Source organism: Rhodanobacter ginsenosidimutans (assembly GCF_042655685.1).
In the GTDB taxonomy this organism is placed as follows: Bacteria; Pseudomonadota; Gammaproteobacteria; order Xanthomonadales; family Rhodanobacteraceae; genus Rhodanobacter; species Rhodanobacter ginsenosidimutans.
The window spans coordinates 1-114,125 of record NZ_JBHSMM010000002.1 but is presented as its reverse complement, the minus strand read 5'-3'; the positions used below and the strand labels follow the sequence as shown (position 1 = coordinate 114,125).

103 protein-coding genes and 2 tRNA genes (1 of these 105 running past the window's edge) are annotated in these 114,125 nt (G+C 64.9%); 40 read left to right on the top strand and 65 right to left on the bottom strand.

Annotated elements, in window-relative coordinates; all coding sequences use genetic code 11:
- The 13 genes from ACFPK0_RS10275 to ACFPK0_RS10215 form a co-directional block, all read right to left on the bottom strand.
- Nucleotides 1-330, bottom strand: the 5' portion of a protein-coding gene (locus ACFPK0_RS10275; protein ID WP_377340538.1) for an efflux RND transporter periplasmic adaptor subunit. The gene continues 960 nt to the left of window position 1, outside the view; 330 of the gene's 1,290 nt are visible here — the first part of the coding sequence; the start codon lies at nt 328-330; its stop codon lies beyond the left edge, outside the window.
- Complete coding sequence (locus ACFPK0_RS10270) at nt 327-1,598, bottom strand: TolC family protein (protein WP_377340536.1); 1,272 nt, start codon at nt 1,596-1,598, stop codon at nt 327-329. Before ACFPK0_RS10270 ends, ACFPK0_RS10275 begins: the two co-directional genes overlap by 4 nt.
- An 82-nt stretch (nt 1,599-1,680) precedes the next feature.
- A complete protein-coding gene (locus ACFPK0_RS10265) occupies nt 1,681-2,094 on the bottom strand; it encodes a hypothetical protein (RefSeq protein WP_377340533.1) in 414 nt (137 codons plus the stop codon).
- A gap of 118 nt (nt 2,095-2,212) precedes the next feature.
- Complete coding sequence (locus tag ACFPK0_RS10260; protein ID WP_377341198.1) at nt 2,213-4,561, bottom strand: heavy metal translocating P-type ATPase; 2,349 nt, start codon at nt 4,559-4,561, stop codon at nt 2,213-2,215.
- Between the two features lie 169 nt (nt 4,562-4,730).
- The gene (locus ACFPK0_RS16900; protein WP_007080842.1) at nt 4,731-5,060 is read right to left on the bottom strand and encodes a four-helix bundle copper-binding protein; all 330 of its coding nucleotides are present in this window, start codon (nt 5,058-5,060) and stop codon (nt 4,731-4,733) included.
- A 108-nt stretch (nt 5,061-5,168) separates the two neighbouring features.
- Nucleotides 5,169-5,621: a DUF411 domain-containing protein gene (locus ACFPK0_RS10250; RefSeq protein ID WP_007080841.1), complete on the bottom strand. Its 453-nt coding sequence runs from the start codon at nt 5,619-5,621 to the stop codon at nt 5,169-5,171.
- Between the two features lie 14 nt (nt 5,622-5,635).
- On the bottom strand, nt 5,636-6,760 hold the full coding sequence (locus ACFPK0_RS10245; protein ID WP_007080840.1) for a c-type cytochrome: 1,125 nt from the start codon (nt 6,758-6,760) through the stop codon (nt 5,636-5,638).
- Nucleotides 6,761-6,773: 13 nt separating this feature from the next.
- A complete protein-coding gene (locus tag ACFPK0_RS10240) occupies nt 6,774-8,045 on the bottom strand; it encodes a copper resistance protein B (protein WP_007080839.1) in 1,272 nt (423 codons plus the stop codon).
- Nucleotides 8,042-9,823: a copper resistance system multicopper oxidase gene (locus ACFPK0_RS10235; protein WP_377340529.1), complete on the bottom strand. Its 1,782-nt coding sequence runs from the start codon at nt 9,821-9,823 to the stop codon at nt 8,042-8,044. The genes ACFPK0_RS10240 and ACFPK0_RS10235 overlap by 4 nt, the downstream gene beginning before the upstream one ends.
- A 1,241-nt stretch (nt 9,824-11,064) precedes the next feature.
- A complete protein-coding gene (locus ACFPK0_RS10230; RefSeq protein ID WP_056602741.1) occupies nt 11,065-11,958 on the bottom strand; it encodes a recombination directionality factor in 894 nt (297 codons plus the stop codon).
- A 14-nt stretch (nt 11,959-11,972) separates the two neighbouring features.
- Nucleotides 11,973-12,950 (bottom strand): YqaJ viral recombinase family nuclease, encoded by a 978-nt coding sequence (locus ACFPK0_RS10225; RefSeq protein WP_056602744.1) that lies wholly within the window; start codon nt 12,948-12,950, stop codon nt 11,973-11,975.
- An 83-nt stretch (nt 12,951-13,033) separates the two neighbouring features.
- On the bottom strand, nt 13,034-13,474 hold the full coding sequence (locus ACFPK0_RS10220) for a hypothetical protein (RefSeq protein ID WP_056605009.1): 441 nt from the start codon (nt 13,472-13,474) through the stop codon (nt 13,034-13,036).
- 24 nt (nt 13,475-13,498) lie between these two features.
- The gene (locus tag ACFPK0_RS10215; RefSeq protein WP_056602746.1) at nt 13,499-14,455 is read right to left on the bottom strand and encodes a DUF932 domain-containing protein; all 957 of its coding nucleotides are present in this window, start codon (nt 14,453-14,455) and stop codon (nt 13,499-13,501) included.
- A 652-nt stretch (nt 14,456-15,107) separates the two neighbouring features.
- On the opposite strand from ACFPK0_RS10215, the gene ACFPK0_RS10210 reads away from it, so the two are divergent.
- Nucleotides 15,108-15,500: a helix-turn-helix transcriptional regulator gene (locus tag ACFPK0_RS10210; RefSeq protein WP_377340525.1), complete on the top strand. Its 393-nt coding sequence runs from the start codon at nt 15,108-15,110 to the stop codon at nt 15,498-15,500.
- 178 nt (nt 15,501-15,678) lie between these two features.
- The gene (locus ACFPK0_RS10205; protein ID WP_056602749.1) at nt 15,679-16,920 is read left to right on the top strand and encodes a YagK/YfjJ domain-containing protein; all 1,242 of its coding nucleotides are present in this window, start codon (nt 15,679-15,681) and stop codon (nt 16,918-16,920) included.
- Here ACFPK0_RS10205 and ACFPK0_RS10200 read toward each other — a convergent pair.
- Together ACFPK0_RS10200 and ACFPK0_RS10195 are read right to left on the bottom strand one after the other, a co-directional pair.
- Nucleotides 16,886-18,028 (bottom strand): hypothetical protein, encoded by a 1,143-nt coding sequence (locus tag ACFPK0_RS10200; RefSeq protein ID WP_056602750.1) that lies wholly within the window; start codon nt 18,026-18,028, stop codon nt 16,886-16,888. The genes ACFPK0_RS10205 and ACFPK0_RS10200 overlap by 35 nt on opposite strands.
- Nucleotides 18,021-19,235: a tyrosine-type recombinase/integrase gene (locus ACFPK0_RS10195; RefSeq protein WP_056602752.1), complete on the bottom strand. Its 1,215-nt coding sequence runs from the start codon at nt 19,233-19,235 to the stop codon at nt 18,021-18,023. The genes ACFPK0_RS10200 and ACFPK0_RS10195 overlap by 8 nt, the downstream gene beginning before the upstream one ends.
- Before the next feature lie 1,042 nt (nt 19,236-20,277).
- Here ACFPK0_RS10195 and ACFPK0_RS10190 point away from each other — a divergent pair.
- Nucleotides 20,278-21,258 carry a polysaccharide deacetylase family protein gene (locus ACFPK0_RS10190; RefSeq protein WP_377340519.1) on the top strand — a complete coding sequence of 327 codons (981 nt, stop codon included), beginning with the start codon at nt 20,278-20,280 and terminating at the stop codon, nt 21,256-21,258.
- On the top strand, nt 21,248-22,018 hold the full coding sequence (locus tag ACFPK0_RS10185) for a formyl transferase (RefSeq protein ID WP_377340517.1): 771 nt from the start codon (nt 21,248-21,250) through the stop codon (nt 22,016-22,018). The genes ACFPK0_RS10190 and ACFPK0_RS10185 overlap by 11 nt, the downstream gene beginning before the upstream one ends.
- Nucleotides 22,019-22,079: 61 nt before the next feature.
- On the opposite strand, the gene ACFPK0_RS10180 is transcribed toward ACFPK0_RS10185, so the two are convergent.
- Nucleotides 22,080-22,451, bottom strand: a complete 372-nt coding sequence (locus tag ACFPK0_RS10180; RefSeq protein WP_377340514.1) for a hypothetical protein — start codon at nt 22,449-22,451, stop codon at nt 22,080-22,082.
- A 529-nt stretch (nt 22,452-22,980) separates the two neighbouring features.
- Between ACFPK0_RS10180 and ACFPK0_RS10175 the strand changes: the two genes are divergently transcribed.
- Together ACFPK0_RS10175 and ACFPK0_RS10170 are read left to right on the top strand one after the other, a co-directional pair.
- Nucleotides 22,981-24,009, top strand: coding sequence for a polysaccharide biosynthesis/export family protein (locus ACFPK0_RS10175; RefSeq protein ID WP_377340512.1), 1,029 nt, complete (start codon nt 22,981-22,983; stop codon nt 24,007-24,009).
- A gap of 531 nt (nt 24,010-24,540) precedes the next feature.
- Nucleotides 24,541-25,683 (top strand): undecaprenyl/decaprenyl-phosphate alpha-N-acetylglucosaminyl 1-phosphate transferase, encoded by a 1,143-nt coding sequence (locus ACFPK0_RS10170; RefSeq protein ID WP_377340510.1) that lies wholly within the window; start codon nt 24,541-24,543, stop codon nt 25,681-25,683.
- A 44-nt stretch (nt 25,684-25,727) separates the two neighbouring features.
- Here the strand turns inward: ACFPK0_RS10170 and ACFPK0_RS10165 are convergent, their stop codons facing one another.
- The 16 genes from ACFPK0_RS10165 to ACFPK0_RS10090 all read right to left on the bottom strand — a co-directional run bounded on the left by ACFPK0_RS10165 (nt 25,728) and on the right by ACFPK0_RS10090 (nt 45,392).
- Entirely contained in the window at nt 25,728-27,161 is a 1,434-nt protein-coding gene (locus ACFPK0_RS10165) for a glycosyl hydrolase family 28-related protein (protein ID WP_377340507.1), read from the bottom strand.
- Between the two features lie 136 nt (nt 27,162-27,297).
- The gene (locus tag ACFPK0_RS10160; protein ID WP_377340505.1) at nt 27,298-28,455 is read right to left on the bottom strand and encodes a glycosyltransferase family 4 protein; all 1,158 of its coding nucleotides are present in this window, start codon (nt 28,453-28,455) and stop codon (nt 27,298-27,300) included.
- A gap of 43 nt (nt 28,456-28,498) precedes the next feature.
- Nucleotides 28,499-30,457, bottom strand: a complete 1,959-nt coding sequence (gene asnB / locus ACFPK0_RS10155; RefSeq protein WP_417715061.1) for an asparagine synthase (glutamine-hydrolyzing) — start codon at nt 30,455-30,457, stop codon at nt 28,499-28,501.
- A gap of 8 nt (nt 30,458-30,465) precedes the next feature.
- Nucleotides 30,466-31,551 carry a glycosyltransferase family 4 protein gene (locus ACFPK0_RS10150; RefSeq protein WP_377340500.1) on the bottom strand — a complete coding sequence of 362 codons (1,086 nt, stop codon included), beginning with the start codon at nt 31,549-31,551 and terminating at the stop codon, nt 30,466-30,468.
- Nucleotides 31,548-32,867 (bottom strand): hypothetical protein, encoded by a 1,320-nt coding sequence (locus tag ACFPK0_RS10145; RefSeq protein ID WP_377340498.1) that lies wholly within the window; start codon nt 32,865-32,867, stop codon nt 31,548-31,550. The genes ACFPK0_RS10150 and ACFPK0_RS10145 overlap by 4 nt, the downstream gene beginning before the upstream one ends.
- Nucleotides 32,864-34,141, bottom strand: a complete 1,278-nt coding sequence (locus tag ACFPK0_RS10140; protein WP_377340496.1) for a glycosyltransferase family protein — start codon at nt 34,139-34,141, stop codon at nt 32,864-32,866. Before ACFPK0_RS10140 ends, ACFPK0_RS10145 begins: the two co-directional genes overlap by 4 nt.
- 106 nt (nt 34,142-34,247) lie before the next feature.
- Nucleotides 34,248-35,705: a lipopolysaccharide biosynthesis protein gene (locus ACFPK0_RS10135; RefSeq protein ID WP_377340494.1), complete on the bottom strand. Its 1,458-nt coding sequence runs from the start codon at nt 35,703-35,705 to the stop codon at nt 34,248-34,250.
- A gap of 31 nt (nt 35,706-35,736) precedes the next feature.
- A complete protein-coding gene (locus ACFPK0_RS10130; protein WP_377340492.1) occupies nt 35,737-37,038 on the bottom strand; it encodes a glycosyltransferase in 1,302 nt (433 codons plus the stop codon).
- On the bottom strand, nt 37,035-38,138 hold the full coding sequence (locus ACFPK0_RS10125) for a phosphoenolpyruvate carboxykinase (ATP) (RefSeq protein WP_377340489.1): 1,104 nt from the start codon (nt 38,136-38,138) through the stop codon (nt 37,035-37,037). The genes ACFPK0_RS10130 and ACFPK0_RS10125 overlap by 4 nt, the downstream gene beginning before the upstream one ends.
- Nucleotides 38,135-39,256 (bottom strand): DegT/DnrJ/EryC1/StrS family aminotransferase, encoded by a 1,122-nt coding sequence (locus tag ACFPK0_RS10120; protein WP_377340487.1) that lies wholly within the window; start codon nt 39,254-39,256, stop codon nt 38,135-38,137. Before ACFPK0_RS10120 ends, ACFPK0_RS10125 begins: the two co-directional genes overlap by 4 nt.
- Entirely contained in the window at nt 39,253-39,840 is a 588-nt protein-coding gene (wbpD, locus tag ACFPK0_RS10115) for a UDP-2-acetamido-3-amino-2,3-dideoxy-D-glucuronate N-acetyltransferase (protein ID WP_056078004.1), read from the bottom strand. The genes ACFPK0_RS10120 and wbpD overlap by 4 nt, the downstream gene beginning before the upstream one ends.
- 12 nt (nt 39,841-39,852) lie before the next feature.
- Entirely contained in the window at nt 39,853-40,812 is a 960-nt protein-coding gene (locus tag ACFPK0_RS10110) for a Gfo/Idh/MocA family oxidoreductase (protein ID WP_056078006.1), read from the bottom strand.
- 62 nt (nt 40,813-40,874) lie between these two features.
- Nucleotides 40,875-43,076, bottom strand: a complete 2,202-nt coding sequence (locus ACFPK0_RS10105; protein ID WP_377340484.1) for a polysaccharide biosynthesis tyrosine autokinase — start codon at nt 43,074-43,076, stop codon at nt 40,875-40,877.
- 31 nt (nt 43,077-43,107) lie between these two features.
- The gene (locus ACFPK0_RS10100) at nt 43,108-43,542 is read right to left on the bottom strand and encodes a low molecular weight protein-tyrosine-phosphatase (protein WP_056602791.1); all 435 of its coding nucleotides are present in this window, start codon (nt 43,540-43,542) and stop codon (nt 43,108-43,110) included.
- A 607-nt stretch (nt 43,543-44,149) separates the two neighbouring features.
- Nucleotides 44,150-44,225 (bottom strand) — tRNA-Ala (locus ACFPK0_RS10095).
- A gap of 51 nt (nt 44,226-44,276) precedes the next feature.
- Complete coding sequence (locus ACFPK0_RS10090; RefSeq protein ID WP_377340480.1) at nt 44,277-45,392, bottom strand: ribonuclease D; 1,116 nt, start codon at nt 45,390-45,392, stop codon at nt 44,277-44,279.
- Between the two features lie 115 nt (nt 45,393-45,507).
- Between ACFPK0_RS10090 and ACFPK0_RS10085 the strand changes: the two genes are divergently transcribed.
- Nucleotides 45,508-47,445 carry an SUMF1/EgtB/PvdO family nonheme iron enzyme gene (locus ACFPK0_RS10085; RefSeq protein ID WP_377340478.1) on the top strand — a complete coding sequence of 646 codons (1,938 nt, stop codon included), beginning with the start codon at nt 45,508-45,510 and terminating at the stop codon, nt 47,443-47,445.
- Between the two features lie 213 nt (nt 47,446-47,658).
- Nucleotides 47,659-48,087, top strand: coding sequence for a response regulator (locus ACFPK0_RS10080; protein ID WP_056602799.1), 429 nt, complete (start codon nt 47,659-47,661; stop codon nt 48,085-48,087).
- Nucleotides 48,088-48,179: 92 nt separating this feature from the next.
- On the opposite strand, the gene ACFPK0_RS10075 is transcribed toward ACFPK0_RS10080, so the two are convergent.
- The 11 genes from ACFPK0_RS10075 to ccmA all read right to left on the bottom strand — a co-directional run bounded on the left by ACFPK0_RS10075 (nt 48,180) and on the right by ccmA (nt 56,665).
- Nucleotides 48,180-48,265: transfer RNA gene (locus ACFPK0_RS10075), tRNA-Leu, on the bottom strand.
- A 56-nt stretch (nt 48,266-48,321) separates the two neighbouring features.
- Nucleotides 48,322-49,464 (bottom strand): homoserine O-acetyltransferase MetX, encoded by a 1,143-nt coding sequence (metX, locus tag ACFPK0_RS10070; RefSeq protein WP_377340475.1) that lies wholly within the window; start codon nt 49,462-49,464, stop codon nt 48,322-48,324.
- A complete protein-coding gene (locus ACFPK0_RS10065; RefSeq protein WP_377340473.1) occupies nt 49,461-50,510 on the bottom strand; it encodes a tetratricopeptide repeat protein in 1,050 nt (349 codons plus the stop codon). The genes metX and ACFPK0_RS10065 overlap by 4 nt, the downstream gene beginning before the upstream one ends.
- Nucleotides 50,507-51,001 carry a cytochrome c-type biogenesis protein gene (locus ACFPK0_RS10060; protein ID WP_200946305.1) on the bottom strand — a complete coding sequence of 165 codons (495 nt, stop codon included), beginning with the start codon at nt 50,999-51,001 and terminating at the stop codon, nt 50,507-50,509. Before ACFPK0_RS10060 ends, ACFPK0_RS10065 begins: the two co-directional genes overlap by 4 nt.
- Before the next feature lie 47 nt (nt 51,002-51,048).
- A complete protein-coding gene (locus ACFPK0_RS10055) occupies nt 51,049-51,591 on the bottom strand; it encodes a DsbE family thiol:disulfide interchange protein (RefSeq protein WP_056078032.1) in 543 nt (180 codons plus the stop codon).
- Nucleotides 51,588-53,564, bottom strand: a complete 1,977-nt coding sequence (locus tag ACFPK0_RS10050) for a heme lyase CcmF/NrfE family subunit (RefSeq protein ID WP_377340470.1) — start codon at nt 53,562-53,564, stop codon at nt 51,588-51,590. The genes ACFPK0_RS10055 and ACFPK0_RS10050 overlap by 4 nt, the downstream gene beginning before the upstream one ends.
- A gap of 125 nt (nt 53,565-53,689) precedes the next feature.
- A complete protein-coding gene (gene ccmE, locus ACFPK0_RS10045; RefSeq protein ID WP_056078037.1) occupies nt 53,690-54,151 on the bottom strand; it encodes a cytochrome c maturation protein CcmE in 462 nt (153 codons plus the stop codon).
- A 5-nt stretch (nt 54,152-54,156) separates the two neighbouring features.
- Nucleotides 54,157-54,384 (bottom strand): heme exporter protein CcmD, encoded by a 228-nt coding sequence (ccmD, locus tag ACFPK0_RS10040; protein ID WP_056602803.1) that lies wholly within the window; start codon nt 54,382-54,384, stop codon nt 54,157-54,159.
- A complete protein-coding gene (locus tag ACFPK0_RS10035) occupies nt 54,381-55,139 on the bottom strand; it encodes a heme ABC transporter permease (RefSeq protein WP_056602805.1) in 759 nt (252 codons plus the stop codon). Before ACFPK0_RS10035 ends, ccmD begins: the two co-directional genes overlap by 4 nt.
- A 5-nt stretch (nt 55,140-55,144) precedes the next feature.
- Nucleotides 55,145-55,831, bottom strand: coding sequence for a heme exporter protein CcmB (gene ccmB / locus ACFPK0_RS10030; protein ID WP_056602807.1), 687 nt, complete (start codon nt 55,829-55,831; stop codon nt 55,145-55,147).
- 198 nt (nt 55,832-56,029) lie between these two features.
- The gene (gene ccmA, locus ACFPK0_RS10025) at nt 56,030-56,665 is read right to left on the bottom strand and encodes a cytochrome c biogenesis heme-transporting ATPase CcmA (RefSeq protein WP_056078048.1); all 636 of its coding nucleotides are present in this window, start codon (nt 56,663-56,665) and stop codon (nt 56,030-56,032) included.
- A 167-nt stretch (nt 56,666-56,832) separates the two neighbouring features.
- On the opposite strand from ccmA, the gene ACFPK0_RS10020 reads away from it, so the two are divergent.
- Nucleotides 56,833-57,705, top strand: coding sequence for an RNA polymerase sigma factor (locus ACFPK0_RS10020; protein ID WP_377340465.1), 873 nt, complete (start codon nt 56,833-56,835; stop codon nt 57,703-57,705).
- 139 nt (nt 57,706-57,844) lie between these two features.
- Here ACFPK0_RS10020 and ACFPK0_RS10015 read toward each other — a convergent pair whose 3' ends face one another.
- Entirely contained in the window at nt 57,845-59,440 is a 1,596-nt protein-coding gene (locus ACFPK0_RS10015; protein WP_377340463.1) for an Ig-like domain-containing protein, read from the bottom strand.
- Nucleotides 59,441-60,012: 572 nt separating this feature from the next.
- Here ACFPK0_RS10015 and gspG point away from each other — a divergent pair.
- From gspG to gspF, 12 genes are read left to right on the top strand one after another with little or no spacing between them, the layout of a single operon-like run.
- Nucleotides 60,013-60,447: a type II secretion system major pseudopilin GspG gene (gene gspG, locus ACFPK0_RS10010; RefSeq protein WP_082520088.1), complete on the top strand. Its 435-nt coding sequence runs from the start codon at nt 60,013-60,015 to the stop codon at nt 60,445-60,447.
- Nucleotides 60,448-60,460: 13 nt separating this feature from the next.
- Nucleotides 60,461-60,982, top strand: a complete 522-nt coding sequence (locus ACFPK0_RS10005; RefSeq protein ID WP_377340461.1) for a GspH/FimT family pseudopilin — start codon at nt 60,461-60,463, stop codon at nt 60,980-60,982.
- Nucleotides 60,960-61,355, top strand: coding sequence for a type II secretion system minor pseudopilin GspI (gspI, locus tag ACFPK0_RS10000; RefSeq protein ID WP_056078057.1), 396 nt, complete (start codon nt 60,960-60,962; stop codon nt 61,353-61,355). Before ACFPK0_RS10005 ends, gspI begins: the two co-directional genes overlap by 23 nt.
- A complete protein-coding gene (locus ACFPK0_RS09995) occupies nt 61,352-61,942 on the top strand; it encodes a type II secretion system protein GspJ (protein ID WP_056078059.1) in 591 nt (196 codons plus the stop codon). Before gspI ends, ACFPK0_RS09995 begins: the two co-directional genes overlap by 4 nt.
- Entirely contained in the window at nt 61,939-62,859 is a 921-nt protein-coding gene (gene gspK, locus ACFPK0_RS09990) for a type II secretion system minor pseudopilin GspK (RefSeq protein WP_056078061.1), read from the top strand. Before ACFPK0_RS09995 ends, gspK begins: the two co-directional genes overlap by 4 nt.
- Before the next feature lie 2 nt (nt 62,860-62,861).
- Nucleotides 62,862-64,064 (top strand): type II secretion system protein GspL, encoded by a 1,203-nt coding sequence (gene gspL, locus ACFPK0_RS09985; RefSeq protein ID WP_377341193.1) that lies wholly within the window; start codon nt 62,862-62,864, stop codon nt 64,062-64,064.
- Nucleotides 64,061-64,564 (top strand): type II secretion system protein GspM, encoded by a 504-nt coding sequence (gspM, locus tag ACFPK0_RS09980; protein ID WP_056078066.1) that lies wholly within the window; start codon nt 64,061-64,063, stop codon nt 64,562-64,564. Before gspL ends, gspM begins: the two co-directional genes overlap by 4 nt.
- On the top strand, nt 64,561-65,367 hold the full coding sequence (gene gspN, locus ACFPK0_RS09975) for a type II secretion system protein N (protein WP_377340457.1): 807 nt from the start codon (nt 64,561-64,563) through the stop codon (nt 65,365-65,367). The genes gspM and gspN overlap by 4 nt, the downstream gene beginning before the upstream one ends.
- The gene (locus tag ACFPK0_RS09970; protein ID WP_377340455.1) at nt 65,364-65,900 is read left to right on the top strand and encodes a type II secretion system protein N; all 537 of its coding nucleotides are present in this window, start codon (nt 65,364-65,366) and stop codon (nt 65,898-65,900) included. The genes gspN and ACFPK0_RS09970 overlap by 4 nt, the downstream gene beginning before the upstream one ends.
- A gap of 34 nt (nt 65,901-65,934) precedes the next feature.
- A complete protein-coding gene (gspD, locus tag ACFPK0_RS09965) occupies nt 65,935-68,028 on the top strand; it encodes a type II secretion system secretin GspD (protein ID WP_377340453.1) in 2,094 nt (697 codons plus the stop codon).
- Nucleotides 68,025-69,497 carry a type II secretion system ATPase GspE gene (gspE, locus tag ACFPK0_RS09960; RefSeq protein WP_377340451.1) on the top strand — a complete coding sequence of 491 codons (1,473 nt, stop codon included), beginning with the start codon at nt 68,025-68,027 and terminating at the stop codon, nt 69,495-69,497. Before gspD ends, gspE begins: the two co-directional genes overlap by 4 nt.
- 4 nt (nt 69,498-69,501) lie before the next feature.
- Nucleotides 69,502-70,707 (top strand): type II secretion system inner membrane protein GspF, encoded by a 1,206-nt coding sequence (gene gspF / locus ACFPK0_RS09955; RefSeq protein ID WP_056078080.1) that lies wholly within the window; start codon nt 69,502-69,504, stop codon nt 70,705-70,707.
- 24 nt (nt 70,708-70,731) lie between these two features.
- On the opposite strand, the gene ACFPK0_RS09950 is transcribed toward gspF, so the two are convergent.
- From ACFPK0_RS09950 to ACFPK0_RS09910, 9 genes are all read right to left on the bottom strand, one after another.
- The gene (locus tag ACFPK0_RS09950; RefSeq protein WP_377340448.1) at nt 70,732-71,139 is read right to left on the bottom strand and encodes a DUF3293 domain-containing protein; all 408 of its coding nucleotides are present in this window, start codon (nt 71,137-71,139) and stop codon (nt 70,732-70,734) included.
- The gene (locus tag ACFPK0_RS09945) at nt 71,132-72,535 is read right to left on the bottom strand and encodes an FAD-dependent oxidoreductase (protein ID WP_377340446.1); all 1,404 of its coding nucleotides are present in this window, start codon (nt 72,533-72,535) and stop codon (nt 71,132-71,134) included. The genes ACFPK0_RS09950 and ACFPK0_RS09945 overlap by 8 nt, the downstream gene beginning before the upstream one ends.
- Nucleotides 72,536-72,645: 110 nt before the next feature.
- Nucleotides 72,646-73,407 carry an acetoacetyl-CoA reductase gene (phbB, locus tag ACFPK0_RS09940; protein ID WP_056078089.1) on the bottom strand — a complete coding sequence of 254 codons (762 nt, stop codon included), beginning with the start codon at nt 73,405-73,407 and terminating at the stop codon, nt 72,646-72,648.
- A 111-nt stretch (nt 73,408-73,518) separates the two neighbouring features.
- Nucleotides 73,519-74,019, bottom strand: a complete 501-nt coding sequence (gene phaR / locus ACFPK0_RS09935) for a polyhydroxyalkanoate synthesis repressor PhaR (RefSeq protein WP_056078092.1) — start codon at nt 74,017-74,019, stop codon at nt 73,519-73,521.
- A 90-nt stretch (nt 74,020-74,109) separates the two neighbouring features.
- On the bottom strand, nt 74,110-75,666 hold the full coding sequence (locus ACFPK0_RS09930; RefSeq protein ID WP_377340443.1) for a DHA2 family efflux MFS transporter permease subunit: 1,557 nt from the start codon (nt 75,664-75,666) through the stop codon (nt 74,110-74,112).
- Between the two features lie 14 nt (nt 75,667-75,680).
- Nucleotides 75,681-76,880, bottom strand: coding sequence for an HlyD/EmrA/EmrK family protein (locus tag ACFPK0_RS09925; protein ID WP_056078098.1), 1,200 nt, complete (start codon nt 76,878-76,880; stop codon nt 75,681-75,683).
- The gene (locus ACFPK0_RS09920; protein ID WP_377340441.1) at nt 76,867-78,357 is read right to left on the bottom strand and encodes an efflux transporter outer membrane subunit; all 1,491 of its coding nucleotides are present in this window, start codon (nt 78,355-78,357) and stop codon (nt 76,867-76,869) included. The genes ACFPK0_RS09925 and ACFPK0_RS09920 overlap by 14 nt, the downstream gene beginning before the upstream one ends.
- 10 nt (nt 78,358-78,367) lie before the next feature.
- Nucleotides 78,368-78,892, bottom strand: a complete 525-nt coding sequence (locus tag ACFPK0_RS09915; RefSeq protein WP_377340439.1) for a MarR family winged helix-turn-helix transcriptional regulator — start codon at nt 78,890-78,892, stop codon at nt 78,368-78,370.
- A 69-nt stretch (nt 78,893-78,961) separates the two neighbouring features.
- Nucleotides 78,962-79,741 (bottom strand): TatD family hydrolase, encoded by a 780-nt coding sequence (locus ACFPK0_RS09910; RefSeq protein WP_377340436.1) that lies wholly within the window; start codon nt 79,739-79,741, stop codon nt 78,962-78,964.
- Nucleotides 79,742-79,927: 186 nt separating this feature from the next.
- On the opposite strand from ACFPK0_RS09910, the gene ACFPK0_RS09905 reads away from it, so the two are divergent.
- Both ACFPK0_RS09905 and ACFPK0_RS09900 read left to right on the top strand, forming a co-directional pair.
- Nucleotides 79,928-80,515, top strand: coding sequence for a glycine zipper 2TM domain-containing protein (locus ACFPK0_RS09905; protein ID WP_377340434.1), 588 nt, complete (start codon nt 79,928-79,930; stop codon nt 80,513-80,515).
- Between the two features lie 50 nt (nt 80,516-80,565).
- The gene (locus ACFPK0_RS09900; RefSeq protein ID WP_056080771.1) at nt 80,566-81,048 is read left to right on the top strand and encodes an outer membrane lipoprotein; all 483 of its coding nucleotides are present in this window, start codon (nt 80,566-80,568) and stop codon (nt 81,046-81,048) included.
- Between the two features lie 93 nt (nt 81,049-81,141).
- On the opposite strand, the gene ACFPK0_RS09895 is transcribed toward ACFPK0_RS09900, so the two are convergent.
- Entirely contained in the window at nt 81,142-81,576 is a 435-nt protein-coding gene (locus tag ACFPK0_RS09895) for a cell wall hydrolase (protein WP_377340431.1), read from the bottom strand.
- 456 nt (nt 81,577-82,032) lie between these two features.
- On the bottom strand, nt 82,033-82,845 hold the full coding sequence (gene ygfZ, locus ACFPK0_RS09890) for a CAF17-like 4Fe-4S cluster assembly/insertion protein YgfZ (RefSeq protein WP_377340429.1): 813 nt from the start codon (nt 82,843-82,845) through the stop codon (nt 82,033-82,035).
- Nucleotides 82,846-82,965: 120 nt separating this feature from the next.
- On the opposite strand from ygfZ, the gene ACFPK0_RS09885 reads away from it, so the two are divergent.
- From ACFPK0_RS09885 to lpxK, 14 genes are all read left to right on the top strand, one after another.
- Nucleotides 82,966-83,130: a DUF1674 domain-containing protein gene (locus ACFPK0_RS09885; protein ID WP_082520090.1), complete on the top strand. Its 165-nt coding sequence runs from the start codon at nt 82,966-82,968 to the stop codon at nt 83,128-83,130.
- Between the two features lie 76 nt (nt 83,131-83,206).
- A complete protein-coding gene (gene sdhC / locus ACFPK0_RS09880; protein WP_377340427.1) occupies nt 83,207-83,602 on the top strand; it encodes a succinate dehydrogenase, cytochrome b556 subunit in 396 nt (131 codons plus the stop codon).
- Entirely contained in the window at nt 83,599-84,003 is a 405-nt protein-coding gene (gene sdhD, locus ACFPK0_RS09875) for a succinate dehydrogenase, hydrophobic membrane anchor protein (protein WP_056602831.1), read from the top strand. Before sdhC ends, sdhD begins: the two co-directional genes overlap by 4 nt.
- Before the next feature lie 24 nt (nt 84,004-84,027).
- Nucleotides 84,028-85,815 carry a succinate dehydrogenase flavoprotein subunit gene (gene sdhA / locus ACFPK0_RS09870; protein WP_056078123.1) on the top strand — a complete coding sequence of 596 codons (1,788 nt, stop codon included), beginning with the start codon at nt 84,028-84,030 and terminating at the stop codon, nt 85,813-85,815.
- Between the two features lie 81 nt (nt 85,816-85,896).
- Nucleotides 85,897-86,685: a succinate dehydrogenase iron-sulfur subunit gene (locus ACFPK0_RS09865; protein ID WP_377340423.1), complete on the top strand. Its 789-nt coding sequence runs from the start codon at nt 85,897-85,899 to the stop codon at nt 86,683-86,685.
- Between the two features lie 241 nt (nt 86,686-86,926).
- Nucleotides 86,927-87,166, top strand: coding sequence for an FAD assembly factor SdhE (locus ACFPK0_RS09860; RefSeq protein WP_056602837.1), 240 nt, complete (start codon nt 86,927-86,929; stop codon nt 87,164-87,166).
- Nucleotides 87,138-87,575, top strand: a complete 438-nt coding sequence (locus ACFPK0_RS09855) for a protein YgfX (RefSeq protein ID WP_377340420.1) — start codon at nt 87,138-87,140, stop codon at nt 87,573-87,575. The genes ACFPK0_RS09860 and ACFPK0_RS09855 overlap by 29 nt, the downstream gene beginning before the upstream one ends.
- 129 nt (nt 87,576-87,704) lie before the next feature.
- Entirely contained in the window at nt 87,705-88,946 is a 1,242-nt protein-coding gene (locus tag ACFPK0_RS09850) for a lipoprotein-releasing ABC transporter permease subunit (RefSeq protein ID WP_377340417.1), read from the top strand.
- Nucleotides 88,947-88,953: 7 nt separating this feature from the next.
- A complete protein-coding gene (lolD, locus tag ACFPK0_RS09845; protein WP_377340415.1) occupies nt 88,954-89,649 on the top strand; it encodes a lipoprotein-releasing ABC transporter ATP-binding protein LolD in 696 nt (231 codons plus the stop codon).
- A gap of 203 nt (nt 89,650-89,852) precedes the next feature.
- Nucleotides 89,853-92,144, top strand: coding sequence for a DNA internalization-related competence protein ComEC/Rec2 (locus ACFPK0_RS09840; protein ID WP_377340413.1), 2,292 nt, complete (start codon nt 89,853-89,855; stop codon nt 92,142-92,144).
- 102 nt (nt 92,145-92,246) lie between these two features.
- The gene (locus tag ACFPK0_RS09835) at nt 92,247-92,894 is read left to right on the top strand and encodes a MotA/TolQ/ExbB proton channel family protein (RefSeq protein ID WP_056080776.1); all 648 of its coding nucleotides are present in this window, start codon (nt 92,247-92,249) and stop codon (nt 92,892-92,894) included.
- 10 nt (nt 92,895-92,904) lie between these two features.
- A complete protein-coding gene (locus ACFPK0_RS09830) occupies nt 92,905-93,336 on the top strand; it encodes an ExbD/TolR family protein (protein WP_056078140.1) in 432 nt (143 codons plus the stop codon).
- Nucleotides 93,337-93,350: 14 nt separating this feature from the next.
- Nucleotides 93,351-95,117, top strand: coding sequence for a lipid A export permease/ATP-binding protein MsbA (msbA, locus tag ACFPK0_RS09825; protein WP_056605021.1), 1,767 nt, complete (start codon nt 93,351-93,353; stop codon nt 95,115-95,117).
- 9 nt (nt 95,118-95,126) lie between these two features.
- Complete coding sequence (gene lpxK, locus ACFPK0_RS09820) at nt 95,127-96,110, top strand: tetraacyldisaccharide 4'-kinase (protein WP_377340411.1); 984 nt, start codon at nt 95,127-95,129, stop codon at nt 96,108-96,110.
- On the opposite strand, the gene hutI is transcribed toward lpxK, so the two are convergent.
- From hutI to ACFPK0_RS09805, 3 genes are all read right to left on the bottom strand, one after another.
- Complete coding sequence (gene hutI / locus ACFPK0_RS09815; protein WP_377340409.1) at nt 96,099-97,325, bottom strand: imidazolonepropionase; 1,227 nt, start codon at nt 97,323-97,325, stop codon at nt 96,099-96,101. The two genes, lpxK and hutI, sit on opposite strands and share 12 nt — an antisense overlap.
- A gap of 63 nt (nt 97,326-97,388) precedes the next feature.
- Nucleotides 97,389-98,879, bottom strand: a complete 1,491-nt coding sequence (locus ACFPK0_RS09810; protein WP_377340407.1) for a chloride channel protein — start codon at nt 98,877-98,879, stop codon at nt 97,389-97,391.
- Nucleotides 98,880-98,933: 54 nt separating this feature from the next.
- Nucleotides 98,934-100,505, bottom strand: coding sequence for a bifunctional GNAT family N-acetyltransferase/carbon-nitrogen hydrolase family protein (locus tag ACFPK0_RS09805; RefSeq protein WP_056078150.1), 1,572 nt, complete (start codon nt 100,503-100,505; stop codon nt 98,934-98,936).
- Between the two features lie 86 nt (nt 100,506-100,591).
- Between ACFPK0_RS09805 and ACFPK0_RS09800 the strand changes: the two genes are divergently transcribed.
- Both ACFPK0_RS09800 and ACFPK0_RS09795 read left to right on the top strand, forming a co-directional pair.
- A complete protein-coding gene (locus tag ACFPK0_RS09800; RefSeq protein ID WP_377340399.1) occupies nt 100,592-101,947 on the top strand; it encodes a formimidoylglutamate deiminase in 1,356 nt (451 codons plus the stop codon).
- Nucleotides 101,948-102,075: 128 nt separating this feature from the next.
- Nucleotides 102,076-103,368: an MFS transporter gene (locus tag ACFPK0_RS09795; RefSeq protein ID WP_377340395.1), complete on the top strand. Its 1,293-nt coding sequence runs from the start codon at nt 102,076-102,078 to the stop codon at nt 103,366-103,368.
- 39 nt (nt 103,369-103,407) lie between these two features.
- Here ACFPK0_RS09795 and ACFPK0_RS09790 read toward each other — a convergent pair whose 3' ends face one another.
- The 5 genes from ACFPK0_RS09790 to ACFPK0_RS09770 all read right to left on the bottom strand — a co-directional run bounded on the left by ACFPK0_RS09790 (nt 103,408) and on the right by ACFPK0_RS09770 (nt 107,320).
- Nucleotides 103,408-104,034, bottom strand: coding sequence for a GNAT family N-acetyltransferase (locus tag ACFPK0_RS09790; RefSeq protein WP_377340392.1), 627 nt, complete (start codon nt 104,032-104,034; stop codon nt 103,408-103,410).
- A 129-nt stretch (nt 104,035-104,163) separates the two neighbouring features.
- Nucleotides 104,164-104,703, bottom strand: a complete 540-nt coding sequence (locus ACFPK0_RS09785) for a DUF2058 domain-containing protein (RefSeq protein ID WP_377340390.1) — start codon at nt 104,701-104,703, stop codon at nt 104,164-104,166.
- A gap of 77 nt (nt 104,704-104,780) precedes the next feature.
- On the bottom strand, nt 104,781-105,689 hold the full coding sequence (locus tag ACFPK0_RS09780) for a cation diffusion facilitator family transporter (protein ID WP_377340387.1): 909 nt from the start codon (nt 105,687-105,689) through the stop codon (nt 104,781-104,783).
- A gap of 118 nt (nt 105,690-105,807) precedes the next feature.
- Nucleotides 105,808-106,317, bottom strand: coding sequence for a Slp family lipoprotein (locus ACFPK0_RS09775; protein ID WP_377340385.1), 510 nt, complete (start codon nt 106,315-106,317; stop codon nt 105,808-105,810).
- An 82-nt stretch (nt 106,318-106,399) separates the two neighbouring features.
- Nucleotides 106,400-107,320: a 23S rRNA (adenine(2030)-N(6))-methyltransferase RlmJ gene (locus ACFPK0_RS09770; RefSeq protein ID WP_377340383.1), complete on the bottom strand. Its 921-nt coding sequence runs from the start codon at nt 107,318-107,320 to the stop codon at nt 106,400-106,402.
- A gap of 153 nt (nt 107,321-107,473) precedes the next feature.
- Between ACFPK0_RS09770 and ACFPK0_RS09765 the strand changes: the two genes are divergently transcribed.
- On the top strand, nt 107,474-110,401 hold the full coding sequence (locus ACFPK0_RS09765) for a ligand-binding sensor domain-containing diguanylate cyclase (RefSeq protein ID WP_377340381.1): 2,928 nt from the start codon (nt 107,474-107,476) through the stop codon (nt 110,399-110,401).
- A 22-nt stretch (nt 110,402-110,423) separates the two neighbouring features.
- Here the strand turns inward: ACFPK0_RS09765 and ACFPK0_RS09760 are convergent, their stop codons facing one another.
- Both ACFPK0_RS09760 and ACFPK0_RS09755 read right to left on the bottom strand, forming a co-directional pair.
- The gene (locus tag ACFPK0_RS09760; protein ID WP_377340379.1) at nt 110,424-111,353 is read right to left on the bottom strand and encodes a DMT family transporter; all 930 of its coding nucleotides are present in this window, start codon (nt 111,351-111,353) and stop codon (nt 110,424-110,426) included.
- A gap of 150 nt (nt 111,354-111,503) precedes the next feature.
- Entirely contained in the window at nt 111,504-113,654 is a 2,151-nt protein-coding gene (locus ACFPK0_RS09755) for an AsmA family protein (protein ID WP_377340376.1), read from the bottom strand.
- Between the last annotated feature and the right edge of the window lie 471 nt (nt 113,655-114,125).

The window sequence follows — 114,125 nt, the reverse complement described above, 5'->3', positions numbered from 1 at the left end:
CAGCACGCGGCGCTCGACCGGGGCCGTGCGCACACCCAGATTCTGCACCGTCGCGGGGTCGATCCTGACGACATCCTTGGCCGCGCCTTCGTCGGCATACTTGGGCACCATCTGCATGCCCATCGGCGACAGGCCCGGCTTGTCGAAGTGTTGCTGCGGCACCATCGGGTCGTACCAGTACAGCACCTTGCCGGCCGTGCCCGGCGCAGTCACCGACGAATGCGCCGGCGCCGGCGCCGTGGTGGCTTGGTGACGGCCACCGAGATAGCCTGCGACGAGCAGTGCAACCGCCGCGACGACGGCAGCAAAGATCACCAAAGGACGCTTCATGGCGTCACCTCCGAAGGCAGCAGATAGGCAAGCGAAGCCCACAACCGTGCGCGTGCGGCCAACGCATCGGCATAGCTCAGGCGCAATTCAATCTCGTCGCGCCGGGCATCCAGCCATGGCTGCAATGTGCCGCCTCCGCGATAGCTGGCCAGCGCCGTGGTGGCGCGATCCCGATCCAGCGGCAGCAAGGTGTCCTGGTAGCGCTGGATTTGCTGATTCCATCCCTGCCACGTCGCTACGGCGCGTGTGACTGCCTCGCGCTGGGCGCGCCGCGCGTCCTCGTGGTCGGCCTGCACCGCGTCCCACTGTGCCTGCCGGGCGCTGATGCCACGATCCTGCCGATTGCGCGTGAACAGCGGCAGGCTGACGCCCACCTCCAGCATCACCATGTCCGACAGGCCCGGCGCGCGCCGACCATAGCTGGCAGTCACGCTCCAGTCCGGGTGCTTGGCCGCACGCGCCCGCTCGAGCGCCGCCTGCGCAACCTGCTCGCGTGCCTGCCACGCCTGCATCGGCGCCTGTTGGTCGATGCGCTCCTCCAGGTGATCTGCCGCGACCGGCAGTTGACCAAAATCCGGCGCTTCGGCGAGGTCGAAAGCGCTCGGACCAAGCCAGCGCTGCAGGCCGGCTTGGGCAGCGACAAGATCCGCGTCAATCGCTTCCAGACGGTTATCGAGTGAGGCGGCTTCGGCACGGGCGGCCAGCGCGTCGGTCGCGTTGCCTTCGCCGCCCCGCAATCGCGCCTGCGTGACCTGGACAGCCAGCACGCTTTCGCTGCGCAACGTGGCCAACACTGTACGTTTCTGCTGAGTCGCCCACACGTCGATCCACGCATCGGCGATGCGTTCTTGCGCGGTCTGCATCGTGGCCGTGCGGTCGGCTTCCGCCGCATCGATCTGCGCAGCGGCCAGCCCGCGCTCGGCGTCGCGCGCCGCTCGCGATGGAATCGTCTGCATCACACCGACGGTACGCGTCGTCATCCCGTCCGAACGCAGGCTGAAAGCGCCCGGATTGGTGACGGGGAAATTGGAAAGCCCGAACGTCAGGACGGGATCCGGCAACTGCCCGGCACGCGCGGATTCCTCGCGGGCTGCCGCCGTATCGGCGGCACGCGCATCGAGTTGCGGTGCCCGTGCCACGCCTTGATGGACAGCCGCTTTCAGCGTCAGCGGCGGTTCGGCGGCATGCGCCGTCGCAGCCACGGCTCCCCACAGGAGCGCGGCCAGGCCCGCCACCATCAGGTGCCGGGCGAAATGAATGGACAACATGGATGAACACTCCGTCGATCTGCGGTTTGCGGCGCGCCACGCAGGCGCGACGCCACGTACGTCGATGCCTCGACGTGTCAGATCAGATCAGGAGTGAGCAGAACAACAAGATGGGCGGAGGTGGTGACGCGCGCAAATGCCCGGCCCGTTGGAGCGCGCGATTCGATGATAATGTGGCGGCCGCGGCCGATATCAGCATCGGCGACATGGCCGGCAATGGGCTCAGTGGCACCGACGCGGTGTGCGCTTCAACCTGCGTGGTGCGCTCGGGCGCGCAATGCTTCTGGCACAGCGGGCTGGCTGGGGACTCTTGATGCTGCGCACAGCCGTCGTCCATGCCCGGCATCGAGTTCAACAACGCGGTCGCCGTCGCCGCTTCGGGCAAAGTCGGGCAAACATAAGCGGCCAGTGCCGTCTGCTGCCAAAGCATCAGCAGCGTCACCAGCCAGAACAGGCGGCGACGTGTGGTGCGATGCATGCGGAAAGGACGAGCCATGGACACCACTTTATCTCGAAAATATCAAGGTTTGCGTTGACTTGAATCAACTACGGATTGTCCGTCGGCCGGCGAAGGCGTTGCGCCGCGTCCGCTCCGCTCGCCGGCGTTGGTCATTTCAGCCATGCCGCTTTCGGCCCAGCCGCAATGCGTTGGCAACCACCGATACGGAGCTCAAACTCATCGCCAAAGCGGCGATCATGGGGCTGAGCAGCAGGCCAGTCAGGGGGTAGAGCACGCCGGCCGCGACCGGCACACCCAATGCGTTGTAGAGAAATGCGAAGCCCAGGTTCTGCTTCATGTTGGCGACGGTGTCGTTGGAAATCGACCGTGCCCGCACGATGCCACGCAAATCGCCTTTCACCAGCGTCACCTGCGCGCTCGACATCGCCACATCGGTACCGGTGCCCATCGCGATGCCGACATCGGCGCCGGCAAGCGCGGGTGCGTCGTTGATCCCGTCGCCCGCCATCGCGACCCGATGCCCCTTGGCTTGCAGCTGCTGCACGAGGTCGATCTTGTCCTTTGGGCGAACCTCGCCATGGACTTCGTCGATGCCCAAGGTGCGTGCAACCGCATTGGCCGTGGTGGCACCGTCGCCGGTGGCCATCACGATTTTCAGGCCTGCATCGTGCAGCGATGCAATGGCATCAGCGGTGGTCGCCTTGATCGGGTCGGCGACCGCGAGCAGGCCAGCCAGGACACCATCGACCGCCAAATACATCACGCTGGCACCGGCTCGGCGCAGCTCCTCGGCCGGAACGGAAAGAACGGTGGCATCGACTCCGACCTCGTGCATCAGCGCGGTGTTGCCGATCGCCAGCGTGGCGCCTCCCACCTTGCCGCGCACCCCGATGCCGGTGGACGACTCGAAGCTCTCCGGCGTCTCCAGTGCCAGGCCACGATGGCGGGCTTCCGCGACGATCGCGTCGGCCAGCGGGTGCTCGCTGCCCTGGTCGAGGCTGGCCGCCAGGTGCAGCACCTCCTGCTCAGTGAAACCTTTGGCCGCGAGTGCTGTATGGAATGCCGGACGTCCCTCGGTCAGGGTTCCGGTCTTGTCCACGATCAGGGTGTCGATCTTGCGCAGGTTCTCGATCGCTTCGGCATCGCGGAACAACACGCCTTCCCCGGCGGCACGGCCGGTCGCCACCATGATCGACATCGGCGTGGCCAGCCCCAGCGCGCAGGGGCAGGCGATGATCAAGACCGAGATCGCGTTGAGCACCGCGAACGTCCACGACGGTTGCGGTCCAAACAGCCCCCACACGACAAAGGTGGCAACGGCAATCGCCAGGACCGCCAGCACGAACCAGAAAGCCGCCTTGTCAGCCATGCGCTGCATCGGTGCGCGTGAGCGTTGCGCCTGGGCGACCAGTTGCACGATTTGCGACAGCACCGTCGCCGAACCGACTTTCTCCGCCCGGATCACCAGGCTGCCAGTGCCGTTGAGGGTCGCGCCGATTACGCTGGAGCCGAGGGACTTCTCGACCGGGACGGGTTCCCCGGTCAGCATCGACTCGTCGACATGGGAGCGTCCCTCGATCACTTCGCCGTCCACCGGCACCTTTTCGCCGGGGCGTACCCGCAGGCGATCGCCGACGTGAACGTGGCCCAGTTCGACATCCTCCTCGCCGCCATCGTCGCGCAGGCGGCGCGCAGTCTTTGGCGCCAGCCCCAGCAAGGCTTTCAGGGCAGTCGAGGTCTTGGAGCGGGCACGCAGTTCGAGCAACTGGCCCAGCAGGGTCAGCGAGACGATTACTGCGGCGGCTTCGAAATAGACACCCACGCGGCCATGTTCGTGAAACGACTCCGGGAACACGTCCGGTGCGAGGGTGGCAACGATGCTGTAGCCGAATGCCGCGCCAACGCCGATGCCGATCAGGGTCCACATGTTGGGGCTGAGGTTGCGGACCGACTGCACGCAGCGAACGAAGAACGGCCAGCCTGCCCACAACACGACCGGGATGGTCAGTACCAGCTCGATCCAGGTCCGGGTGTCTACCGGCAACCGGGGAAAGTAGTGGCCAAACATCGCCAGTACAAGCACCACCACCGTCGCCGGCAAGGTCCACCAGAAGCGGCGGCTGAAATCACGCAGTTCGGGATTGTCCTCGTCGTCCAGCCCCGGCATTTCCGGCTCCAGTGCCATGCCGCAGATGGGGCAAATGCCGGGACCTTCCTGGCGTACCTGCGGATGCATGGGGCAGATGTACATCGTTCCCGCCGGTGCCTGCGCGGAGGCGCCATCGGGCTGCCCGGACAGATATTTGGCCGGATCAGCCACGAAGCGCTCCCGGCAGCGCGCCGAACAAAAGTGGCGTCTCACTCCTTGATGCTCGGCGTGGTAAGCCGTTTGATCGGGGTCGACTGGCATGCCGCAGACCGGATCAAGCACGGTTGTCGCCGAGCCGGGATGGGCGCCGTGTCCGTGTTTGTTGGCGCCCGTGTGGTGATGGCGAGTGTTCATGTAGCCTCCCATGACTGGCAATGGATTGACTTCGTTCGATGTGCAATCACGTGCACGCGGCGAGGTGGCACGTATGCTGCCTAGTGCGGCGCTGGCACTCCAGCCATCACACGACCATGGCAAAGGACGGGGTGGCCCGCCTGCCTGCGAGCAGACGGGCCACGGTCGATCAACCGCCCATGGAGCGGCATGCCTCGGCACATCGACGACACGCCTCAGCGCACCGCTTGCAATGGTCCATGTCGTGCGCGTCGCACTGCTCGGCACACCAGTCGCAAATCTTCGCGCACAGTGCACAGATTTCCTTCTGGAACGGGCTATTGCGCGCCATGGCATCCGCGCACATCCGACACATGGCCGCGCACTCGATGCAACAGGCCGGACAATCGTTCGAGCTTTCCTTGCCGACCATGTGCGTAAAACAGTTGCCGCATTCGGTGGCGCATTCGTCGCACGCGGTGATGCAGGCTTTGACAGCTTCAGTCAGGTGATGGCTCATGATGAAACTCCTCAGAGGTATCGCATGAACGGATATTTCCCCCAGGCGCTTCCGTGAGCGCGCCTATTCGGTCCCGCTACCTGGCTAACCGATGGATGGCGTCACCGATCACGCCCCGGGTCCATGAGGGGTGAATACCCGCGACGCTCCGTCTTGGTTGATCAGCACCACGTCATAACGCTCGGGCGCGCCGAATTCCATGCCGGGAGAACCTATCGGCATGCCGGGCGCGGCCAAGCCGCGCGCGTTTGGGCGCTCGGCGAGCAGGCGGCGGATGTCCTCTACCGGCACATGCCCCTCGATCACGTAGCCTTCAATCACCGCGGTGTGGCACGACATGGCGTCAGGCGGCACGCCGAGGCGCGCCTTTACCGTCGCCATCGGCTGATCCTGGTGAACGGTGACCGTGTAGCCTTGTGCGCGCATGTAGTTGACCCACGCGCCACAACAGCCGCAGGACGGATCGCTGTGGACGTCTAACGCGTTCGCCGCTATCGCCACCGGTGCAAACAGTGCGGCAAACAGCAGGCTGATGCCCACGCGGGAAAGCCATCGTTTCATCATCATTCTCCCGATCATCGTTCTGGCATGGGCAGGGTTTGCCACTGGACGGATACGATCTTCCAGGTGCCGCCGTCTTTTTTGAGGTTGAGCAACTCGCGACTGCGCAGCGTGGCCGGCTTGCCCTTGCTCGTGGCTTGCAGGGTGCTTTCGCTGCCGACCATCGCGGTATCGCCCATCGGCATCGAGCCCAGTGAGACGGGTGTCATCCGCGCGGCCTTCAGGAAGGCAATGTCTTCATCCAGGTGTTCGCTCGCGTATTCATCACGCGACTGCGTATGGCCGCCTTCGCTGATGCGGGCGTCTGGTGCCAGCAGGGCGAGCACCGCCGCGCGGTCACCACGCTGCAGGGCCGCGTGAAAGGCCTGAGCCACGGCCTCAGCGGCAGGTACTGCCCTGACTTTCATGCCTTCCATCGACAATGGCGCTTCAGGCGCGGGCGCCGCCTTGACGTGTTCATGGTCGTGGCCGTCCGTAGCGGCCGCATCGTGACTGTGCCCGGTTTCCGGCTGGTCAGGCATCTGCATGCCCTGCATGTCGACAGCACCGTGAGCGTCTTTGTCACTGGATCCGCCGTGGCTGTGACTGTGACCACCCTCGTCGCCCATATCCATGTCCTCGTCCGGCGGAGCCTTGGCCACCATGTCCTTGTATTGCGCCGGCGTCATGCTCGGAAGCTTCTGAAGGAAAGCGACCATGCTCCAGATCGTGGCGTCGTCGTGGCTGGCCCCCCACGCCGGCATTGCGCTCATTTTGATGCCGTGTTTGATGACCCAGAACGCGTCCTTGGGATCGACCTTTACCTGAGACAGGTTCGGCGGCTGCGGGTATAACCCGGGACGAAGTTCCGAGTCCTTCATGCCGGGCTTGAGATGGCACTGGGTGCACATGGCCGCGTACTGGCCGGCACCCTTCAGGATGAGCTGCGGGTCTTCCAGGTTTGGTACGTTGATGTGTTCCGACCGCGCATGAATCGAACGCTCACGCAGCGTCTGCATGACCGAGAAGACCGGCTTGGTGTGGTGATCATCCGCACCGATGTTGTAGATGCCCGAGTAGACGAAGACCGCGCCGCCGGCGATGACGATGGCGAGTAGCGCGACGACGGCGATGCCGTAATGCTTGACGTGCTGTTTCATGGTTTTCCCCTCGTCAGAACCAGATGCGGATGCCGGCAACCCACTGCCGGTCAAACAGGCCTTGCCCATCCTGGCGGGCGAAGTCGGCCGTGCCGCCGAAACGACGCGACCAGACCACGCCGAGATAGGGCGCGAACTGCCGATGGAACTCGTAGCGAAGCCGCAGACCGAGCGAGGCGTCGGACAGCCCGCTGCCCATGCGGCGAGCAGGGTCGTCCTTGCCATAGGCGTTGGCTTCGAATTCCGGTTGCAGGATCAGCCGCTGCGTGAGGAACAGCTCGTACTCGGCACGGAAGCGGGCGGCGGTGCGGCCGGCGGGGCCGACGTAGCCGGTGGCCTCCAGCTCAAACCAGTACGGGGCCAACCCCTGGATGCCGAAGGCCGCCCATTGCCGGTTGGGGCCTTCGCCGGCATCGGTCCGCACGCCGAGCTGAGTGTTCCAGAACGTGGCGATGGTATGACTCCAGAATGCCTCGATAGCGCCGTCTTCCAGCTTGCCCCCGCTGCGTTCGCCTTCAGTGCGCAACCACAACTTGTTGTAGTCGTTGCCGTACCAGCCCTCGATGTCCCACTGCTGGCCGTTGCCGTCCTTGCCGTGGAAGGCTTCAAGTTGATCAATCAGCAGCATGGTGTGGGGGGCGTTGTCGTCCATCGCCTCGTGGATACCTCCTGCCGGGCCATAGCCGACGCCTGCGGAGTAATCCGGATCGCGGGCGTCGGGCGGCGGGCTGCCGCCTTGCATGGGACCCATCGTCATGCCCGACATTGAGCCATCATCCATACCTTGTGCGGAGCCGTGATCCATACCCTGCATCGAGCCATGATCCATGCCGGACATGCCTGGGTGCTCCGTCTCTTTCATCGGCTGCGGACTCATGCTGGGCATCGACGAATGATCCATTCCTGACATGTCGCCGGCGGGCGCTGCCGATGCGGCTGGCTTGGCGGGCATCGGCATGCCAGACATCGCGTCGTGATCCATGCCGGGCATGCTGCTGTGGTCCATCCCTTTTATGCTGTGCATGTCGTGGATTGCGGGCGCCATCGGGACTGGAACGGGTTTCGTCCTGGCCTTTTTGGCGGGCGTTTTCGTCGCCGGCTTCGACGCGCTGTGCGCAGAAGCCGGCATGACCATGCCGGGCATGGAGCGCATATCCATCGACGATGTGCTGCTGGAAGCCGGCGCGCTCTGCGCGGCGACCGCCAGTGGCAGCGCCAGCAAGAGTGCGGCCAGCAACACCGACCGATGTGTACGGCGGAGCGTGATGCAATGGTTCATCGTCATGACACCACCACCTCGCGGAACATGCCCGCCTCCATGTGGTACAGCAGATGGCAGTGGTAGGCCCACCGCCCCGGGGCGTCCGCGTTGACGCGATAGGTGACCCGCTGCGCCGGCTGCACGTTGATGGTGTGTTTGCGTGCAATGAACTGCCCGCTGGGATCCTCCAGCTCGCTGAACATGCCGTGCAGGTGGATCGGGTGGTTCATCATCGTGTCGTTGACCAGCACGATGCGCAGGCGCTCGCCGAAATTGAAATGCACCGGCTTGGCCTCGGAGAATTTCTGTCCGTCGAACGACCACATGAAGCGCTCCATGTTGCCGGTCAGGTGCAGCTCGATTTCGCGCTCGGGCTCGCGCGGGTCGATCGGGCCGTCGAGCGAACGCAGGTCGGCATAGGTCAACACGCGTCGACCGTTGTCGCGCAGGCCGATACCCGGATCGTCGAGATTGGTGCGCGGCATATCGACGTGCATGTCCACGCCGGGGCCGTACTCGGTGCGCGCATGGCGAACCTTCGGCATGCCGGCGGGCGTGAGGTTGCTCATCGCGCGCATGTGCATGCCGTGCTTGTCGTCCATGCCCGGCATGTCCATGCCGCCGGGTTTGCCGCCGTGCCCCATGTCACCCATCGGCATCGCGCCCATCATGTCCTGCATGCTCAGCCACACGCGCGGGTCCATCGCCGGCACCTGCGCCTCCATGCCCGGACGCGGTGCCAGGGTGCCGCGGGCGTAGCCGGTGCGATCGATCGACTGGGCGAACACGGTGTAGGCGCGATCGTCCTGCGGTTCCACGATCACGTCGTAGGTCTCGGCTACCGAGATGCGGAACTCGTCCACCGGCACCGGCGCAATGTCCTGGCCATCGGCGGAGATCACCGTCATCTTCAGGCCCGGGATGCGCACATCGAACAGGGTTGACGCCGAACCGTTGATGAAACGCAGGCGGATCTTTTCGCCGGGCTTGAAAATTCCGGTCCAGTTGCCGGCGGGCGCCGCGCCATTCATCAGGTAGGTGTAGGTATAGCCTGAGACGTCGCCGAGGTCAGTCGGGTTCATGCGCATCTCGTTCCACATCTTGCGCATGGCAAGTGCTTGGCTGAGACCCTTCTCGCGCACGTCACGGAAAAAGTCCGGCACGGTGGGTTGGGCGAAGTTGAAGTAGTCGCTCATCTTCTTGAGCTTGGCGAAGATGTGCTCGGGGTCCTCGTCGGTCCAGTCGTTAAGCATGATCACGTAGTCGCGGTCGCTGGGATAGCGTTCGGGGCCGGCCGGCTCGATCACCAGCGGACCGAACACGCCGGTCTGCTCCTGGAATCGCGAGTGGGAGTGATACCAGTAGGTGCCCGACTGGCGGACCTCGAAACGGTAGACGAAGGTCTCGCCCGGCGCGATGCCGTCGAAGCTGATGCCCGGCACGCCATCCATCTGAAACGGCAGCAGGATGCCGTGCCAATGGATTGAAGTCGGCACGCGCAGGTGATTGCTCACCCGCAGATTCACGGTGGTGCCCTCTTTCCAGCGCAGGACCGGGCCGGGCAAGCTGTTGTTGATCGTCGTGGCCATGCGCGGCGCCCCGGTGTAGTTGACCGGGGTTTCGGCGATATCCAAGGCAAATTCGGTACCGCGGAGCACGGTCGGCTGCCCTGTAGAAGCTGGTTGCGCCCAGACCTTGCCGGGGCGCAACAGCCCGAGGCCGGTCACGGCACCGCCAAGGGCAACACCTTGCACAAAACGACGCCGCGTCAAATCGATCGGGGGCGGGGGGAACAAGTTCATGGAAACTCTCCAGGTGGCGATATCGCGCGTGCCGATACCGATCACTGCCAATTGCCGGATGGTCGACGCGCGACCATCGCGAGCAAAGCTCATGGAAAACGAGGGAGAGTCAGACCGCCGGTGGTCGCAACGGAGGGGCGGTATTCACCGAAGGCGCATTGCCGGGCAGCGGCGTGGCATAGCTGGCAATCATCGCGGCCGGGGCCGGGACGACAGCCGTTGAGGGCGGGATCGTCGTACTGCACATCGCCGCACAAGTACACGCGTGACCTGCCATGCCACCGCAGCAACCGGGCTGATCGTCGCAACAGGAGCGGGATCCCTGGTCAGCGAGTTGGTGATGACAGTGTTCACTGACCGCCGCAACCGTTGTTTGCATGGGATGGGAATGAGGAGCTCCCGTCATGCCCATCGGTGCAGCGGCCAATGAGTTGATGACCAACATCAACCACGCCAGCACGCCCATCGCCCGAAGGCGACGTGAGCGAGCGAGCGGACGTAACGAGAAGGTCATGGAGCGAGCTTACCCGTGTGACTTGACGTCCTCAACTCAGGAGGTGGGTTCAGATGACTCACGGTTTGCTGAAGTCCATATGCAAGGTGATCTCTGAGCTTGCCCGGCTTCCGCAGACACCTAAGAGAGCGCTTCAGCTTCGGTCTGCACGGGCGTTCGATAGCCGTTGAACGAGTGCAGACGTTGGCGATTGTAAAAGACCTCGATATGGTCAAAGACCTTGTCCATGACTTGCACATGCGTTTGGTGGCGGCGCACCGCCTGCAGTTTCCGCCGGCCAACGCCAATTCAGTGGCTAATTGCCGGGCGTAGGGTCGAGCTCAATCCTGCAGGAGAAGGCACGTGGTCAACACGAAGTTGTTGCAGTCCATGCTCGAATTCGCCCTCGATTTGAGGCGTATGCACAGCTGTGCACCGGACGCACGTATCGGGAAGCATTCCAGGCACTTGCTTCCAGAATTGGACGTCGACGCCTGCTCGCGCAGCAAGTGAGCGAAGCATTCGAAAAGGTGTCATCGCAAGATGAGGCGTTTTTATTCGCTTCATCGAGGATGTCCTGGACTTTGCACGGACCTTCGTCGTCATGCAGGCTGCGATGGAACGAGTCCAGCAAGCCGCATCGGAAAAGGCAGGGGTCCCACCTTGACGACACACCCTTTTGGGAATCAAAAAAAAAGACTAGGTGCGGAGGTGAGCGTCACCCACCTCCGCGTACCAGTTCGTTGCCTCAAACAGAATTCAGCCGCGCAACTCTGTCCTCCAAGTGACCCTGGAGGCTGGAGTCCGCTTTGGTAGTTCCCTCAGTCTTCCCACCGTGGGCGTTGCCCGGGAAGAACTCCTCGACCACGGCCGGCACGTCCTCTGCCAGATCTTCGAATGCACCGTTGGCGAAGCCCTTGCGCGCGGCTTCGTCCAGCGCACCCTGGTCAAAGCCGCAGACTCGCCGCTGTTCGTCCAACTCCCGTGCCTGTGCGATGGCTTGCTCCAACGTGAGCCCAGAGCGCACCACTAGATCGACGTAGTAGATCGGCGTCCCGTAGCTCATCGTGGTGGATTTGCCACGCAGCTTCAGTTCCAATGGCAGGCAGGCCAACAAGCCGCCCGACACGGCGCTGAAATACTCGAGCCGCGCCGCCAGCGTGCGGATGGTGTTGAAGGACGTGGTGCGCAGCACGAAGCTACCCAGCGCATCGTCATCGCCGACGACCACGTTTAGCCTTGCGTACGCCTTGCATGCCCCTTGCGAGAACGCACAGGCATCTGGCCCCGGGCAGGGCAACGTAGCTACACCTTCCTTGCCCGCGCGCCGGCAGGTCTCACCGTTGCCCACGCAGACCGGCCGGCCCGTGGTGCGGTCAAACAGTGAATAGTCCGCCCGCAGGTTGAGGCCCGGGTCGTTGAACAGCAACCGCATCGAGATTGCGCGCAACTTCTGACCCTCGGCTTCCTTGCGCAGCTTCTCGTCCAATGGGTGCAATATCCAACCGTCGCGCCCTTGCACCTGGCTGGTCAGGGTGAACTGATCGTCCTTCTCCGGCAGGCGCTTGCCGTTGCGCTCCATTACCCGGCCAATGGATATCCGCCCGATCACCGGCGGGGTAATTGCCAAACCTTTCAACATGTCGTTGACCTCTGTCAGTTGTTGGAAGACCGCGACAACACAAACCGGCGAGAGCCGGGGCGAGTCACGGAGTACATGGCGGCAACATCCGGGCACTCGGCCACCAGTCGCTTCGTATCCAGCGCGGCGCTGTCCTTGGCTCGCTTGAATGTCACCTCGCCGTGAGCGAAGACCGCCTTACTGGCGTCGCCCATCGCTTGCTGGATCACCTGCTTGAACGATTCGGCTTCATGCTCCATCGCTTCCAGCTCACCCTTGAGCGTTGTCAGTGCATCGAAGGCACGACTAAGGTCTTCGTCGCCGGAGAAGTCCAGGCTGGTGTCGTTGCCTCGATACAGTTTCCGCAAGGCCTTCGCCGCCGATTCACTGCCATCGGCCGGCGGCTCGATGTCCTTCTCCACGTACCCCCAGAACCGGGTTTCCAGCACGACCAGACGGGCGATCACTTCGTCGTCTCGTTCGATGCGGTGGATTTCCAGTTGCTGACCGCACAGCAGCACTGCCACGTCGGCAGCGACTTTGCCGGTGACGGCCAGTTGGTGCTGCACCTGCAGTTGGACGTATTCAGGCACACCGTCCTTCCAAAGTCGCGAACCGAACTCGCCGGCGGTCTTGCACTCCAACACTTGCACGCCGGGCACGCCGACGATTTCCCTGTCGATGTTCGCCAGCATGAAGGGGAACGTCGGATGCTGGAGCACGGCATTGAGCTTGCGCACCTTGTGACCGGTGCAATCCTGGTAGGCGGTCGCCACCATCGGTTCCAGAAGGGTGCCCCAATAGCGTGGATCGTCCTGACCGGGGCGAACTTCTTCCGGCGGCGTGCGGCCGGTCTTTTCCATCCACAGTTCGAGCTGGCTCTTGTACGGGCACAGGCCCACGGCGGCAGCGGCATCCGAGCTGCCGATGCCATTACGACGCACATCGAGCCACTGCCCATAGGGCAGCTTCTTGGTATCGACCAGCCTCACGGCGGCGTTTTGTTTGTTCATCGGTTTCCTCCAGGCATAAAAAATCCCGACCGATGCATGGGCATCAGCCGAGCGGCAGGTAGTTCGTTTTTTTCGAGGTGTCGTTACCAACTGGCGCGGTAGTAAATGTCCCAGCCTTGCTCCTGCAATTGCTTGGCGTGATGCAGGACTTTCAACGTGTAATCCACTTCGCCGTCCTCCAGCGTTTCATCGACGTCGGCGGTGAAATGATCGCTGGCACTGACCGAGGCGTCGCTTGCCTGTTCGAGCTTTCCTTCCAGCTCGATCAAGGTGTCTACCGAAACGAAAGCCGGACGGCAGTCGTCGACGCCCTCCTGCACGTTGCTCACAAACCACCGGTGCAAGGCATCGAACTTGCGCCAGTAGCCCACCCGCACCGTCACCCCGCTGACTTCCAGCAGGGAGGCATCCTGGCCCGGCTTCTCCTTTGGCGGCATATAGCCGATGGCCGTACCAATGGCGCGGCGCGTCGGTTCCGTCCGTGGATCGCAGGGGGCAACGTGCCGCTTGGCTTCCAGATACATATCCAGTCCCATCGTCGATCTCCGTCAGGCCAGCAGTTTCATCGCTTCGTCCCAGGCACGCTGCTTGATCTGCGCCCCTTGGCCGAACCACGCTGCATCACGGCGGTGATCGTCACTGCGCGCCCGACGGTGGTGATCGACGAACTCGGTCACGCTGTTGACCACACCCCATGCCGTCCCTCGACTGGACGCCATCAACGCACCGCGGCCTCCGCCTTCGTACAGTGAACGGACGGTGGCAAGCGCTTGCTCGTTGACCACCACGGCCTTGCCGTCCGGCGCGGCGTAGGTGAGTACCCGACGCAACAGCCCTTCGACCGTATCGGGGTCGACGGGCCGCTCCACCAACGCCTTCATGCGGGCAACGAAGCCATCCCACGACGAAACGGTGATGCCCAACTGGCGCTTGACCACATCGGGATCGAACTGGCTTCGATGCGGCACTTTGATGGCGCCGTTGGCGTTCCCCAGCGCAATGGACAAGGTGTTGTTGCAAACCACCCGCACCGACGTGAACTGTGCCGTAGTTGCCAACGTGCCGTCGCAAGCGGTGGCCAGCAGCAAGTAGCCATCGACGCGGTCACGGCCCTTGAGCGTGGTGCTCTGACCGGTCTTCGCCAACGCCCAGAACTTGCGGCCCTCGCGCAACACGCCGGCCGTCTCCAGCTCAAAGCCATTGCAGGCCGTCAGGTCGCGATAGAACTCCAGAATCTCGCCTGGCTGCACCACATGAAAACGCTTGGAGACCACGGCCAGCGGCGCCTTGGTGTCCGAGCGGTACAGCACCTTCTGCTCCGGAAAGGCGTTGATAACGCCCATGTGGTTGTTGCCGGAGATGTAACGGACTTCGGAGGCTTCGATCTGCCAGTCCATGCCCGCCTGCTGCTTCCATGTGTCGATGGATTGCTGCGGGGCCAATCTGTTGCCAAGACCGTGCCACGGCTTTTCGCCGGCGTAGGCCATCGTTTCAACCAGATGCATTGTCGTTTCCTCGTAAGTTGGCGGCATAAACGCACAAGGCCCGGACATGCCGGGCCTTGTGCGATGTGCGTGTGTTGGGTCGGATCAAGGAGCTTTGAGGCCACCGCAGTTGGTGCATTTGATGATGCCAACCAGAACTGCCGTGGCAACGACCAGAATGCAATAGACCGTGTCAATTTTGCCGCTCATGTCGTCGGATACCCTTTGCGAACGCTGCGATGCGGAGCGTCCAGACGCGAAGCCGGAGAACATAGACTTCACATGGGTAATATGGATGTGAAATTCCGTCGAATCGGTGGCATTCAGTTTGCTGATTGTCGCGGTTCCGGACTATGGAAGCCGTTGAAATACATTGAAAGTCGTTGAAACGAAAGTGGGGTGTTCTTTGAGTGCCCCGCTTTCGTTTTGTGCCTGATTCGGGGTCGGCGGTTGTCGGAAAACTAACTCGACGTCTAGAAACTAACTCAACGGAGGGGGTCCGGAGGGGCGAGGGTGCGGAGCCCTTCCGCACTTCTTCAATCGTGGAAAGCTAGTCGTGGCGCGGCCTAACGGGTCGTCAGACTTTGGCTGCCCATGGAAGTGCGGATTTCGTACATCGTCAAACCACAAATTCGGCCTCAGTATCGCTGCGTCACCACCGCAGAGCCGCGATATGTACGATGTAAGTGATCCTTGTTCCACGCAGGTACTGTCGGGAGTCATTGCCCAAGCTGTCCGAGAAGCGATTGGCGATTCCCTCAAGAAATGGGATGTACAGCCCAGGCTGGTGTTGCGCATCGACGAAGTCGCCGCCCAGATCGGCTTGAGTCCGTCCACCATTCGGAATCTCTTGGACTCGGAGGGGCAGTGGTTCGACCCGGAGTTCCCCAAGCCTATCCGTCTCGGAAATGGAGCTGGAGTGCGATCCGCGATCGGCTGGCGGCGTGCCGACATCCTTGGGTGGGTTGACTCGCGCCCCACCCATGAAATATCGCACCAAGTCAGCAAGAAGATCTCGGAACCTAATATCCCGTCGATCCGGAGGAAGTCCATATCGAATAACTAACCTTGGGGCAAATAACGTATTGCGAATTCAGGAACTATATCTAATAGCCATATATCACCGTTGTTAGTTTAAGACAATAACTCCATCAAGCAAGTCCATTGATTTGTGATGGAAGTAGCTGTGGGTCTACTGTCTACATTACACCAGTGATTGGACTTTAAATCAGGTCAATGCACAAATGGACAAACATATGGGGAAAAACATCGTGAACTGTGACACCGTTAGTGACGAGCATATTGAGCGCGCCATTGAAAAAGGGGAGAGGCAGCACGCGCATATCGCCAAAGGCATGTGGCACACGACAGATGGAAAAGCTGTCGTCACGGAAGACCTCGATTGGCAGATGTATCTGAGGGTTTTTGAGCGAGCGGCTAAACGATTGACCACCGGAGGCGGCGCTATGGTCGTGCCTTTCAAATCCGTACGCGGTATGGCGCATAAACTGTCAGCCCTGGGAAATGACGTGCGCTTACTGTGTGTAAACGCATTGCCATTGGTCGAGCGTGCCGAACAGGGCTTCCATATGAAGGGTCACTCCTTCCGCAAAGCAGATGGAACGATAGCCGGTCTGGCTGAAGGTGAGCCCTACACATTCATCCACGCCATACCCAACCCCCACATCACGGTGATGATCCGTGCCTGCATGCAGATCGCCGAGAAGCTGAGCGACTTCCATCCCGGCGAATGGGCAGACGTCAACGAGCCGAAGATTCGAAATGCGTTTGTCCAGGCGGCTAGGTTTGTAAAGCGCGTCTGCAATTCCAGGCGGTTCAGGACTGTGGTTCTCAATCACGAGAGGAGCGAGCGTAAGAACTTGAAGTCCTGCTGGGCTTATGCCGGCAGTCTGTTCGAGAAGTACTCAAAGCTCCTGGTACTCAGGATTGACCTTTACATCCATCCCGACAGTCACGCTTGGTCAGAGTCAGATCGTGCAGAGTGGTGCGTCAGCCAGTATCTACGTGCCTTACGGGAGAATCGCCTCATTGAACCTGACGTCAAGGGGTGGATCGTGAAGCGCGAAGGCGGTTTCCGCCGCGGCATTCATTTCCATCTCATGGTTTTCCTCGACGGCCACAAGCACCAGGAGGGCCACGTTTACAGCCAGCAGCTTGGCGAAGCCTGGACGAGCCGCTTCAGTGAAGGGAAGGGTACGTTCTTCAACTGCTGGGTACTGCGCAAGAAATACGAACACAACGCACTCGGCGTGGTGCGCATCAGTGATCGGGTCATGCTGACCGGCCTCCTGATCGCGCTGGCTTATATGACGAAGGAGGACTGCGCCCTGGAAACCGGGCGCTCGCGTAACCTCCGGCGTGGCATCATTGAGTCCAGCGATGGCCCGAAGCCGGGTGCCCCGCGAAAGACCGAGAATGATCTTTCGGTGCTCAAGAGCGTATTTTCTGATTCGCCTTTTGCTTGAGGCGAATGTCGCGAATGTCGATCGGGTAGATCGCTATAGACCAGACGGCCTTGTGTTCACCCTCGCCAGTAAACCCCCAGTCGTCTAGCCATTTACCTAAGTTGCGGGTCATCCGCATCTGGTCGTCTGGACTAACGTCCTCCCAGGGTCTCTCCTGACCGCTGACAATCTGTTGCCAGCATCGTGCTGCGTGGACAGTCAACATCAATCGTTTGCTCATCCAGTGAAGCTGGCCGAAAGCGCGAGCTTCGTTATCACTCAATACGCTGAGATCGAACTCAGCAGGAGACGGCACTCCCTGACGCTCGTTATGCTTCGTGTTGATGAGTTTCCTGACCAACTTCAGCACCCCATTGTTAAACAACCAGTCATTAACGCCGCAGGCCCTAGCTTCGTTCCGCACCCATTCTTGGACAGCAGGCTGCTGCTCCTGTACGCCTTTTTCCGGATCGTTGAAACGCGCAGCTGCGCGGCACAAGACGTACACCCCAGGCGAGGTCCCCCTTAGCCCCATTGGGTCTTCCTTCGCCCGCAATACGGTGTCCAAGGCATTCTGTTCAACGAAAACATCACGCAGCTCGATGGCTAGCGCATGCCCTGGGTCATGACCTATCCATGGCCCCCGCTTTGGCTGCCCGTCATTGGGCCGAAGGCAACATAGAGACTGCCATGGAATCAGTCGTGTGAGATGTTTCGAACCCGTCCCTGAGTCCGGCGAAAACTGGACGGCGAAAGGAAACCAGCAGACTTCCCTCCGCTCCATCTCTAGCAGCAAGCGGGCGTCCTTCGGCGCCATTGCTAGATAGATCGCATCTGGCACTATCATCGGATTCTGGATGGCTGGGATACCGGACTTCCTAGCCTTCCGCACCTGGCTAAGGTCGTAGGGCGACAGGGATCGGCTCCAGGAATTAGCGGCATCACTAAACGTTGCCGGCAGCAGCCGGATGCCATCCATGTACACCACCTTGCCCGCGGGTACACGGACGTAGAGTACAACCTCGCCATCGTGCACTAACGCAGGCAAGGTGCCGCGCATCTCGGCAGGAGATACTTCGTCTAACAGCGGCACCAGCTTCGACAGCCGCCTCGCATCGATCTCAGTCATGCGCCTCTGGCTTCCCGTTAGGCATTACGAAATCGGCCCATGCTTGCATGAGTGGTCGGCGTTGCTCCAGCAGATCCGTCCGGTGGTAGGCTGCCTCCACTTTGTTCTGCACGGTGTGGGCCAGTGCCCGTTCAGCCAAATCGCGCGCATACCCCTTCTCGCTGCACCAGTCGCGAAAGCTGGATCGGAAGCCGTGGGCGGTAGCCACACGTCCCGGTACGTCGCTAACGGCCTTCATGCGTCGCAGAAAGGCTGTCAGAACCATGTCCGACAACGGGACGCCTTTGCGTACGGACGGGAACACAAACGTGTGGTGCAGCCCCTGTTGGTGCTTGAGGAGCGCTATGGCTTGCTGAGAAAGCGGCACGCGGTGGCTTAGCTTGGCCTTCATTCGCTCCGCAGGCACCGTCCAGAGCTTGTTCTTCAAATCCACCTCATCCCACGTCATGTAGCGTACCTCGCCCGAACGGGCTGCCGTCAGGATCACAAACCCTAAGAGCTGGCGCGTGACTTCAACGCTTGGCGGCAGGTGGTCGGTCACGAACGCGGGCATCAACGCCCAGGGCATCGCAGGCTGGTGCTGTGTGCGAACCGTCTTGCCCGGTTGGAGTGGCAAGAGGTGATTCACTACGTCGACCGGGTTGGACTGACAGAAGCCGTGTGCCCACCCCCATGCCATGACCGCGTGTAGCCGTTGCTTGACCCTCCCAGCCGTCTCGGCTTTTTCCAGCCAGATGGGCCGCAGCACATCCGCGATGTGACGCGGCTGGATTTGATCAAGCGGCATAGCCCCGATCAACGGAAAGGCGTACTCGGTAAGGGTGTTGATCCATTGCTGAGCGTGCTTGGCGTTCTTCCAACCCGGTGTCAGCTCTTTGTGAAGGATTTTCGCCGCCTCGCGCAAAATGGGCATGTGTGGCTTGACTGCCTCGTTGGCTTTGGCCTCCAGTGGGTCTTGTCCGTTGGCAAGCTTTTCACGCATGAAGCGCCCCTGCTTGGCGGCTTCGGCAATGCCGATGTCTGGGTAACTGCCCAGTCCTGCGTTGCGGCGCTTACCGGTGACGGGACTGACGTAGCGGAGAACCCACTTGCCTTGCCCCTTGTGGCTGGGGGAAGGGTGAAGTGCCAGACCAGTGACTCCGCCATGGGCGAGGGGCGTGCTTCCAGCTTTGACGTTGCGAGCCTTGGTGTCCGTAAGGAGTGTCATAGACGGAGGTTCCGGGTTGGTAGCTGGTATGCCAAGCAGTATGCCATCCTGAATTGGTTGTGGCTGAGTTTGGTTGTGGCTTGTTGGGCTATGACTCGACAATAATGGCTTTACTTGGCCATTTATCTTGTATTCTGTTGGTATCCCTTGATCCTTGTTGCGTACTTTGCAGGCGGTCTCTCTCTCCGCCAGATACGCAAAGCGCCCCGAAAGGGGCGTTTTGCGTATCTGGCGGAGAGAGAGGTGTGGACGAACCCTCTTGGTTCGACAATTTTGTCCGGAACAAAATTGGACAGCCGAACGGCTGGCCCTGGAGCGCGCAGCGCGGAAGGGTTGGGCCCATGGATGGGCCCAACAATCCCCGCGGACCTCACGCCTCAGGGCAGCGCACCGAAGCGACGCTTTGCGTATCTGGCGGAGAGAGAGATATGGACGAACCCTCTCGGGTTACTCGGCGCATCCTGCACCTCGCCCTTCGGGCCAGCGGCTTCGCCACTGTTCGCTACGGCATCCTGCCTTCGCGAGCGACAAATTCGCCCGGAGCGTCAAGGACAGCCGAAGGCTGGCCCCGCAGCGCGCAGCGCGCAGCGCGGAAGGGTTGGGCCCATGGATGCGCCCAACAATCCCCGTGGACCTCACGCCTCAGTGCAGCGCACCGAAAAGCGCGTGTTTTGCTGGTCGTGAAGGGGTGCGGACGGATTCTTCCACCTAACTCGACGCATCCCGCGCGCGCCTCGTCCTAAAACCAGCGACAGCCCCCGTTCACCTCAATTTCCCGACAACCCCACGATTTTCACGCCACCTGCCCAACAATGGGAGCTTGGAAACGCGGCGATATCGCCATGAGGCCACGGCAAGGCCGGCGATGCCCCTCATCGCCCCTTCAGGTTCTGCCCTGAGAATACGATCAATTCGCTCGACGCACGCCTTGCGAATAAACACGGGGAGATGAGCCGGCGGTATCGCGGCTTGACTCGATCGTGCGTCGGTACCGCCAATGCTTCAGGAGACGGCGTCCTGACTAACGAGGTGTGGCTGACATATGCCGGGTGTATTCACTGTCTCGTTGGACCTGGAGTTGTATTGGGGCGTGCGCGACAGCCGCAGCTTCGAGGACTACGGAGCGAACCTGCGCGGCGAACGCGATGCCATTCGCGGCATTCTCGACCTGTTCCAGACCCACGGTATTCACGCCACCTGGGCCACGCTCGGGTTCCTGTTCTTCAAGGACATCGCGCAGTTGCGGCAGCAACTGCCGGGCGTATTGCCGGATTACCAAAACCAGCAGCTTTCGTCCTATCGCTACATCGACGAACGCACGTGGGGTGATGACGACCTCTACCACTTCGCGCCGGACGCGATCGAGCAGATCCTCCGTTGCCCTGGGCAGGAGGTCGGCACGCACACGTTCTCGCACTACTACTGTCTGGAAGAAGGGCAGACCATCGAGTCATTCCGCGCCGACCTGCGCGCCGCGGTGGAGGTTGCGAAGGGCGTAGGCATTCCCACCACGAGCCTGGTGTTTCCGCGCAACCAGGCGAACCCGGCCTACCTTCCGGTGCTCGACGAATTGGGTATTGCCTGTTACCGGGGCAACGAAAGGATGTCGTTCTACAAGCCGAGAAACCAGCAGGGGCAGAGTCCGCTGGTGCGCGCGTTGCGCTTGCTGGATACCTACATCAACCTCAGCGGCCACAACACCTACAGCCTGGAGGAGTGTGCGCGCAACCGGCCGTTCGACATTCCGGCCAGTCGATTCCTGCGTCCGTGTTCGCGTTCACTCGCACCGCTGGAGAGCCTGCGGCTGCATCGTATCAAGCGCGCCATGCACGAGGCCGCGACCGAAAATCGGCTGTTCCACCTGTGGTGGCATCCGCACAACTTCGGGGCCGACGTGAAGCGCAACCTAGATTTTCTGCGGAAGATCCTGATCCACTATGACCAGCTCCGTCAGCGCCACGGGATGCAGTCGCGCAACATGGGTGAGGTCGCGGCGCTGCTGGAACGCATGCATGTCGGCTAGGGCGCGGATCGTGCTGCTCGCCGGTGATGGGTTGTCCACGCGGGTGATGTACCACGGCCTTCGGGAGGAGTTCGACGTCGTCGAGGTGGTGCTCGAAGACAAACCTTCGGCGCTCAGGATGCTGCGCCATCGCGCCCGCAAGCTCGGCGTGATGCAGACATTGGGACAACTCGGTTTCATCCTGTACAGCCGGCTGCTCGTTCGCGCGTCCCGCTCGCGTATCGAACAACTTCTGCATCGGCACGGCTTGTCGGACGCACCGATTCCCACGCAGGTGATCCGTCGTGTCGCCAGCGCCAACGGGCGCGGCGTGGCGGATCGTCTGCGCCAGCATGCGCCCCAGGCTGTGGTGGTGAATGGCACACGCATCCTGTCGCAAAAATTGTTGGCGGCCGTGGATGCGCCTTTCATCAATACGCACATGGGTATCACGCCGGCCTATCGCGGGGTGCATGGTGGCTATTGGGCGCTGGCGAACAATGATCGCGCGCATTGCGGCGTCACCGTTCATCTGGTGGACGCGGGCGTCGACACCGGCGGCATCCTGTATCAGGCGACCATCACGCCCGAGGCGGACGACAATTTCGCCACCTACCCGATCCTGCAACTGGTGCAAGGGCTGTCACTGATGAAAGCCGCGCTGCGCGATGCCGCGGCCGGACGCGTGGTTCCGCGCACCGGTGAGGGATCGTCGCGGCAGTGGTATCACCCCGGTTTGATCGGATACTGGAAAACGCGGCTGCGGCACGGCGTCAAGTGAGTGCGCTTGCGCGACCTGGCCGGGGTCGAGCGAAACCTTGCCGGCGGACTGGGGGGCGCCGTCAGCGCAGAAGCCCCAGATGAAACATCAGCCACCCGGCCAGTGCGCTCAGAACCAGACAAACAGCGAGCCAGAATCCTCGAGAATTTTTCTCCCAGACGGGCTTTTTCTTGTTGTTTCCCATGTTTTCTTGCACCAGTAACGAGCGGCAGCCGAACACGACGTGGATGGTTGCAGAAGAAAGCCAATATCGTGCCAAATCAGGACACGGACCTCGTCGGGTATCGAATATTGTGGTTCCGGACACGCGAATCGGACGAATGCCGCAGTTTTTCCCCTGTGCCTGAACGAGGCCGCGGACGACCGAGTGCGTCGAATCGCATGGTAGCGCAACGATCTGACGCTTTCGCCGCGTGCCAGGTGACAAAAGCATGGCGGTCGTCCTTCCTTGGTGGCGGAAAGGGAATGCGCCCGACGAGCGCTCAAGTTGTTTGAATGCTGTGCGGGCGGATGGTCTCGGCATGCGTGGCGATCGCCGGCGGTGTCGACGCTGATCCCGCTTGGTTCAGCTATCCCGATATCGCCGCAGCGCCTTGCGGGGCAAGGCATTTGGCCGTCCAATTCATGTTGATGCCGCCATTGATCCGATGACGCTGTGATGTTCTCTTCACGTGGCGTGTGGCATTTACTATCCCATTTTTTTCTGCCGATTATCCCTTCACATATGAATGGTGCCATTCATATACATCCGTGTCAGGAAAATGAATTTGCGCTTTACCGATAACCTCGATTTTTAATGCGAGCTCTGAATTCGACGCGAACGTGTTGTTTAATGTTTATTCCAGGATGCCTAGTGGATCACCATCTTCGAGGCCTAATTAAACATGAAAACAACTCGCGCCTTTATCATTCTCGGATTCGTGTTGCTGGTTAACGGTTGCGTTTGGGCGCCGGGACAACGCATGCGTAGCGAGGGACTGGTTCGTGGTACGCCGACGGACAGCAGCCAGATCCAGCTGGTAACGATCACCCCGCAACTGTTGACGACGAACAACGCGACAACGCTGGCCGCCACGGTGCCGCAGGCGCTGTTGTCGTACAAGCCGGAGCCTTATCGTGTCGGCCCCGGCGACACGCTCTACATCACCGTATGGGATCACCCGGAGCTGACGTCGCCGGCGGGTTCGCAGCAGCAGACGGCCGCCAATGGCCGCCTGGTCCGGTCCGATGGCACGATGTTCTATCCCTACGTGGGCGCGGTGAAAGTCGCCGGAATGACGATCGAGCAGGTGCGCGACGCCATCAGCACGAAGATCGCCAAGTATGTCGAGCGACCGCAGGTGGACGTCGGCGTCGTCGGTTACAACAGCCAGCATGTGCTGCTGCAAGGTGCCTTCAAGAAGACCGATCCACAACCGATCACGACGGTTCCTCTGACCCTGGGGCAGGCGCTGGGTACGGCATCGGTCAATGCGGACGAGGCCAACATGTCCGATCTGATATTGACGCGTGACGGACAGGACTATCACCTGGACCTGACCGCGCTGAGCAACGGCCACAGCATCGCGCAAAGCATCTATCTGAAGCCTGGGGATCGCCTGATGCTCCCGTACAACGATACGCAGGAGATCTACGTGCTGGGCGAGGTGCTGCGTCCACGCGCGGTCACCTTCAGGAGCGCTTCGGACATCTCGCTGACGCAGGTCCTGGGCCGCGCCGGTGGCCTCAATCCCGTCACGTCCGACGGCAAGGAGGTCTATGTCATCCGCGGTGCGAACAACCTGGAAAACACGCCGGCCAAGGTCTTTCAGCTTGACGCCCGTTCACCTTCGGCGTTCGCGCTGGGGGATCAATTCAGGGTGAAGCCGGGTGACGTGGTGTTTGTGGGTGCGGCTGGTGTGACGCGCTGGAATCGCGTGTTGAGCCAGTTGCTGCCGTCGGCCTCGATACTCAGCAGTGCGGCCAATGCGAACTACAGCGCCACTCACTGAGGCGACGCGGTTGCGCATGACGTAAAGCGATCATCGACCGGCAGCGAAGGCTGTCGGTCGATGTCGTGCGTCCAGCTTGAGGTTTCGAAGCCGTTGGTCGTTTCATCATTTGGACGTCTATTCAGCGCAGGGACAGGCGGCATTCAGTTCGGATGGCAACACGATATGAATGATTGATTGACAAAATCATCATCTAACGATGGCGGGCCTGAATCAGGATTTTCACCATGCAAGCGGCGCTGTCCAAAGATGGTAGGTTCACCGTTCGGCATTGGCTCCGAGTTGTTTCATCGGAAATGGTTGCCGGATTATCTCTTGGCTTCAGATCGCTTTCCGCCACCTAAAGGCGGCGATCCGTCAGTCCATCAAAATCAATAGATGCGGGGCGTCGGGTTTCTGGCGTGTCCGCACCACTCACAACTCGAGCTCGGCTGGACCAGGGGGATCCGTTCGAGGTTGGTCGGAGGTAGGAATGCCATGCACGAGTCGCGGCTAGTCGTTGATTGCCTGGTTGCTGCATGCACGTCGGCAATGGCCATTGTCGTGCTGCGTCGGTTCGCCGTTGTGTGGGGTCTGGTGGATCACCCTGATCAACGCAAGCAGCACCATGGTGATGTGCCCCTGGTGGGCGGGCTCGCGATCTTCATCGGCATGGCGGCGGGCGCGGCTTGCTACGGGCAGTTCCAGGGGTTTGAAATGATCTTGCTGGGTACCGCCGCCGTGCTGGTGCTGCTCGGTGCGCTGGATGACCGCTTCGATCTCAGCGTGCGGGATCGCCTGCTGATCCAGACCATTGTCATCCTGACCGTCATTGCCAGCAGCGGTGTGTATATCCATACGCTGGGGCGCATCTTCGGTCACGAAGTGACGTTGGGCTGGTTCGGTGTTCCGGTGACGGTGGTTGCCGTGATCGGGCTGGTGAATGCGTTCAACATGATGGACGGTATCGACGGCCTGGCCGGAAGCCTGGCGCTGGTGAGCATCGCCGCCATCATCCTGTTTGCCGACCCGTCGCCCCTGCATGGCGTCATCGCGTTGCTGGTTGTGCTGGCCGCGGCGTCGCTGCCTTATCTCGTCGCCAACCAGGGTTTCATGGGCGGGAAGATTTTCCTGGGTGATGCCGGAAGCATGTTGATCGGGTACTTGCTGGCCTGGGCGCTGATCAGCATGAGCCAGACACCCGGCACGCAGTTGTCGCCGGTCAACGTGCTGTGGTGCGTGGCGCTGCCGGTGTTCGACACGTTTGCGGTGATGTATCGGCGCATGCGGCAGGGCAGGTCGCCGTTCAAGCCGGATCGCGGACACATCCACCACATCCTGCTCGGGTTCGGCCTGACGTCCCGCACCACGTTGGCCCTGTTGATCCTGCTTGCTACCGGCCTGGCGTTCATCGGCGCTTTCTTCAGCAGCGCGGCCCATTCGGCGGGTACCAACCTGACAACGTTCTGCCTGACCCTCGGTGTGTACGTCATCACGGTCACACATGTGTGGCTGCGCCAGGAAGCGCGTCGGCACGGGGCGGCTGATTCGCAAACCATGGTCGACGCGGGCGCCGTCGCGTCGGAAGCGACGGCCCGGGAAGTCGGAATACCCGTGCCGGAGGACGAGCTCATGTTCAGGGAGGACGACCATGCCGAGGTCTACCATTCGCTGCGGCGGTCGTCGCGTCGTTGATCGCGATGGCTCGTGTGGCGAGCGGCGCTACCGGGGCGTGGCCCTCACGTCGTTGGTGTCGTTCCGCGGAACTCGATCGTCGCGCCGTTGGCGATCTTCTTTACGCTGCCCCCGACGTCGTTCTCGTACTCGAAGGAATGCTCGAGCTCCAGCCGGCCCTTGCTGATGCGCATGTCGTTGCTCGTGCTCATGAACGACATGGAGCCGGTGCGCGCGCCGTGGGTTACCACGTTCCGGGAGATCACGATCCTGTCGATGACTCTTTTGTCGTCGGGTGATCCGTCGTCGGCGAAATTGATGCACGTTGCATGGATGTCGGTGAACACGTTGCCCGCACATACAAGGCCGTCGGCGCCAAGTACGCCAATCGCGCCCATTTGCGGACGTATGCCGCTGAACATGTTGCCGGTGATCACCGTGTTGATGGCGTTGCGGCTGGTCCGCGACGCGATGGCGCCGAGACGGATCGCGTCGCCGCCAGGCCCCGAGCCGGGTGGCGAACGGCGGAAGGTGCAGCAGCTGATCTGCGTCCCGCTCAAACCCTTGACCGCCACGTCGACGCGTATCGAATTGAGGAAGTCGCAATCGAGTACGCGAAGATTGTCCGGCCTGCTCGCGACAGTCTTCGCCTTGGTGGAAGAATCGATGCCCCAGTAGCAGTTCGTGAATTCGCAATCCGACACGGTCCAGTCGTGGATGTTGTCGCCGGTCTGGTGTCCGTTGAAAAACGTGATGCCCGCCGTGTTGACCGTGTCGATGTCGATGAACCGGCAACCGCTGATGGTCACGTTGCGATAGATGCTCCAGTCGTGGTCGGGCTCGAAATCGATGCCGCCCACCGAATGGGAAAGTTTTGCGTTGCCAATGTTGCGGAAGACGCAGCGTTCCACCATCAATCCATCGCAGTCGATGACGGACAACCCGTTGCGGTTGTCCTTCACCGCACCGTCGAAGACGCAGTCGCGCACCACGATGCGCTGGTTGTGGCGCTCGGTACGGGCGAGCGTGCCCGAGCCGACATACATGCCGTCGCCGCGAAAGCCGTGGAACGTCACCCGCTCGACGGTGAGGTCCGAGGTGGCATTGACGGCGAGCAGGTAGAAGAACTGCGCATAGCCGAACTCGGCCACCCGTCCGTCGAGTTTCAGGTCGTGCAGATGGATGTCGCGCATGTTGTCCGCGACCCGGTGGCTGCCGCCGTCGCGGATGTGGGTGACGAGCATGAATTCGCTGGCCAGTGACGCGTCGTAGGCTTTCAGCTGGCTGGACGGTCCTTCGCCGTACAACTCGAAGCCGGACTTGAGGTTCAGCTGCTTCACGAGGTAAACGCCGGCGGGCACGAACACCTTGTCGGCTGCGGCTATCGCGGCCTGGATGTCGCCGGTGCAGTCGTATGTGCTGTTGCCGGCGCGAAGGGCAGCGTGTTCGGAGGCGGGGAGGTAATCCAGTACGTTCGCCTGTTTCAACGGGGATGGCATGATGCGGCCTCCGGTTGTGCGACTTTCGTGGTGGGAGTGATGGCTACGTTGGGGCCATCGGCCGAGTCTACTGCGGCAGATGCCGGGGCCATGAACCGCACATGACCCGACCGTGCGAGACGTGGCATATGGACGTCTAGACGGATGATTCAACAGATGCCTGCGACGCGGTGCAAAGCTCCGTGTAGACCGCCAGCGTGCGCTCGACCACGATGCGTTCATCGAACTGCGCTCTCGCCTTGCGCCTCGCCGCGTCACCCAGCTGGCGTGCGAACGCGGGATCATCCTGCAACCGGGCCATGGCCCGCGCCAGCGCCTCGCTGTCTCCCATCGGCACCAGCAGTCCGTCGACGCCATCGGCCACTACCTCGCGACAGCCGGGCACATCGGTGGTGATCAACGGAAGTCCGCAAGCAGCGGCCTCGACCAATGTTCGCGGCAATCCCTCGCGATAGCTCGGCAGCACCACGAGGTCGACCGCGCCGAGCAGGCCGACCATGTCGTCGACGTGGCCGAGCCAGGTCAGCAGGCCTTCGTCGACCCATCCTCGTATCGTGGCCTCCGGCACGGCGGCCGGGTTGCCCGGGTCTGGCGTGCCGGCAAGCAGAGCCCGGAAGGTGCGGCCCTGCTTGCGCAGTTGCCGGATGGCGTCGACGTATTCAGCGACGCCCTTGTCCCACAGCAGGCGACTGGCCAGCAGCATGCGCGGGCATCCGTCGGTGGGTGCCTGCGGGGATATCCCGGCGAACTGCGCGCAGTTCACGCCCGAGCCGCGAATCAGCCGCACATGCGCCGGGTCGACCAGGCCGGCCTGCCGAAACAGTTCGACATCGTCCGCGTTCTGCAGGATCAGCCGCGCATCGCGACCGCCCAGCGCCAGCCGCAGCAGGCCGCGCACCACCGGCCGCAGCAAGCGCGCCTTCCACTGCGAACTGGTGAAAACGTAGCCCATGCCCGCCACCGCATTCACCCGCGCGGGAATGCCGGCCAGCCGCGCTGCCAGCGAGCCGTACACGGCGCACTTGATGGTGAAACCGTGGACCAGCGCGGGTTGTTCGCGCCGCAGCAGGCGCACCAGGTGCCACAGCAAGGCCAGCTCGCGCAGCGGGTTGAGGCTGCGCCGTTGCATGGGAAGGGATTCCCAGCGCAGGCCCAGGCCGCGCAATTTATCGCCATACGGTCCGGGCGGGGAGATCAGCAGCACGTCGTAGCCGGCCCGCTGCAGCGCCAGCGCCAGCGCGCGCCGGAAGTTGTAGAGGTACCAGTCGGTATTGGCGAACAGCACGGCCTTCATGAGCGTGCCCCGTGCGCCGTAGCGGAGTGGGTGCCGGCAGCGATCATGCGGATGCCCTCCGTTCCTGTTCCAGCCAGGCCTGGAACATCAGCACCGTCCACAGCTGGTGCTGCCAGTTGCGGCGGCCGCTCAGGTGCTCGGTCCACTTCTGCCGGATGGCGTCCGGCTGGAAATAGCCTTCGTGGCGCAGACGATTCTCGTCGAGCAGGGCTTCCGCCCAGTCGCGCAGCGGGCCGCGCAGCCAGCTGTCCAGCGGTATGCCGAAACCCATCTTGGGCCGTTCGATCAGTTCCTTCGGTACATGCCGATACAGCACCTGGCGCAGCAACCATTTGCCCTGGCCGTGGCGGATCTTCTGTTGCAACGGCAGGCGCCAGGCAAGTTCGACCACGCGGTGGTCGAGCATCGGTACGCGTGTCTCCAGGCTGTTGGCCATCGCGGCGCGGTCGACCTTCACCAGGATGTCGTCGGGCAGGTAGGTTTGTGCGTCCATCGCCATCATCCATTGCGCCAGGTTGTCGGTAGGCGGCCACGCATCAGGCATGGTCAGCAGCGTGGGCGGTTCCTGCGCGCCCAGCACGACGCGGGCCGGGTCCTGCCATTGGCTGGCCAGGTTGAGGAAATACGCCTGGCCGCTCGACAACGTGAGGACGTCCGCCAGCTTCTGCGCCTTGTCGCCCGGCGTGGCCAGTTGCCAACGTTTGGGCAGCAGTGGACCGATGCGCTGGAACCATCGATCCCAGGTTGCCGGCGCCACGGCGTGCAGCGCAGCCGCCGCGGCGCGACGTGCGGGCGGTGGCAGGCGCTGCGCCTTTTCCCACGTGGTGCGTGCGCCCAGGTAGCGGTTGTAGCCGCCGAACAGTTCGTCGCCGCCATCGCCACTCAAGGCCACCGTCACCGCACGGCGGGTCAGCTGGCTGATCAGGAAGGTGGGGATCTGCGAGCTGTCGCCGAACGGCTCGCAGAAGATGCCGGGCAGCCGCGGAATCACGGCGAGCGCGTCTTCGGGCCGCACGTAAAGTTCGGTGTGTTCGGTGCCCAGGTGTCTTGCCACGGCCTTGGCGTGCACAGCTTCGTCGTAGCCGTTTTCGTCGAAGCCGATGGTGAAGGTCTTGACGGGCCGCGCGCTGCGCGCCTGCATCAGCGCCACGATCGTGCTGCTGTCGATGCCGCCGCTGAGGAAGGCGCCCAACGGCACGTCGGAAAGCATCTGCGCATCGACGCTGGCACCCAGTTGCGCTTCCAGTGCGTCGGTGGCGGCAGCGTCGGTGGCGATGAGCGGCTCGCGCAGGCCCGCGCTTACCGCGTCGTTGTAGCGCCAGTACGGCACCGGCTGCGCCTCGCGCGGCGTGTCCGCCGAAATGCGCAGCAGGTGCCCGGGCCGCAGCTTGGCCACGCCGCGGTAGATGGCATGAGGCGCGGGGACGCAGTCGTGGCGCAGCAGCAGCGCCAGCGCGCCGCGATCGATGTCCGCCCGGAATGCCGCATGCGCCTTCAACGCCTTCAACTCCGAACCGAACAGCAAGGTGTCGCCCTGCCAGCCGTAGTACAGCGGCTTCTCGCCCATGCGGTCGCGAGACAGCGTCAGCGTGCGCTGCTGGCGATCCCATAGGGCGAACGCGAACATGCCGACGCTGGCCTGCACGGTGCGCTCGACGCCCCAGGCGGCAAAGCAGGCCAGCAGGGTTTCGGTATCTGCGTGGCCGCGCCACGGCGGCGCGGCGTGCTCCGCGCGAAGACGGTCGCGCAAGGCGAGATGGTTGTAGATCTCGCCGTTGAACACGATCACGTAGCGTCCGTCGGCCGAATGCATCGGCTGGTGGCCGGCCGGGGAAAGGTCGAGGATCGACAGGCGCCGCTGGGCCAGCGCCACGCCGGCGGCTTCGTCGCACCATTCGCCGCTGTCGTCGGGGCCACGGTGGCTGAGCCGGGCCGACATCGCCCGCGCCTGCGCCAGCAACGCGTCCTGCGCGCCGCCGTGCCGTTGCCAGAAGCCGGTCATGCCGCACATCAGGCGTGACCCGCGCGACGCAGTATGTCCGCGAGCCGCGGCACCTGCGCCTCCAGGCTGTATTCCGACTCGACCCGCGCGCGACCGGCTGCGCCCATGCGCTCGCGTAGTGACGGGCTGGCGATCAGGCGTTCCAGCGCGTCCCGCCAGGCGGCCTCATCGGTGGCCAGGAACCCGTTTTCGCCGTGGCGCACGATGTTGACGTTGACCCCCACCGGCGAGGCCACCACTGGCAGGCCGCAGGCCATGTACTGGATGATCTTGTAACCGCACTTGCCGCGCTCCCACGGGCTGTCGAGCAGCGGCATGATGCCGATGTCCATCCGCGCGATCATCGCCGCCTCGGTGGCCTCGGACCACGCCACCACTTCCGGCGTGGTGCCGGCGAACAGGCTCGCCGTTTCGGGCCGCGCGCCCACCAGCAGCAGCCGCGCATGGTCGTCGGCGCAGACCTGCTCCAGCGTCCGGCGCATGTCCAGCATGTAGTGCTCGGTGGCGGGCGAGCCGATCCAGCCGATCACTGGCGGTTGGTCGTCCGCGGTATTGGCCGCCGTGTAGCGCTGCTCGTCCACCACGGTGGGGATGATCTCGATCCGCGCCGCGCCCGCCTGCCGGGCACGTGCCGCAAGGTAGCGGTTGCCCGCGATCACGCAGGCGGCGCCGCGCATGATCCGGTCGATCTTGCGCCCCAGCAGGCGACGCACCAGCGGGTTGGTCGATTGATCGTACTTGTGGAACAACGCGTCGTCGTAATCGACCACGTACGACTTGAACGACCGCGCCAGCGTCGCCTCGATCCAATAGGGCAGATAGGGGAAAAGTTCGCCCTCGATCCAGGCCAGGTCGTGCTCGTGACGACGCAGGAGCTGCATGAACCGCCGGCCGAAATAGCCCCATGCGCGGCTCTTGGCCGCTCCGGGGCGATCGCCGTACAGCGCTTCGAGGTACGCGTCCGGGAACAGCGCATGCACCTGCACGTCGATGCCGTGATCGCGCAGCGGTGCGAGGTATTGCAGGCTGCGCAGGCGCGAACTGGGTCCGCGCCGGGAGTATTTGGAAAACAGCAGAACCTTGAGGCGCTTCATTCGCGGCCCTTCTTGAATGCCTTCGGATACTCGATGGCCAGCGCCACCAGCGGGATGACGTACATCCACTGGAAGACGAACGCCTCGATGTACGGGTTGGTGTTGGTGCCGAGAAAGGCGCAGACGAAACCGCAGAACATGAACTTGTGCCGTGGCGGCAGGCGGCGGCGCCAGGCCAGCCGAATCACGGAGGCCATGTACAGCAGGAACGGCAGGGCGTAGATCATCGCGCCGATGATGCCGACGCGGTAGATCGTGGCCAGCCACACCAGTTCGTAGCGCCAGGGGTGGACCGTATCGCTGACGAAATCCACCCCGACGCCATGGCCGGAACCCAGTCCACCGTTGGCGAGAATGCCGGCAAACAGCGAGTGGCCCATCTGCACGCGCGCGCTGCCGCCGCCGGAGGCGAGCTTGGTCGAGACGGCGTCCAGCACGCGCTGCAGGCTGATCTGCGTATAGGCCTGCAGCAGGAACAGCGCCGTCGTCACCGCGATCAGCATTGGCAGGCCGTAGCGGATGAGGCGGAAGATCGGCGATTTCTGCCGGGTGTCGGTCGTGCGCGAGGACAACAGCAAGCCGAGGAACCAGCCCAGCGGCACGGCCAGGATAAGTGCCGTGCGGCCGGAGGTCAGCGCGCAGACCAGCAGCATCGCCAGCAGCGCGAGGCGCATCAGCCGGTTCCTGATGAGCTCGGGCGAACCGAAGAATCCGCCGCAGAGGAAGATCAGCGAGCCGTACACATGCATGGTGGCGCCGGCGAACCCCTCGGTGAGATTGACGTTGGCGCCCTCGAAGAAGAACGTCACCGCCGCGGCGCCGCGCGTGAGGTACAGGTAGAAGAACAGGCCCACGCTCAGCGCGCACAGCAGGCTGAGCACGGCGAGCCAGTCGATCAGCCGATCGGCGCCCAGACGCCGCAGCAGGCCATCGGCCACGAGCGTCCACAGCAGCGGCGAAAGGATGTAGATCGCCAGCACCTGGATCTCCGCTTCCTGCGGCGCGTCGTGCATGCCGCCCACCACCATGTAGAGGAGGGTGACGATCACGGTGCAGACATACAGCGCCAGCAGGGTCCTGAAGCCGGGGCCGATGCGCAGCCCCGGCAGCGCCAGCATGGCAGTCAGCACCATCGCCGCCGCGGTGATCTCGGGGAGCGAGTTGGGCACGACCACGGCCAGCACCAGCAGCGCGAAAGCCGCCGCCAGAAACATGTGGCCGACGGTGAACCGGTAGCGGCCGGTGAACGACTGCGCGGCCGGCGCCATGAACACCGACGGGGCCGGCGTCAGCGCCGAGTCATTGCCGGGATTCATGGCTGCACCATGCTGGAAAGCCAGCTGTCGAGTCTGTCGGCCTGGGCGATGCGGCTGTAGGTGGCAATGTCGTGCCGCGCGCTGCCGCGGTGGGGCGACAACGCGCCCCGCACCGCGTCGTAGCCGGCCGTGCCCGCGTCGGTGAGAATGGTCTGGCCGGCCCCGGTCTGCGCAAGGATGGCGGTGGCCTCATTGCTCACGCCAGAGACGCAGACGATGTCGGCGCCGGCAGCCAGGTATTCGAACAGTTTTCCGGTGGCGCAGCTGGCGCGCGAGCCGGTCAGCAGCAGCAACTTGTCGCATCGCCTCATCAGCTGCAGCGCCAGCGAGCGCTCCACCGGCCCCAAGACGCTGACCGGGAAACGGGCGCGCCGCAGCGTCGCCTGCTCGCCCGGCGTCAGTTCGCCGACAAACAGCAGGTGCCGGTTCGCGTCCGGCTCGACGGCGTCGTTCAGCGCATCGACGAGGTAGTCGAGGCTCTTCGACGCCGATCCGTCGCTGGCGCCGACACGCCCGAAATGGCCGATCAGCAACGCACCGGCCCGCACCTCATGGGCGAGGATGGCGGCGGCGCGCGCGCTGCCCGCCACGTCGCCCTCGAGCGCGGCGAAGTCGGCCGGATCGTAGCCGTTGGGCAGCATCGCCGCGGTCTTGCGGGGATAACGCCGACGGAAATCGTCGACCAGTGGACCGCTGACGGAGGTGACCAGATCGCTGGCGGCCACCACCCGCGCTTCGATCAGCTGACGCATCGCCTTGCGCAACCAGCCGGGTTTGCCCAGCGGTTCGAACACCAGCCCGTCGCGGAAATCCTGCAGGCAGGCGATGTGGTGCCTGCTGGACAGCGCCGCCGCGGCGATCAGCGCGTCGACCGGCGAATAGCTGCCGATGACCGCGCACCGCTCGCCGGCAGCCAGCTTGCCGGCGCATAGCCGATCGGCCTCGGCCAGCGCGTGGACGAACCACGGGCGCGCACGCGAACGGCCGCCGGTGAGCAGGAACGGCAGCGGGCGCACGAAGGCGGCGGCCAGGGCCAGCAGCGACGCGGCCGCGGACGATTCGCTGCCCACGCAGCGCCCGGGCAGCGGAAAGAGCGTGATGTCGGTGCCCGGCGGCGCCGCGGTCGCGGTCATCGCCGATGGCGATTCCCGGGCGAAAACGAAGATGCGGTATTTCGCCGGGTCCAGATATTTCAGCAGGCTCCTGAACCGTTGTGCGGCGATATTGCCGGCGAGGTGATGCGCCGCGAACACGAACAAATTGATTTTCTTCATCGTGGATCCTCAATCTGTCGGCGACATCGCCATCAGGCGCGGGGGTGAAACCGGTCGATTCGGCCAGCGCTCCGCGTCCGGGCGCGATGACCGCATGGCGGCTCGCTCAGGGCAGCGCACCGGGTCCTCCCTCGGTTTGCGGGCAGCCTGGTTGTGGTTTGATCGCCGCCCGCAGCGACCGGTACATGGCCGCCCACTCGGCGCGGAAACACCCGATGGCCACCGGCAGCAGGGCCAGCCACACCAGGCTGAAATGCACCGGCAGGCGTGGGCCGAACGCCAGCGTCGCAATGGAAAGTCCCACGCAGGCGGTGACGAACATGTACAGCCGAGCGCGCGGGAACGGGCGCCAGACGTAAGCGGACGCTTCGGTGCGGGCCAGGAAGAAGACGAGGAACGCGATCGCGTTGGCGACCACGGCACCGGCCGCGCCGTGGCCGGGGACCAGCCACACGCTGAGCGCGACATTCACCACCAGCGCCGCGACGGTCGACCACAGCGACAGCATGGAGCGGCGCGTGATGCCGATGCCCACGCAGGTCACCTCGGACAGCGTGTAGAGCAGCGGCTGGCCGATGCAGCACAGCATCAGGTACTTCACCTGCGCGTAGTGCGCCGGCAGCACGAAATCGGCCAGCCAGGAGAAGGCGCCCGTCAGCACCCATATCGCGCACACCACCGCCAGCGCCTGCTTGGCGATGGTGTCGACCCGCCGCATGTCCACGCCATGCGCCACCCACTTGTAGACGAGTGGCGCCCACAGCACGGTGAAGATGGTCTGGAAGACCACGCCCACGCCGGCGAAGCTCATGGAGACCGAGTAGATCGCCAGCTCCGGCAGGCTGGACAGCGAGCGCAGCGTCAACGTGCTGGTGGCGTCCAGCCCCCAGTAGGCGACGCCGGCGAAGATCAGCGGCGTGCCGTAGGCGAGTACCCCGCGCACCTGCGCAGGCGCCACCGGCGCGCGTATCGCCGGGCTCCATTCGCGCCAGGTGTTCCAGCCATAGGTGATCAGCACCGACAGCAGCGAAATGAAATATGCCGCCTCCAGTTCCACGAACGTGGTGTGGATATTCGATGCGGCGATCACCGTCACCACCAGCAGGAGCAGCACCTTGGGCAGGATCTGGCTGATCGAGAACGCCGCACCGCGATCCTGCATGCGCAGGATCAGCGAGAGAAAGCGCGAGACGAAACTCGTCGTCACACAGGCGAGCAGCAGCCAGAAGTAGGCGACATGGCCCACCCCGAACAGCCATTCGGCGATGCGGTCGTCGAAGGGCGCGGTCACCAGCATCGCCAGCAGCAGGAGCGCGCTGCCTGGTGCGAAGCAGGCTTTCAGCAAGGCCGCGCGATCGGCCGATTCGTGGTATTCCCGCACATAAGCGCGGTCGAGCCCGAGGCCGAACAGCAGCACGCCGAACGAGACGGCGATCTGCACGATGTTCAGCCGTCCCACGTCGGCTGGCGGAAACACCCAGGCGATCACCGGCACCGTCACCAGGCCGAGCGCGGCGGTGGCGATGGGGCCAACGGCAAATGCCAGAGCGGTGCGTAGATTCATCCGTTGATCGATCCGATGGGGCGCGTCGCAATTACCTGCCCGCCGCATGCTGGATGGCCGGTGCCGCCTGCTTCCGGCAGCGCGCGGGGCTGTCGTCGGCGCCGCCGAGGGCGACGATGCCGGCGACGAAATCGCGGTAATTCCTGGCGGCGTCGAAGCCCGCCTCGATCACCTGCCGCGCGTTGGCGCGCAAATGCGCGTGCCCATCGGCGAAGGCGACCCGCGCCATCGCGTCGGCGATTTCCTCCGCGTCCGGTTGCGGGTCAAGCAACACGCCGCAGCGCCCGGACACCAGGCCGGAGATGCCGCCCACGTCAGGCGCAACCACCGGCACGCCCGCACTCATCGCCTCCATGATGGACACCGGAACGCCCTCGGACTCGCTGGTGTTGACCAGCATGTCCACCGCTGTATCGCGATAAAGCGCCGCCACGGCGGGGTGGGGTAATTCGCCGGTGAACGTGAACTCGAGGTTGTCCAGGCCGCCCAGCTCCCGTGCTGCCAGCGCCCGGGTTTCTTCCAGCAGCGGGCCGCCGCCGACATGCGTCCACGTCACGCGGATATCGCGGTGTTGGCCGGCGAGCAGGCGCAGCGCGCCGATCATCCGGTCCAGCCGCTTCACGCGCATGCAGGACGCCACCGACACCACGTGCAGGCAACCGGCTGCGCTCGGACGGTTGAGTGCGTTGGCCAGCGGTACACCCAGCGGACTGATGCGGATGTTTTCCGCTGGCGCGCCGTAGGTTCGTTGCAGGTACGTTTTCGCTTCGCGGGACAGCGCGAAGACCGCGTCGAAGGCGGCGATGAATTGTCGCTTGAGCGGCATGTAGCCGGAATCGCGGCGTGCTTCGTACAGGTCGTAACCGTGCGCGCGCGAGACCACCTTGCGCACGGCGCCGGCTTCCCTGGCGAGCACGGCGGCGCAGGCCTGGGTGTCGTTCCAGTAGCAGTAGGCCACGTCGATGCGGCCGTGGGCTTTCGCGTGCCGTTGCAGTTGTGCGGCTTGTTCGAGCGCCTTGGACGTGTGCAGCAGGGCGCGGCCGATGGTGCGCGGCTGGAGCTTGCGCGACCGCCGCAGATAACCCAGCTCGCGCCAGAAGATGGCCGAACGCAGCGCCGCCAGCGCATGCCACAGACGCCCGATCCCGACGGTGCCTGCCATGCCTGTATCAACCGCAATGCGTGCCGGCACGGGCCGCGGGGTGCCTGTCGCCAGTGCAGGCAACAGGGTCACGCTGATGTCGTCGCGCGCGGCCCAGTAGCCGATCTCGTCCTCGATGAACTGCTCGCCGGGGAGATAGGGATAGGCGTTGGTCAGGATGGCGATTCTCACGACGTCGCGGCCATGCCCGAGGTGATGATGTCGGTCACGCGCTGCTGGTAGGTGGCGTGGTCCACCTTCAGCGGAATGCTGATCTTGAAACAGCCAACCGCGGCGAGGCTGCCCGAGAGCACCCGGCGCCAGTTCGCGGTGACCTCTTCCATCGTCAGCATGGCGGTGCGCGCGGTGGCCAGCGCGTTGTATTTCTCCCAGTACAGGTGGTCGTGGAAGACGCTGTATTCGGCGCTGACCACGGCGATCGTCATATCCACGACGTTGGCCTGGCTCAGCTGCGACAGGCGGATGTCCGGCACGTCCTCGCGCACCACGTAATACAGGCGCGACAGCGGGGCCGACGTGGAATCCACGCGCGGGTACAGGCGGTCGGGCGACATCTTGCGTCGCACGCTGGCGGGGTTCAGGCGGTTCTTGATGGCGAAGTGGGCGCGGTCGATCCAGCCGCGTCCGGCCAGCAGCTCGTGCTTCATCTGGTTGCCGGCGCAGTTGTAGCCGTAGATCTTCGGCCAGGCCATGTTGCCGTGGACGCGGCCGGTGTCGGACATGACCACGATGTCGTCGCTGACGAAGCTGGCGCCGGGATGATTGCGCAGCGCCAGCATCGCCGACGACTTGCCGGCACCGCCGGTGCCGGCAAGCAGGCAGGCGCTGTCGCCGATCGTCACTGCCGAGGCGTGGATCGGCACCATGTCGCCAAAGAAATACACCGACGGCACCAGCACCAGCTCGTGCAGGATCTGCTCGAACGCCTCGGTTTCGCGCGCGTATTCCATCGACAGCAGTTTGTGGACCACGCGCCGCATCCCGCGGCGACGCCGGATGGCAACCTCGACATTGAGGCAGCCATCGGCGGAGCGTTCCCAGCAGACGTCGACGCCGGGAAACACGGTGCGCATGCCGTGCTCGAAGGCTTCATGCACGCGCGGGTTGATCGCCGTGGGACAGCGCGCCGTCACGGCGTCGACGATGCGGATGTTCACCTCGGGCGCGCGGCCGGGCGCGTCCGCATACAGGCTCAGGCTTTCCGCCAGCGGCACCTCCAGGCTCGTGTCGCAGGAAAAGGCATAACACTTTCCGAAAATGATTTTCTTCATGCAGGACAAACCCGGCGCGACGGCAGATGGGAGAGGACCGACGCCAACGCCGCCACGATCGACTGCTGCTGATCGGCGCCCAGGTAGGGCGACATCGGCAGGCTGATGACCTGCTCCGCGAGGGTGTCGCCCACCGGCAACTGCCGTTTGCGATCGGCCACGGCCGGCTGCCGGTTGAGCGGCAGCGGGTAGTGCACGGCGGTGGGGATGCCGGCCTCCTTCAGCCGCGCCTGCACCTCGTCGCGCTCGGGTACCCGCACGGTGTACTGCGCCCAGGCGCTGCGGTTGTGCGTTTCGACGAAGGGCGCGATCGCCAGCTCGGCGTCGGCGAACAGCCGGGCATAGGTCTGCGCCACCTGCTGGCGCAACGCGATCTCGTCGTCGAGGATGTCCAGCTTGGGCAGCAGGATCGCCGCCTGCAGCGTATCCAGACGGCTGTTCACCCCCACGCGTACGTGGTGGTAGCGCCGATCCTGGCCATGGCGTGCGATCTGCCGCACGAGGCGGGCCAGCTCCGCATCGTCGGTCAGCACGGCGCCGCCGTCGCCGTAGCAGCCCAGCGGCTTGGTCGGGAAGAAACTGGTGCAGGCGAGGGTGCCAAGGCTGCCACTGCGGCGGTTCTTGTAGCTGGCGCCGAAACTCTGCGCGGCATCCTCGATGACGGTGATGCCGTGTTTCGCAGCAATCGCGTTGATGGCGTCGAAATCGGCGCACTGGCCGTACAGCGAGACCGGAATGATGGCCCGCGTGCGTGGCGTGATGGCCGCTTCCAACAGCTCGGGATCAAGGTTGAAGGTGCGCGGGTCGACGTCCACGTACACCGGTTTGGCGCCGAGCAGCGCCACGGTTTCGGCGGTGGCGATATAGGTGAAGCCCGGCGTGATCACCTCGTCGCCGCGACCGATGCCCAGCGCCATCTGCGCGATCTGCAACGCATCGGTGCCGTTGGCCACGGCGATGCAATGCGCCACGCCGGCGTAGGCGGCCAGCTTTTCCTCCAGCTCGCCCACTTCCGGGCCGAGAATGTACTGGCCGTGCGCCAGCACGCGGGCAATGCCCGCGTCGAGGCGATCCCTGATGCGCGCCTGCTGCGTCCTGAGGTCGATGAAGTCGATCATGCTGCCGCCTCCTGCCGCTGCAAGGTGCGCCCATCAAGCACGTAACGCGTGCCGGTGTGCGCGCAGACATCCTCGGCGTGGCCTTCCAGTGGAAGGTTCAGTTGCTCGCCGAATTCACTCATCCAGCCAACCTGCCGCGCCGGCACGCCGACCATCAAGGCGTAGGCGGGCACGTCCCGGTTGATCACGGCGCCGGCGCCGACGAAGGCGAACTCGCCGATCGTCACGCCGCAGACGATGGTGCAGTTCGCACCCAGGGTGGCGCCCTGGTTGACCACGGTGTCGCGGAATTCGTTCTTGCGCTCGATCAGCGAGCGTGGGTTGTACACGTTGGTGAACACCATGCTGGGGCCGCAGAAGACGCCTTCCTTCAGCGTCACGTTGTCGTACACCGACACGTTGTTCTGGATCTTGCAGCGGTCGCCGATGACGACCTTGTTGCCCACGAACACGTTCTGCCCCAGCGAAACACCGCTGCCGATGCGCGCGCCGCCGCAGACATGGGTGAAGTGCCACACGCGGGAGCCGGCGCCGATCTGGGCGCCCTCGTCGACGATCGCGGAGGGGTGCAGGTAATAGTCCATGCGGCTCTCTCTTCAGGCTTGCCGTACGAGGAAGGGGTGCGCTTCGCCAGCGCGGGGGGCGGGCTTGCCGTTGCGGATGGCCGACACCGTTTCGATGGCGACGCGGTTTTCATCCAGGCCGAAACCGCGTCCGGCGAGGATCTCCTCGTAGCTGCGGTTGTGCAGGTCGGTGAAGCCGCCGGAGAACTCGATCTCCTGGCCATCCACGGTGATCGAGCGGTAGGTGCGCTGGCCCGCTTCGCGCAGTGCGGCCGGCACGTCCTCGATGTCCACCGACAGGAACCAGCGCACGCGGGCGTTCTGGTATTCGAGATAACCGGCAGCCTTCGTCTCGCTGTCCAGGTGCACCACGTTCATCTGCAGCGCGCCGAAGATGTGGTGCAGCATGTCGAAGAAGTGCACGCCGATATTGGTGGCGATGCCGCCGGATTTTTTCGGGTCGCCCTTCCAGCTTTGCAGGTACCAGTGGCCGCGCGAGGTGACGTAGGCCAGATCCACCTCGTGCTTGTGGTCGTGCGGGCCTTGTTGCACCTGCTCGCGCAGGGCAACGATGGCCGGGTGCAGGCGAAGTTGCAGGATGGTGTTGACCCGCTTGCCGGTGTCGCGCTCGATGTCCTGCAGGCCGTCGATGTTCCAGGGGTTGAGCACCAGCGGTTTTTCGCAGATGGCATGGGCGCCGGAACGCAGCGCGAAACGCATGTGCGAGTCGTGCAGGTAGTTGGGCGAGCAGATGGCGACGTAGTCGATCTGGCCGCCGTTGCCGGCACGTCGGCGCAGGTCCACGTGGCGGTCGAAGCGTTCGAATTCGGTGAAGAAATCGGCGTTGGGAAAGTGGCTGTCGATGACACCGACCGAGTCGTTGGGGTCGAATGCAGCCAGCAACTGGTTGCCCGTGGTCTTGATGGCCTGCATGTGGCGGGGGGCGATGTAGCCGGCGGCGCCAATGAGGGCGAAGTTCTTGGAGCTAGGCATGGATGGTCCTGCGTGTTGCGTGATCCCTGTTTTTGTTCTTGCGCGCGTTGCTGCGGCAGGCGTCATCTCGACGGCAGGCCGACGCCGTAATAGGCGTAGGAGTAGTAACCCCGGCTGCGCTTCTCCACGGCGTTGAAGATGGCGCCCTTGAGCGGCACGTTGTTCTGCTCGAAACGCTGCCTTGCCAGCGCGATCTCGCGCGCCTGGTTGATGCCGAAGCGCACCACCAGCAGGGCGGTGCCGGCGTGATGGCCGATGATGGCGGCGTCGGTCACCGCCAGGATCGGCGGGGTGTCGATGATGATCAGGTCGTACAGCGGTTTCAGGTGTTCGAGCAGCGCGGAGAAGCGGGCGTTCATCAGCAGCTCGGAGGGATTCGGCGGCAGCTTGCCGCGGGCGATGAAATGCAGGTTCTCCATCAGGCCGACCTGACGCGTCGCCGCCGCCAGCTCCGCCTGGCCGGTGATCAGTTCGGAAAGGCCGACCTCGGCCCTGCCGCCGACCAGCTTGTGCAGCGAACCCCGGCGCATGTCGCCGTCGATCAGCAGCACCCGCTGGTTGCTCTGGGCCACGACGGTGGCGAGATTGGCCGCGACAAAGGTCTTGCCGACGTCCGGGCTGGAGCCGGAGATCATGAGCACGTTGTTCTTCGCTTCCAGCCGAGCGAAATGCAGGCTGGTGCGCAGGCTGCGCAGGGCTTCGGTGGCCAGGTCCGCGGGCGCGTCCATGACCAGCAGGCGCTGCTTGCCCCGCCCATGCAGGCGCATGTTCTGCTGCAGCGTCTGCTCGCGCGGGCTGATCGGAATGGTGGCGTACACGGGCAGGCCGATCTTCTCGATGACGGCCGGGTCCTCGATGCCGCGATTGAGCATCTGCCGGATGAATACGAAGACGAGGGCCACGAAGGCGCCGAGCAGCGTGCCGCCCAGCACGATGATGGTTTTCCGCGGCCATACCGGTCGCGTGATGTCCACCGCCGAGCTGTCGATGATGCGCACGTTGCCCACCGTGCCGGCACGCGCGATATCCAGCTGCTGGGCCTGGTTGAGCAACCCGGTATAGGTGTCGTTGCTGACCTGCACGTCACGCTTCAGCTTCAGCAGCTGTTGCTGGGTATCGGGCAGGTCGCCCACCCGCTTGTCGATGCCGCCCTTTTGCGCCTCAAGCTGGCCGATCTGCTGGACCAGCGCCTTGTACGCCGGATGCTCGGGCGTGTACTGGCGCTGCATGTCCGCCAGCTGCAGGCGCAATTTCTGGATGTTGGACTGTATGTCCACTTCCTGATCCAGCAGCCCCTGGGTCTGCATGCTGATGTCGACCGAGTGCGCCTTGATCTGATACGCGTTGAGCGCGGCGGTGGCCCGTTCCAGGTCGCGGCGCACGTTGGGCAACTGCTCCCGCACGAACTTCAGGCTGTTCGCCGCTTCGGCGGAGTTGCGGTTCACGTCCTGCTGCACGTAGAGCTCGCCGACCTCCTTGAGCACGTTGGCGGCCAGCTGCGGGTCCGGGTTGTCGTAGGTCATCTTGAGGATGCCCGACTCCTTGCCCTCCTCATTGACGTTGATGGCGCTCTGCAGTCCGTTGATCACGGTCAACCGGCGATGGCGGAACACGCGGAACTGCGTGCCCGGGTTCGCCACCAGGGTTCGGACCTGCATGGTGACGCCGTGGCCGCTGGAGGTCTGGCCGAGCTTGCCGGAGACCAGGACATTCTCGTCGGCATCCACCAGCTCGTAGGCACCGTTCCTGCCGGCGATCAGGGTGAGCGGCTGATCCAGCAGGCTGTCAGGAACGTCCAGCTGGAAAATCTCCAGCTTCGAGCCGCCCCAGTCGTACTCCACCTTGTTGAACAGGGGCGGGGACACCAGGCCGGGGTTGCTGGCCGCATATTTGCGCGCGAAGTACTTGCCGATGATGGGCATGCGCCGCGGGTGCGTCTCGATGGCCAGCTTGAGCTCGTCCACCGCGGCGCCAAGCACCATGCGCGAGGTGATCAGCGCGGTTTCCGTCGTGGCTTCGGGGCTGGACGCCCCCAGGGTCTGGGTCAGCGCGCTCAGCCCCGGCAGGCTAGGTACTTTCTGCTCCACCTGCACCACCGAGGTGGCCTGGTAGATCGGCGTCGTCAACATCGCGTAGGCGATGCTGAGCAGTACGAATACGCCGGTGATGATGCCAATCAACCATTTGTGGTCGCTGAGGGTGCCGAGCAATTCGCTCAGGTCAATCTCGTCATCGCGCTGCACAGGGTCTTGAATGGCGGCCATAGGGGCAATCAACTCGTGGCATGGGTGGGAATTACAAATAGGGCTCCCAACTGCTGACACCCTGCGTGATTATCTGGTGAACATGTTCGAATGCGGCTCGGTGTTGTCGATATGGGTCGGGGATGTCACTCCCGTTCAACCATTTGTCGAGTAGATAGACCTTTCCATTGATCTCCGGCGAAAATTGAATCATTGCGCCCAAATGGCTCTTTTCCATACCCAGGATCAGGTCGGCCTCGCGCAGCATTGGCGGCGTCAATTGCTGCGCCCGATGCATGCTGCCGTCGATGCCGTCCTCGGCGAGCAACTGCAGGGCATTCGCGTCCATGGGCCTGCCCACGAGTGCGCCAATCCCGGCGCTGCTGAAACTGACGTCGCGCGATTCCATGCGCTGGCGAAACAGGTATTCCGCCGTCGGGCTGCGGCAGATATTGCCCATGCAGACGATCAGTACACGTTTGAACACAATATCGAAGCACTCCCGCAGTCCGGGTCAGGGTCGATCAGGCGCTAGACGTGGCGGAGTCATGCTTCATTCCGTCCCTGTGAAGCATTGCAAGGAAATATATGGCTTGCCAAAGGCCTGCCATTGTCGATGCATGCAAGTTTGGTAATTAGGTGGGTTCGACGCCAACAAGATTGGTGGTGCCATCTTGATTATCTTGTTGTCTCACGTTGAATAAGAAGTGGATGCATTGTTGCAAGGCCGTCTTGTCATCGCGTGGCTGAAATGTGGTCTTCGATGATTGCATGGTCGAACGGTCTTACAGTGAATGTAAGCCAAATGATCCATTCAATAGTCATGATTAGTGTGAATACAAATGTGAATTCACATGTCGATTACATCGGTTATGTCACGCCTGTACGGCTCGGCTTGGCGGGAACGTTGCGTTAGGACGTTCAGACGGCTGAACGCGCGTCGCGCAGCGGTGAATGCGCGGTGTCAGGCGGCGTGATCGCGTCAGCCTGCGGGCACGTGAACAGGGCTGATGGCGGGCGGCTCGAGGCCATCACACGCCCAAACAAAAACGCTCCACGCCACGAGGGCATGAAGCGTTGTTTGTTGACATGAGTGGTGGAGCGGATGGGGATCGAACCCACGACCTTCGCATTGCGAACGCGACGCTCTCCCAGCTGAGCTACCGCCCCACGTAAGCGGCGAATATTAGCAGCGCATTCCGGATTCGCCAAGCATCATGATCATGCGGGCAGCAAGGCCGGCAGCTGGTCGTGCAGCACCTCGCGCCGCCAACCTTCCAGGAATTCCGGCCATTCGGCGGTGACCACGTATTCTTCCAGCACCTTGCGCGGGCACAGCAGGCCCGATGGCAGGTCGAGGGCGGTGGCGCGGTCGTCGACCTCCTGCTTCATCGCCGCCAGCGCCTTTTTTGCGTTGCCCTGGGGGTGGGCGGGGATGCGGGCGGTGGCGGCGATCTCGTCGGCCTCGACCGGCCGGCTTATCAGCTCGAACAGTTCGCTGCGCTGGGCCGAGCGCAAGGCGCGTTGGCCGCGGCTGCGCTGTTCAAGATCGGACAGCGTGGTGGCCGGCTGCGCTGCCAGGCTCAGGGCCAGCGTGTCATCCATCAGCCAGGGGCGCGGGCGATCGAGGTTGCGCGCACTGCGGTCGCGCCACAGCAGCAGCCGTCGGAGCAGCGCCTGTTTCTCCCGCGGCCATTCGGCAGCGGCGCGCAGGGCGCGTTGGGGTTGCGGGTCACCGTCGCGATGGCTGGCGCGGCGCTTCAGCCGCTCGCAGTCCTCGGCGTGCCAGGCGCTGCGGTCGCGCTGTTGCAGGCGTTCGCTCAACTGTTCGTGGATGGTCTTCAGGTAGACCACGTCGAGCGCGGCATAGGCGCGTTGCGAATCGGTCAGCGGGCGCTGCAGCCAGTCGGAGCGGGTTTCGCCCTTGTCCAGGTCCACGCCCGCCAGTTCGGCAACCAGCGCGCGGTAGCTGATACCCAGGCCCATGCCGACAAAGGCGGCGGCGATCTGGGTGTCGAACAATTGCCGCGGGCCGTCGGGCAGCAGGGGCGCCAGCGTTTCCAGATCCTCGCTGGCGCTGTGCATCACGGTGACGGCCGTGCCATCACCCAGTCGCGGCTGAAGTGCATCGCCGATCTCGAATGCCAGCGGGTCCACCAGGGCATGCCGACCGTTCCATCCCAGTTGCAGCAGCGCCAGTTGCGGATGGAAGGTATTGCGACGCATGAATTCGGTATCGACGCCCACTGACGCCGCGACGGGCAATGCGTCCAGCCACGCCTGCAGTGCATCGCGGTTATCGATCCATTCGGCGTCAGCCGTGACGGGCAAGAGCATGCAAGATCCTTGATGTGCTGCGGGCAGGATGTGCGACGGGCAGATTGCCCTGCCAGCAGTTTGTGCCTAAGGTGAGCAGCGCACCATAACAGGCCGCCCCGAGGACGCCCAACCCATGCCAAGCAATACCGTCTTGCGCCGCCAGCGCGCCATGGGTGGCGCGCTGGGTGTACTGGTGCTGGCGTTCGCGCTGACTTATCACTTTTTTCCGCGGCTGTTTCACGTCACTCCCGAACAGACGACTCCGCGCGGCATGTCGCTGGGCGGCCCCAACGCGGGGCAGCAGCAACGTGAGCAGGTACCGGCGATCGCCGAGGTCAATGCCGGCCCGCCGATGACGCTGGCGCCGGCCAGTGTCATCGCCGCGCGCATGAAACATGGCAACGCGCATCTTCCCGAGCAGTTGAGCGAGGACCCGCCGGCGGTGCGCGCACTGTTGGCGCGGGCCACCAAGGCGTTGCGCGCCGGCGAGCTGGTGGGCGCCAAGGAAAGCGCCGCCGCGTTGTTCACCCAGGCGTTGAAGGAAAAGCCGGACAGTCGCCGCGCCGCGCAAGGCCTGTTTGATGTGCGTGCGCGGCTGGTTGCGCAGATCGGGCAGGATATTGCCGTGGGCGACGCCGAAGGCGCGGTGGAATTGCTCGATGCGCTGCGCACACTGCCGCACGCCAGCGATGACGTGGCGCAACTGGAAACCCAGCTGAAGACGCTGCTCACCATGCGCCCGATGCTGGCCAAGGCGGCCAGCCAGTTGCAGCAGGGCAAGGCCGATCAGCCGGCGGGTGACAGCGCGCTGGATACCTATCGCGAAGTGCAGAAGCTCGATCCGCAGAACGCGGTGGCGGAGCAGGGTATTTTCCAGGTGCAGCGCGTGGTGCTGGATCGTGCGCTGGCGGCGGTGGCGCAGAACAAGTTCGACGAAGCCGACAAGGAACTGGCGCGGGCGGCCGAGATCCACCCCGGCTCGCAGCAGTGGCAGGACGTGAGCAAGCGGGTCGACGACATTCGCGGTCAGCGCGCCAACGGGATACTGGCCCAGGCGCGCTCGGCGCTGGATGGCGGCAATCTTGCGCTGGCCGAAAAGCTGGCGCGGCAGGCGCGTGACGTCGATCCCCACCTGTCGTCGCTGGACGAGTTCGACGAACAACTGGTCAACGCGCGCCTGTACGCAAGCTACCGCCCGGGCCAGGTGTTCAACGACCACTACATCGACTTGCCAGGCAAGACGCCGACGATGGTGGTCATCCCCACCGGCAGCTTCCAGATGGGTTCCCCGGCCAGCGAGCCCGGTCACAACGATGCGGAAACGCCGCAGCATGCCGTCACCATCGCGACGGGTTTTGCGATGGCCCGCAGTGCGATCACGGTGGCGCAGTTCCGCGAATTCGTGCGTGCGAGTGGCTATCGCCCCGACTCCGAGAAACTCGGCGGCGCCAGTGTCTACGACGAGCGCAGCGGCACCATGCGCGACGATGCCGATGCGAGCTGGGAGGACGACTACGCCGGCGGCAAGGCGGCGGATGACCTGCCAGTGGTCAATGTTTCCTGGAACGACGCCAGCGCCTACGCGGCTTGGCTGGGCGAGCGCACGGGCAAGATCTATCGCCTGGCGAGCGAGGCCGAGTTCGAATACGCGCTGCGCGGCGGCACCACGACGCGTTACTGGTGGGGCGACGGCACGCCGCGGAAGACGGTGGAGAACCTCACCGGGTCGGGCGACCACTCGCCCAGCGGCCGGCGCTGGAGCCATGCGTTCCGCGGTTATCGCGACGGCTATTGGGGGCCGGCGCCGGTGATGAAATTCGCACCCAACCCGTTCGGCTTGTACGACATCAACGGCAACGTGTCGGAGTGGGTCGCCGATTGCTGGCACGACAACTACAACCGCGCACCGGTGAATGGCGGCGCCTGGATCAACCCCGGTTGCACGGCGCGTGTGGTGCGCGGCGGTTCGTGGGGCAGTTCGCCGGACCAGGAGCGCTCGGCGTATCGGCAGGGCGTGGACGCCACCGTGCGCAGCGGCAGGGTGGGGTTCCGAGTGGTGCGCGAGCTGTGACGTCGCCGCTACCCATGGCCTGCCGCATCTGCAAAAATGACAACCCCTGTCGTACATGCACGCTGGTGGAATCCACCCGCTTGCAGTTTTTTACGGAGGTGCCATGACTCCCGAGATGATCATTGCGTTGCGACCGCACCCCGTCCGCTGCGGACGTTTCGACGCGACGCTCTCGATATGTGGCTCGTCCACCGTTGCAACCGGGCACGATGCATGACGGCGCCTTCGCGAACCCTGCCACCGCAAACCACCCCGCCGCGGCGCATCCTGCTGGCGGAAGACGAGATGCTGGTGGCGATGCTGCTCGAAGACATCCTCATCGACCAGGGCCACGCGCTGATCGGTCCGCTGGCGCACCTGGACCAGGCGTTGCAGGCGGCGCAGCACGAAGCGTTCGACCTGGCCATCCTGGACGTCAACCTCAACGGTCAGGAGATCTACCCCGTGGCGGAGGTGCTGATGGAGCGCGGCATCCCGTTTGCGTTTTCCACCGGCTACGGCGTACAAGGCCTGGCGGAGCGCTGGCAGAAACATCCCACGTTGCAGAAGCCCTATCACCGCGACGAGCTGTACCGGATGGTCGACGAGCTGGCGCTGGCCGGCACGCTGAAGGGCGCCGCTTCGGAAGCCTCCAGGAGCTGAGTCCGCCCGCGAAACACCTGAAACGAAAAAGCCCGCGCGAAGCGGGCTTTTTCGTTTCAGCGCATCCAGCGAAGAACGCTGGATGCCATCATTGGTACCGGTGATAGGACTCGAACCTACACGACATCGCTGCCAGCGGATTTTGAGTCCGCCGCGTCTACCATTCCGCCACACCGGCATGTGAGCGACGCATTATGCCGGGTTCGTTGGGCGCGGTCGAGCCCCGCCAGCGGGTCAATCCGCGCGCAATCGGTCGAGGAAGCCGCCGATGGCGCGGCTGTAGTTTTCGATGTCGACCAGGAACGCGTCGTGCCCCTGTGGGGAGTCCAGCGCCACGAAATCCACCGTGGCGCCAGCCGCTTCCAGGCCCTTGGCGATCTGCTCCTGTTGCTCCAGCGGAAACAGGATGTCGGTGCTGACGCCGATCACCATCGCCCGCTCGATACGGATGCGTTGCAGCCCTTCGTGCACGCTGCCGTTGCCGTATTCGGCGATGTCGAACCAGTCGCTGGCGCGCGACAGGTAGAGGTAGCAATTGGGATCGAAGTGGCGCACGAAGCGTCGAGCGTGCCCTTCAAGATAGGACTCGACCTGGAACTCGCGGCCGAACGGATCGTCGTCGCGTTGTTCCGGGTCGAGCCGGATGCGGGCGAAGCGGCCGTTCCATTCCATCGCCGAACGATAGGTGATCACGCCCAGCTTGCGGGCGATGCTCATGCCGATGTCGGGGTAGCGGTCGCCGTCCTGGGCGTGGATGTCGTAGCCGCCCTCGTCCCAGCGCGGGTCCAGCCGGATCGCCTCGCGCTGCAGCGAGCGGATGGCGATGGCGAACGGCTGCGCCTGCGGTGCGGTGTCCACGCTGATGTGCGCACGCGCGCTGCCGGGGTGCAGCAGCATGTAGGCCAGCGCGCTCATGCCGCCCATCGAGCAGCCGATCAGGCAGGCGAGCTGGTCGATCCCCAGGCTGCTGACGGTGGCGTGCGCGGCTTCGGCAACGTCTTCCAGTGCCAGGTCGGGGAAGTTCAGCCGGTACGGTTCGCCGCTGGCCGGGTCGATCGAGGCGGGGCTGGTCGAGCCCTTGTCGCTGCCCAGCGAGTTCACGCAGATGACGAACCAGTGCGTGGTGTCGATCGCCTTGCCCGGCCCGATCATGCCTTCCCACCAGCCGGGGGCGGGGTCGTTGGCGGACGAGGCGGCGTGGGCGCTGGGCGACAGGCCGGTGAGAATCAGCAACCCGTTGTCACGCGCCGCGTTCAGCTCGCCCCAGGTTTCGTAGGCAACGCTGGCGCCGTGCAGTTCGCCGCCACGCTTCATGCGAAACGGTGAGGGCAGGGCGAAGTAGCGGCGCGCGTCGCGCGCGGTGGCGGGGCCTTTCATGGATGCACCCTGTCGATGACGAGGGTGACCGGCGTGCGGCGGTTCACGTCGACGATGCCGGCGCTGCCTTCCAGATCACCTTCGCTGGCGATGGGCTGGCCGTCGTGGCTGATGCGCGCGCCCACTTCCACCTTGGTCGCGGACGACAGCCGCGCGGCAGGCGTCATCGCCATGGCGTCGGTCAGGGTGACTTCGAGTGGCAGTTTGCCGGCGTCGCGCTTGACCGCGGCCAGCGGCATCGGCGGACCGCCCGCGGCGCGGGCGTAGACGAACACGACGTCGCCGGGTTTCAGCTTCTTTTCCAGCGCCGGCGCCAGTGACACCTGCACCCGCAGCGCGGGTTGCTCTGCGGTTGCCGCGGCGCCGACCGAAGACGCGCCGGCCGGCGATTTTCCTGCGCGGGATTGCGCTACCCCGATCTGCATGGCCACCGCTTCGGCCACCTTCGAGCCCGGTTCCAACTGCGGCTGCAGCACCCGCCAGGTGGCGGCGGCGTTGCTGTAGTCACCCTGCTGGAACTGGCCGATACCGAGCAGCCACAGGCCGCGCTGGCTGTCTGGTTGCAGCGATACGGCATGCTTCAGCAGCTCCAGCGCGCGGCCGGTGATCTGGTGGTCGCTGCGCGCCATCGAATCAGCTTCGGCCCAGCCGACCATGGCCTCGGCATTGTTGGGCGCGAGCTTGAGCACGTGGTCGTAGGCGTCGCGCGCGTCCGCGGGGCTGTGCAGCATGCTGTTGGTCTGCGCCAGCACCATCCAGCCCCGCACGTCATCGGGCTGCTCGGTCAGGTGCGTGCGCAATTGCACCAGCGCCTGCTCCATGCTGACCGGCGCCTGGGCCTGGATAGTATTGAGCGCCACCGGCGTTCCCACCATCAGATACAGGCTGGCGGTGCCCAGTGGCAGCACCAGCGCGATGACCAGGGCCAGCGCGAAAACCGCGCGTGGCCGGGTGGACGTGCGGCCGTATCGCATCAATGGCAGCAGCAATACCGCCAGCGCCACGGCGATCATCGCCGCGGCGGCGATGTAGAAAGCGATTTTCACCAATCATCCCCGTTGTCGATCGAGGGGCGTGGCCCCGACGATCCATTGGCCGGCATGCGGCCGCGTTTGCGTATGGCCACCAGCACCACGCCGGCGCCACCAAGCAGGATCAGCAGCGGACCAAACCACAACAGCCAGGTGCCGCGTGTCAGCGGCGGGTCGTACAGCACAAACTTGGAATACCGCGCCACCAGGTACTGCTTGATCTCGTCGTCGGTCTTGCCCTGCTGCATCATCTTGAAGATCTGGTTGCGCAGGTCCCGCGCGATCGGTGCGTTGGAGTCGGCCAGCGTTTCGTTCTGGCACATCGGGCAGCGCAGCTCATGGGTGAGGTGCTGGAAGCGCAACTCCTGCGCGTGGTTGGCGAACGGCATCGGCTCGATCGCCTGGGCGTGCAACGTGCCGGTAAACGCGAACAGGATGACCAGCAACAATCGCAGGAGAGATCCCTGTGGGAGCGGCTTCAGCCGCGATGCCTTTTGTCGGAGCATGCCAAGAACATCGCGGCTGAAACCGCTCCCGCAAGGTGAAAGACGCATCACGGGGTCTCCTTGCGCAGCGCCGCGATGGCCGGCTTCAATTCCTTCGCCACCACCTCCGGCGTAAGCGGCCCGATGTGCTTGTAGCGGATCACGCCGCGCGCATCGATCAGGAAACTCTCCGGTGCGCCGTAGACGCCGAAATCGATCGCGGTCTGGCCGGGTTCGTCGGCGATCACCACGGCGTACGGGCTGCCATGTTCCGCCAACCAGCGCTTGGCATCGGCCGGCGCATCCTTGTAGTTGTAGCCCACCAGTTGCACGCCCAGCGTCGGGCCCTCGGCCTGCAGCACCGGGTGCTCCACGCCGCATTCGATGCACCAGCTGGCGAACACGTTGAGCAGGTAAGGCTTGCCCAGCAGGTCGGCCTTGCTCACCGTCTGCGTCGGCTCGTACAGCTTGGGCAGGTTGAACGCGGGTGCGGGCTTGTCCAGCAGCGGCGTGGGGATGGCGTTCGGATCGTGCTGGGTGTTCCACCAGATGCCGAAGCCGAACAGCGCGGCCAGCAGCATGAAGCCGATGAAGGGCAGCAGCCGACTCATGCGCGGGTTTCCTGCAGGCGCGTTTCAATGGCTGGCTCCGCACGGGTGACAGTGCGCTTGAGGCGGAAGCGCTTGTCGGCGGCGCAGACAAAACCGCCCAGCATCATCAGCAGGCCGCCGGCCCAGATCCAGCGCACGAACGGCTTGTAGTACAGCCGCAGCGACCATGCACCGGCGATGTTGCCCGCGTCCATCGGCTCACCCAGCGCCACGTACAAGTCGCGGGTGATGCCGGCATCCACCGCCGATTCAGTCTGCACCTGGCCGCGCGGATAGGTGCGCTTCTGTGGGTGCATCACGGCGATGTCCTTGCCGTCGCGGGTGACCGTGACCACGCCCTGGTCGGCACGCCAGTTCGGCCCGGTGGTGCGGTGCGCGCCGTCGAAACGGAAATCGTAGCTGCCGATGTGCTGGGTCTGGCCCGGCGCCATGCGCACGTCGCTGGTGACGCTGAGCGATTCGGACAGCAACACGCCGACCACGAACACCGCCACGCCGAAATGCGCCAGCAGCATGCCGGCCATCTCGGCCGGATAGCGGCGGCCACGCGGTACTTCGCGCCAGCGCTTGTACGCGTACAACAGCACGCCCACGCCGATCCACACTGCCGCGGCCACGCCCACGATCGCCTTCATGTGACCGTCCACGAAGAACGCCGCCACGATGGCGCAGGCCAGCGCGGCGATGGTCACGCGCAGCAGCATGCTTTTCAGCACGCCGGCATCGCCCTTGCCCCAGCGCAGGAACGGGCCGAACGGCAACAGCAGCACCACCGGCAGCATCAACAGCGGGAACAGGAAACCGAAGTAGGGCGGGCCCACCGAGATGCGACCCATGTGCAGCGCATCGCCGATCAGCGGGAACAATGTGCCCAGCAGCACCATCGCGGCCGCCACCGCAAACATCAGGTTGCCGATCAGCATCGCCGTTTCGCGCGACAGCAGGTTGAACGGTTTGCCCGCGGCGACCTTCGGCGCGCGCAGCGCATAGAGCAGCAGCGAGCCGCCGACGATGATGGTCAGGAAGGCCAGGATGAACACGCCGCGGCGCGGGTCGGAGGCGAAGGCGTGCACCGAGGTCAGCACGCCCGAGCGCACCAGGAACGTGCCCAGCAGGCTCAGCGAGAACGCGAAGATCGACAGCAGGATCGTCCACGCCCGCAGGCTGCCGCGCTTTTCGGTGATCGCCTGCGCGTGGATCAGCGCCAGCCCGACCAGCCAGGGCATGAAGCTGGCGTTTTCCACCGGGTCCCAGAACCACCAGCCGCCCCAACCCAGCTCGGCATATGCCCACCAACTGCCGGCGACGATGCCGCAGGTGAGAAACGCCCACGCCACATTGGTCCACGGGCGCGCCCAGCGCACCCATGCCTGTTCCAGTTCACCACCCAGCAAGGCCGCGATCGAGAACGCGAACGCCACCGAGAAGCCCACGTAACCCATGTACAGCATCGGCGGGTGGAAGGTCATGCCCGGGTCCTGCAGCACCGGGTTCAGGTCCGCGCCATCGCCGGGCATCGGCAACAGCCGTCCAAACGGATTCGAGGTGAAGATGATGAAGGCGAGGAAACCCACCGCGACCAGGCCCATCACGGCCAGCACGCGTGAAGCGAAAACCTCGGGTAATTTCTGGCTGAATGCCGCCAGCGCCACGGTCCACACATTGAGGATCATGATCCACAACAGCAGCGAACCCTCGTGCGCACCCCACACCGCGGCAATGCGGTAATACCACGGCAGTTCCAGGTTCGAGTTGTCGGCCACGTACTGCACCGAGAAATCGAAGCGCAGGAACGCCCACACCAGGATGCCGAACGCGATCGCCACGAACACCGCCTGTCCCGCCGCCGCCGGCCGCGCCACCGCCATCAGTGCGCGATTGCCACGCCACGCGCCGATCAACGGCAAGACGCCCTGCGCCAGCGCCAGCAGCAAGGCGAGGATAAGCGCGAGTTGGCCGAGTTCGGGGGTCATGGGTTTGTGCCGGGAATGGGGAATGGGGAATAGGGAATGGTCAAGAGCAAGGCGCTCCGCCGCTTCGGCGTACTTCGGTGCAGGAAGTGGCAACAAGAGTTGGCATACATGGCTTTTCCTATTCTCTATTCCCGATTCCCGGCTTTCTCGATTCCCGGCTTTTCGGCATGCGCCTTCGCCATCGCGTCCTTCAGCTCTTTGGGCATGTAGGTTTCGTCATGCTTGGCCAGCACTTCGGTGGCGATGAAGCGGGCGTTGGACATGTGGCCGGTGGCGATGACCGACTGGTTGTCGCGGAACAGGTCGGGGAGGATGCCGGTGTATTCGACCGGCATGGCGCCGCCGGCGTCGACCACGGTGAACGTCACCTTCAGCGAATCGCTGCTGCGCTGGATGGAGCCGGCCTTGACCATGCCGCCCAGGCGGAATGTCGTGTAGCTCGCCGCCTGGCCCGACTGCACCTGGCTGGGCGTCAGCAGGTAGTTCATGTTGTTCTGCAGCGCGTACACGCCCAGGCCGGCAGCCACGGCGGCGGCCACGGCAACCAGTACAACGATGGTGAGTCGGCGCTTGCGGGTGGGATTCATGATGCTCACTGACCGTCGATGGCGGCTGGTGGTGTGGGAGAGGAACCGTTGCCGGCCTGTGGCTGGCGGGCGCTTTGACGGGCAAACCGGGCGCGAAGTTCACGCAGCAGACGCTGCCGGCGCAGACGCGGCGCGATCGTGTCGGCAATCAGCACGATGAAGAACACCGCGTAGGCGGGCCACACATAGGCCGCATAGCCACCCATCGCCAGAAAGCTTTGCACGGCATTCATCGCGCGTCCTCGTCCTGGGCAATTTGCCGCACCCAGTCCTTGCCGCCTTCCAGTGAAAGCAGGTCGGTGCGCGCACGCCGGAACAGGCTGGCGGCGTAGTAGAACTTGGTGGCCAGGGTCATCGTCAGCAGCGGCCACAGCATGTCCCAGGACATGGTGGATTTGCCGAACACGTTGACCGTGCTGCCCTGGTGCAAGGTGTTCCACCAGTTCACCGAGAAATGCACGATCGGCACGTTGATGATGCCGATGATGGCCAGGAAGGCCGCGGCGCGCGCGCCTTGGCGGCGATCCTCGAAGGCGCGATAAAGCCCGATCACGCCGAGAAACAGGAACAGCAGCACCAGCTCGGAGGTGAGCCGTGCATCCCAGGTCCACCAGGTGCCCCACATCGGCTTGCCCCACAGCGAGCCGGTGACCAGGGTGATGAAAGTGAACGCCGCGCCGATCGGCGCCGACTCCATCGCCACCACTTCGGCCAGCTTGATCCGCCACACCAGCGCGATGAACGAGGCCACGCCCATCACCGCGTAGATGAACATGCTCATCCACGCGCTGGGCACATGGATGAAAATGATGCGGTAGGCGTCGCCTTGCTGGTAGTCGGCGGGCGCAAGCACCAGGCCGCCATAGAGCGCGATCGCGCCCAGCAGCAGGGCCAGCGTCATCGCCCACGGCTGCAGCGTTCCGGCGAAGCGATAGAAGGTTGGCGGCGAGCTGAGCCGGTGCAACCAGAGGGGGATCCAGTTAGCCATAGGGATCACGAATCCAGGGCAATACGAAGGGCCGCGGCGCAAGCCAGCGGCGCCAGCACCACAGCCAATACCAGTGCGGCGGCAAGCCAGCTGATCGGTGCCAGCCAGGGCAGACCCTGCTGGGCGGCAGCTACCGCGCCCGCGGCGAAAATCACGGCCGGCACGCACAAAGGCAGCAACATCAAGGCGAGCAGCATACCAGAGCGCCGGGTGCCGACCGTCAGCGCAACCAGCACCGCGCCCAGCAGGCTGAGCAGTGGCGTGGCCAGCAGCAAGGCCAGCAACAACACCGGGATGACCGGCGCGGGCAGGTGCAGCAGCGCCGCCATCAGCGGCGAAATCACGATCAGCGGCAGGGCGATGGTGAGCCAGTGGGCCAGGATCTTCATGCCCAGCATCAGCGCCAGCGGCTGCGGTGCCAGCACCAGTTGTTCCAGCGAGCCATCCTCGATGTCGCTGGCGAACATCGCATCCAGCGCCAGCAACATCGCCAGCAACACGGTAACCAGCACCACGCCGCCCGCGATCCGCTGCAGCAAGGTGTCCTCCGGCCCCAGCGCGAACGGAAACAGCATGGTGACGATCAGCGCGTACAGCACCGGCATCGCGATATCGCCGCGGCGACGCCAGGCCAGCGTGAGGTCGCGGCGCAGCATCGCGGCGCAGGCGGTGGTGAGGCTTGGCCGGCTCATGCTTCTGCTCCCTCCCCTGCTCGCAGGGGAGGGTTGGGGAGGGGTACAGCTTTTCCGCGAAGCGCGACCCCCTCCCAACCTGCACTCGGGCCATCCATGGCCCTCGCCCTTCGGGCGGCTGACGCCGTGCAAATCGGCAGTCCTACCGATTTGTCCCCTGCGAGCAGGGCGAGGAGCCTGCGCCCGATGTGCCGTGCATCAACCATGCATGCGGATCCGTCGCGGCTCACCGCCGTGGAAGCTCACCATGCCATGGCTGGTCACCATCGCCGCGCCGCCTGCACCGGTGTGCCGCTCCAGCATGTCGTTCACCAGCGCGATGCCGGCACGGTCGAGGTTGGCATAGGGTTCGTCCAGCAGCCACAGCGTCGCCGGCAGCATCGCCAGCCGGGCCAGCGCCGCGCGCTTCTTCTGCCCGGCCGACAGGCGGCGCACGGGTTCGTCCTCATAACCTCGCAGGCCGATCTCGGCGAGCAGGGAGGCGATGTCCGTGCCATCGCGGGTGCCATGCAGGCCGGTGGCGACGCGCAGGTTCTCGCGCGGGCTGAGGTCGGCCTTGAGGCCGAGCTGGTGGCCGAGGAACAGGATGTCGCCGGCGCAGAGGTCACGTTGCAACGCTTCACCGCGCCACAGCAACTCGCCGGCACCCAGGTGGAGCAGGCCGGCGAGCATGCGCAGCAAGGTGGTCTTGCCACTGCCGTTGTCGCCCTCGACCAGGGCCAATTCACCCGTGTGCAGCTGGAAATCCAGCGGCACGAACACCGGTTCGTCCTGGCGATGGAAACTCACGGCCCGCGCTTCAAGCAGGGGCGCAACGGTACGGGCGGCAGTCATCTCCGTGATTGTCCGCAATGGTGTGGCCGCTTGTCCATGCGGCGCAGTGCCGCTAGCGCGACGGTTGAACGACGAGCGGCGGTCGGGTGATCGGTCTCGTCCGGCACGGCGTGCCTGAGCCGGGGCCGCGGCAAACGAATCCGACCCGATGAAAGCGGGTATCCGCGATGACGGTGGAACGATGGCGGAACCGCCAGGGCCGCCATCGCATCCAACGGAACATGCAGCAAGCCGAGCCGCCGCCCGCGAATGTCATATCGACCCATACCCCAGCGCTGGACGACGCCGCGCTCGTTGCATTGGTGAGAAGTGGCGACCGTGAGGCGTTTCGGCACGTCGTGCAGCGCTATGGCCCGCAGTTGCATCGCATCGCGCGTGGCGTGCTCAATGATGATGCGGAAGCGGAAGACGTCGTGCAGGAGTCTTTCATGCGGGCGTATCACCGGTTTGATTCGTTCCGTGGTGATGCGCCCTTGCGTACGTGGTTGGTCAGTATCGTGCTCAACGAGGCACGCACCCATTTGCGCAAACGACATGCCATGGTCGGGATCGATCAGATCGATTCGTCGCCCGTGGACCCGCACTGGGTTGGCCCGTCCCGTTCCGCGCACGGCGATCCGGTGTCGCTCGCGGCCCAAGTCGAGATTCGCCGTTTGCTGAAGCGCGCGATCGATCATCTGCCTGACCCGTATCGCCAGGTTTTCAGGTTGCGTGCGATCGAGGAGTGCAGCGTGGAGGAAACCGCTGCCCGCCTGTCGATCAAGCCGCAAACCGTAAAGACGCGACTGTTCAGGGCGCGCCGGTTGCTGTGCAAATCGCTGGACGAGACGCTTGGCAACATGCTGTCGGAAACCTTTCCGTTCCTGGGTGTGCGTTGTGCTTGCTTGACGAGCACGCTGATGGCACGGCTCGTGGCAGAAGCCACTTTTGGCTCCGACGATCAGCCGCCTGCGGCACGACCGGATATGAAATCGCCGACGATGGCGAAAACACCGCTCGTTTTGCTCCCATGGAGCCTCCGTTGCCCGGGCAACGATTGATCCACTGTGCAAATGGCGGCTATCCGTGCCGGCCCTGATGACGGAGGTGCGAGCCGACGCTTGCGGGCCGCGAAATGGGGGCGACCCGTACAAGGTCGCCCCCATTTCATCTCCCCGCAGTCACGCGCCGCCAGTCGCCCTAGAGCGACTTCACGTATTGCGCGACATCATCGACTTCCGCGCCGGTCAGGCCAAGCGACTGCTTGGCGTTGTACTTGTTGACCACGTCTACCAGTGTGTCAGCCGAACCATTGTGGAAGTACGGCGGATGCTGCCACGCACCCTTCAACGGCGTCGTGCGATACATCCTGGTTGCCGTACGCGATGCATAGCTCGGCACACCGGTCGCCTCAGGCTCGCTGGCCACTTCGTCCGGGCTGTGCAGGCGCTCGTTGGCGTCGGTGAATTCCGGTCCGCTGTGGCAGGTGCTGCAGCCGGCCTTGCCTTCGAAAAGCGCCTTGCCGCGCGTGGCGGCGGCCGTATCGAAACTGCCCGCCGGTGCGGGCGGTGCCGCGATGGACAGCTGATAAGCCTGCAATGCGGGCAGCTTGGCCGTTATCAGGTCGTCGGTTCCGTTGGTGATGTCGATACCCGTGCCCACGCGCGCGTCGGTGAAGTTGCCGTGGCCACCCATCTGGGTCACGCCGACATAGCGGTTCCAGTAGGCAAGGTCGTCGCCATCGCCGGTTGCGATGATCTTGTGGATGTTCTGCAGGCCATACGCCGGCGTGATCACCTGCGGGCCATTCAGCCCGTCGATGTTGAAGCGCGGGTCGTAGAAGCCCGGGCCCCACGATTTGTAGACCGCCCTTTGCTCGACGGTGAGTGCCGGCGACAGGGAGATGATGAAGCCCGGGTCCAGGTCGCGGTTCGGCCAGCCGTCAAGCCGCTTGCCGATGCCGTGGTCGAATGAATTGTCGACGTTGGAGTGGCACAGCGCACAGGTGATGCCGACCCGCGTCAGCGTCATCTTGCCGTCGGCGGCCGTCGCCACCGTGCCCTTGATTCCGACCACCGCATCGAGGCTGATCAGGGCGAGAGTGGTCTGCGGATCGGTCAGGCTGATGCTCTTGTCGATGATGCCGTCGACCACCGCTTGCGGCAGCGCCTCGGCGTCGACCTTCAGGCCGACGGCCAGCGCGGTGGCCGGGTCGACGGCAGTCTGGATGACCTCGTTCATCTGCAAGGTGTCAGTCCAGGTGGTCTCATCGCCGAACGTGTCGAAGCGGAAGATCCGCTTGCCCTCGTCGAGGAACGCCGTGTCTGCCACGGTGGAGAAGGTCCACACGAAATCCGTCGCCAATGCGGCACCGCCGGCCCCCTTGATGCCTGTCGTGATGGTTGCGGTACAGGTGACGTCCGCCTGCATCGGTTCAGCTACCTCCGACTGCGGCAGATTGGTGGGTGACTCGGTGATGCGCACGAAGGTCGCTTTTCGGGTGGCGTCGTCGTAGACGACCGAGCCAAACGGTTCCGCGTCGGCCGGGCAGTTCACGTTGAAGTTCGCGTTCTTGAGTGTCGCTGTATCGATCGACTGGTCGAAGGTGGCGCTGACCTCGGCGGTGTTCAGCACGTCGGTGGCGCCATTGGCGGGCATGGTGGAAACCACCTTCAGGGCAGGGACTTGCGGCGCGGTGGGCGTCGATGCCTGACCGTTGTGGCCGGAGCCGCCGCAACCGGCAAGGCCGACGCCAAGCGCGAGCGACAAGGCTCCCGGCAACCATTTCTTTCGCATGTATCTGCTCATTGCTTTCCCTCTCTGTTGGATGCGATCACTCAGGTCCTGTCAGGAAAATCACGTCCTGTGGTTTTCCTCCACCGCACGTCCGGTACATGCCCGGACGTGCTCACGCGAATCAGTTACTTGCGTGACCGACTCGCGATCGGTCGTCCCTGGCCGACATGAGAGGTTGAAAAAATCACAACCTCTCGGCGCGAAGCATTTCTTGCGGGCGAGACGCCCCGGCCAGCAGATACCTGCCGGCACCTGAAACACATTCGACGTGCAACGATCCGTGTGATCCACGTGGCGCGATATCCGGACGGACTTTCACGGCGTCGGATTCATTGCCCCTGTTCACCAGCAGACGCAGCGGCGGTGGGAAGGTTCCCGCCTGCGTTGCAGGGAACCTCAACGCGACGGCGTGCATCCCAAGCCTGTAACCCGAGACGGCGTCGATGTGCCGTTCGTCGAACCCACCCAGCCAGATCGGCACGGGAGCCGATCTGGCTTCTTGTCCGCATGCATGCTCGACATGATCGAGTGTCCTGGCCGTACTTCTTCCATGCATTCAGGGGGACGCCAACGTGTCAATCCGTGTTCCATCCCAACGTGGTTTCACGCTGCTGGAATTGATGGTGGTCGTGGTGATCCTCGGCATCCTGGCAGCGTTGGTGGTGCCCAAGGTGATGAGTCGGCCGGACGAGGCGCGAGCTGCCGCGTCGCGCCAGGACGTGGCGAGTCTGATGCAGGCCTTGCAGCTTTACCGGCTGGACAACCAGCGTTACCCAACCACCGAGCAGGGGCTGCAGGCGCTGGTGCGCCGGCCGGAATCCGAGCCTGTGCCGCCCAACTGGAATCCCGAGGGTTACGTTGGTCGCTTGCCCAGGGATCCCTGGGGTCAGCCCTACCAGTACTTGAATCCCGGCGTGCACGGGGAGATCGATGTCTATGGCCTGGGTGCCGACGGTGCGCCCGGTGGTGAAGGCAACGATGCCGATCCTGGGTCGTGGACATTGTGAGGGGCGAATGCAGATGTTCGAGCCCACGATCCATGACGACGCAGATGGATTCACCTTGCTGGAGATGCTGGTCGTGGTGCTGATCATGGGCATCCTCGTTGGCACGGTCGGTGCCCGGCTGCAGCCGGGTCATCGGGACGTGTTGCGTGTCGAAGCCGCGCGGCTGGCCCAACTGTTTGAGCTTGCCGGACAGGAGGCGCGCATCACGGGTGTCGCCATCGTCTGGACGTCCAATGGCTTGGGTTATGAGTTCTGGCGGCAGGATGGCGATGGCGCATGGGTGGCGATTCGCGCTGACGACGTGCTGCGCGCCCGGCAGCTGCCGCAGGCCATGGTGATATCGCAATTGCGCAATGAAGCTGGTGCGCCGCAAGCGGTGTTGCGCCTGGAGTTTCCCGCCAGTGGTGCGATGTCCGCGTTCTCGCTGGACCTGGCGCTGGACGACGAACACTACGGCGTGGCGGCCTCACCGGTAGGCGATTTGCGCATTGCGCCGGGACTGGGGAAAACCTATGGCGACATGGCGGCGAACTAGCGCGCACGGGTTCACCCTGGTCGAGGTACTGGTAGCCCTGGCCATTGTCGCGGTGTCGCTGCTGGCGGTGCTGCGGGTGGCGGCGCAGGGTTCCAATCACCTCGGTGAATTGCGCGCCCGCCTGTTTGCCGGCTGGGTTGCCACCGACCGCCTGGCCGAACATCACGCGCGTGGCGACTGGTTGCCGGTTGGCATGCGGACGGGAATACAGCGTCAGGGTGATCTGGACCTTGGCTGGCGTGAACAGGTATCCGCGACGCCGAATCCGGCGTTTCGGCGCATCGACGTCTTCGTGTTCGAGCCGGCACGTCCGGCCCATGCTCTCGCGCACACGGTGGGCTTCGTAACGAATCCTGCGGGAGGTGGACGGTGACCGTCGACGAAGCGCGTGGCTTCACCCTGATCGAATTGTTGGCGGCGCTGCTGGTGCTGTCGCTGCTGTCGCTGATGGCCTATCGCGGGCTTGGCGTGGTGGTGGCGTCGCGCAACCACATCGAGACGGAGTCCACGAGGTGGCGGCAGACCGTGTCGTTCTTCACCCGTTTCGAAGGCGATCTGCGGCTGGCCGCGCCGCGTCCGGTACGCAACGCGTCGGGCACCATGCCGGCGTGGCTGGGTCGGGGCGATGCGGTGCGCGCGCCGCTGGTGGAGTTCAGTCGTTTCGCCGGGACCGACGGCATCGATACCCCGCACCGCGTGGGTTATGGCATCAACGATACCCATCAGGTCGAGTTGTGGATCTGGCCCGGGCTGGATCTTGCCGGCGCCGCGCCGCCGGCGCGTTACGTGGTGCTGCGGGGCGTGCGTCGTTTCGACCTGCAATACATGGGCCCGGCACTGGCCTGGAGCCGCAGCTGGCCCACCGTGTCGAGTGACCCGGCGCTGCCACGGGCGGTGCGTCTGCGCATCGAGTTCGACTCCGGCGAAACCGTGGTGCGCGTGTTCGCGCTGCGCACATGAACCAGCACGAGCGTGGGGCGGCGTTGCTCATGGCGATGGCGATCATGGCTTTCTCAGCGGTGGCGGCTACGGCGATGCTGGTCGCCTTGAGTACCTGGTCGCGCCAGGCCGAACTGCTTGCAGATCATGTGGAGGCACGAGAGCTGGTCGATGCCGGCGGCGATTGGGCCCGGGCGCTGCTGTACGACGACCGCCGCCGCAGCGGCGCCATCGACCATGCCGGGGAACCGTGGGCCTTGCAGCTGCCATCGATACCGTTCGAGAACGGTGAACTCGGTGGCCGCATCGAGGACCAGCAAGGCCTGTTCAACCTCAACAACCTGATCCGCCACGGCAAGCTCGATCTCACCCAGTACGCGCGCTTCCAGCGCTTGTTGTCGATCCTCGGCCTGCAGGTGGAGCTGGCCGGCGCCATGGCGGACTGGCTTGACGCCGACGATGTCCCGCAACCGGCGGGTGGCGCGGAGGACGCGTACTACGCATCGCTTGGCCATCCCCACCTCACCGCCAATCGGCCGCTGGTCAACCTGGATGAGCTGGCGCTGGTGCGTGGTTTCGACGGTGATGTGCGTGCGCGGCTCGCACCGTTTGTGGCGGCCTTGCCCGGCACGACCGCGCTCAACGTCAACACGGCGCCGGCCGAGGTGCTGGCGGCGGTCGTCGACGGCCTGGATCTGGCGTCGGCGCGCATGCTGGTGGCGCGCCGCGACGGTGTTTTCTATCGCAACAACGCCGACTTCCTGAGTCAGCTCGGCAGGGATGCCGCCGTACCGGGAGGGGATATTCGCGTCGGTAGCGATTACTTCCTGGTCAGCGTGCGGGTGAGCTACGGCAAGACCCAAGCACGCGGCCAATGGCTGCTGGCGCGAACCCGTGCGATGCGCTGGCCTGATGTCGTCTGGCGGAAATACCCGTGAACATGCTGCGCATCTTTTGCTCGCTGTCGGCGACGCCCGCGTCGTGCCGATGGGTACTGTTCAACGACGCCGGTGCGCATCCTGGTGCGGGCGCGCTGGCCCAATTGCCGCCGGGGGCCGCGCGGGTCGAGCTGGTGCTCGCGGCCAGCGACGTGTTGCTCGTGCGCGCGAGGTTGCCGTCGACAGGCAAGCATCGATCCGCCGCGCTGCTGGCTTACGCGGTCGAGGAACGACTGGCCTCGGACCCGGATAGCACCCAGGTGAGTATCCTGGGGCGGCTGGACGGCGAGGACGTGCTGGCGGTGGTGGACCGGTCGCGGCTGCAGGCATGGCGCGATGCGCTTGCCGCCGTCGGTATCTTGGTCGATAGCTTGCATTGCGAGACGCTGATGTTGCCGTTGCAATACGGCGGGTGGAGCCTGTGCTGGAACGGGCAGGAAGGCCATGTGCGGATCGGTGAGTTCGAAGGCGGCGCCACCGATTGCGGCGACCGGCAAACTCCGCCGCTGATGCTGATACAGCTGCTGCTGGAGGCGCGGGCGCGCGCCTCGGTGCCGGCCACCATCACGTTGTACCTGACGGTGCCCGAGGCAAAACCCGATCTGGAGACGTGGCAGAAGGAGCTGGGCGTAAGCCTGCGGATGGCTTCTGCGCCGGAGGCGCGTGCGGCGCCGATGTCGGCCGGGGCCGGACTCGATCAGGGCCGTCGGCGCCGGCATTTGTCCATGGCGATGGTTGCGCGTTGGCGTCAAGTCGGCTGGATCCTGCTGGCGGCGCTGTTGCTGCATTCGGTTGCACTGTTTGCTGATCGGATGCGCCTGGCCAGTGAACAACAACAGTTGCGTCAGCAGATGGAGGCGCGCTTCCGCGCGCTGTTTCCCGATGCCGTCGCCGTGGCCGACCCCGTGTTGCAGATGCGCCGGCAGCTGGCCCGCGCGCGGCATGGTGCCAACCAACCCGATGTCGGTGATTTCCCGGTCATGCTCGGCAAGGTATCAGAGGCGTTGGCTTCTGCGCCGACCACGCAATTGCGCGCTCTGTCCTATGAGGATGGACGCATGACATTGGAACTGAAGGCGCCCGGTGATGCGCTTGCGCGTCAGGTCCAGCAGCTTCTGACGGAGGCCGGGTTTGCCGTCGACACGGTGCCAGTGGCGCATCGCGCCACCAACGGCACGGTGACATTGACGCTGAGGTCACCATGAAAAAACTCACCTGGAAACCCGTGCTGGGTGTGTGGTGGGCATCGCGTTCACCCTCCGAACGCCAGTTGATGGTTGCGGTAGCGCTGTGCCTTGGGCTGTTGATGTACGGGTGGCTGCTGCTGTCGACGACGCAGGCGCGGGCAAAGCTGCTGCCGGCGGTGGTCCGGTTGCAGGCGCAGGCCGGTCGCCAGGATCGGCAGGCGGCGGAAATCACGCGGCTCCGCGCGGCGCCAGCGTCTGCGTCGACGACGGCGGACTTGCGCCAGTTGGTGCAGCGCCAGGTGGGCGCCAGTGGATTGGGCCAGTCGCTGGCAAGCATGGAGCAGATGGATGCGGATCACGTAAAACTGGTGTTCGGTCACGTCGCCTTTGCCCGATGGCTGGCATGGGCGGACGACATGCGTACGCAACACCTGCGCTTTTCGCGGGTGCGGATCGAGTCGCAGGACACGCCCGGACAGGTAAGTGTCAGTGCCACCGTCGAACGGTCGCACCGATGACACGGCTCCGGACATGGCGTAGCGGCATCGTCGGCGGCGGCGTGGTGCTGGCGGCGTGTGCGTTGTTTCTGGTTGTGCTGGCGCCCGCCACGCTCATCGATAGCGGTTTGCGGCGCGCAACGCACGGTGTGCTGCGGTTGGCTCAGGCGCAAGGCACGTTGTGGTCGGGCAGCGGCCGGCTGGAGATTCGCGACCCGGCCAGACAAACCGGTATCGGCAAGGCCGTTGCTTGGGTGTGGCGTCCACGCTCGCTGCTGCATGGACGTCTCGGCTACCAGGTGAGCATCGACCACGCTGCAGGCTTCCCGCTGCACCTTTCCGCGCACGGGGTCGACGTCGCTGATGTCGATTTCTCGGTACCCGCCGCCGCGCTCGGGCTGGCCGTGCCGCGCATGGCATCACTGGGTTTGCGTGGTGATGTCGCCGTGCGGATCGCCCGGTTCACGCGCACGGACGACGGCGTTTGGGCAGACGCCGTCGTGACATGGAAAGACGCCGGCTCCGCCCTTACCACGGTGGTGCCGCTGGGCACGTACGCGCTTCGCATCGACAGCGTGGCCGGTGCGTTGAATGCGAGTTTGCACACCCGCAGCGGACCGTTGCAGCTGCGCGGCGGTGGGTCATGGCGCAGCGGGATGCTGTCGGATTACTCGGTCACCGCGCGCGTCGACGCCAAGGACAAGGCGCAACTCGCACCGCTGCTGCGGTTGATTGCCATCGAACGCGCCAACGGTGATTTCGCACTGCAATTCGGCCCTCCACTCAGCAACGTATCCGCGGCGAACTCGCCCGAAACCCGATGACGAGCACACGCGGCGGGAACCCGTCCGCCGCCGTAACCATCCAACCCGTGTCACCAGAGGAAAACGCATCCGTGCCATTCGGACGATCCACGCTCGCGCAAACGTCAATCGTCTTTACGATGAAGGTCGGTGCGTTGGCGCTGCTTGGTTTCGTGTGGGCGTACTGGGGCTGGGCGTGGTTCGCGCCGTCGCCGCTGCCGCAAGCCATGGAGGTTTCCGAGCCGGCCGGTCGCCTGGCGAACGCGGGCGACCTGTTTGGCAAGGCACAGGACGAGACTCATCCGGGTGCGCCGACGGCGCTGGCCGTCACCTTGTTGGGCGTCATGGCAGGGGCGCCGGCAGGGGCCGGTCATGCGCTGCTGCAACTCGGCAAGGAAGAGACGCGGTTGGTGCCTGCTGGTGGCGATCTCGCACCGGGTATCCGCGTCGAAAGCGTGTTTCCGGAGCGGGTGGTTCTGCGCCGCAACGGGGCACGTGAAACGTTGGCTTGGCCGCGAACTCTCTCTGCCACCTCAAACCTCACCGTCCAATGAAACATCGCAGGTCATCCATCCCGTGTCGATCCGCATGAAACGTTACTGGTTGCAGGCAATGGCAGCCGTTCTGGTTGCCGCCCTGGCGGCAGGGGCGGGTGCCACCGTAGCCGCGCCGGCCAATCCGCCGCTGGCGCCGGAAGATGCCGTCACGCTCAATTTCGTCAACGCGGATATCGAAGGCGTGGTCAAGGCGATGGCGGAAGTCACCGGCAAGAATTTCGTGCTCGATCCGCGCGTCAAGGGCACCGTCAACATCATCTCCGCGCAGCCGGTGGCGCGTACCGCCGTATATGACGTGTTCTTGTCGGCGTTGCGGCTGCAGGGCTTCACCGCCGTGGAGGATCGCAACCTGGTGAAGATCCTGCCTGAGGGCGACGCCAAGCTGCATCGCAATGCGGCGCACGGCCAGCCCGCCGCCAGTGACGCCATCCAGACGCGGGTATTCACCCTGGGTCATCAATCGGCAGTGCAACTGGTGCCGACGCTGCGTCCTCTGGTTGCACCGAACAACACCATCACGGCGCTGCAGGACAGCAACACGCTGATCATTACCGACTATGCCGGCAATCTTGAACGGCTGGCCGGCATCATCGCGGCGATTGACCAGCCCGAGGATGCGGGCGCCGCGATGATCGTGCTGCGACATGCCTCCGCGCTGGATGCCGCACGGACGATCAACCGCCTGTTTGCACCGGCCGCGCAAGCGCTGAAGACGTTGCAGGGTAGCGATCCGACCCAGCGCATCGCGGTTATTGCCGATGCGCGTTCCAACAGCCTGTTGGTGCGCGCGATGGATCCGGCGCGACTTGCGCAGATCCGGCAGTTCGTGGCGATGCTGGATTCGCCGACCAGCGCGGCCGGCAACGTGCATGTGGTTCACCTGAAGAATGCCGAGGCGGTGAAGCTTGCCGAAACCCTGCGTGGCATCCACATGGGCAGCGTGTCGTCGCCGGTGCAGACCTCGGGCTCGCCCATGCCGCCGGACGCGGACGCAACGGGCGCCGGCGCCGGCGCGAGTTTTACCAGCAGCCTGCAGGCGTCTGCCGGTGGCAGCAGCATGTCGGACATGGGTGACGCCACCTCGCCAGTGGCGGTCAGCACGGCGGGCATCATCCAGGCCGACGCGGCGACCAACTCGATCATCATCACGGCGCCGGACGCGATCTACAACAACCTGCGCGCCGTGGTGGAGAAGCTCGATGCGCGCCGGTTGCAGGTTTATGTCGAGGCATTGATCGTCGAGCTCAGCGCGGGCAAGAGCGGCGAATTCGGTATCCAGTGGCAGGATCTCGGCGGCATCGGGAAGTCGGGTACGCAAGTGTTCGGCGGCACCAACTTCGGCGGCGTGGGGCAGAACATCATCGGCATCGCGCAGAACCCGGCCAGCGCCGGCCCCGGATTGAATATCGGCACGATGCGCGGAACCGTGACCGTGGGCGGCGAGCAGATCCTCAACCTGGGCCTGCTCGCGCGTGCTCTGGAAACGGACAGCAATGCCAACATCCTGTCCACGCCAACCTTGCTTACCCTCGACAACGAGGAGGCGCGGATCGTGGTTGGCCAGAACGTTCCGTTCATCACCGGCCAATACGCGGTCTCGGGGGCGGCGACGACGCCCTCGCCGTTCCAGACCATCGAGCGCAAGGACGTTGGCCTGACCCTGAAAATCCGTCCGCAGATATCCGAAGGCGGGGTCGTGCGCCTGCAGATCTACCAGGAAGTTTCGAGCGTGGCCGACACCGCCAATCCAGCCGGGGTGATCACCAATACGCGCTCGATCGAATCGACGGTGCTTGTCGACGATGGACAGATCATCGTGCTGGGCGGCCTGATCCAGGACGCGGTCAACGGCGGCGTGTCCAAGGTGCCCGTGCTGGGGAGTATTCCACTGCTGGGTGGCCTGTTTCGCTACAACAACCATTCGCGCACCAAGACCAACCTGATGGTGTTCCTGCGTCCGACCATCCTGCGCGACTCGCAAAATGCCGGCGCGTTGGCCGGCGAGCGGTATGACTACATTCGCGGCGAACAACTACGTGCCGATCCCGTACCCGGTGCGGTGCATCGCAACGATCCACTTCCCCTGTTGCCGAACCTGCCCGTCGCCGCGGACGACCCGCAGTGAGCAAGCCGCCCGTACCCTATGCCTTCGCCAAGACCTATGGAGTGGCGGTAACCGGGCTTGACGGCAGTAGTGCCGCTGCGGTCATGCGACGCGACGCGCCGGCCGGCGCGCTGGCGGAGTTGCGTCGCGCGCTGGGCGTGCCGGTTCGGGTGGAGCGCATCAGTGACGGTGAGTTCGACGAGCGTATTTCCACCTTGTACAACGGTGCCGGCGAAGGCGCCGCCGCGCTGGCGGACGACCTGGCGCAAGACCTCGACCTGTCTCGCCTGCTGCAGGAAATCCCCCGCGTCGAGGACTTGCTGGACAGCCAGAACGATGCGCCGCTGATTCGTCTGATCAACGCGTTGCTGACCCAGGCGCTGCACGAAGGTGCTTCGGACATCCATATCGAACCGTTCGAGTCGCGCTCGGTGGTGCGCTTGCGCATCGACGGGACGCTGCACGATCTGATTGAGCCGGCGCAGGCGCTGCACACGGCCATCGTGTCGCGCATAAAAATCATGGCGCAACTCGATATCGCCGAGAAGCGCCTGCCGCAGGATGGCCGCATCGCGCTGCGCGCGGCGGGAAAGCCGATCGACGTACGCGTATCGACGATTCCCACCGGTCACGGTGAACGCGTGGTGCTGCGCCTGCTGGACAAGCAGGCGGGGCGATTGGACCTGTCGCGTCTGGGCATGGCTCCGGCAACGCTGGCCCGGATGGATGCGTTGATCCATGAGCCGCACGGCATCATCCTGATGACCGGCCCTACCGGCTCAGGCAAGACCACCACCTTGTACGCTGCGCTGTCGCGCCTGGATCCCAAGGCGCTGAATATCATGACCGTCGAGGATCCGATCGAATACGACCTCGACGGCATCAGCCAGACGCAGATCAACAGCCGCATCGAGATGACGTTCGCGCGCGCCTTGCGCACCATCCTGCGGCAGGACCCGGACGTGGTCATGATCGGCGAGATCCGCGATCTGGAGAGCGCCGAGATCGCCATCCAGGCCAGCCTCACCGGCCACCTGGTGATCACCACGCTGCATACGAACGATGCCGTGAGCGCGGTCACCCGGTTGGTCGACATGGGCGTCGAGCCATTCCTGCTCGCTTCCAGCCTGATCGGCATTGGCGCCCAACGCCTGGTGCGCAAACTGTGCCTGACGTGCCGCGAGCCACTGGATGACAACGCCGGGCAGCTGCGCAGCCTGGGGCTGGTATCCACGGCGGGTCATTTCCATGGGCCGCGCGGTTGCCCCGCATGCAACCGATCCGGCTACAAGGGACGCACGGGTATTTATGAATTGTTGGCCGTGGACGATGAACTGCGCAAGCTCATTCACGACCGGGCCGATGAACAGACGCTGCGCGAGCATGCTGGCGGACACGGCATGCGCTCGCTGCGCGAGGACGGCATGCGACTGGCGGCCGAAGGCACGGTGAGTGTCGAGGAAGTGTTGCGCGTCACCCGCGCGAGGTGATGGCATGGAGGCGTTCCTCTATCGCGCGTTCGACGTTGCTGGCCACTCGCGCTCCGGTGTGCTGCAGGCCGATTCGCCGCGTCAGGCGCGTGCATGGCTGCGCGCGCAGGGGTTGTATCCGGAGCGCGTCGAGCGGGTGCGCAACCGGCAACGCGCCACGTCGCCGTGGTCGCGCGGCATCCCCGCCGCCGAGCTGAGTTTGCTGACACGTCAGCTGGCCATGCTGTTGGCGTCGGGCTTGACCATGGAGCAGGCGCTGACAGCGTTGATCGAGGAAGTCACCGCGCCACGGACGCGCGAAGTGCTTGGTGGCATCAAGGCCGAGGTTACTGCCGGGCTTTCACTGGCCGCGGCACTGGGCGTCTACGGCCGCAGCTTTCCGGACTATTACAGGGCGCTGGTGCGTGGCGGCGAGGAGTCCGGCGCACTGCCCGTGGTGCTGCAACATCTTGCCGATTACCTGGACGCCCGCCAGGCGCTGCATCAGAAAACCAGCCTCGCGCTGCTCTACCCGATGCTGGTCACCTTTGTCGCCATCTGCGTGGTTACCGGCTTGCTGGTGTATGTGGTGCCACAGATCGTGCAGGTTTTTCAGCAGTCGCGGCAAAGCCTGCCACTGCTTACCCGCGGCTTGATCGCGGTTTCCGATTTCCTGCGCGGCGCGGGGCCCTGGCTTGCTGGCGCAGGCCTTTGCATCGCGATGGGGGCGCGTCTCGCGCTGCGGCTGGAGCGCTATCGACGTCGCTGGCATGCGCTGGTGTTGCGCATGCCCTGGTTCGGCCCGGTGGTTCGCGGGCTGAATACTTCACGCTTTGCCAGCACCCTGGCAATTCTGGTCGGTGGTGGCGTGCCGTTGCTGGCGGCGCTCGATTACGGCGCCCGCGCGATGTCCAACCGGGTCATGCATGACGGCATCAGGGCAGCCATTGAGCGCGTGCGTGAGGGCGAAGGCCTGGCCCGTGCGCTGACGGCAACGCGGATCTTTCCACCGCTCATGCTGCACCTGGTCGGCAGCGGGGAAGCCAGCGGCAAGCTCGAACCGATGCTGGAGCGCGCCGCACAGCTTGAAACGCAGGTGCTCGAACGACGGTTGGCGGTGCTGCTGACCTTGCTCGAGCCGGTCATGATCCTGGTGATGGGGGGCGTGGTGCTGGTGATCGTGCTTGCCATCCTGTTGCCGATCATGGAGATCAACCAACTGGTGCATTGAGTCGGCCGCACCATCGCCATGGGGTCACTCCAGCAATCGAAGCTGCGCGGGGCTACCCGTTTGACCATGTACATACGCCAGTTGCGAGTGTTCCCGCGCCAGGCGATCCAGCACGGTCACGTCGGGCCCGATCGCGAACAGGGTCGGTTCGATCCATCCGCTGGTGCCGACCCCGATCGCGGGGTAGACGCTGGCATCGGGCTGGCGCTGCAACGCATCCAGCAACGCGTGCTGTGCGGCAAGGTTTTCTTCGGGTGAGCGGCGGCGTGCCTGTGGATTCCATGCCGTGATGAAAGCCCACGAGCGCATGCCGACCACGTTGGTCAGCGTGCCGGGCAGCGGCAGGTCTACGCGCACCGTGGCCCAATTCACGGTGTCGATGCACGTGTGATAGGCGGTTGAGCGGAAGGCTTCGAGCAGGATCTCATCCATGACGCAGCTCCGGTAGTGGTGCCAGCGTGGAAACGAAGCGCTGCGCGGCGGTGTCAATGTCGATCGTCGCCACGTCGGGGGTTTCACGCAGCAACTGTTCCAGCAGTGCGTCCTGGGCTTGACCGCGTTCGAGTGCGTAACGGTAGGGAAGATGGGTAAAGGTCACCATGCGATAACGTGCCATGTAATGGGTGGGAATGCGTGCGGCCAGCAAGGCGCCGAGCTCACGCTTGGCAAGATAATGCGGATCGGCCACCGAGTCGCGCATTTCGATGTAGTTTTCCAGCGCCATGCGGGCGATGGCGTCGGCGTTGGGTTGGCGCTGGCGCTGGAACTCGGCGAATACTTCGGCGTGGTCGTCGCGCGCTTCGGCCAGCAGGTTGGCCAGCACCACGGTGTCTTCGAAGCCGCAATTCATGCCCTGGCCGTGGAACGGCACGATCGCATGCGCCGCATCGCCGATCAGCAGGGCGCGGCCATCGAGGTGCCAGCGTTGCAGATAAAGCGTGGACAGCGTGCCGATGGGGTTGTGTTCGAAATCCTCGGCGAAACGCGGCATCAGAGGCAGTAGGCCGGGGAACTGTTCCGTGAAGAATGTGGCCGCCGCCGCGGCATCGGGCAGAGTGGCAAAGCTTGGCGCGGCACCTTGGCTCGGCAGGAACAAGGTGACCGTGAAACTGCGTTCGGTGTTCGGCAACGCGATGCACATGTAGCTGCCGTGCGGCCAGATGTGCAGTGCGTTCGGCTCCAGCGCGAAGCCGTCGCGGCCCTCACCGGCTTGCAGCACGGCCGCGGGCAGCTCGCTTGCGGGAGGGATTTCCAGTTCCTTGTAACCGTGATCCAGCGGCTCGACCCGCTCGCCCAATGGCGTGTGTGCGTTCATCGCGGCGCGCAAGGCCGAGCCGGCGCCATCAGCGCCGATCAGCAGGCCGGCCGACAGCTCGCGCTCGACGCCGTTGGCGTCCGCCAGCCGGATGCGCTGTCGGTCGAAGTCCACGGTGGTCAGCGCCTGATCGAAGTGGAACTTCGCGCCAGCGGCTTCCGCCGCATCCAGCAGCAAGGTGTTCAATGCACCGCGCGAGACCGACCAGATCACTTCACTGTCGTCGATGCCATAGCGCTGCAAGCCGTGCTGGCCATCGCGGTCGTGCACCATGCGCCCGCGCATCATCACCGCGCGTTGCAATACGTCGTCGGCCAGTCCGGTGCTGCGCAAGGCATGCAGGCCGCGTTCGGCCAATGCCAGGTTGATCGAGCGACCACCGAGGAATCCCGCCTGGCGCGGATCGGGTCGCTTCTCGAACACATCGACCGCAAACCCGCGCTGCGCCAGTTGCTGCGCCAGCAACGCGCCAACCAGGCCGCCGCCGATGAGGGTGATGGGGTGTTGCGACATGCGGCGATCCGTGGAGGGAATCCGCCCACTGTTCCGCAAGCGCGCTCAGACTGCAATGCCGCCGTGGACGCCGTTCGTGCCGCCCGTCCGTGGATGGGGCGGCGCGGTGCTCAGAAGCTCATGAAATAGCCGCCGTTCACCGGCAGGTTGGCGCCGGTGATGTAGCCGGCGTCGTCGGCGGCAAGGAAGCATACGGCGCGGGCGATATCGGCAGGCGAGCCGAGCCGTCCCACCGGGATGCCGGCGATGATCTGCGCGCGCACATCTTCCGCAACGGCGGCCACCATCGGCGTATCGCAGTAGCCGGGCGAGACCGTGTTGACAGTGACGCCCTTGCGTGCCGTCTCGCGCGCCAGCGCCATGCTGAAGCCGTGCACGCCGGCTTTTGCGGCCGAGTAATTGGTCTGTCCGAACTGGCCGGTCTGGCCGTTGACCGAGCTGATGTTGACGATGCGGCCGAAGCCACGCGTGGTCATGCCATCGATCGTGTTGCGGCACATGTTGAACACGCCGTCGAGATTCACCTGCATCAATTCATGCCATTGCTGCGGTGTCATCTTGCGCAGGCTGGCGTCGCGGGTGATGCCGGCGGCATTGACCAGGATGTCCACGCCGCCATGCTGTTGCTCGATGCGGGCGATCAACTGCTGGCAATTGTCGAAGTCGCTGATGTCGCCCGGCTCGAACGTGACCGTGCCGGCGACGTCCGCCATTTCCTGGCGGAAGGCGGCGATGCGTTCGTCGCGCGCGGCCAGGTCGATGGCGATCACCTGCCGACCCGCCTGCGCCAGCTGACGGCAGATCTCACTGCCCAGGCCACCGATGCCGCCGGTGACCAGCGCAACGCGTTTCGGGGAAGTCGCTTCGTTCATGGGGTGCTTTCCACGCGTGATCATGCCGCAAAGCAGCACGAATCATGCTGCAGTTGCGATAGGGGAAATCGGGTGCGCAGCACGCGTGGCGTGCTGCGCGGGTGACGCGGATCAGCCGGCTTTCTTGCCGCTGCGGCCGGTGCTGCCGGACGGGGTCGGAACGACCTGCGCGGCGGTGTTCATCAGGCCTTCCTGCATCGCCTTCCACGCGGCCATGTTGCGCTCGGTCAGGTCGTTCAGGGTGTTCCAGGGCGTTTGCCCCATCAGGCTGTTGAGCTGGCTGCGGAACTGCGTCTGCTGGTCGAGAAACACCTGCAGGCTGCGCTCCAGATAAGGCCCCATGAAGCCTTGCAGCGAATTGCCGTAGAACCGGATGATCTGGCTGAGCAACTCGGGCGACAGCATCGGCTGGCCCTTGTCCTCGTGCTCGGAGATGATCTGCAGCAGGACCGAGCGGGTCAGGTCCTCGCCACTCTTGGCGTCCCTGACTTCGAAATCCTCATTGTCGAGCACCAACTGACGGATTTCTTCCAGCGTGATGTAGCTGGAAATTTCCGTGTCGTACAAACGACGATTCGGATACTTCTTGATGATGCGTTTGGTTTGTGCCATGCAGAACAAGCTAACAGAAGGTATTGCATTGCACCAGTTCCAACGGGGTGGTCCATGTTGCACTTGCCGAACGCAGCAATTGGTGGTTGGTCAATGACCTGCAGCGCCGCTGGCGTTGCCAAAAGGTGGCCTGGCGAGCCACAGCAGCGGGATCATCGCCAGGAACATCACGGCGCATACCAGGTACACATCGTTGACCGCCAGGGTCAGCGCTTCGCGGCTGATCAACTGCTCGACCACGCCCAGGCTTTGCTGCAGTGAGAAGCCGCCGTGCTGCAATTGCTGCAGGAAGCCGTCGGCCGCCGGCGCGGCCGGTGTGATGTGTTCGGTCAGTACGGCGTGGTGGTAGTCGCCGCGGTGCTGCCACAGCGTCACCGTGGCCGCGGTGGACACGCTGGAACCCAGCGTGCGGCAGAAATTGGCCAGGCCCGACGCGCTGGCAATTTGGTCCGCTCCCAGTCCCGACAGATACATCTGGTTGAGTGGGATGAAGAAGCACGCAATGCCGATGCCCATCACGAAGCGCGGCCATACCAGGGTGGAGAACGAGGCCGAACTGTCGAAGCTGGCGAACCAGAACGAGGTGGCGGCGAACACGATGAAGGCGAACGTCACCACTGCACGCAGTTCCAACCGCTGGATGTTCGCGCCGATGATCGGTGCCATCAGGAACGCCAGCACACCCACCGGCGCGCTGGCCAGGCCGGCCCAGGTGGCGGTGTAACCCAGGGTGATCTGCAGCCACAGCGGAAACACCACGTTGATGCCGAAGAACGCCATCATGCCCAGCGACAACGCCACCACCGCCACGGTGAAGTTGCGGCTCTTGAACAGCGACAGCTCGATCACCGGATGCTTGGCGTACAGCTCCCACACGATCAGGAACGTCAGGCACACCAGCGCGGTGATGCCCAGCGCCAGGATCATCGGCGAGGCGAACCAGTCGTTGTCGTTGCCGTTGTCCAGCATGAATTGCAGCGCGCCCACGCCCACCACCAGCAGCACCAGCCCGATCACGTCGATCGGCATCTTGAAGGTCTTGGTTTCGCGCTTGCGCAGCAATACCCAGGTGACGATCGCCGCCAGCGCGCCCACCGGCACGTTGATGTAGAAAATCCACGGCCACGAGAAATTGTCGGTGAGCCAGCCGCCCAGGATCGGTCCGAAGATCGGCGCCACCACCACCGTCATCGCCCACAACGCCAGCGCGATACCCTGTTTCGCCTTCGGATAACTGGCCAGCAGCAGCGACAGTGACAACGCCACCATCGGGCCCGAACCGGCCCCCTGCATCAGCCGGCAGATCACCAGCATCGGCATGCTGGTGGCCAGGCCGCACAGCATCGAGAACAGCACGAACAGCAACACCGATCCCACGAAGGTTTTCACTTCGCCGAAGCGGCGCGCCAGCCAGCCGGTGAGCGGCTGCATGATCGCGCTGGCCAGCGCGTACGAGCTGATCGTCCAGGTGCCCTCGCTGGGGCTCACGCCCAGGCTGCCCGCAATGTGCGGCACGGACACGTTGACGATCGTCATGTCCAGCACCTCCATGAAGGTGCTGAAGGCGACGGCGATGGTCAGCAGCACCAGCGCGCCGCCTTGCAACGGCTTCAGTGGCTGTGCGTCATCGTTGGGTGTGGCGGCCATGCGGTCGACCCGGTTCAGTGGATGTCGTCGGGGAGATTGGCGCGGATGACCTGTTCGGCTTCCGCGTCGGCCTTGCTCGCCATCTGCTCATAGACGGTGGTTTGCGCCACCGGCTGGTTCGCCGGCGTCGCCGCCAGCACGCGCCCATCGTCATTCGTGATATCCACCGTGACCGTGGTGGAGAGGCCGATGCGCAGCGGATGCTTGTCCAGCTCGGTGTTGTCCAGCGAGATGCGTACCGGTACGCGCTGCACCACCTTGATCCAGTTGCCGGTGGCGTTCTGCGCCGGCAACAGCGAGAACACGCTGCCGGTGCCGGCGCCCAGGCCGACCACCTTGCCGTGGAATTCCGCGTCGCTGCCGTAGGTATCCGATTCGATCGTGGCGGGCTGGCCGATGCGGATGTGGCGCAGCTGGCTTTCCTTGAAGTTGGCCTCGATCCACAGGTTGTGCAGCGGCACCACGGTCATCAATTGCTGCCCGGGTTGCACGCTGTTGCCAAGCTGCACGCTGCGCTGGGCCACGTAACCGGACACCGGCGCATAGATGGCGTTGCGTTGCGCCGCCACCCAGGCGGCGCGGAAGTTGGCACGCGCCTGCATCACGGCGGGGTTTTTCGCCACGTCGGTGCCCGCGATCGCCGCGTGTGCCGCGTCCGCCTGCGCCTGGGCCGCGGTGACCGCAGCGCGGGCCTGCTCCACGCCATCGCGCAGATGCTGCACCACCTCGGGCGACTCGGCGTGCGCGGCCAGCAGGGGCAGGTGGCGTTGGAGGTCGGCTTCGGTTTTCTTCAGATCGATCCGACGGGCCGCGAGCTGGGCATCGGCGCCACTGGCCGAGCTGGTCTGCTGGCGCACGCCGCGCACGGCCTGCGCCAGCGCGCTGCGTGCCTGCTGCAGGCGAACTTCCGCATCGGTGCTGTCCAGCTTCACCAATACCTGGCCGGCTTCCACCCGCTGGGTGTCGTCCGCCAGGATCGCCACCACGGTGCCCGGCACCTGTGCCGATATCGCCACCTGGTTGCCGCCGACGTAGGCGTTGTCGGTTTTCACGCGGGTGGATAACACGAACAACCACAACAAAAACCAGCCGATACCGGCCAGCACGAACACGGCGCCGACGATCAGCAGAGCGCGCCGGCGTTTGCGCGGGTCGGTGGCCGCCATGCCGCTGTCGCCGGCCAGGGATGACTTGTCGGACTCAGTGGCGCTCATGATCGGCGGCTCCGGTAATGGGGGAAATGGGGGCGGTGTGCGCGGCGGCGGCGGGTGTGCCGGCACGCCGGTAACCGCCGCCCAGGGCCTTGATCAAAGCAAGGTCGTTGCTCAACGCCTGCGCCTGCAATTGCACGGCGGCATCACGCTGTTGCAGCAGCTGGGCTGTCGCGGCGAGGCTTTCACGGGCATCGCGCACGCCTTGGCGGCGACGGGCTTCGGCGTTGGCCAGCAGTTGCCGGTTGGCATCCACTTCGGACTGCTGGGCTTGCCGCCGTGCCGCGATCTGTTCGGCGCCCAGGGCCTGCGTCGCCACTTCACGCGCGGCGGTCAGCACGGTGCTGTTGTATTGCGCCACGGCGCTGTCGAGCTGGGCTTTGCTCAAGCCGTAATTGGCCTTCAGCGAGCCGCCGTTGAAGATGGGCAGATGCAGGGCCGGCGTCAGCGCGAACGTGCGGCTTCCGGCGGTGAGCAGTTTGCCCATGTCGATGCTGGACAACCCCGCCATGGCGGTAATGCCGATATCCGGAAAGAAGGCCGCCCGCGCCGCATCGGTTTTCTTCAGCGCCGCTTCCACCTGCCATCGGCTGGCCGCGATATCCGGTCGGCGGGCAATCAGGTCGAGGCGGGCGTCGGCGGGAATGCCACGCACCACGCTGGGCAATGGGCGCGGGTGCAGTTCGGGCAGTTGCTCAGGGGCGATCCCCAGCAAGGCGGCGAGGGCCACCTTGCGGATCTGCGCCGAGCCATCGATGGCAATGCGCATGCCGCGGATGGCGGCCACCTGCGCCTGCGCCCGCTGTGCTTCGTCGGGGAGATCCACGCCTTGCTTCACGCGCAATTGCGCGATCTGCGCCAATTGCTGCTGGGTGGACAGCAACCGATCGATCAACTGCAGCCGCGCCTGGTCGGCCTGCCAGCCGAAGTAGGTGTCGGCGACGGCGTACTGGATCGCCAGCGCGGCGGCACTGCGTTGCGCTTCGGCGGCGTGGGCCTGGTCCAGCGCTGCTTCCACCGTGGCGCGCTTCTTGCCCCACCAGTCGAAATCGTATTGAAGCTGCAGCCCGATGTCGGCCTGGTTGTACCAGGTGAAACCCAGAAACTCGGCGGGAATCAGCCCGTGCTCGCTCATCCGCTGGCGCGATACCTGCGCATTGCCGTTGATCGACAAGCCCATCTGCGCGGCCGCCAATCGCACCGACGCCTGGGCACTCTGCACTCGGCTCTGGGCCAGGGCGATATCCGGCGACTGCCGCAGCGCGCGATCCATCAGGCCATCCAGCTGGGGATCGTCGTAGTGGCGCCACCATTGCGCCGCGGGCCAGCCGGCGCGGGCAGGTGCGTTCAGGCCGGCCAGTGGCACGTCGTCGCGCAATACGGGGTGATCCAGTATCGCGGGCGCTCGCGCGCACGCGGCCAGCGCCAGCACGATCGTCGCGGTCAGCAATGGCCGGCCGCGGAGCAGGGCATGCTTCATCGAATGTCCTTCATGGATGGGAGTGCTCGCTCAACCGGTCGAGGTTGCCGGCCAGTTTGCGCAACAGGCGGTCGAGGTGGCGTTTATCGGTGGCGCTGAAGCTTTGGAACATGGTGTCGATGCGGGGAAACATCGGCGGCAGCATCTCTTTCACGAAACGCCGGCCGGCAGCGGTGATGCGGATCACCACGCGCCGCCGATCCGCTTCGCTGGCGCCGCGCGTGATCAGGCCGCGCCTGGCCAGTGCGTTGGCGATGCGGGTCATGTTGGTGGCACCCTGGGTGGCGAATTCGCACAGCTCGCCTGGCGTGGAGCTGCCATCCGGTCGGCTGTACAGGATCATCAAGGTCAGGAATTCGCTGTGGTTGAGCTTGTACGGCTTGAGCTTGAACGCCAGCCCCTGGTCGATCCCTTCGCCCACCATGAGCAGCAACCGGCACAACCGTGCCTCGACGGCCGGCATAGTGGGGATGATCTGGCTGACGCGGTCGATGCCTTCGTCCATCAGATCGATGCATGTTGTCAGCTTGGCCATTTCACCAGCGGATATTTCATCGGTGAAGTAAACATAGCAAGGTGTGACGAATTCGTGCAAACGCGCCGGTCAGGCGTTGCGCTGCGCCAAGCCGAACAGCCGGTGGGCATTGGCGGTGGTGGCGGCAGCGATCTCCGCCTCGGATTCGTCGCGCAGCGCGGCGATGCAGCGCAAGACGTCCGCCACCCGCGCCGGCTCGTTCCGCTGCCCGCGATGCGCCGCATCGGGTTGGTCGGGGGCGTCGCTTTCCAGCAACAGGAACTCCAGTGGCATGTGACTGACGATGCGGCGCAGGCGCTGTGCACGTTCATAGGTCACCGGGCCGCCGATGCCGAGGCAGAAGCCGATGTCCCACAAGTGCTGCGCCTGCTGCTCGCTGCCCGAAAAGCTGTGCACCACGCCGCGCAGGCCGGCGACGCGCCGCAGGGTGAGGATCACTTCCTCCAGCGCGCCGCGCGCGTGCACGATGACCGGCAAGCCGCGTGCACGCGCGATGTCCAGCTGGCGCGCAAAGATGCGCCGCTGCAGATCGTGGTCGATACCCTCGACATGAAAATCCAGGCCGATTTCCCCCACGGCAACGGCGTGGTGATCGTCCAGCCATGAAGACAGTGCGTCCACATGCGCGGGCGCATCCTCGCCAAGGAACATGGGATGCAGGCCGTAGGCGGGGTGCGTCCGCGGGTAGTTGCTGCACAGGTCATGGATGTGCGGCCAGCTGGTTGTGTCGGTGGCGGGTATCACGACGTGGGCAATACCGGCTTCGGTGGCCCGCGCCATTACCGCATCGAGATCGGATTGGAATCGTCCGTCATCCAGATGTGCGTGGCTGTCCACAATTTCGATCATGGTTTTATCCAGAAGGGCCCGAACTGCGAATTCGATGTGAAAATGAGGCAGGGGTGCAAGCTAGCCCCGATTCAGTTGATTCAATGTTCAATGGAAACACGGTTATGGCGACGCATGGGCGTCCCCGGGGATCGTCGTTCAGGACAGTCGTTCGAAAACAACCGTTAAAACAGAGGAGAGGGTCTGATGAAAAGTTTGACGATCAATGCACTCACCATCGGTATGGCCGCGGCGTTGTCGCTGGGCCTGTCCGCCTGCAATCGCAATGCCGACGCGGGTACGTCCGCTGACGGCGGCACGTCAGCCAGCGGCGCCGCGGCCCAGGCGGCTGACAATTATGCGCGGGTGGTGAGCGTCGATCCGGTACGCAAGACCGTCAATAACCCCAAGCAGGTATGCAAGGACGAAGTGATCACCCACACCACGCCACCCAAGGATGAGCACCGCATTGCGGGCACCGCGATCGGTGCCGTGGCTGGTGGCCTGCTGGGCAACCAGGTCGGTGGCGGCAAGGGCAAGACGCTGGCGACGGTGGCCGGTGCGATCGGTGGTGGTTACGCCGGTAACCGCATCCAGGCCAGTCGTCAGCACGCCAACACCACGTCCACCGTGGAGCGGCACTGCGACACCGTCAACAACACCAGCACCAAGCTGGTGGGCTATGACGTGCGCTACGAATACAAAGGCGTTACCCGCACTGTCCGCATGGATCACGATCCCGGCGATCGCGTGAAGGTGGAAGAAGGTGTGACGGCGGTTTCCGACGCCCGCTGAGTCGATCGAGGTCATCGACCGGAAGGCTTTTTCCCTGAGGAGTGATCGACATGAATGCACTATCGAGCAAACTGGCGCTGGCAGTGGCCATGGCTGGCGGTCTCGCAATGGCTGGATGCGCCACCCCCTACAACAACAGTGGTAACTACGGTTATCAAGGGCAGCCAACCGGACAAAGCAGAAACGCGCGCTGCAACAACTGCGGCGTGGTGCAGGAAGTGCAGCAGGTCTACACGCAGGGCAACAGCAGCGGCGGCACGCTGGGCGCCGTGATCGGTGCGGTCGCTGGCGGCGTGCTGGGCAACCAGGTCGGCAAGGGTGATGGCCGCAAGGCGGCGACAGTGGCCGGCGCGGTGGCCGGTGGCGTTGTCGGCAACCAGGTTGGCAAGCGCAGCGGAAGTGGTGACGTGGCCTACCGCATCGTGGTTCGGCTGGACAATGGCCAGTACGCCACGGTTACGCAGCGGGAGAACCCAGACGTGCGCAACGGTGATTACGTGCAGGTGCGTGGCGATCACGTTTACCGTCTGTAATCATCCTTTGGTATGGACGTCCAGACGTCTGGACGTCTGAAAAACAAAAGGCCCTCATTCGAGGGCCTTTTGTTTTGGTTGCGGTTCGCAGTGTCAGTTGACGGCGTAAAAACGATGCTCGCCGATGGTTGTGCCTGCGCGGTTGACCGACCATGTCGGAGTGATGGCAACGGTGGCGAAATGATCGGCACGCGGCACCAGCATCTTTCGTTCGGCAACGGGCAACTGCCAGTTCTGGATCGAGCGCCCGGCGATCTGCCATGCCTTGTTGAAGGCTTCCAGATTGGTGATGTCGAACGAACCCGGGGTCGTGGTGGTGGCGAACTGGTGGGGCGCCGTGACGACCTTGCATACGGTGTCGCCCCAGCGCCCGCGTTCGCGTCGGCGCATGGCAACTTCAGCGACCGCGAGCTGGCCGAGTGTCGGTTCGCTGCGTGCTTCCAGGTAGACCGTGGTCGCCAGGCAAGCCTGGTCCGCAACGGGTTGCGGTAACAAGCTGGTGAGCCACAACAGCATGGAAAGTTTCATGGATCTGCCTCCAACGTGCTGTACGCGCAGCCTTTCAGGCCTGACACGCCGTTGCGGTGGACGGGCTGGCAGGCCGTTCCACCTGGATTGATCGCCAACCGGTGTATGCGGTTGAACGTTTTGCCACGGGTTTGTGGCGGGTCGAGCGGCGGGGTCATGCCGATCGGTGATTGCTGCAATGGCGCTGCGCGTGCCGTAGGGCCGTGTTGCCTGCAACTGCCAGCTGTGGCGTCAGCTGGGTATTCCATCCGGCTTTGGGCCGGGTCGCGCCGATCCGGATTCATCCGGTTCGTCGCGTACATCGGCACCCCGTTTTCCGGATGCCGCGATAATCGATCGGCGGAGCCTAGTGGCGGATTTCGCCAAAGGCAAGTGCCGCGATGTTCCGTTCAGCGTGTCCTCACATTCCGTCGACATCGTTGAAAAACACAAATAGACGTCTGGACGGCTGATGTTTCAGGCGGGCCAGCGTTCGATGGTTGTCATCAGTAATGAGTCGTCGCCGTCGCCCAGCGTGATGTTGTCGTCGATGGCGTTATCGACGACGTCATCGCTGAGCACAACCAGTGCTTCGATGGTGTCGCCATTGACGACGTTCAGCACGATGCCGACTTCCTGCTCGCCGCGACGCAACGTTTCGCCGGGTGCGATGGCGCGCGATGCCGTGACGCTGCAGAGATGGCGCTTGCAACCGCCACGAAAATGTAGCCGCGCCACGATTTCCTGACCGGGATAGCAGCCCTTGTCGACGGCGACGGCCTGCAGCCGTTGCAACGACAGCATCGGTGCGAGGCACTTGTTCAAGGCCTCATCGGGCAACCATGGCCAGCCAAGCTTCAACTGCACGGGTTGCCATTGCATGTCGCCGGTCGTCGTGGATGTCACGATGCGCAAGGCGTGCGATCCACAGCCCAGCGATATGGTCTCGCCTTCGATATGAACATCGTGCAGCGTCTGTGCCTCGCCGGTGGCCAGGGCGGCGGTGGGTGCTTCGCGAAGCGTTACGCGTGAACGGAAGACGAAGCGGCGCAGGCCGTCGGCCATGTCTGCTGCCTTGCCGCCGCGCAACAGCAGAAGCAGTTTGCCGTCAGCGATGCGGGCGAGGTGAAAAAGGGCGCGCACGCGTCCCTGCGGATCGAGCCACGCACCGAACGCCCATCGGCCAACGGCCAGTTCATTCACCTTGCTGCTGAATTGCGCATGCGCAAATGCAACCGCATCGGGGCCTTCGATCAACAGGGTTTGGGCGTCGCGGGTATTGGATGGCATAGGTCGTCGATGTGTGGGCGTGCGTGGCGCGACACAAGCGTTCGCCCGCGGTGCGGGGCAGGGGTCCAGGTTGTGCTGGTTTTGCGCAAGTATTAACCTTCGCTGGCTAACAAGACGACCATGTCCGAAACCCATCCCCCAGCACCGTCCTCACCTGCATCCGCTCCGGCGGAGGCTGTCGTGCCGGCGAAACCGGATGCGGACAAGGCCCCGCCGGAACGGCCGGCGCCGGATCCCACCCGCTACGGCGATTGGGAAAAGAACGGGCGCTGCATCGACTTCTGAATTCCGCTGTGGCGTTGTCGCCGCTGGCAGCGGCGGTACGGCACGGACATCAGCGATTCCACACAGGATAGCCGCCATGGCAGATATGCAACGACCGCTCTCTCCCCATATCCAGGTCTATCGATGGCAAGTGCAGATGGTCAGTTCCATCCTGCATCGCGCCACCGGCATCGCCTTGTCCGTTGGCAGCCTGGTCGTGGTGGGAGGCTTGCTGGCGCTGGCTGCCGGCGAAGAACAGTTCGGCTGCTTCAAGACCGTCGCCGGCAGCCCGCTGGGGCTGGTGTTGCTGTTCGGCTGGAGCTGGTCGCTGTTCTATCACCTGTGCAACGGCATCCGTCACCTGCTGCAGGATGCAGGCGCCGGCTACGAGATCGTGCAGTTCGTGCGCTCGAGCTGGTTGTCGGCGACGGGCAGCATCGTGTTGACCGTGCTGGTCTGGGCCTATGTGTTGATGGCCGGAGGTGCGGCATGAACGCGAAGAGTGATGTCGTGAAGGATCGCCGCCATCCGCTGAAGGCCGCACGCGGCTTGGGCTCTGCCAAATCGGGTGTGGACCATTGGTGGGTCCAGCGTGTAACCGCCGCGGCGCTGGTGGCGCTGGGCATCTGGTTCGTGATCCTGGTACTCGGTCTGCTGCATGCCGACTACGCCACCGCGCGCGCCGCGGTGGCACGGCCGTGGAATGCGCTGCTGCTGATCGCGTTCGTGCTCACCATGTTCTGGCATGCGGTGCTGGGCCTGCAGGTGGTGGTGGAAGATTACGTGCACACCCGCTGGAAAGAAGTGGTGCTGCTGGTGGCGATCAAGTTTCTCGCCGTGCTCGGCGCGCTCGCCAGCGTGCTGGCCGTACTGCGCATTGCGCTGACCCCTTAAGACGAATACGCGAGGCCGCCATTCATGGAAAGCTACAAGATCCAGCAGCACCTTTATGACGTGATCGTGGTCGGCGCCGGCGGTGCAGGCCTGCGCGCCACCTTCGGTCTGGCCGAGAAGGGCCTCAAGGCCGCCTGCATCACCAAGGTGTTTCCCACCCGCTCGCACACGGTGGCCGCGCAGGGCGGTATTTCCGCTGCGCTGGGCAACATGGGCGAGGATGACTGGCGTTTCCATTTCTACGACACCGTCAAGGGTGGCGACTGGCTGGGCGACCAGGACGCGATCGAGTACATGTGCAAGCACGCACCCGAAGCGGTGATCGAGCTTGAGCATTACGGCGTGCCGTTCTCGCGTACCGAGGAAGGCAAGATCTACCAGCGCCCGTTCGGCGGCATGACCACGCATTACGGCAAGGGCACCGCGCAGCGCACCTGCGCCGCGGCCGACCGTACCGGTCACGCGATCCTTCATACGCTGTACCAGCAGGCGCTGGCACACGACGCCACGTTCTTCGTCGAATACTTCGCGATCGACCTGATCTTCGATGAAGAAGGCGTTTGCCGCGGCGTGCTGGCGCTGGACATGAACGAGGGCACGCTGCACTTCTTCCGCGGCCAGGCCGTGGTGCTGGCCACCGGGGGTTACGGTCGCGCCTATTTCAGTGCCACCTCGGCGCATACCTGCACCGGTGACGGCGGCGGCATGGTGCTGCGCGCGGGCCTGGCGTTGCAGGACATGGAGTTCGTGCAGTTCCATCCCACCGGCATCTATGGCGCGGGCTGCCTGATCACCGAGGGCGTGCGCGGCGAAGGCGGCTTCCTCACCAACTCCACCGGTGAGCGCTTCATGGAGCGCTACGCGCCGAACGCCAAGGATCTGGCCTCGCGCGACGTGGTCAGCCGCGCGATGACCATCGAGATCCGCGAAGGCCGCGGCGTGGGCGAGCACAAGGACCACATCTTCCTCAACCTCATGCATCTAGGCCCCGAGGTGATCCACGAGCGGCTGCCGGGCATTGCCGAATCGGCGCGCATCTTCGCCGGCGTGGACGTCACCAAGGAGCCGATCCCGGTGTTGCCCACCGTGCACTACAACATGGGCGGCATCCCCACCAACTATCACGGCGAAGTGGTGCAGAAGCGCGGCGATGACGTGGATGCGATCGTGCCTGGCCTGTTCGCGATCGGCGAGGCGGCCTGCGTCTCCGTGCATGGCGGCAACCGGCTGGGTTCCAACTCGCTGCTGGATCTGGTGGTGTTCGGTCGCGCGGTGGCGCATCGCTGCGCCGAACTGATCGAACCCGGCGCGGCGCACAAGGATCTGCCCACCAACGTGCTGGACAAGTCGCTGGCGCGCTTCGACGCGCTTCGTAACGCCGATGGCGGCACGCCGACGGCGCAGATCCGCATGGCCATGCAGCGCACGATGCAGAAGGACGCGGCCGTGTTCCGCACCGGCGAGACGCTGGCCGAAGGCAAGCAGAAGATCTCCGAAGTGTTCGACATGTTCCAGGACGTGAAGGTCAGCGACCGTTCGCTGGTGTGGAACTCCGACCTGATCGAGACGCTGGAACTCTCCAATCTGCTGGCGCAGGCGGTGGCGACCATGCATTCGGCCGAGCAGCGTCCGGAAAGCCGTGGCGCGCATGCGCGCGAGGATTTCCCCGAGCGCGACGACGCCAACTGGATGAAGCACACCCTGGTGTGGGTGGATGAAGCGGGCAAGTCGCGCTTCGATTTCCGCCCGGTGCACATGAACCCGATGACCGATGAGGTCAAGGCCGTGCCGCCGGCGAAACGCGTTTACTGATCCTGCGTTTGCAGGTGGCATCACATCACACGTTGCGCGGCCGGATAGTGGTTCCGGCCGCCGAACCGAAGGGTCGAGGACATGGGTGAATTCGCGCTACCGAAGAATTCCAAAATTCAGCCGGGCAAGCATTACCCGGCGAAAGATGCGAAGAAGCCACGCACCTTCCGCATCTATCGCTGGTCGCCGGACGACGATCAGAACCCGCGCATCGATACCTACGAGGTCGATCTGGCCGCCTGTGGCCCGATGGTTCTGGACGCGCTGCTGAAGATCAAGAACGAGATCGACCCCACGCTGACCCTGCGTCGTTCGTGCCGCGAAGGCATCTGCGGCAGTTGCGCGATGAATATCGACGGCACCAACACGCTGGCGTGCACCTGTGCCATCGCCGACGCCGGCAAGGGTGGCGGCGACGTGAAGATCTACCCGCTGCCGCACATGCCGGTGGTGAAGGATCTGGTGCCCGACCTCACCCATTTCTATGCGCAGTTCGCCTCGATCAAGCCGTGGATCCGCACCCAGAGCCCGGCCCCCGATCGCGAGCGCCTGCAGTCGCCCGAAGAGCGCAAGAAGCTCGACGGCCTGTACGAATGCATCCTGTGCGCCTGCTGCTCCACCAGCTGCCCGAGCTACTGGTGGAACGGCGACAAGTACCTGGGCCCGGCCATCCTGCTGCAGGCCTACCGCTGGATCGTCGACAGCCGCGATGAAGCCACCGGCGAACGCCTGGACGACCTGGAAGACCCGTTCAAGCTGTATCGCTGCCACACCATCATGAACTGCACGCGCACCTGCCCGAAGGGCTTGAACCCGGCCAAGGCGATCGCCGAGATCAAGAAGCTGATGGTGGAGCGGCGCAGCGCGTGATTCCTTCTCCCCTTTGGGAGACAAATCGGCAGGACTGCCGATTTGCGCGGCGCAAGCCGCCCGAAGGGCGAGGGCCATGGATGGCCCGAGTTCAGGTGCCCGAAGGGCGGATGAGGGGCGGTGCTCGCGGGGAAGCCGATCGAAGCTTTCGACGAGGCTATCTCGCAAGATTGTCCCCCTCTCCTCAATCCTCTCCCCGGTGGGGAGAGGAGGCAAACGAGGCGCTGCGCGCGGATTTGTTATGAATAAGGGCAGACTCCAATGGCGTGCCCGCCGAGGCACTCGCGAACTGGACGCCTTGTTCGGCGGCTGGCTCGACGAACGTTTCGACAGCGCCAGTGAGGCCGAACAGCAGGCGTTCGACGAGTTGCTCGACGTGCAGGACCCGGACTTGTGGGACTGGGTGATGGGCCACGCCCGGCCCGAGCGGCCCGATTGGCAGGCGATCATCGATGACATCCGCGCCCGCCATCGGCTTTGAATACGCACCATCGCGACTGCTGCGACGCTGCCTGATGGTGGTCGCGGCACTGGCCGCGCTTGCCGTCGCGCTTTCGGGCCTGGCCATCAGCCTGAAGCTGATGTTGATTGCGGCGGTGGTGCTGGCCACCTGGCAAAGCCTGCAGCCTGCAGCGCAGTCGCCGCTGGCCGCCGCGGGTTGGGACGCCGAAGGCGGCTGGACCTTGCGCACCGCCGATCACGAGGACATCGCCGCCACGCTGGCCACGTTCCGCGTGTTCGGCGGCTTCATCCTGTTGCGTTTGCTGACGGTGGAACGCGGCATGCAGATCCTGCTGCTGGCGCCGGACAACAGCGATCGCGACATTCGTCGTCGTCTGCGCATGCGTCTGGCCACTGTGCAGCCTGGCGAAGCACTGCCGCGAATCTGACTGGCGCGCAACGTGTCACAACCCCGGGTTTCGGCGCCCCTGCCGCCGCTGTGCGCCATGCGCTAACGTATACCGTTCCGGCGGCCGTCCGTATCGGCTTTCCCTGCCGCTCCCACGAATCAGGTTGCCATGTTCCGACCGTTAGAACTCTTCATCGGCCTGCGCTACACGCGTGCCAAGCGACGCAACCAGTTCATCTCCTTCATCTCCACCGTATCGATCGTGTGCATCGCGATCAGCGTGATTGCGTTGATCACGGTGATGTCGGTGATGAACGGCTTCGACTACCAGATGCGCGCGCGCATCCTGGGTGCGATCTCGCACGCCACCGTGTCCGGCGTGAACCAGAGCATGGAGGACTGGCCGCGCGCACTGAAAGTCGCCAGCGCCAATCCGCACGTGCTGGGCGCCGCGCCCTACGTGGAAAGCGAGGCGATGTTGCTGGCGCGGCGTTCCAGCGGTGCGCTGGTGCGTGGCATCGAGCCTTCGCTGGAGCCCAAGGTGGTCGACATCGACAAGCACATGGTGGAGGGCTCGCTCGATGCGCTGAAGCCGGGCAGCTGGAACATCGTGCTGGGCAAGGAGCTGGCGATGACGCTGGGTGTCAGCGTGGGCGACCGCGTGACCATGGCCGTTCCCGAATTGCGCGCCACACCGATGGGCGGCGTGCCGCGCATGCGCGGTTTCCATGTTGCGGGCGTGTTCGAGCTGGGTATGGAGCAGTTCGATTCGGGCCTGGCGCTGGTCAACATGAGCGATGCCGAAAAGCTCAACAGCCTCACCGGCCCCACCGGCATCCGGCTGCGCCTGGACAACCTTTTCAATGCCCGCCCGGTGGCGCGCGAGCTGGCCGATCAGCTGGGTCAGGTATATCGGGTGCAGACCTGGATGGACACCAACGCCAACCTGTTCGCCGCGCTGTCGATGGAAAAGATGGTGATGTTCGTGATCCTGTCGCTGATCATCCTGGTGGCGGTGATCAACCTCATCTCGATGCTGATGATGCTGGTCACCGACAAGCAGGCCGATATCGCGATCCTGCGCACGCTGGGTGCCACGCCGCGCAGCATCATGGGCATGTTCATGGTGCAGGGCGTGCTGGTGGGCTTCGTGGGAATCGGTTTCGGGGTGGGGCTGGGCTCGCTGTTGTCGTGGAAATTGCCCGGCATCATCAAGTGGATCGAGCACACCTTCCACGTGACCTTCCTTTCGCCCGACGTTTATTACATCAGCGAGGTCCCCAGCCGGCTGGACTGGCATGACGTGGGCTGGGTCGCCCTGCTCACGTTTACGTTCTCGCTGCTGGCCACCTTGTACCCCGCGTGGCGCGCTTCGCGCACGCAGCCGGCGCAGGCGCTGCGCTATGAATAAGGCCGTCATGAATTCCACGACTGAAAACGTGCTGCGTGCCAGCCACGTCGCCAAGACCTACCAGGAAGGCGGCTTGCGCACCGACGTGCTGAGCGACGTCAACTTTGAACTCAAGCGCGGCCAGACGATGGCCATCGTGGGCGCGTCGGGCTCGGGCAAGAGCACGCTGCTGCACATCATCGGCGGGCTCGATACCTTGAGCGCGGGTGAGGTGGAGGTGGATGGACGCCTGCTGTCCACGCTGTCCGATGCCGAGCGCGGCCGCGTGCGCAACCGCTCGCTGGGTTTCATCTACCAGTTCCATCATCTGCTGCCCGAGTTCACCGCGCTGGAAAACGTGTGCATGCCGCTGCTGATTCGCGGCACAGCGATTGCCGAGGCGCAACGCCAGTCGGCCGCGCTGCTGGAGCGGGTGGGGCTGGGCAAGCGCCTGCAGCACAAACCCTCGGAGCTTTCCGGCGGCGAACGCCAGCGCTGCGCGGTGGCGCGCGCGCTGGTGACGCGGCCCGCCTGCGTACTGGGCGACGAGCCCACCGGCAACCTCGATGAAGACAACGCGGCGCAGGTCTACGGCCTGATGCTGGAGCTCAACCAGGAGATCGGCACCAGCTTCGTGCTGGTGACGCACGACACGCGCCTCGCCGCCCGGATGGATCGCACGCTGGTGTTGCATAACGGCGTGTTGGTGGAGCGCTCCGCCTGATCGCCTGACGAACCCCTGTAGGAGCGCACCTTGTGCGCGATGCTTTTGGGGACTCGTGATTTGCAAGAGCAAGAGCTCGCGCACAGGGTGCGCTCCTACACGCGGGGCGGGGGCCTACACGTCTTTCGTCCGCTGTGTGGTTGGCGTCGCGCTACGCTCGATGATCCGACCGCATGGAGCGCAGCGTGGCACGAATGGGGGCAATGTCCGCGGCAAGCATGGGTCTCGCCTTGCTGGCGGGCGTGCTGGTCGTCCAGTGGTTGCCGTCGTTGCCGCCCCGTTGGTTCGCGCTGCTGCTGTTGGCTCTTGCTTTGTTGTTGGCGTGGCGGTGGCCACGGGGGCGGTGGGTCGGCTGCATCCTGATCGGCGTGGCGTGGGCGATGTTTCGCGGCGGCCTGGCGATGGATGCGCGCCTGCCACGTTCGCTGGAAGGCCGCGACCTGATCGTGATCGGTACCATCGTGGACCTGCCATTGAAGCGCGATTACGCCAGCAGCTTCGAGTTGCGGGTGGATCGCGCCACGCTGGATGGTCGGCTCATTCCATGGCGCGGGCGCGTTGCGGTGAGTTGGTACGACGATCCGCCAGTGCTCCATGCCTGCAGTCGCTGGCGCCTGCAATTGCGCCTGAAACGGCCGCGCGGGCTGCTCGATCCGGGCAGCGCGGACAGCGAGCGCACCGCGCTGCAGCGGGGCATCGTGGCGCATGGTTATGTGCGCGACGATGTCGACAATGCGCAGCTCGGCAAGCCCTCCTTGTGCGTGGATGGTGTCCGCGATGCGATCGCCCGTGGCATCGCGGCGCGGGTGCGCGACCCGCATGATGCGGCACTGTTGCGCGCGTTTGCCGTAGGCGACACGCGTGGCTTGCAGCAGCGTGATTGGGCGGTGGCGCGTGCCAATGGCGTATCGCACCTGATCGCGATTTCCGGCTTCCATGTGGGCGTGGCGGCGGTGTTCGGGCTGGGCCTGGCGACGCTGCTGTATGGCCTGCTGCCACAGTTGGGCCACCGCTTGCCGCGGCCGCAGGCGCAGGCGGCCGCCGCCTTGCTGGCGGCCACGATCTACAGCGCGCTGGCGGGGTTCGGCCTGCCCACCGTGCGCACCTTGCTGATGATTGCGGTGGTCACGCTGGCCCGCTGCGGGCGACGCGGCAGTACCGGCGCGCAATCGCTGGGGCTGGCCGTGCTGGCGATCCTGCTGGTCGATCCGCTGGCCGTGCTGGCGGCGGGATTCTGGCTGTCGTTCGTGGGTGTGGCATTCCTGATGCTGTGCCTGCAGGCGCGCGGTCGCGGCCTGCGTGCGTTTCTGCACGAGTTGTCGGCCGGGCAGATGGTGATGACGGTGGGGCTGTTGCCGTTGAGCCTGTGGTTTTTCGGGCAGGCCTCGCTGGTGGGCGCGTTGTCCAACCTGGTCGCGGTGCCGCTGGTCAGTTTCGCGATCGTGCCGTGTGCGCTGGGTGGCACGCTGTTGTTGGGGTTGTGTCCGCCTGCGGCCACGCCGGTGTTGTGGCTGGCGGCCAGGCTGGCCCATGCACAATGGTGGTTGCTGGAGCAGACGGCCGCCTGGCCTGGCGCGCAGTGGTATCTACCTTCGGTACAACCCTTTGCATTGTTGCTGGCACTGGCCGGCGCGCTATGGCTGTTCATGCCGCGCGGTGTGCCGCTGCGCTGGCTGGGTGCACTGTTGTTCCTTCCGCTGCTGTATCCCGCGCTGGCGCCGCCGCCGGCGGGTGCGTTCCGGGTGTGGGTGCTGGACGTGGGGCAGGGCTTGTCGGTGTTGCTGCGCACGCAACACCATGTGCTGGTTTACGACGCGGGCGCGCGTTATCCCTCGGGTTTCGATCTGGGCGAGGCGGTGGTGTTGCCGGCGATGCATGCGCTGGGCATCGGCGAGCTCGACATGCTGATGATCAGTCACGGTGACAACGATCACGCGGGCGGTGCGGAAACAGTTGCCACGGCGTTCCCGCAGGCAACGCGCTACGCCGGCGAACCGTCGCGGATGCAGATCCCGATGCAGCAATGCGTCAGCGGGCAGTCCTGGCGCTGGGATGGCGTGGATTTTCGCGTGCTGAACCCGGCACCCGGCCAGGGTGATCGCGACAACGACAGTTCCTGCGTGCTGCTGGTGCAAGGTCCGCGCGGCCGTCTGCTGCTGGCCGGCGACATCAGTTCGCGGGTGGAGCCGCAGGTGGCTGCGGCGGTCGGGCTGGGCATGGCGCCGTTGCTGGTGGTGCCGCATCACGGCAGCAAGACCTCGTCCAGCGCGGCGTTCATCGCGGCGATCCATCCACCCCTGGCGGTGGTTTCGGCCGGTTGGCGCAACCGTTTCGGGCATCCGAAACCCGATGTGGTGGCGCGCTATGCGGCGGCTGGCGTGCCGCTGTTCAATACCGCGACCCAGGGCGCCATTCCGCTGGAATTTCCGGCCGATGCGCCCGCGCGGCGCGAACCGGGCTGGCGTTTGCGTCAGCGCCGCTACTGGCGCGAGTGAGCCACTTACTGCCACCTGTGCCGCAGTCGGATGAAGCGGGACTGCTATCATGCGCGCTCTCGACAGGTCGTCCGATGGGGGCGCAACGTGCTGGAAATCCTGATGGCTGGTGGCTGGGCGATGGTGCCCATCCTGATCTGTTCCGCGGTGGCGCTGGCGATCGTGCTGGAGCGTTGCCTGACGCTGCGCCGCAAGGCCGTGCTGCCGCCCGGGTTGGGTGAGGAGGTACGCCAGTGGGCGCGCGCGGGACAACTGGATCCCAACCATCTGCAGACGCTGGCCAACGGCTCGCCGCTGGGCGAACTGCTGGCCGCGGCGCTGGCGGTGCGCAACCGTCCGCGCGAGCTGATCAAGGAGCGCATCGAGGACACCGGCCGCCATGTGGTGCACCGGATGGAGCGCTACCTCAACACGCTGGGCACGATCGCGCTGATCGGCCCGTTGCTGGGCCTGTTCGGCACCGTGGTCGGCCTGATCCGCATGTTCATGGAGGTGATGGGCGGCGGTATTGGCGACCCGGCAAAAATGGCCGGTGGCATCGGCGAGGCGCTGATCTGTACCGCGTCGGGCCTTACCGTGGCGATTCCCGCGTACGTGCTGCATCGCTATTTCCGCTCGCGCGTGGCCGGTTATTGCGTGGATATGGAAAAGCAGGCCACCGCGCTGCTGGACGACCTGACCCTGACCACGCCCGCCGCCACGCCGCGGCCACGCCGCGCACCGGCTCCCTCGGCCACGGGCGCGGGCTGAGGTCACCACGATGCGTATCGGCAACGACCGTCGGCAGGACGATTTCGAGATCAACGTGATCCCGTTGATCGACGTGCTGCTCACCCTGCTGATGTTCTTCGTGCTCACCAGCACCTTCATCCAGCACTCGCGGCTGCAGGTGACCCTGCCCAACGCCAGCACGTCCGATCGCGACATGAACGCGCCCACGCTGACCGTGATGATCGATCGCGAAGGCCGCTTCTATGTCGGCAGCGACGAGGTCATGGGCGAGGGCATCGACCCGCTCAAGCAGGCCATCACCAGCCATGCGGGCAGTGACCGCGATCGGCCGGTGACGATTCGCGCCGACGCCAACACGCCGCACCAGGATGTGGTGACGGCGATGGATGCGCTGGGCCAGCTCGGCTTCAGCCGGCTGTCGATCGCCACCACGCCCACGGCGACGGGCGCCACGGAGTGAAGCACCGCCCGGCCATGGCACCGGTGGCCGACAGCTGGGGCGTCTATCGCCGGCTGCTCGGTTACACGCGACGGTACTGGCCGGTCGCGCTGGTGGCGGTGGTCGGCATGCTGGTCGACGGTGGCGGGCTGGCGCTGTTCACCGGCCTGCTGCAGCCGATGATCGACACGTTGTTCACCCGCAAGGACCCGTACCTGATCTTCTGGATGCCGATCTGGATCATCGGGATCTTCCTGGTGCGTTCGTTCGGCACGTTCGTCAGCGATTACGGCGTCTCCTATATCGGCCGGCATGTGGTGCAGGCGATGCAGCACGATGTCTTCGACGCCTATCTGCGGCTGCCCGCGCCTTATTTCGGCAGCGAGCCCTCCGGCGAGCAGGTTTCGCGCGTCACCTATACGAGCGAGCAGGTGGCCGCCGCTTCCAGCAGCGCCGCGAAGATTGCCATCACCGACGGTTTCACCGTGATCGCGATGCTGGGCGTGATGCTTTATTACAGCCCCTATCTCACGCTTTCGCTGCTGGTGATGGTGCCGGCGATCGCTCTGGTGGCCACCGTGGTGAGCCGCCGTTATCGCCAGATCAGCCGCCGCATCCAGGGCACCATGGGCTCGGTCACGGGCACGGTGGAAGAGTCGGTGGGCGCGCATCGCGAGGTGCGGATCTATGGCGGCCAGCAGCACGAGGCGCAGCGCTTCGACGAGATCACCCGCCACACCCGCCGGCTCAATCTGAAGATCGCCGCCACCAATGCGGCGTCCAGTTCCACCGTGCAACTGGTGGCCGCGATGGCGCTGGCGGCGCTGGTCTACCTGGGCACGCGACCGCAGGTGCTCAACGTGATGTCGCCGGGTGTGTTTTTCTCCGTGCTCACCGCGATGGGCACGATGCTGCCTTCGCTGAAGCGCCTCACCAGCGTGCAGGCGAACATCCAGCGCGGGCTGTCCGCGGCCGACGACATCTTCCAGGTGATCGACCTGCCGCCGGAAGTGGACCAGGGTGTTCGCGAGCTGTCGCGCACCCGCGGTGACCTGCGTTTCGAGGCAGTGCGGCTGGTCTACCCGCGCAACGGTTTCGAGGCGCTGCGCGGCGTGGATCTCCACTGCGCACCGGGTAGCGTGACGGCACTGGTGGGCCGCTCGGGCAGCGGCAAAAGCAGCCTGGTGGGCATGCTGCCGCGCTTCTACGAACCCAGCGCCGGACGCATCGTGCTCGATGGCGAGGACTACCGCGATTACACGCTGGCCTCGCTGCGCCGGCAGATTGCCTGGGTCGGCCAATCGGTGGTGCTGTTTGACGACACCGTGGCCAACAACATCGCGTACGGCGAACTGGCTGGCGCCAGCGAGGCGGAAATCATCGCCGCGGCCGAGGCGGCCAATGCGATGGAATTCATCGCGCGCATGCCCGAAGGCATCCATACCCGCATCGGCCAGAGCGGCAACATGCTCTCCGGCGGCCAGCGCCAGCGCATCGCGATTGCGCGGGCGATCCTGAAGAACGCGCCGATCCTGGTGCTGGACGAAGCGACCAGCGCGCTGGATACCGAATCGGAGCGGCTGATCCAGCAGGCGCTGCAACGGCTGATGCGCGACCGCACCACGCTGGTGATCGCCCACCGCCTGTCCACGGTGGAGGATGCCGACCAGATCGCGGTGATGGATCAGGGCTGCATCGTGGAGCGCGGCACGCACCCCGAATTGATCGCACTGGGTGGCCACTACGCCGCACTGCACCGGATGCAGTTCAGCGAGCAGACCATCGCCCAAGGCAGCGACTGAGGGTTCGCCATGGCGCTGGTCGACACGCTCGAAGCGGCTTGGTACGGCGATGCCCGCGCCCCTTGGTGGACGCGGCCGTTGGCGGCGCTTTACAGCACGGTCATCCATCTGCGCCGGGCGCTCTACCACCTGGGCTGGCTGCGGCGCGTGCAACTGGATGCGCCCGTGATCGTGATCGGCAACATCAGCGTGGGCGGTACCGGCAAGACGCCGCTGACGATCGCGGTGGTCGAGGCGCTGCGCACGCAGGGCTATCGGCCGGGCGTGGTAAGCCGCGGCTATGGCGGCAGCCAGCGCGAGCCGATGTTGCTGGGCGACAAACCCGATCCGGCGCAGGTGGGTGACGAGCCCTGCCTGATCCACGTGAGCGGCGTGCCGGTGGCGGTGGGGCGCGATCGTCCTGCCGCCGCGCAGTTGCTGCTCGACGCCGGCTGCAATGTGCTGGTTGCCGACGACGGCCTGCAGCACTACGCCCTGGCGCGCGACGTGGAGATCGGCGTGGTGGACGGCACCCGCCGCTTCGGCAACGAGCGCCTGTTGCCCGCCGGCCCGCTGCGCGAACCGATGCAGCGCTGGGAGCGATTGAATTTTCGGGTATGCAACGGTGGCACGCCAGCGGCGGATGAATATCCGATGCGGTTGCGCGGCCAGGTGGCGATGTCGTTGACCGATGCGCGCAAGCAACCGCTGCGCGACTTCGGCGGCCAGCGGGTGCATGCGGTGGCGGCGATCGGTCACCCGGAGCGCTTCTTCGACAGCCTGCGGGCGGCGGGTATCGAGGTGATCCCGCACGCGTTCGCCGATCACCACGTCTTTGCGGCGGCGGAGCTGGATTTTGCCGATGGCCTGCCGGTGTTGATGACCGACAAGGATGCGGTCAAATGCCGTGCGTTCGCCCAGCCGCACTGGTGGCGCGTGCCGGTGCGCGCGGAGTTGCCGGCGGCGTTTTTCAAGGCGCTGGCCGCGCGCATGAGCCGGCTGTCACGCCACTGATTCACCGGCCACAAGGACGGTCCGCACCAGCGCGCCGCCGATCCAGTAGCACAGCGCCGCCGGCTGCTTCACGTTCCATATCACCAGGTCGGCCCGTTGCCTCGGCGCCAGCGTGCCGCGATCGTGCAGGCCCAGCGCCCGCGCGGCGTTGACAGTGACACCGCGCAGCGCTTCCTCCGGTGTCAGCCGGAACAAGGTACAGGCCATGCCCGCAGCCAGCCGCAGCGACAGCAGCGGTGAGGTGCCGGGGTTGCAGTCGGTGGCGATCGCCATCGGCACGCCGTGCTGGCGCAGCAGGTCGATCGGCGGGCGCTTCGTTTCGCGCAACGCGTAGAACGCGCCCGGCAGCAACACGGCCACCGTGCCGGCGGCAGCCATCGCCCGGATGCCGGCTTCGCCGAGGTGTTCCAGATGGTCGGCGGAAAGTCCGCCGTATTCGGCCACCAGCGCCGCGCCGTCCAGGTCGGACAACTGCTCGGCGTGCAGCTTCACCGGCAGGCCCAGTTGCTTCGCGCGCTCGAACAGGCGGCGGGTTTCCTCGCGGCTGAAACCGATGCTTTCGCAGAACGCATCCACCGCATCGACCAACCCTTCGGCGGCCAGCGCGGGCAGCATGGTGTCGCAGACCAAGCTGACGTAGCCATCGCGCCGGTCGCGGTATTCCGGCGGCAACGCATGCAGGCCCAGAAAACTGGTGCGCACGCTGATGCCCAGTTCGCGGCCGATGCGCCGGGCCACGCGCAGCATGCGGCGTTCGCTGTCCAGATCCAGCCCATAACCGGACTTGATCTCCAGCGTGGTGACGCCATCGGCGAGCAGCGCCTGGGCCCGCGGCAGCGATTGGGCGAACAGTTGCTCCTCGCTGGCGGCGCGGGTGGCGTTGACGCTGGCGACGATGCCGCCGCCGGCGCGGGCGATGTCCTCGTAGCTGGCGCCATTGAGGCGCAAGTCGAATTCATGGGCGCGATCGCCGCCGAACACCAGATGGGTGTGGCAGTCGACCAGGCCCGGCGTCACCAATGCACCGTCCAGCGATTCCACGGTCACCGCCAGGGCACCGGGCGCGTCGGGCAACGCATCCATGCGACCCAACCAGGCGATGCGGCCATGGTGCATCGCGATGGCGCCGTGCTCGATCAATCCGTATGGCGCATCGCCGGCAAACGTGGCCAGCGTGGCGTTCAACAGCAACCGATCCCAGCGTGATTCGCTCATGGTGGTGCGGACTCCGTGGCTGACTCAAGGCTTGTGAAGAAAACCACGTCCTGTGGTTTTCTTCTATTGCGTGTCCGATGGTTGGCGGCGAGCCGCGCTTTCGCCGGGTGCGGCCGGCTCCTCGAAGGCGCTGGTGCGCCCAACCGGCGTGGATTCGCTGCCGGCGTCATCGGCGTCGTCATCGCTTTCGGCGGCCGGGTGGCGCGTGGCGTGGCGTTGTTCGTAATCCTGTACCATGCGCTCGGCGAAATCGCGATAGACCGGAGTAGGGCAGAACAGCGATGCGGCCGCGCGTGCCAGCAGGCAGGCGGCCATGATCGGTATCACCATGTCCTGGTTGTCGCAGAGTTCCATGGCGATCACCGCCGAGGTCAGCGGCGACCCGGTGACGCCAGCCAGGTACGCGCTCATGCCCAGCAACACCACTGCGGCGGCGGGCACGTCCGGCAGGAACTGGGTGATGTTCTGGCCCAGGCCGGCGCCGACCGCCAGCGCCGGCGAGAAGATGCCGCCCGGGATGCCGGCCCAGTACGACACCACGTTGGCCAGCAATTTGGCGATACCGAAGGATTGCCCCGGCGTGTTGACGGCGTCCTGCACGATGGCGCGGGCCTGGTCGTAACCGGTGCCATAGATGGCGTTGTGCGAACACAGCCCCAGCAGCGCCAGCGCCAGTCCGCAGCCCACCGCAAACGGCACGGGCCAGCGCGCGCGCAGGCGTCCGATCCGGGCCAGCGGACCGTGACGGCTGAGCAGGATCAGGCGCGCGAACAGGCCGCCAAGCAGGCCGCAGATGGCGCCGGTAAGCAGCACCGCCAGCCAGGCGCGCCCCAGCGGCAGGCTGGCCTCGACTTCGCCGAAATACGAGTAATTGCCCATGATGCCCAGCGATACCACGCCGCCGATGATCACGGCGGTCAGCAGCAAGCCACTGAAGCGATGCTCGAAGGTGCCGGCCAGTTCCTCGATCGCGAACACCACGCCGGCCAGCGGTGTATTGAAAGCTGCCGCGATGCCTGCCGCGCCACCGGCCAGGATGAAGCGCGAGGCCGCCTTGGGATCGGTGAAGCCGAAGCGGCGACCGATCGAATAGAACAGCGCTGCGCCCACATGCACGGTTGGCCCCTCGCGCCCGATCGAGGCGCCAACCGCCAGCGAGATCAGCGTCAGCAACATCTTGCCCACCGCGATTGGCAGCGACAGCATGCGCGCGCGGAAGCCCTCGTCCTCGATGTGCAGTGTGCCGATGACCTGCGGAATGCCGCTGCCGCGGGTCGCGCGCAACCGCCCTTCGGTCACCCACGCCAGCAGCCCGAACACCAGCGGAGTGAGGATCAGCGGAATCCACACGCCGAACGCGAGGATGTGCAGGAACAGGTGGTACGACCACACGCTCGCCTTGGCGAACAGGATCGCCGCCAGCGCCACCAGCACCGCACCCACCCACAGCACCAGTCGCCGTTTCCACTGGTGTGGTGCGAAGAACTCGTGGCCAAGCAGCGCCTGCAGGCGTGGATTCGACGAGGTGGCCACGGGTTCGGGAGAATCATCCATCGCGTGATTATCGCAGGCTGGCGTGGCCGGCGAGGTGGAGGCGCGTGTGTACGATCAGGTGGCGCCGGGAAGCGTGCGCCAGCGGGTCTCGTACAGATCGAAGCGGCGGTCCTTGAGGTTGGTCACCGCGCCCGCGTTGCGCGCGCGGGCCAGGCCTTCCAGGCGCAGGTCGGCAAACAGCACGGTTTCGATGTTCGGCGTTGAATCGGCCGCCACGCCATCGCGGGCGAAGCCGAAATCGCTGGGCGTGAGGATACAGCTCTGGCCGTACTGGATATCGAAATTGTTGACGCCGGGCAGGTTGCCCACGTTGCCCGACATCACCACGTAGCACTGGTTCTCGATCGCCCGCGCCTGCGCGCAGTACCGCACCCGCAGGTAGCCTTCGCGCACGTCGGTGCAGAACGGCACGAACAGGATCAGCGCGCCCTGGTCCACCAGGTGCCGCGCCACTTCGGGAAACTCGCTGTCGTAGCAGATCATCACCCCGATCGGCCCGCAGTCTGTAAGCACCGTGGCCGCGCTCTCGCCGCCGCTGATGTTCCACACATTGCGCTCGCTGGGCGTGGGGTGCAGCTTCTCACGCTCGTGGATCGAGCCATCGCGCAGGCAGATGTAGCAGACGTTGTGGATGTCGCCGTTGGCCTGCTCGGTGGGGTGCGTGCCGGCGATGATGTTGATGTTGTAATGGACGGCCAGACGGCTGAACAGCTCCTTCACCTGCGGCGTGTAATGGCTCAGCTTGCGGATCGACTCCACCGGCGACAACTCGGTGTTCTCGATCGACAGCAACTGCAGCGTGATCAGCTCGGGGAAGGTGACGAAGTCGGCGTTGTAGTCGGCGGCGATGTCGGTGAAATACTCGACCTGGGTGGCGAATTCCTCGAACGAGGCAATGCGCCGCTGCAGGTATTGCACCGACGCCACCCGCACGGAATCGGGCAGGTGCTGGGTGGAGGGGATCGAAGGTACGTCCGGCTGGTTCAGCAAGCGCGGATTGCGCCACACCAGGTGCACGGCGAAGCCCAGCGATTCATGGTCGGACGGCACGTAGGCACGCAACAGCCCGATCATCTCGAAACCGTTGGACAGCTGGAAACTGAGCGTGGGGTCGCGCCGCTGCCCATCCAGCACCGCCTGCACATAGGCGTCGGCGCTGCCATAACGAGTGATGTATTTGGCCAGCCCGGGAATGCGCCCGCCGAACACGATGCCGCGCAGTTTCAGGTCGGTGCACAACCGCTTGCGTGCGTGGTACAGCCGCTGGCCGATGCGCATGCCGCGGTAATCCGGGTGCACCACCACTTCCATGCCGTACAGCCAATCGCCATCGGGCTTGTGCCGCGAGGCCATGCCACCGCCGGTGATCTGCATCCACGTATGCGGTGCCAGCGCGGTGGCCTCGTCGATGCGGAAGGTGGCGCAGTAACCCACCACCTTGCCCTCGTACTCGACCACGAACTGGCCCTCGGGAAAGTGCGTCTGCTGGGACCGCAGCATCTCGCGCGAATGACCCCATTCGTCCGAATAGACACGGGCGGTGAGGTCGGCCAGTTGCGGCACGTCGGCCAGCACGGCTTGGCGCAGCGTCAGTTTTGGCGTGTTTTCATTGGGTTTCTTGGCCATACGGCGATTATGCACAGCGCGTTCCACGTGCGGGTGAAGACCGGTCGACGCCGCTACACTGCCGGCGATGCCTGTGGAGTCCACCGATGACTGATCACCATGGTTCCTATCGGGCCGGCCATTTGTGGCGGGCCGACGGCTGGCAGCAGGCGGCCACCTTCGGCGTCGACGGCGGGCGCGTGGCGCGCGCCGCGGACGCGACTGGCGAAGCTCTGGGTGACTGGGTGTTGCCCGGCATGCCCAACCTGCACTCGCATGCCTTCCAGCGCGCAATGGCAGGCTTGGCCGAGCGGCGTGGCCGCGCCGACGACAGCTTCTGGAGCTGGCGCGAAACGATGTACACCTGCGCCGCGGCGATCGGCCCGGACGCCTTGCAGGCCATCGCCGCCCAGCTCTACGTCGAGATGCTCAAGGCCGGCTACACCCAGGTCTGCGAGTTCCACTACCTCCACCACCAGCCCGACGGCACGCCCTACGCGCAGCCCGAGATCATGTCGCTGGCGCTGATCGAAGCCGCCCGTGAAGCAGGCATCGCGCTGACCTTGCTGCCAGTGCTTTACATCAGCGGTGGTTTCGACGGCCGTGCGCTGGCCGCGCGCCAACGCCGCTTCGGCCACACCGTGGAGAGCTATCTGCGGTTGCTGGAAACGCTGCGCCGGCATCAGAGTGACGACCTGCGCGTCGGCATCGCCCTGCACTCGTTGCGCGCGGTGCCGGAACACGCCATGCGTGAGGTGCTGGCCAGCGACGACGCCAAGGAAGCGCCGATCCACATCCACATCGCCGAACAGATTGGCGAAGTGCAGGATTGCCTGGCCCTGCGCGGCGCGCGGCCGGTGGAATGGCTGTTCGACCATGCGGACGTCGATGCGCGCTGGTGCCTGGTGCACGCCACCCACCTCACGGCGGCGGAGACCACACAGCTGGCCCGCAGCGGCGCGGTGGCCGGCCTGTGTCCCACCACCGAGGCCAACCTGGGCGACGGCTTGTTCCCGCTGGCCGCGTTCCAGGATGCCGGCGGCACGCTGGGCATCGGTTCGGATTCGCATATTTCGATCTCGCCGGTGGAGGAGTTGCGCTGGCTGGAATATGGCCAGCGTCTCGTCACGCGGCACCGCAATGTCGCCGCCCGGCAGCCGGGCGACAGCGTGGCCGAAACCCTGTGGCGTGCCGCGTTGCGCGGCGGTGCGCAGGCGTCGGGCCTGCCGACCGGCGAACTGCGTGACGGCGCGCGGGCCGACCTGATCGTGCTGGATGAAACGTCGCCGCTGCTGGCGGGACGCGATGCGCGCGCGTTGCTCGACAGCTTCATCTTTGCCGGCAACACGCCATTGGTGCGCGATGTGATGGTGGGTGGTTGCTGGCAAGTGCGCGGTTTTCGCCATCGCGATGAGGAGCGCATCGCCGCGCGCTACCGGCGCACCGTGGCACGACTCCCGTAACATGATGTAGGAGCGACTTCAGTCGCGATGCTCTTATCGGATGTATCGAAGAGCATCGCGGCTGAAGCCGCTCCCACAGGGACATGCGGTTAGGCCGCGGCCATCCAGGCGGTCGTATCATGGGTCGGATGGAATCCCCCACGACGCCTGTTTCCGTCGCTGCGTCAGCCCCACATGACGCGGCGCACGCACCCTTCATCCACCACGGTACGCCCGCCTTCCGCCAGACCAACCTGGCGCTTTTCGCGGCCGGGTTCGCCACGTTCGGGTTGCTTTATTGCGTACAACCGCTGATGCCGGAATTCAGTCGCGACTATGGCGTGAGCGCGGCGGGCAGCGCGCTGTCGCTGTCGCTGACCACCGGCGTGCTGGCGGTGGCGATGTTGTTCGCCGGGGCGTTGTCGGACGCGTGGGGGCGCAAGTCGGTGATGGTGGCGTCGCTGTTGTCGTCGGCGCTGCTGGTGCTGGTGACGGCGGTGATGCCGAACTGGACGGCGCTGCTGGTGGTGCGCACCTTGCTCGGTTTGACCCTGAGCGGATTGCCGGCGGTGGCGATGACGTACCTGGGCGAGGAAATGCACGTCGAATCGATCGGCCTGGGCATGGGGCTGTACATCAGCGGCAGTGCAGTCGGCGGCATGGGCGGGCGGTTGATCACCGGCGTGCTGGCCGACTTTTTCGGATGGCGCGCCGGTGTCATGGTGGTTGGGGTGATCGGCGTGCTGGCCGGCGCGATCTTCTGGCGCGCGCTGCCGCCCTCGCGGCATTTCGTGGCGCAGCCGTTGCGCTGGCGGCTGGTGATCGGCCGCTTTGCCGGCATGTTCCATGATCGTGGCCTGCCGTGGTTGTTCGTCGAGGGTTTCCTGCTGCTGGGTGCCTTCGTCACCGTCTACAACTACCTGGGCTATCGCTTGCTGGCGGCGCCGTACAACCTCAGCCAGGCGGTGGTTGGGCTGATCTTCGGCATCTATCTGGTTGGCACGTTCAGCTCGGCGTGGATGGGCCACCTGGCCGGCAAGCTGGGGCGGCGCAAGGTGCTGTGGACGGCGTTCGCCCTGATGCTGGCCGGGGTAGCTTTGACGATGTGCCGGCCGTTGCCGCTGATCATGCTGGGCATCGTGGCGGTGACGTTCGGGTTTTTCGGCGGCCACTCCATCGTCAGCAGCTGGGTGGGGCGGCGTGCCGGGGCGGCCAAGGCGCAGGCGTCGTCCGTGTACCTGTTCTGCTACTACATGGGTTCGAGCGTGGCGGGCGCCAGCGGCGGGCTGTTCTACGCCTCGCACGGATGGAACGGCGTGGCTTTGTTCGTGGGTGTGCTGGTGCTGGCCGGGTTGCTGATCGCGCTGCGGCTGGTGCGGCTGGCGCCACTGGTGAACGTGGCGACGCCGCCCACGCCGATGAGCCGGGGGGCGATGCCCTGAGAGCAGGGAATCGGGAATGGGGAATCGGAGAAGCGCGGGTCAGCGCGGCTTGGCGGGTTTGCCCAAGGCCAGGGAGATCTGTGCGGTACCCGGTTCGCTGGGCAGCAGTCGACGTACGAAGCCGAGCTCCTTGCACAGTTCCAGCATGGGGCGGTTTTCCAGCAGCACGTAGCCCCAGATCTCGGCCAGGTTGCGGCGGCGGCAATCGTCCACCAGACGCTGCATCAGCAGCGCGCCCAGGCCCAGGCGAGTCCAGTCGTGCTCCACCAGTACCGAGAACTCGGCGTTGTTGGCCGACTGGTCGACGTAGATGCGGCCGACGCCGCGCATCTCCGCCGGCGTAGTGGATTCGTCCATCAGCACGAAGGCGGTTTCCAGCGCCGGATCGACCTGGCACAGGCGCTGCGCCATCAGCGCGGGAAGCTCCGACATGGCGTGCAGGAAACGGCGCCGGATGTCCTCCGGCGACAGCCGCGAGAAGCAGCGTTGCAGGGCGGCCACATCGCCCGGTTCGATCGGGCGCAGTACCAGTTCGCGGCCGTCGCGGGTGGCGACGTGTTCGCCACGTGGTTCGTCGTTGGCGGGGCGGCGGGCGAAACGCTCGCTGCTGCGCGGTGGCAGCGGGGCGAAACGCAGCGGCGCGGAATACGTGATGGCAAGGCTCATGGGGAACGTCCGTACTTTCGCGTATTGTGTGCAATGCAGCATGAAATTGCAATGTCACTACAAGGCGTGACGAGCCAGATATGCTGCCGATTTGCTGCAGTACGGAAAGGTTTGAGCAGCGCCGGCGCGTTACCAGATGAGGTCGTCGGGCACCTCGAACTTGCTGTAGAACGCATCGTCCGCGTCGGGCGTGCCGCCCGGCGTGGGCTGGCCGTGATCGAGCACGATCACCGTGGCATCGCGCTCGTACACCTTGTCGGCCGCCACGCGCGGCAGCAATTCGTAACCCTGGCCGTGGCGCACGATCACCAGCGTGCCGGCGGCCAGTTGCGCGCGCAGCGCCTCGTTCACCAGCACGTCGCGGATGCGGTCGCCATCGGTAAAGCGGTAGGCGATCTCGCCTTCGCGCTTCACCTTGTGCGCGTCCACGATCTGCTGCACCTGTGCCCGCGCCTCGGCAGCGCGCAACTGCGCATTGCGCTCGGCGGCGATGGCGCGGTCGCGCGCGGCCTTTTCCGCCTGCAAGCGCTGCGCTTCCAACTGTTCGGTGCTCGGCGCTGACGGCTGCTTGCCCTTGTGCTTTTTCGCCTGCTCGCGCACCGCCTGGGCCACTTGGTTCTTCTTCACCAGCCCGGCTTTGAGAAGTTGTTCTTGCAAAGGGTTGCGCATGGGTCGCTTGCTGGCGTCGGAGGCCGCCATTGTAACGTGCCGCCTGCGACCGGCCCTGCGGCGTCAGGTCACGCCGGTCAATCCGCGTTGTCGGGCTCGAAGAAGCTCCACTTCACGTCGGTAAAGCGGGCTTTCATCGCCGCTTCCACGGTGTTGATCGACGCGATCAGGGCCTGATCGCCGGATGTCCGCTGCATCCGCGCCTTGATCGCCACCATCACGTCCGGGCCCATCTGCAGGGTGATCAGGTTCAGCACCTCGGCCACTTCCGGGCGCTGGCGCAGGAAGTCGAGCAGTTCCTCGCGACGACCGGGTTCCATGCCCTGGCCGATCAGCAGCGCCTTGACCTCGATGGCCACCAGTACGGCCACCACGATCAGCAACACGCCGATGGCGATGGTGCCGGCCGCGTCGAACATCAGGTTGCCGGTGAGCATGGTGGCGCCGACGGCGAGCGCGGCCAGGCACAGGCCGACCAGCGCGGCCAGATCCTCGCCGAAGATCACCAGCAACTCGCTGGAACGGGTCTGGCGAAACCACGTCCACAGGTCCTGCTCGCCGCGGGCCTTGTTCACCTCCTGCAGGCAGCCGCGCATCGAGAGGCCTTCGGCGATGATGCCGAAGCCCAGCACGCCCAACGCCAGCCACGGCCATTTCAACGGTTCGGGATGGCTCAGCTTGTGCACGCCCTCGTAGACCGAGAACATGCCGCCCACGCTGAAAAGCAGGATGGCGACCAGGAACGACCAGAAGTACAGCGCGCGCCCCCAACCCAGCGGAAACTCATCCGATGGCGGCCGCTTGGCCTGGCGGATACCCAGCAGCAACAGTCCCTGGTTGCCGCAATCGGCCAGCGAGTGCACGGCTTCGGCCATCATCGCGCCCGAGCCGGTAACGATGGCGGCGAACAACTTGGCCACGAAGATGGCGAAGTTGGCGCCCAGCGCCAGGAAGATTGCTTTGCGTGAGTTGGCGTGACCGGACATGCGTATCCATGCGTGGGAGTGGAAGCGAGGGCGGCAATTCTAGCGTCGCCCGACGGCGCTCAATCAATACGTCAGTCGTGGACAACGGACCGGGGGAACGTTGTCCCGATGGTCTTCGTCAGCGTATTCCCACGCCCAGCCCCACGCCGAAATGCACGTTGCTGTGGCCCTTGCACATTTCCTCCGCGGTCCACACGTGCGACTCGTTCACGGTGACCAGCGGGAACACGTAGCTGGCTTCGCCCACCTTGCCGCTGCGGCTGCCGTTGAGCGTGCCGCTCAGCGTCATCAGGGCGCCCGGCGGGTAACTGAGCGGCTCGACATAGCCGGGCATCACCGCGATGAAGCGACCGTTGCCGGTGTCGTTGGCCTTGGGTCGCTGGGATGAATCCAGCGGGTAGGCCAGCAGTTCGATCTCGCTGTGATCGGCTAGGTTGCTGACGGCGACCACGCGGCCACCCCAGACCAGGCTGTTGCCGGTGTAGCGCTCGGGCGACTGCGCGACCTGGGCCGGCGTGGCGGCGAGGGTGTTGGCGGTGTTCTTGTAGATCGGCGCCGGGGCGCAGGCGGCCAGCGCGAGCGCCAGCAGCGGGGCGGAAAACAACAAGGAGCGGGCGGCGATACGCATGGTCTAACTCCTGTGGCGTGACGGCGTGGTTTTCACGGACAACGGTATGGCGCAACATGTGGCGGAAATGTGTGGCGGCGGCTCAGCGTGGGCGCGACGGGCGCTCGCGGGTGGACAGGCGCGATGCGGGCAGCGGGCTGGGTGCCGGCGGCTCGGCGCCTTCCTGCAGGATCCAGTCCAGTCGCGTCGTGGCCGGTTTGTCCTGCGCCAGCAGCTCACCCAGGGCACGCAGCGGTTCGCGCAGCACGTCGTCCAGGTTCCACGGCGCGTTGAGGATGGCCATGCCCGAGCCGTTGAGGCGCAGCGGGGAATCGTCAGGGTGCACCAGCAATTCCACCCGCAGCACGCGACGGGCGCCGATGCGCTGCAGGCCACGCAGGAACGGTTGCACCTGGCTGCGCAGCTTGATCGGGTACCACACGGCATAGATACCGGTGGGCCAGCGCTGCAGCGCGGTCTTCAGCGCCTGCTCAATCACCTTGTATTCGGCTTCCTGCGCCTCGTACGGCGGATCGATCAGCACCAGGCCGCGCTTTTCCTTCGGTGGCAGCAGGGCTTTCAGCGCCTCATAGCCATCGCGCTGGTGCACGTGCATGCGCGGGTCGCGGTGCAGCAGGTGGCGCAGTTTGGTCGCTTCCTCCGCATGGAGTTCGCACAGTTGCGCGCTGTCGTTCGGGCGCAGCAGGCGGGCCACCTGCAGGGGGGAGCCGGGGTAGAACTTCAGCCCGTCCTCGTTGCCTTCGCCCGACAGGACACCGGCGCGCCAGCGTTGCAGCAGTGCGGGGACTTTCTCGGCCGGATGCAGCCGCGTGATGCCGTCCTTGTGTTCGCCGGTCTTGCGCGCTTCGAAACCCTCCAGCGGGTAGTTGCCACTGCCGGCATGGGTATCGATGTAGCAAAACGGGGCAGGTTTGGCCTGCAACGACTCGATCAGCGCGTGCAGCACGGTGTGCTTCAGGACATCGGCGAAGTTGCCGGCGTGATAGGCGTGGCGGTAATTCATGGGTGGTCACGGCAGGCGGGGAGTGGCCCAGTATAGGGGCGCGGACCAATCCTCTCCGTGACTTCACATGCGTGAAGACGCGTGTTTCCGGCGCATGGCACGTTACCTGCTTACACGGCACGTCTGCCTTTGGCTGAAGTGAAGGGATGGTTGATGAGGTTGTCCGGGCGCCGTCTGCTGCTGGCGATGGTCGCGCTGCTTTTGCTGGCAGGCGCGCCGCTGCGTGCGCAGCAGTATTCACTGCAGAACTACGACCGCAAGGCCGGGCTGGAAAGCCTGACCATCACCGCGCTGCTGCAGGATCGGCGCGGCTTCGTGTGGGCGGGTACCGAAATGGGCCTCTACCGGTTCAACGGCGGCAATTTCGAGCGGATGGGTGTTGCGCAGGGATTCGACAAGGGTGAGTACGTCACCACCATGGCGCAGGACCCGCGCGACGGGCTGCTGTGGGTGGCCACCCAGTCGGGGCTGCGACGGGGTGATGGCATGCATTTCACCAAGGTCGAGCCGAACGGCCAGCCGCTGGTGGTCGATGTTGGGCGCCCGCTGGTCATGTTGGATGACGGGCGCGTGCTGCTGGTGCGCAATGACGAGCTGATGGCGCTTTCGGGCGATGGCCGAGGGAAGGATGGCCAAGGACAGCCCTGGCGATTGCAGCCGATGTTCGACGCGGCGCAGCTCGCCGCACTGCCGGCGTTGCGTCGCATCACCACCGCCTATCTGGCGCAGGGCCGGTTGTGGCTGGGCTGTGGCACGGCGGTGTGCAGCCTCGATGCTTCCGGCCATGGGCAAGTCGTGTTGCACGGGCCGCGGCAGGGTGTGCCCGCGGATGGCTGGATGGGCATGCTGCTGGATCGGGCGGGCAACCTGTGGCTGCGCGGCACGCGGCATGTCAGCGTGCGGCTGGCCGGGGCGACGCGTTTCACTGCGCGTGACCTGCCCGAGAGCGCGACCGGCGTGGTCAAGGACGATGGCCGTTTCGTCGAAGACCGCCAGGGCCGCGTACTCACCACCGTCAATCATGGGATCGCGCGCTGGAGCGACGCGGGCTGGACGCTGATCGACAGCCGCAACGGCCTGCCCGACATCAACATCAACGCGTTGATGTTCGACACGCAGGGAAGTTTCTGGCTGGGCACCTACGGGCGCGGCATCGCGCGCTGGGCCGGTTACGGCACGGTCGAGGGCTGGGGAGAAACGCAGGGCATGCAGGGTCTGCCGAACTGGTCGATCCTGCGTGCCGACGCCACCCACATGTGGTTCGGCAACGAACTGGGCGGCAGCGTGCTGGAGCACGGAAAAACCCGGCTCCAACCCTGGCCGGTGCGCATCGATCCATTGCCGCGACAGGCGCTGTCGCTGGCCAAGGCGGCCGACGGCGGCATCTGGATCGGTTTGTACGATCACCGGCTGCTGCGTTTCGACCCGGCCAGCGGTGGCACCCGGCTGGTGGCGCGGCTGCCCGCTTTCATCAAGACGTTGCGCGTCGATCGGCAACAGCGTCTGTGGATCGCCACCGTCAACGGCATCTACTACCTCGATGGCGAAGACGCCGCCGTTCAGCGCGTTGCGGCGGCGCAGACCACCGATCGCCAATGCTCCGACATTGCCGAGGGCGACGACGGCACGCTGTGGTTTGCCTGCAATACCGGCGTGCTGCGCTATGCCGGCGGGCAATGGAGCCGCATGCAAACCCGCGGCAAGGGCCCGGTGGCCGGGTTCAGCGCAGTGGCGGTGGATGCCGATGGCAGCCTGTGGCTGGGCGCCAACGAGCCGGGTGTCTGGCGTGCGTCGGTGCACGGCGACCAACTGGATATTGCCCCGATCGTGGACGCCTGGCTGGACAACACGCTGGCGTATTTCATCCGGCGCGACCAGCGCGGATGGATCTGGGTGGGCGGTGGCGGTGGCGTGGATATTTTCGACGGCCGCTACTGGACCCACCTGTCACGCGACGAGGGCCTGCTGTGGGACGAGGCCGACCAGAACGCATTCTTCGAGGACACCGACGGCTCGGTGTGGATCGGTTCGCCCGTCGGCGTGAGCCACATCCTGCATTCGCAGGAGATGGTCGCGCGCAGCCCGCACACGGTCGCCATCACCTCGGTGACGCAAGGCGACGCGCCGGTGGAAGCGGGCGGTGAGGTGAACATGGATGGCCACGCCGCGCCGCTGACCGTGCGCTATGCCGTGCTGGGTGGGTCCGCCAACGGCAATCCGCGTTTCCGTTACCGGCTCAGCGGGTCGGACTGGGTCGACACGCATTCGTATGTCATCAATTTCACCGGTTTGTCCTCCGGCAACTACCGGCTGGAAATCCAGGCGCTGGACGACGACCATCGCACGACCTCGGCGTCGACCTATGTCGATTTCCACATTCCACGACCGTGGTGGGAAATGTGGTGGGTGTACCTGGTCGAAGTGCTGTTGCTGGCGCTGTTGCTGGCCATCATCTGGCGCTGGTATTCGCGCCGCCTGCTGCGCCAGAACCGTCAGCTCGAAGCGCTGGTGAGCGGGCGCACGGCCGAGCTCACCGAGGAGAAGCGCGAGCTCGAACGCACGCGTGCCGAGCTCTACCAGCAGGCCACCCACGACAGCCTCACCGGGCTGCACAATCGCCGCGCCATTCTGGAACGCCTCGCCGCCCGGCTGGAGTCGCCAGGGCGGCATGCCGCCGGGCTGGCGGTGGGTCTTGTCGACGTCGATCACTTCAAGCGCATCAACGATACGTTCGGCCACCAGGCTGGCGATGCCGCCTTGCTGACGATCGCCCAGCGCCTGCAGTCGCAATTGCGCGATGGCGACCGCGTGGGCCGTTATGGCGGCGAAGAGTTGCTGGTGGTGTTGCCGAACATCAGCCGGAAAGCGGCGATCGAGCGCATGGCCACCATCCAGTCGGCGGTGAGCGCCCAGCCGCATCGCTGGGGCGCGCAACACTTCACGGTGACACTGAGCATCGGCATGGTGTGGATCGGCGACGAAGCGGCGTCCGTCGAAGACGTGATCCGCCGCGCGGATACCGCGCTGTACCAGGCCAAGCACCGTGGCCGGGATCGCGTGTCGGAGTTCATGTCTGGTTGATGCGCCGGTACGGTCCGGCGGCTCAATCCACCATGCCGTGATGCTCGGCTGTGGCCAGCAGCTCCGGTTGCTTGGTGGCGCGTTGGCGCCGGTGCAGCAACGGATGCACGAACACCGCGGCCAGAATCACCACCACGCCCGCATAAAATCCGTGATCCAGCTCGCGCTGCTCGCCCAGCAGCACGATCGCCAGCACGATCGCGTAGACAGGTTCCAGGTTCGTCACCATCTGCGTGCCGAACGCGCTCATGTGCCGTAACGCCACCAGCGCCAGTGCAAACGGCAACAAGGTGCAGCCGAACGACAGCGCCAGCAGCAACAGCGAATCATGCAGGCCTGGCAGCACGAACGCCGGCCCGGTGTGCGGCAGCAGCGGCGCCAGCGCGGTCAGAAACACCGCGCCGGTACCCAGCTCGATGCAGGTCACCGTGAGCGGGTCGCCATGATCCACCAGCCGTTTGTTGAGCGAGCCGAACAAGGCCACGAACAGCGCCGACAGCACACCGACCGCCAGGCCAATGCGCATCTCGTGCGGCACGCCACCGACCACCAGCGCCACGCCCGGCACCACCGCCACGCCGATCAGCAGTTCGCGCGGGTCGAACCGGCGGCGTGCCAGCCACGGCTCGATGAACGCCAGAAACACCGGCCCCAGCGCAATGCAGGTGGCGCCGACCGAGGCGTTGGACAGCTTGATCGCGGCGTAGAACGTGAGCCAGTGCAGCGCCACCAGCACGCCGATCCCGGCGTAGGCCCAGCGCAATCGCGCCGGCATCGCGCGCAAGCCGCGCCAGACGCGCGGCATCGCCAGCAGCGCCGCCGCCACCAGCACCATGCGCCACCACACCAGCGGCAGCGCGGGCAGCGTGATCAGCTTGCCCAGGATGGCGGTAAATCCCCACAGCACTACGCAGAAGTGGATCTGCAGGCGGGCCCGGCTGACGGCTTGCATGGGGATTTCACAGGGAGAGGTGGCGGCATTCTAGCGCCTGGTCTGGGGGGTTGGCGGCCTTTTGTGGGAGCGACTTCAGTCGCGATGCTTCTGCCCTGGGACTCCAAAGAAAGCGCATCGCGACTGAAGTCGCTCCCACCGGGCTGGCCGCTATTTTGTGCCCTTGGTCGACGGCATCTTGCCCGATTGCCGAAGCTGTTCCAGCACCGCGCGGCAGGTGTTCTCGCCTTCCTCGTCATGGCTGGGCGCAATCAACGCCAGCAGCGCGGCGGCCGGTGCGGCCACCACGCCCAGCGCCACCGCGCCGGCACCGCGTGCCAGCAACGGTCCCGCGTGCACGCCCACGTTCGGATTCTTCAGCGTGCCCTTGACGTAGAGCGGCGAGCGCAGCGACAGGATGCGGAAACCCTTGGTGTGGGGTTTGACGTCCAGATCGAGTTGCTCGGTGGCGAAGTCCACCGTGCCGTCCACGTTGATCACCGCGTCGCTGGTGTCGAACACGAACAACCGCATGTCGAACAAGCCGTCCTTCGCCGCCATGTCGGCGGCGGCGCAGTTGATCTCCACCGTCTTGTCGCCGAAAAGTTTCGCGATGATGACGTTGCCAACGTTGAGGCCGGCCGTTTCCAGCAAGGTCTTGCTGATCGCGCCGTCATTCATCAGCAGCTTCAGCTCGCCGTCGGCGCTGCCCAGCAGCGCAGCCACCGAGTTGCCATGCGCCTTCAGCGCGGCGTCGCCATTGATTTCGCCGAAGCTGGTGCGCATCGGTTCGAAGGTGGGGAATAGTTGTTTCAGTTTCAGGTGGCGTGCGTTGAGATCGATCGCGCCCTGCATCGGCGACTGGCTGCCATCCAGCATCAAGGTGCTGCCGACGCTGCCGCCAGCCAGGCCGAAGCGCAGCGGGTTGAGCCGGAGCAGGCCATCGTTCAACTGCAGGTGCGTGCTCAGCGAATCGATCGGCAGGCTTTCGCCGTGCACGATGCGATCGGCGCTGAACTTCACGTCCGCGTCCATCGCGCGCCAGCGATCCGTGCGGAACGGTTCCACCGGCAGCAGCTTGCCCGCCGGTTGCGCGGTGGCGTCGCCACGCCGCTGCTTGGATGCGTTCGAGTCGGCGCCGACCAACGGCGCCAGATCGGAAAACTGCAGCAATTTCGAATGCAGGTCGCCGCTGAGCTTGGGCCGTTCGCCGCCGGTGACGAACAATAGATTGCCCGCCAGGTCGCTGCCGCCCACGCGGCCGCGGAAATCCTCGTAGCTATAGCGGCTGTTGCCCTTCTTCAACGTGGCTTTCAAATGGCCCTCGGTGGCGTAGGGCGGCGTGTCGGGCAGGGTGATGCCGGTCAGCGGATAGAGCTTGGCCATGCTGGTGCCGGAGAACCACAGCCGCACGTCGAGCGCGCCCAGATGCATCGGGTCGGTCAGCGTGCCGACCAGCGCGATATGGCTATCGCCGATATGCGCGTCGGCCTGCAGCGGAAACGGCTCGCTGGCGTCTTGCAGCGCCAGCACGCCGCCAGTCTTGCCGTGGCCCTTGGCCGGATTGCCCTGGTAAGTCCCGGTGGCCGTCCAGCCAAACAGATAAGCGGTGGAAGCGCGCGGCTTGCCGATCTTGTGGTCGGCGTCGTCCTTGTCTGCGCTGATCGCCAGGGTTTTCTTCGCGGCGGCACCAACCGTCTTGCTGGCTTGTTCGCGCGCTTCGGTGGATTGCTGGGCCACGATCTGGTCGTACGGGATCGCGTCCTGCAACGGCTCGATCGCCACCTTCAGCTTGATGCTGCTGACTGCGTCATCCAGTGTCACGTTGCCGCGGTCGAACCCGATCGTGCCCAGGTTCAACTGCCACGCCGATGGCGCACTGCTTTTCGGGAGGGTGAAGTCCCACGTGGCACGTGACTGCTTGTCGCGCTGCAGGTCCACGGTCGGTTGCACGAGTTGCAGCCACGGCACGTCGATGCGATGCGCCAGCAGCGGCAGCGGTGACAACCGGAAGCGCAACGCCTGCAATGTGGCGAACCGCGGCTGCTCGGCCCATTCGGGGTTGGCGATGGTGATGTCGCGCGCAGTGAATTCCGGCCACGGCACCCACGCGGCGATCCCGCCGCCATCGCGCTCACGCTTCCAGTCCACGGTGAGGTCGCCATTGATGGCGAACGGTCGCCCGATCGCCTGGCTCACCTTGTCGTTGATGAACGGCTTCAGCCGGTTCCAGTCGAACAGCGCGATCACGATGACCAGCACCACGATCAGCGCCAGCAGCACGCCCACGATCCAGGCCACGATTTTCCGGCTGCGCGTCATCGCCATCTCCTGTTGCCGGCCGCCGGCGAATGTGCCGCGGCCTGCCCAGGTCAACGAATAGCGTGCGGCGTGAAAAAATTACGTGGTGGCAGGCGAGTGGGCTCAGGTGAGATTCATCGCGCCGGCTTGTTGTATGCGGCCTTCGGATCGCGTGAACTCTGTAGGAGCGCACCCGTCCACAAGGGACTTCCTTCGGTCGTGCGCGATGCTTTTGCTGTTTGTAGGAGCGACTTCAGTCGCGATGCTTTTTGGTTGCGCTTCGGCGCAAGCAGATCAAAAGCACGAGCAAAAGCCAGAGCTTTCGATCGCCTACGGCGCTCGAGTTACTTTTCTCTTGCGTGGCCTGTATGGACCGGAGACACAGGTAACAGATGTGCCAGGACATGGGTTACACCTCGCTGCTGATTTCTGACGCGGTCGAGGTGCCACTTCATGCCCTGGAAGGAAACCACATCCATGACCCTGCGTACC

Coding starts and splice junctions, on each gene's coding strand:
- ACFPK0_RS10270 (WP_377340536.1), bottom strand. CDS start 1,598: ATGTTGTCCATTCATTTCGCCCGGCACCTGATGGTGGCGGGCCTGGCC.
- gspD (WP_377340453.1), top strand. CDS start 65,935: ATGAAACGTTACTGGTTGCAGGCAATGGCAGCCGTTCTGGTTGCCGCC.
- ACFPK0_RS09920 (WP_377340441.1), bottom strand. CDS start 78,357: ATGAAGCATGCCCTGCTCCGCGGCCGGCCATTGCTGACCGCGACGATC.
- ccmB (WP_056602807.1), bottom strand. CDS start 55,831: ATGAGCCGGCCAAGCCTCACCACCGCCTGCGCCGCGATGCTGCGCCGC.
- ACFPK0_RS09925 (WP_056078098.1), bottom strand. CDS start 76,880: ATGAGCGCCACTGAGTCCGACAAGTCATCCCTGGCCGGCGACAGCGGC.
- gspM (WP_056078066.1), top strand. CDS start 64,061: ATGAAAAAACTCACCTGGAAACCCGTGCTGGGTGTGTGGTGGGCATCG.
- ACFPK0_RS09915 (WP_377340439.1), bottom strand. CDS start 78,892: ATGGCCAAGCTGACAACATGCATCGATCTGATGGACGAAGGCATCGAC.
- ACFPK0_RS10190 (WP_377340519.1), top strand. CDS start 20,278: ATGCCGGGTGTATTCACTGTCTCGTTGGACCTGGAGTTGTATTGGGGC.
- ACFPK0_RS09780 (WP_377340387.1), bottom strand. CDS start 105,689: ATGTCCGGTCACGCCAACTCACGCAAAGCAATCTTCCTGGCGCTGGGC.
- gspL (WP_377341193.1), top strand. CDS start 62,862: ATGCTGCGCATCTTTTGCTCGCTGTCGGCGACGCCCGCGTCGTGCCGA.
- ACFPK0_RS09770 (WP_377340383.1), bottom strand. CDS start 107,320: ATGAATTACCGCCACGCCTATCACGCCGGCAACTTCGCCGATGTCCTG.
- ACFPK0_RS09830 (WP_056078140.1), top strand. CDS start 92,905: ATGCGTATCGGCAACGACCGTCGGCAGGACGATTTCGAGATCAACGTG.
- ACFPK0_RS10050 (WP_377340470.1), bottom strand. CDS start 53,564: ATGACCCCCGAACTCGGCCAACTCGCGCTTATCCTCGCCTTGCTGCTG.
- ACFPK0_RS10090 (WP_377340480.1), bottom strand. CDS start 45,392: ATGCTCTTGCCCGTCACGGCTGACGCCGAATGGATCGATAACCGCGAT.
- ACFPK0_RS10160 (WP_377340505.1), bottom strand. CDS start 28,455: ATGAAGGCCGTGCTGTTCGCCAATACCGACTGGTACCTCTACAACTTC.
- sdhA (WP_056078123.1), top strand. CDS start 84,028: ATGGAAAGCTACAAGATCCAGCAGCACCTTTATGACGTGATCGTGGTC.
- ACFPK0_RS10175 (WP_377340512.1), top strand. CDS start 22,981: ATGCGTAGCGAGGGACTGGTTCGTGGTACGCCGACGGACAGCAGCCAG.
- ACFPK0_RS09855 (WP_377340420.1), top strand. CDS start 87,138: ATGACATCCGCGCCCGCCATCGGCTTTGAATACGCACCATCGCGACTG.
- ACFPK0_RS10060 (WP_200946305.1), bottom strand. CDS start 51,001: ATGCTCCGACAAAAGGCATCGCGGCTGAAGCCGCTCCCACAGGGATCT.
- ACFPK0_RS09800 (WP_377340399.1), top strand. CDS start 100,592: ATGACTGATCACCATGGTTCCTATCGGGCCGGCCATTTGTGGCGGGCC.
- ACFPK0_RS10105 (WP_377340484.1), bottom strand. CDS start 43,076: ATGGCCGCCATTCAAGACCCTGTGCAGCGCGATGACGAGATTGACCTG.
- ACFPK0_RS09970 (WP_377340455.1), top strand. CDS start 65,364: ATGACGAGCACACGCGGCGGGAACCCGTCCGCCGCCGTAACCATCCAA.
- ACFPK0_RS09945 (WP_377340446.1), bottom strand. CDS start 72,535: ATGTCGCAACACCCCATCACCCTCATCGGCGGCGGCCTGGTTGGCGCG.
- gspK (WP_056078061.1), top strand. CDS start 61,939: ATGAACCAGCACGAGCGTGGGGCGGCGTTGCTCATGGCGATGGCGATC.
- ACFPK0_RS10120 (WP_377340487.1), bottom strand. CDS start 39,256: ATGATCGACTTCATCGACCTCAGGACGCAGCAGGCGCGCATCAGGGAT.
- ACFPK0_RS09860 (WP_056602837.1), top strand. CDS start 86,927: ATGAATAAGGGCAGACTCCAATGGCGTGCCCGCCGAGGCACTCGCGAA.
- ACFPK0_RS09905 (WP_377340434.1), top strand. CDS start 79,928: ATGAAAAGTTTGACGATCAATGCACTCACCATCGGTATGGCCGCGGCG.
- ACFPK0_RS10205 (WP_056602749.1), top strand. CDS start 15,679: ATGGACAAACATATGGGGAAAAACATCGTGAACTGTGACACCGTTAGT.
- ACFPK0_RS10185 (WP_377340517.1), top strand. CDS start 21,248: ATGTCGGCTAGGGCGCGGATCGTGCTGCTCGCCGGTGATGGGTTGTCC.
- ACFPK0_RS09950 (WP_377340448.1), bottom strand. CDS start 71,139: ATGGATGAGATCCTGCTCGAAGCCTTCCGCTCAACCGCCTATCACACG.
- ACFPK0_RS09795 (WP_377340395.1), top strand. CDS start 102,076: ATGGAATCCCCCACGACGCCTGTTTCCGTCGCTGCGTCAGCCCCACAT.
- ACFPK0_RS10240 (WP_007080839.1), bottom strand. CDS start 8,045: ATGACGATGAACCATTGCATCACGCTCCGCCGTACACATCGGTCGGTG.
- ACFPK0_RS10250 (WP_007080841.1), bottom strand. CDS start 5,621: ATGAAACGATGGCTTTCCCGCGTGGGCATCAGCCTGCTGTTTGCCGCA.
- ccmE (WP_056078037.1), bottom strand. CDS start 54,151: ATGAATCCCACCCGCAAGCGCCGACTCACCATCGTTGTACTGGTTGCC.
- ACFPK0_RS09805 (WP_056078150.1), bottom strand. CDS start 100,505: ATGGCCAAGAAACCCAATGAAAACACGCCAAAACTGACGCTGCGCCAA.
- sdhC (WP_377340427.1), top strand. CDS start 83,207: ATGGCAGATATGCAACGACCGCTCTCTCCCCATATCCAGGTCTATCGA.
- ACFPK0_RS09865 (WP_377340423.1), top strand. CDS start 85,897: ATGGGTGAATTCGCGCTACCGAAGAATTCCAAAATTCAGCCGGGCAAG.
- msbA (WP_056605021.1), top strand. CDS start 93,351: ATGGCACCGGTGGCCGACAGCTGGGGCGTCTATCGCCGGCTGCTCGGT.
- ACFPK0_RS09910 (WP_377340436.1), bottom strand. CDS start 79,741: ATGATCGAAATTGTGGACAGCCACGCACATCTGGATGACGGACGATTC.
- ACFPK0_RS10260 (WP_377341198.1), bottom strand. CDS start 4,561: ATGAACACTCGCCATCACCACACGGGCGCCAACAAACACGGACACGGC.
- ACFPK0_RS10135 (WP_377340494.1), bottom strand. CDS start 35,705: ATGAATCTACGCACCGCTCTGGCATTTGCCGTTGGCCCCATCGCCACC.
- ACFPK0_RS10170 (WP_377340510.1), top strand. CDS start 24,541: ATGGCCATTGTCGTGCTGCGTCGGTTCGCCGTTGTGTGGGGTCTGGTG.
- lolD (WP_377340415.1), top strand. CDS start 88,954: ATGAATTCCACGACTGAAAACGTGCTGCGTGCCAGCCACGTCGCCAAG.
- ACFPK0_RS10215 (WP_056602746.1), bottom strand. CDS start 14,455: ATGCATCTGGTTGAAACGATGGCCTACGCCGGCGAAAAGCCGTGGCAC.
- ACFPK0_RS10020 (WP_377340465.1), top strand. CDS start 56,833: ATGACGGTGGAACGATGGCGGAACCGCCAGGGCCGCCATCGCATCCAA.
- ACFPK0_RS10085 (WP_377340478.1), top strand. CDS start 45,508: ATGCCAAGCAATACCGTCTTGCGCCGCCAGCGCGCCATGGGTGGCGCG.
- ccmD (WP_056602803.1), bottom strand. CDS start 54,384: ATGAATGCCGTGCAAAGCTTTCTGGCGATGGGTGGCTATGCGGCCTAT.
- ACFPK0_RS10140 (WP_377340496.1), bottom strand. CDS start 34,141: ATGAAGAAAATCAATTTGTTCGTGTTCGCGGCGCATCACCTCGCCGGC.
- phaR (WP_056078092.1), bottom strand. CDS start 74,019: ATGGCACAAACCAAACGCATCATCAAGAAGTATCCGAATCGTCGTTTG.
- asnB (WP_417715061.1), bottom strand. CDS start 30,457: ATGACCGGCTTCTGGCAACGGCACGGCGGCGCGCAGGACGCGTTGCTG.
- ACFPK0_RS10245 (WP_007080840.1), bottom strand. CDS start 6,760: ATGAAACAGCACGTCAAGCATTACGGCATCGCCGTCGTCGCGCTACTC.
- ccmA (WP_056078048.1), bottom strand. CDS start 56,665: ATGACTGCCGCCCGTACCGTTGCGCCCCTGCTTGAAGCGCGGGCCGTG.
- ACFPK0_RS10055 (WP_056078032.1), bottom strand. CDS start 51,591: ATGAGTCGGCTGCTGCCCTTCATCGGCTTCATGCTGCTGGCCGCGCTG.
- ACFPK0_RS10235 (WP_377340529.1), bottom strand. CDS start 9,823: ATGAACTTGTTCCCCCCGCCCCCGATCGATTTGACGCGGCGTCGTTTT.
- ACFPK0_RS10035 (WP_056602805.1), bottom strand. CDS start 55,139: ATGGCTAACTGGATCCCCCTCTGGTTGCACCGGCTCAGCTCGCCGCCA.
- ACFPK0_RS09810 (WP_377340407.1), bottom strand. CDS start 98,879: ATGGATGATTCTCCCGAACCCGTGGCCACCTCGTCGAATCCACGCCTG.
- metX (WP_377340475.1), bottom strand. CDS start 49,464: ATGAAAGGCCCCGCCACCGCGCGCGACGCGCGCCGCTACTTCGCCCTG.
- gspF (WP_056078080.1), top strand. CDS start 69,502: ATGGAGGCGTTCCTCTATCGCGCGTTCGACGTTGCTGGCCACTCGCGC.
- sdhD (WP_056602831.1), top strand. CDS start 83,599: ATGAACGCGAAGAGTGATGTCGTGAAGGATCGCCGCCATCCGCTGAAG.
- ACFPK0_RS10180 (WP_377340514.1), bottom strand. CDS start 22,451: ATGCTTTTGTCACCTGGCACGCGGCGAAAGCGTCAGATCGTTGCGCTA.
- ACFPK0_RS10015 (WP_377340463.1), bottom strand. CDS start 59,440: ATGCGAAAGAAATGGTTGCCGGGAGCCTTGTCGCTCGCGCTTGGCGTC.
- ACFPK0_RS09895 (WP_377340431.1), bottom strand. CDS start 81,576: ATGAAACTTTCCATGCTGTTGTGGCTCACCAGCTTGTTACCGCAACCC.
- ACFPK0_RS10080 (WP_056602799.1), top strand. CDS start 47,659: ATGACGGCGCCTTCGCGAACCCTGCCACCGCAAACCACCCCGCCGCGG.
- ACFPK0_RS09900 (WP_056080771.1), top strand. CDS start 80,566: ATGAATGCACTATCGAGCAAACTGGCGCTGGCAGTGGCCATGGCTGGC.
- ACFPK0_RS09885 (WP_082520090.1), top strand. CDS start 82,966: ATGTCCGAAACCCATCCCCCAGCACCGTCCTCACCTGCATCCGCTCCG.
- ACFPK0_RS09840 (WP_377340413.1), top strand. CDS start 89,853: ATGTCCGCGGCAAGCATGGGTCTCGCCTTGCTGGCGGGCGTGCTGGTC.
- ACFPK0_RS09785 (WP_377340390.1), bottom strand. CDS start 104,703: ATGCGCAACCCTTTGCAAGAACAACTTCTCAAAGCCGGGCTGGTGAAG.
- ACFPK0_RS16900 (WP_007080842.1), bottom strand. CDS start 5,060: ATGAGCCATCACCTGACTGAAGCTGTCAAAGCCTGCATCACCGCGTGC.
- gspI (WP_056078057.1), top strand. CDS start 60,960: ATGGCGACATGGCGGCGAACTAGCGCGCACGGGTTCACCCTGGTCGAG.
- ACFPK0_RS10200 (WP_056602750.1), bottom strand. CDS start 18,028: ATGACTGAGATCGATGCGAGGCGGCTGTCGAAGCTGGTGCCGCTGTTA.
- ACFPK0_RS10210 (WP_377340525.1), top strand. CDS start 15,108: ATGTACGATGTAAGTGATCCTTGTTCCACGCAGGTACTGTCGGGAGTC.
- ACFPK0_RS10005 (WP_377340461.1), top strand. CDS start 60,461: ATGTTCGAGCCCACGATCCATGACGACGCAGATGGATTCACCTTGCTG.
- ACFPK0_RS09765 (WP_377340381.1), top strand. CDS start 107,474: ATGAGGTTGTCCGGGCGCCGTCTGCTGCTGGCGATGGTCGCGCTGCTT.
- ACFPK0_RS09755 (WP_377340376.1), bottom strand. CDS start 113,654: ATGACGCGCAGCCGGAAAATCGTGGCCTGGATCGTGGGCGTGCTGCTG.
- ACFPK0_RS09775 (WP_377340385.1), bottom strand. CDS start 106,317: ATGCGTATCGCCGCCCGCTCCTTGTTGTTTTCCGCCCCGCTGCTGGCG.
- wbpD (WP_056078004.1), bottom strand. CDS start 39,840: ATGGACTATTACCTGCACCCCTCCGCGATCGTCGACGAGGGCGCCCAG.
- hutI (WP_377340409.1), bottom strand. CDS start 97,325: ATGAGCGAATCACGCTGGGATCGGTTGCTGTTGAACGCCACGCTGGCC.
- ACFPK0_RS10195 (WP_056602752.1), bottom strand. CDS start 19,235: ATGACACTCCTTACGGACACCAAGGCTCGCAACGTCAAAGCTGGAAGC.
- ACFPK0_RS10230 (WP_056602741.1), bottom strand. CDS start 11,958: ATGTTGAAAGGTTTGGCAATTACCCCGCCGGTGATCGGGCGGATATCC.
- ACFPK0_RS09850 (WP_377340417.1), top strand. CDS start 87,705: ATGTTCCGACCGTTAGAACTCTTCATCGGCCTGCGCTACACGCGTGCC.
- ACFPK0_RS09930 (WP_377340443.1), bottom strand. CDS start 75,666: ATGGCCGCCACACCCAACGATGACGCACAGCCACTGAAGCCGTTGCAA.
- ACFPK0_RS10125 (WP_377340489.1), bottom strand. CDS start 38,138: ATGAAGAAAATCATTTTCGGAAAGTGTTATGCCTTTTCCTGCGACACG.
- ACFPK0_RS09790 (WP_377340392.1), bottom strand. CDS start 104,034: ATGAGCCTTGCCATCACGTATTCCGCGCCGCTGCGTTTCGCCCCGCTG.
- ACFPK0_RS09760 (WP_377340379.1), bottom strand. CDS start 111,353: ATGCAAGCCGTCAGCCGGGCCCGCCTGCAGATCCACTTCTGCGTAGTG.
- ACFPK0_RS10225 (WP_056602744.1), bottom strand. CDS start 12,950: ATGAACAAACAAAACGCCGCCGTGAGGCTGGTCGATACCAAGAAGCTG.
- lpxK (WP_377340411.1), top strand. CDS start 95,127: ATGGCGCTGGTCGACACGCTCGAAGCGGCTTGGTACGGCGATGCCCGC.
- ACFPK0_RS10165 (WP_377340507.1), bottom strand. CDS start 27,161: ATGCCATCCCCGTTGAAACAGGCGAACGTACTGGATTACCTCCCCGCC.
- phbB (WP_056078089.1), bottom strand. CDS start 73,407: ATGAACGAAGCGACTTCCCCGAAACGCGTTGCGCTGGTCACCGGCGGC.
- ACFPK0_RS09835 (WP_056080776.1), top strand. CDS start 92,247: ATGGCTGGTGGCTGGGCGATGGTGCCCATCCTGATCTGTTCCGCGGTG.
- ACFPK0_RS10145 (WP_377340498.1), bottom strand. CDS start 32,867: ATGAATCCCGGCAATGACTCGGCGCTGACGCCGGCCCCGTCGGTGTTC.
- ACFPK0_RS10150 (WP_377340500.1), bottom strand. CDS start 31,551: ATGAAGCGCCTCAAGGTTCTGCTGTTTTCCAAATACTCCCGGCGCGGA.
- ACFPK0_RS10220 (WP_056605009.1), bottom strand. CDS start 13,474: ATGTATCTGGAAGCCAAGCGGCACGTTGCCCCCTGCGATCCACGGACG.
- ACFPK0_RS10110 (WP_056078006.1), bottom strand. CDS start 40,812: ATGCCTAGCTCCAAGAACTTCGCCCTCATTGGCGCCGCCGGCTACATC.
- gspN (WP_377340457.1), top strand. CDS start 64,561: ATGACACGGCTCCGGACATGGCGTAGCGGCATCGTCGGCGGCGGCGTG.
- ygfZ (WP_377340429.1), bottom strand. CDS start 82,845: ATGCCATCCAATACCCGCGACGCCCAAACCCTGTTGATCGAAGGCCCC.
- ACFPK0_RS10265 (WP_377340533.1), bottom strand. CDS start 2,094: ATGGCTCGTCCTTTCCGCATGCATCGCACCACACGTCGCCGCCTGTTC.